The sequence below is a fragment of the Streptacidiphilus anmyonensis genome (genome assembly GCF_000787855.1).
In the GTDB taxonomy this organism is placed as follows: domain Bacteria; phylum Actinomycetota; class Actinomycetes; order Streptomycetales; family Streptomycetaceae; genus Streptacidiphilus; species Streptacidiphilus anmyonensis.
The window spans coordinates 367,205-474,760 of sequence record NZ_BBPQ01000001.1; the positions used below are offsets into that span (position 1 = coordinate 367,205).

Here is a 107,556-nt window from a genome sequence, read left to right on the forward strand (position 1 = left end):
GGGGGCGCGGGGGCCGCGCCAGAGTCGGTGACGACGTTGAACAGCCCGGCGGGCGCGCCCGCCTCGACGAAGATCTCGCCGAGCTTGAGGCAGGCGAGGGGGTCCTGCGGGGCGGGCTTGGCGACGACGGTGTTGCCCATCGCGAGCGCCGGGGCGAGCTTTCCGGCGAGGTTGACGATGGGGAAGTTGTAGGAGGTGATGCAGCCGACGACGCCGACGGGCCGCCGGGCCGCGGCGGCGTTGGTGAGACCGCCCGCAGCGAGCGGCGTGGCCGCGACCGGGTGGGCCGGGAAGGACTCGACGGCGGGTTCGAGCGCGCCGCGCGCGTAGCGGCGGAACCGGTCGGCGACGACGGGCAGTTGCATGGTCGAGGCGACGCGGATCGTGGCACCGGTCTCGGCTTGGAGCAGCGGTACGAAATCGGCCGCACGCTCCATGACGAGATCGGCGATCCGCTCCAAGAGCGCTGCTCTCTTCGCGGGAGCGGTCGCCGCCCACGCGGCCTGCGCCGCGCGCGCCGCGGCGACGGCGTCCGCGACGTCCGAGGCGGAGGCCTCGGGCGCGTGGCCGACGAGGCTTTCCGTGCCGGGGTTGATGACGGGATAGGTACCGGCGCCGCCCTCTCGCCACTCGTTGGCGATGAACAGGCGGTGCGGAGTTGGTTCGGTCATGGTCTGGAGCCCCTCACTTGGAGATCAAGGGTGAGTTGCACCGCCAGGGGCGGGGGAACTGCGCGAGAACCACCGGCGTGCAGCAGAGCCTCGCGGCCCTAGCGGGGCAGCCCGAGGACCCGTTCGGCGATGATGTTGCGTTGGATCTGGTCGCTGCCGCCGTAGATGGTGTCCGCGCGGGAGAAGAGCAGCGTGTGCTGGGCCGGGGTGAGCGGGTACGCCTCCGGATCGTGCGCGCGCCCGCCGGCGAACGCACCCGGGAGACCCTGGACCTGGAGCGCCAGCTCCCCGAGCCGCTGGTGCCAGTTGCCCCACACCAGCTTCGCCACCGCCGCCGTGCCCGGCTCCGCCCGGCCCAGTGTGCGCAGCGCGTTCGCGCGCATCACCCACAGGTCCGCCCACTGGCGCGTCAGCGCCTCCCGCAGGACGGGGTCGCGGTCCGCCCCCGAGTTCGCCGCCGCGCGCAGGACGGCGTCGAGTTCGCGCCGGTAGCCGATCTGGCGGCCCAGCATGCCCGCGCCGCGTTCGAAGGAGAGCAGCGTCATCGCGACCCGCCAGCCGTCGCCGACCGCACCGAGGACGTCGACGACCCGCGCCCGGTCGAAGAAGACCTCGCTGAACTCGCTGACGCCGTCGAGCTGCCGGATCGGGCGGACCTCGATGCGTCCCCGCTCCTGGTGCATCGGCAGCAGCAGCAGACTGAGCCCGGTGTGACGGCGCGAACCGGGCTCGGTCCTCGCCAGGACGAAGCACCAGTCGGCCCACTGGGACAGCGAGGTCCACGTCTTCTGCCCGCTGACGAGCCAGCCTCCGCCGGCCTCCGGCTCCGCGGACGTGCGGACGTTCGCGAGGTCGGAGCCGGCGTCCGGTTCGCTGTAGCCCTGGCACCAGATCTCCGTGCCGCTCGCGATGCCCGGCAGGTAGCGCTCGCGCTGGGCGGGCGTGCCGTGCAGCAGCAGCGTGGGGGCGAGCAGCTGCTCGCCGACGATGCCGAGCGGGTCGGGGGCCCCGGCCCGCGCGTACTCCTCGAACCAGACGACCTGGCGGGTCAGACTGTCCTCGGGCCAGCCGAGGCCGATCCAGCCGCCCGTGCCCAGTTCGCGTTCCCAGGCGCGACGCCGGTCGGCGTCCTCGGGCGCCTTGACGCCGTGCAGGTCGGCGAAGGCCCCGCCGGGGCCGAGCCGTTCGTCGAGCCACCGCCGTGCCCGGGCGCGGAACTCCTCGTCCGCCGCGTCGAAGCCGAAGTCCATCGCGCTCACCGGGCCTTACGCATTGGGGCGTTCCTTCGCGGCGGCCGCCTTCGCCATGGCCTCGAGCTGCTGGAGCATCGGCATCGGGTCCACGCCGACCGTGCCGGGCAGGAAGTCGGCGATGCGCTCCGGCGTCCACGAGCCCGACGGGGCGTACATGGCGCGCAGTTCGCGCGGCTGGGCCCAGACGGCGATCTTCGGCCCGGCGACGGTGTAGACCTGCCCGGTGATCTCCCTGGCCGCCTCGGAGAGCAGGTAGACGACCAGCGCGGCCACGTCCTCCGGCTCGCCGATCTCCTTGAGCTCCGTCGGGACGTTCGCCGACATGCGGGTGCGGGCCACCGGGGCCACGCAGTTGGCGGTGACGCCGTACTTGTTCAGGCCGAGCGCGGCGCTGCGGACCAGCGAGATGATTCCGCCCTTGGCCGCGCTGTAGTTGGCCTGGCTGACGGAGCCCTGGTGGTTGCCGCTGGTGAAGCCGATGAGCGTGCCGCCTCCCTGCTTGCGCATCAGCGCGGAGGCGGCGCGGAAGACGGTGAAGGTGCCCTTGAGGTGGGTGGCGATCACCGGATCCCACTCCTGCTCGGACATGTTGAAGAGCATCCGTTCACGCAGGATGCCGGCGACGCACACGACGCCGTCCAGCCGCCCGAACGACTCGACGGCCGTGCGCACGACGCGCTCGCCGCCCGCCATGGTGGCGATGTCGTCGGCGACGGCCACCGCCCGGCCGCCGGCGGCCTCGATCTCCTTGACGACCTCGTCGGCGACCTCGCTGGCCGGGGCGGAGCCGTCGATGCCGACGCCGTAGTCGTTGACCACGACCGAGGCGCCCTCGGCGGCGCAGGCGAGCGCCACCGCGCGCCCGATGCCGCGTCCGGCGCCGGTCACCGCGACCGTCTTGCCGCGCAGGAACTCAGCCACGCCGTACCCCTCCTCAAGAATCTGACGGACCGTTAGATTCTTGCCGATGGGAACTCCCAGGGGAAGAGGAGGCGAGGGACCGTGCCCGCACCGGCCGAGTTCGACGAGTTCCGCGACATCGCCAAGCGCGTCAACAACTGGGGACGCTGGGGCGCCGACGACGAGATCGGAACACTCAACCTGATCACCCCGGAGGTGGTCCGCGCCGCGGCGGCGTGCGTCCGCACCGGCAAGCGCTTCGACCTGGCTCTGCCGCTGCGGCAGCAGGGCGTGCAGACGGGCATGATCCCGGGCCGGGTCAACCCGCTGCACACCATGGTGGCGCTGAACTTCGAGATGTTCGGGCCGGGAACGATCGCCACCAGCGACGACGTCGCCACGCTCGGACTTCAGGCGGCCACCCACTGGGACGGCCTCGGGCATGTCAGCCACGGCGGCCGGATCTACAACAACCGTCCGGCCGACAGCATCAACGCCCAGGAGGGCGCGACCCGCTCGGGCGTGGAGAAGGCGGGCCCGCTGGTCACCCGCGGCGTGCTGCTCGACGTCGCCCGCGCGCACGGGGTCGGCCGGCTGCCGGGCGACCACGTGGTCACACCCGAGGACCTGGACGCCGCCGAGGCCCTCGCCGGCACGACGGTCCGGGCCGGGGACGTGGTGCTGATCCGCACCGGACAGATGCAGTTCTACCTGGGCGGGGACCGCGACGCCTACGCCTTCCCCTCCCCCGGCCTGGGCCTGCGCTGCCCCGCGTGGTTCCACGCGCGCGACGTCGCGGCGGTCGCCAACGACACGCTGACCTTCGAGACCTTCCCGCCCGAGGTCGACGGCCTCTACCTGCCCGTCCACGCCCTGGATCTGGTGGAGATGGGGATGATGCAGGGTCAGAACTGGAACCTGGAGGCGCTGGCGGCGGACTGCGCGGCCGACGGCGTCCACGAGTTCCTGCTGTCGGCTCCGCCCGAGCCCTTCGTCGGCGGCGTCGGGGCGCCGGTGGCGCCGGTCGCGGTCAAATAGCGACACGCAGGCGGACATTCGGATGGCGGGACGCCGTGCGCGGATGACTCCACGCGTCACGGCGCCCCGCCACCAGCCCCCGAACCCTGCGGCCGGGGGTGCCCCCGTCGGCGCCGACATGCCCTGAACAGGCGCCGACGCGATTCGCACTCGCCAAGGAAGCGGACAGCACGAAAGCCGGGCGCGCCCTTGGCGTCCCCTCGCAACGAATCGCTGAATCCAAGCGTGATCAGACGGACACGTCACGTCAATGGCTTGTCCGGAATTCGGATTGGTTGCGTACGGTTTGAGACTTCATCTGTTCGCGACCCGAGCAGGCGTCAACCCGCGTCCGTCCGCGTCAGCCGACGGTGTCGATCTCCGCATAACGTCGGCCCATCTCCTGCTGGTGCGCCGCGTCGGGGTGCAGGCCGTCCGGCAGCACGCCGCGCGCGGCGTCGGCGGCGGAGCAGAGCTCGCGGCCGTCGATCCAGGTCAGAGCGGTGTCACCGCGCTTGCGGTGGAGCCGGACGGCGTCGCGCAGTTGCTCCCGCAGCGCGTCGAGCGTCAGGTCCCCGAACGCCTCCGACATTCCGTCGGCCAGTTCGGACTCCCGCACTCCGCCGAACACCGGACCGAGAACGGTCACCGGCACCCGGGGCTGACGGGAGCGGATTTCGGCCAACAGACCGTGCACGGCCGGCAGAAAGGTCCTTTCCCGCAGCGCGGCCGAGTTGTAGACGTTGATGCCGAGTTCGAGCGTTATGAATTCAGCGGAGCGGTTTGCCACCATTCGCCCGACCAGCGGGTCGAGCAGGCAGGCGCCGCCGTAGCCGAGGTTGGTGAGGTTGCGGCCCGACAGGCGCGCTGCGGTGGCCGGCCAGGTCTGCGTCGGGGTCGCCAGGTAACCGTGGCTGATACTGCTCCCGTAGACGGTCCAGCGCGGCCGGTCGTCGGGCAGCGGGTGCAACGCCTCGCCGTCGAGCGCGCGCACGCCGCGCAGCCGCACCGCCGGGCAGATCGGCAGGGCGATCTCGACGTCCTTGGGCCCCGGCGGCAGGCCGCCGAAGACGACCCCGGCGACGCCGAGCGCGGTGGACCGCACGACCTCGCCGTCCACCGACAGGTCGCACCACGCCTCGAAGACGGGGCCGCCCTGCAACCGCACCGACTCGGCGTCCAGCAGCAACCGCCTGGACGCGGTCCGCAGCCGCAGTCGCACCCCGCTCGGGCACATCGCGGGCAGCACGAGGTCGCGGTGGTGGAGCTCCAGATCCGCGACAGGGAGCCGCCAGGGCATGAGCCAGGACCCGTCCTCGGCCCATTCGAGGTCGATCGCGCCCTCCAGTGCGCGAGCCGTGGCAGCGGCGTCCCACGCCGTCACGGGCGAAGCGTTCATGCGGAGGGCCTTCCCGGCGGACGCGCTGATCAACCTCAGGGCTTCCGAGGCCCGACCCGCGGCGGCTCGGTAGGGCGGCTCAGGCGGGGCAGCTCAGGCGGGGCGGCTCAAGTGGGGCAGATCAGCGCCCCGGCGGGGGCCTCGGCAGGCTGCTCGCCCGGAACGAGCTCGCACCAGACGCGCTTGCCGCTGCCGTCGGGGAACCAGCCCCAGCGGTCCGTCAGGACGCTCACGAGCTCCAGGCCGCGCCCGCCGGTCGCCTCGTCCGGGGCGACGCGCTGCGCCGGCGGCGCCTCGCTGGCGTCGGTGACCTCGACGCGGACCGGGCGGCGCTCCGCGCCCTGGCCGACCGGGAAGACGAGCCGCAGCACGGCGGGTGAGCCGGTGTGCACCACGGCGTTGGTCACCAGTTCGGACACGACCAGCACGAGGGTGTCGGCGAGCGACTCGTCGAGGGCGACGCCGCAGCCGGTGAGACGACTGCGCGCCCAACGGCGGGCCCGGCCCACCTCAGCCGGGTCGGCCTGGACCGCCGTCTGGACTTGAAGCACCTGTGCCTGAACCTGCACCTGTCACACCACCCGTGCTTGCGGGATCAGCCGGGCCGGACCGCCACGAGAGCCGCGTACCGGCAGGTATGCGTACAAGGATGATCCAGCCTCACGGCCAGGAGCATGGTCTTCGGGCATATTCCAGCCGAGGGGGCACCCAGGGGTGCATACTGCCCCGGCCGTTCTGCCCTCGGCGGTCTCCGGGTCGCCGACCACGTCGACCCCGCGAGCGGACTGCTTGCTGCGCACCCCCGTGAGCGTAACCGAACCGGACCGCGACACCCGGAAGCCGAGGGGCGTCGCGGCAAAAACACCCTTACGACACCAGTGCTACAAGTGACCGGCCAGCACGTCCAGGCAGCGTTCGCGATCCGCGCCGGCCTGCTCCCAGGCCCACGCGCGCTTCAGCAGCCGGTGCACCCGCGCCTCCCAGGTGAAACCCATGCCTCCGTGAACCTGCAGGCAGTCCCGGGCCCCGCGCACCGCCGCCTCGTCGGCGAGCAGCTTGGCCCCCGCGATCTCCTCCGCGTCGCCGGACACCGCGGCGGCGTAGACGGCGACCCGGGCCAGCTCGGCCCGCGCCAGCATGTCCGCGCACAGGTGCTGGACGGCCTGGAACGCCCCGATCGGCTGTCCGAACTGAGTGCGCGTGCGCGCGTACGCGACCGCCTCGGTGACGGTGCGGGCCGCCAGGCCCGCCTGCAGGGCGGCGGTCAGCAGCGTCGCGTCGGCGGCGACCCGGCGCGCCTCCGGTCGGCCCGTCGCGAAGGGGTGTCCGCCGGGCGGCACGCCGCCGTCCACACGCCACAGCGGCCGGTCCGGGTCGACGGCGCGCACGGGGGTCGCGTCGAGGGCGGCGGCCGGGAGGACGGCGAGGGAGTCGTCCGGGTGCAGGACCAGGACGTGGTCCAGCTCCGGCAGGTCCGGGACGAGGAGAGGGCCGCGCGAAGGGACCCGGACCACCTCGGCCCGACCGCCGAGGCCGAGCGCCGCGGCCGCCACCTCCGTGCCGACCAGCGGCCCGGGCAGGACCGCGCGCCCCGCCTCCTCGAAGGCGAGCACGGCCTCGGGCAGGCCGAGCCCCAGCCCGCCGTCCGGCTCCGGCACCCGGAGTTGGAAGAGACCGACGTCGGTCAGCTCCGCCCAGGTGGGCTGACGGTCGGTCAGCAGCTCGCGCAGGCCCGCCTGGAGCCGGCGCTGGTCCTCGGTCAGCCGGAACTCCATCCTCAACGCCCCTTCGGCAGGCCCAGGAGGCGCTGGGCGACGATGTTCCGCTGGATCTGCGAGGTGCCGGCGGCGATGGTGTAGGAGAGACCCTGCAACCGCTGCGCGGTCCAGGGCCCGTCGAGGAGGGCATCGGCGCCGACGACGCGCGCGGCGACGTCGTGGAGCCGCTGACGCGCCTCGCTGAACCGCAGCTTGAAGACGCTGCCGCCCGCGCCGGGGACCCCCCGTGCGGCGGCCTCGGACACGTTCCACTGCACGAGCCGCCACAGTGCGGTGAACTCGGCGGAAAGCAGGGCGAGTTCACGCCGCAGTTCGAGATCGTCGAAGGCGCCGTCGGCGCGGGCGAGGCGCGCGAGCCGGCGCACCTCGCGTCGGCAGGCCACCGCCTCGGAGGCGAACGCGGTGCCGCGCTCGAAGGAGAGGGTCACCATGGTGACCCGCCACCCGTCGTTCTCCGCGCCGAGCCGGTCGCCCACCGGGACGCGGACCTCGTCGAGGAAGAGCTCCGCGAACTCCGTCGTCCCGGCGAGCGTGCGCAGCGGCCGCACGGTGACGCCCGGGGCGTCCATCCGCATCGCCAGCCAGGTGATGCCCCGGTGCTTCGGCGCGTCGGGGTCCGTGCGGACCAGCAGCTCGCACCAGTCGGCGACTTCGGCGTGCGAGGTCCAGATCTTGCTGCCGGTGACGACGTACGCGTCCCCGTCCCGGACCGCGCGCGTGCGCAGGGCGGCGAGGTCGCTGCCCGCGTCCGGCTCGCTGAAGCCCTGGCACCAGATCTCCTCCCCCCGCAGGATCGGGGGCAGGAACCGGGCCCGCTGCTCCGGGGTCCCCTCGGTGGCGACGGTCGGTCCGGCGTGCAGCAGGCCGACGAAGTTGGCGCCGACATAGGGCGCGCCGGCGCGTTCGGTCTCCTCGAGGAAGATCAGGTGCATCGACGGGCCGACGCCCTTGCCGCCCGCGTCGACCGGCCAGTGCAGACCCGCGTACCCGGCGTCGAAGAGCCGCCGCTGCCAGGCGGTGTCGTAGGCGCGACGGCCCGGCCAGTCCCCGGGGTCCGGCGCGGCCGGCAGCTCCGGGAGGGTCTTGCCGAGCCACTCCCGGAGCCGGCCGCGGAAGTCGGCCTCAGCGGGCGTGTCACCGAGTTTCACGCGCGCACCTGGCGGGGCCGTCCCTCTGCGTCCAGGTGCCGGTCGAGATCGAGGTCCAGCATGCGGATCGCGTTGCCGCGCATGATCTTGTAGACCACGTCGGACGTGAGCCCCTTCATGTGGTCCAGCGCCACGGCCTTGGTCTCCGGCCAGGTGGAGTCCACGTGCGGGTAGTCCGTCTCGAAGGTGACGTTGTCGACCCCGACCCGGTCCAGTGAGGCGACCCCGTGCTTGTCGCGGAAGAAGCACGCGAAGATCTGCCGGTAGTAGTACGTCGACGGCGGGTCGGGGATCAGGTCGCGGACGCCGCCCCACGCCCGGTGTTCGCGCCAGACGTCGTCCGCGCGTTCCAGCGCGTACGGGATCCAGCCCATCTGGCCTTCGCTGTAGGCGAGTTTGAGCCTGGGGAAGCGCACCAGGACGCCACTGAAGAGGAAGTCCGTCATGGACGCCATGGCGTTGTTGAAGCTCAGCGTCGCCTGCACGGCCGGAGGCGCGTCCGGGGAGGCGGCGGGCATCTGCGAGGACGAGCCGATGTGCATGCAGACCACCGTCCCGGTCGCCTGGCACTCGGCGAAGAACGGGTCCCAGTAGCCGGTGTGGATGCTGGGCAGACCCAGGTACGTCGGGATCTCGCTGAAGCAGACCGCCCGCACGCCCCGCGCGGCGTTCCTCTTGATCTCCGCGACGGCCGCGTGCACGTCCCAGAGCGGGATCAGGCACAGCGGGATCAGGCGACCGCCGCTGTCGCCGCACCACTCCTCGACCATCCAGTCGTTGTAGGCGCGGACGCAGGCCAGCGCGACCTCCTTGTCGTGCGCCTCGGCGAACGTCTGGCCGCAGAAGCGCGGGAAGGTCGGGAAGCAGAGGGACGCCTCGACGTGGTTGTTCTCCATGTCCTCGATGCGCGCCTTGGGGTCCCAGCAGCCGCGCCGCATCTCGTCGCGGGTGATGCCCTCCAGCGTCATCTCGTCGCGGTCGAAGCCGACGGCGGCGATGTTGCGCTTGTACGGGAACTGCAGGTCCTCGTAGATCCACCAGTCGGTGGGCGGGCCGTCGGGGTCCATGGAGATGCGGTACCTGCCGCCGACGTACTCCAGTTGGCCGATGCCCGCGCGCAGCGGCTTGGGGCCGCGGTCGCGGTACCTGGCCGGCAGCCAGGTCTCGAAGAGGTGCGCCGGCTCGATCACGTGGTCGTCGACGCTGACCACCATCGGCAGTTCGGCAGAGCTTTCCATTCAAGGCTCCCTCTCCACGACCCTTTACCTGACGGTCCGTCAGATTCAGACTAGTCACGGACCCCAGAAGCGGCAAGCGAGCGAGGACCGGATGGCCGTCGTACTCACGGAACTTCTCGACCCGGCGGCCACCGCCGTGGTCACCTGCGAGTGCCAGCAGGGCGTGCTCGGCGCGGACGCCGTCTTCCCGGCGCTCGCCGCGGCCGCCGCCCAGGCCGGCCTGGTCGGGAACGTCGCCCGGCTCTGCGCCGCCGCCCGCGCGCTCGGCGTGCCCGTCGTCCACTGCACGGCCGAACGGCGCGCGGACGGACGCGGGGCGAACACCAACGCCCGCCTCTTCGCCGCCGCCGCGCGGGCCGCGACGCCCTTCGACCCCGCGCTCCACCCCGGAATCGGCGCGGATCCGGCGCGCGACTTCGTCCTGCCCCGCCTGCACGGACTCGGACCGTTCCAGGACACGGGGCTCTCGTCCCTGCTGCGCAATCTCGGGGCGACCACGCTCGTGGTCACCGGGGTCTCCCTCAACGTCGCGCTGCTGGAGCTGACGCTCGGCGCGGTCGACGCCGGGCTCCAGGTCGTGATCCCGGCCGACGCCGTCGCCGGGACGCCGCCCGCGTACGCGGAGGCGGTCCTCGCCCACACCCTCGCGCTCGTCGCGACCCTGAGCAGCACGCACGAGGTCATCGGCGCCCTGCACGCACAAGACACCCCCGGGAGAGACGGGAGAGACTCGTGACCATCACCGACGCGGGAAGCCTGTGGGACCTGCTCGAACAGCGCGTCGCGGCGACGCCGGACGCGCCGATGCTGATCCAGGCCGCCGACGAACCCGCGGGCGCGGAAGGCGAACCGGACCGCCGGCTCAGCTACCGCGAGGTGCGCGACCGGGCCGAGCGGATCGCGGCCGGACTGCGCGCCGAGTACGGGATCGAGGACGGGACGCCGGTGGCCTGGCAACTGCCGACGCGGATCGAGACCGTGCTCGTCTCGCTCGCGCTCTCCCGGCTGGGCGCGGTGCAGACGCCGATCATCGCGATCTACCGCGGCGCGGAGGTCGGCCACATCCTCGGCGAGTCCCGGGCCCGGCTCTACCTGGTGCCAGGCGTCTGGCGCGGCTTCGACTACGTGAAGATGGCCGAGGAGCTGACCCGCGGCTGGACGCGGCCGCCCGCCGTCCGCGTCCTGCACGGCGAGGCCGACCTGCCCGACGGCGACCCCGCGCTGCTGCCGCCTCCGCCGCGCGCCGACCTGGACGACGCGCACGCGCCGGTGCGCTGGGTCTACTACACCTCCGGGATCACCTCCGCGCCCAAGGGCGCCCGGCACACCGACCGGACCCTGATCGCGGGCGGCAGCGGCTTCGCGCTCGCGCTGGACATGAGCCCGCGGGACGTCGGCTCGATCGCCTTCCCCTACGCGCACATCGGCGGCCCCGACTACCTCGTCGCGGTGCTGGTGCACGGCTTCCCGGCGCTGCTGGTCGAGGTCTTCGCACTGCCGGACGTGCTGCCCGCGTACCGGCGCAACGGCGTGACCATGGCCGGCGGCAGCACCGCGTTCTACTCCGCCTTCCTCGCCGAGCAGCGCAGGCTGCCGCCGGGCGAGCGGCTCGTGCCCACGCTGCGCATCCTCTCCGGCGGCGGCGCGCCGATGCCGCCGGAGCTGTACCGGGAGGTCACCGAGGAGATGGGCGTGGTGCTCGCCCACGGCTACGGCATGACGGAGGCCCCCGCGATCTGCATGGGCTCGCCGCGGGACACCCCGGAACAGCTCGCGTACACCGAGGGGCACCCCGTGCGCGGCTGCGAGGTGCGGGTGGTCGACGGGGAGATGTGGCTGCGCGGCCCGATGGTCTGCCGCGGCTACACCGACCCCGCCCTCACCGCCGAGGCGTTCACCGCGGACGGCTGGTTCCGCACCGGTGACCTCGGCCACATCCGCCCGGACGGCCATGTCCGGCTGACCGGGCGGCTGAAGGACATCATCATCCGCAAGGGGGAGAACATCTCCGCCAAGGAGATCGAGGACCTGCTCTACCAGGACCCGCGCGTCGGCGACGTGGCCGTCGTCGGCCTGCCCGACCCCGTGCGCGGCGAGCGCGTCTGCGCGGTGGTGGAGCGCAGGCCCGGCGTGGAGCCGCCGACACTGGCGGAGGTCGCGACGCGGTTGCGGGCGGCAGGGCTCATGACCCAGAAGATTCCCGAGCAGTTGGAGGTGGTCGACGCGCTCCCCCGCAACGAGACCCTGCGCAAGGTGCTGAAGCACCGGCTGCGCGACATGTTCGCGGCACTGCCGTGGCAGGAGGGACGGGAAGGGCGGGAGGAATCGCCCTGAGGGATCCTGGGGTTGCCCTTAGGGGATGCCCCCGCCGTTCGGATGTTCGGACTTCATCCGTTGGTATGAAGAGGTTTTTCAGCCGGTCGGTAGGCTCAAGGGAGCTTGTCTTTTCCACCCGTTAGTCGCACCCGGAGACGGGGGAGTTTCCTGAAGGGGCGGCGATGAGTCTCACCGGCACACCTTTCTTCGTGCTGACCGTCATTGTCACGCTGGGCGCGTTGACCGCCCTGTTCGTGCTCTGGAACCGAATACCCGGACCGAGACCGCTCAGAATGGGCGGCAGACTCGGCCTGGCCCTGTTCAGCCAGTTCACGGCCGTGATCGCGGTGCTCGTCTACGTGAACAACAGCATGGGGCCGTTCTACGAGAGCTGGAGCGATCTCCTCGGGGGCAGCGGCGCTCCCCCGATCACCACCTCCGTCGCCGGAGGCCAGAACGGGCAGAGCGCCCCGAGGACCGACGGGAAGCTGCGCTTCACGCAGTACAGCGCCGACGTCATGAAGGCCCGCGTGATCGGCGCGCACTCAGGCGTCGACGGCAGCCTGTACGTCTGGCTGCCCCCGCAGTACCACGACCCCGCGTACGCGCAGACCGCGTTCCCCGTCGTCGAACTGCTGCCCGGCACGCCGGGAACGCCGCAGGCGTGGTTCGGGACGATGCATGTCCAGCAGGAGATGCAGAAGCTGATGGCCACGGGCAAGGTCAAGCCGATGATCATGGTCTCGGCCAAGCTGAACACGCTCGGCGGCAACACCGACGCGGGCTGCGCGGACATCCCCGGCTCCGCCAGGACCGGCACCTGGCTCGCCCAGGACGTGCCGGCCCTGATCCGCGCCAACTTCCGCGCCGCGAAGGACCCTTCGGGGTGGGGCATCATGGGCTACTCGGCCGGGGCGTACTGCGCGGTCAACCTCACCGTCCAGCACCCGAACACGTTCCGGTCCGCGGTCAGCCTCTCGGGTTACACCACACCCGAATCACCCCTGGTCACCCGCGACCCCGCGCTGGCGCGGGCCAACAACCCGTATCTGCGACTGAAGTTGGCGAACCCGCAGCCCCCGGTCTCGTTCCTGATGGCCGGCAGCCTGCAGGACCAGGGCACGGTCCCGTCGGCACGCGCCCTGCTGGGCGTCCTGCGACAGCCGGGCGCGAGCCGCCTGTTGACTGTCCAGTCGGGCGGCCACACCCCGGACGTCTGGCGCGGCATGCTGCCCGAGGCACTGACCTGGCTCTCCGCCAGGACGGCCAGCCAGGGCGTCAGCAGCTAGCTGCAGTTGCCCGACTCAAGGGCGCGAGAAACCTCCGGGGTACGGATGGCCCTGCGCGTTGAGGACCATCTGCTCATCAGTGGCTTGTCGCGCCCACGCTGCGGAACGGCAAAACGGCAGAGCCCCGCGCCCCTGAGTGGTGCGGCTAACTCGTGGGGAACACCTTGCGGACGACCCGCTCCGCCGCGTGGCCGTCGTCCCAGGGGCAGAACTTGGCGCGGAAGGCCGCGCGGAGTTTGGTCGACTCCGGGGAGTCCGCCGCGCCTCCGGGGAGGAGGACCGCGGCGAGTTCCTCCTCGGTGCGGGCGACAGCGCCCGGCGGCTCGGCCATGAGGTCGAAGTAGACGCCGCGGATGCGCTGGTAGTCCTCCCAGTCCGGGGCGAAGACCACAATGGGGCGGTCCAGGACCGCATAGTCGAACATCGTCGAGGAGTAGTCCGTCACCAGGACGTCCGCCGCCAGGTAGAGGTCCTCGACGACGGGGTGGCCGGAGACGTCGATCACGCCGGCGTCGTCGGGGAGGCCCGCGTCGCCGTAGAAGTAGTGGGCGCGCATGAGGACCGTCGTCGTCGGGCCGAGGCGGCGGGCCAGGGCCACCACGTCGAGAGCCGGGACGAAGGAGTCGTGCTGCTCGCGGTGGGTGGGGGCGTAGAGGACGACGCGGTTGCCGACGGGGACGCCGAGGCGCTCGCGGATGCCGGCGATCTCCGCCGGATCGGGGTCGGCCAGGCGGTCGTTGCGGGGGTAGCCGGTCTCCAGGACCTCGTAGGGGCCGGGGTAGGCGCGGCGGAAGGACTCCGTGGAGTGGGGGTTGGGCGAGACCAGGTAGTCCCAGCGGCCCACGTGCTCCAGCAGGCGGTCGAAGTCCATGCCGTCGGCGGCCAGCGGGCGGTCGCGCAGGTCCAGGCCGAGGTACTTCAGCGGGGTGCCGTGCTGCGTCTGCACATGCACCGAACCGGCCCGCTTCGTCATCGTGTGCGGGAAGTTGACGTTGTTGACCAGGTACTTGGCCGTCGCCATCAGGCGCAGGTAGCGCGGGGTGTTGGCCAGCACGTACGGCACGCCCTCGGGCAGCGCCGCGGCCTGGGCGGGGGTGTTCACCACCCAGACGCCCTTGATCTGCGGGGCGAGTTCGCGCATCCGCGCGTGGATCGCGGCGGGGTTGCAGCTGTAACCGCGGTACCAGTAGGCGGCGTAGACGGCGAGGTTCTCGTCGATCGGCAGGCGCCGGTACGTCTCGTACAGGCCGCGGCGGCCCGCGCCGCGCACCGCGCGCTTGACGGTGCCCGGCAGCGTGCGCGGAAGCGCCTGCAACGGGCGCAGCCGCTGGTACGCGCCCCACGCGCCGCGTTCCACGAGGCGGTACTGGACGCCGCGCAGACCCTTGGGGAAGGTGTGGCCCGCCGGACGGTGCCGGCGGAAGTACTCGGTGGTGCGGCGGAAGAAGTCCTCCCGCAGGTCGTCGGGGACCAGGCCCGGGGTGTCCAGGATGGTGACGGCCTGCTTGACCGTGCGGTCGAAGACGAGACGGCACAGGCTCGGGCCGATCTCGGGACGGCGGTCCAGGAAGTCGAAGATCGCGTCGTACTGGGCGAAGGCGTCCGCGTGCTTGGGCGAGGCGGTGTTGGTGATCGCCCCGGCGCGCTGGCGGCGGTAGAAGTAGAGGTCGCGGTCCAGGTAGCTGAGCGTCCGAGCGGCGAGCAGCAGCGGGTAGGTGACCGAGATGTCCTCGTAGTAGCCGCCGCCGAAGTGGACGTCGAGCGAGGCGAGGAACTCGCGGCGGATGACCTTGTTCCAGACCGACATGATCATCTGGATCAGTCCGGGCCGCTCGGCGAGCGTGAAGGTCGGCGGCAGCGGCGGCTCGACCAGCAGGCGGCGCCAGGTGTCGGGCTCGGTCGCGCCGTCGGGGTAGACCCGGGCGAAGCCGGTGATCAGCACGTCGGGGCGGACCTCAGCGAGCCGCGCGGCGACCTCGTCGACCGCGCCGTCCGCCAGCCAGTCGTCGCTGTCCACGAACCAGACGTACTCGCCCCTGGCCTCCTTCAGGCCCTCCTCGCGGGCGCCGCCGAGGCCGCGGTTGGCGGCCAGATGCCTCACCTTGAGGCGCGAGTCGCGGGCGGCGTAGGCGTCGAGGATCTCCCCGCTGCGGTCCGGGGAGCAGTCGTCGACCGCGATGACCTCCAGGCCCGGCAGCCTGGACGCCAGGATCGAGTCGAGGCAGCGCGGCAGGTAGTCGGCGACCCCGTAGACGGGCAGCACGATGCTGAGGGAGACGGGCGTGGTCACGGCGGTGTGCTGCTCCAGGTCGCGCGGGGTGGGCTCCCTCAGACTCTACTGGGCCCGCACGGCCTCCCGGCCTTGAGTTCCGTCACCGAGGGCCGCCGCCCGCTCACTGAGGGCCGCGCTCGCCCCGCGTCTGCTCCACCACCGTGAACAGCCGGTGGACCCCGAGCGCCGCGAAGACGCGGTGCACCTGGGAGGGGATCGCCCCCGGCTCCAGATCCGTGCGGGGCAGCACCAGGCGTAGCTCGCCGCCGCAGGAGCGCAGCAGCCGGCGTGCGCCGATCAGCACGCCCACCCCCGAGGAGTCGCAGAAGCGCACGTCAGCGAGGTCGACGACCACCCGCCTCGACCCGTTGGCGACGGCCTCCCGCACCGCCTCCCGGACTCTGCCGCCGGTGCCGAGATCGAGATCACCGTGCACTCTCAGCAGCAGCCAGCCGTCGTTCTCCTCGCGATCAACGCGCAGTGTTGTCGTCACGGTGCCACGATTCTCCAGCATGTTCATGATGGTGTTTCAGGTTAGCGTCGTCTTCCGCGGGATCTGACACTCCGTGCCATCGTGCCTGGCATTTAGTTTCCTCAAACATCCGGACGACACGCACGCGTCGGCGCTAGATTTCGTGTGAGGGTTCCTTGAGGATTCCTTGGCTTTGTCTTGTTGGTCATGGTTTGCGCACAACGCGCACACTCCCTGGGGCGGGACGGTGGTGCCGGTGTCGAGTCCAACGCCGATCCGCTGGGACCGGCAGATCCAGCGTCGGCTGGCGCGTGGGGAGGAGTCCGCGCTGGGCGAGCTCTACGACCAGTTCGCCCCGCTCGTCCACGGCCTGGCCAACCGCGTCCTCGGCGACCAGGCCGCCGCCGAGGAGATCACCCAGGACGTCTTCGCCCACGTCTGGCAGCACCCGGAGAGCTTCGATCCGGCGCAGGGCTCGATGCGCTCCTGGATCGGCACGCTGACCCACCGCCGCGCCGTGGAACGCCTGCGCCGCGAGGCGGCGGGCGCGGACGCCGGCCTCGGGTGCGCCGACGGGGCACCGCTGGAGCCGCCCAGCGTGGAGGAGGAGGTGCTGGCGGCGGCGACCGCCGCCCGCGTCCAGTACATCGTCTCCTCGCTGCCGCAGGCCCTGCGCGAGACGCTGCTGCTCACGTACTTCGGCGGCCGCACCTACCGGCAGGCGGCCAAGGAGCTGGGCATAGCGCCCGACACGGCGAAGCACCGGATGCGGCTGGGCCTGCAGTTGCTCGCCACCGCCCTCTCGACGGAGCCGGCGCTGTGAGCGCGGCGGACGTCGAGGTGGGCCGCCTCGGCTCGGAGCTCCACGAGGGGCTCCGGTCGCTGCTCGGCGCGTGGGCCCTCGACGCCTGCACCGTCCAGGAGGCGACCCGGCTGGAGACGCACCTCCTCAGCTGCCCCGCCTGCCGCGAGGAGGCACGCCAACTGCGGGACGCCGCAGGCTGGCTCTCCGCCGACGAGCCGCTCGACCCCGAACCCAGCCTGCGTCGGCAGGTCCTCGACGGCTGCCTCGACCGGCGCGAGCCCGCGTTCCGCGTTCCGGCCTACGCCGAACCCTTCGTCGCGGAGACGGCCCGCCTGGACGCGCTGCTGCGCGACCTCGGCGAGCTGGACTGGATGGAGCCGGCCACGCTGCGCTGGCACGCCGGCACCGAACAGCGCCGCCCGGCGGACGTGCTGTGCCACCTCGCGGCGGTCGACGGCGTCCTCGCCCGCACCCTGGGCCTCCCCGACCCGACGGAGGGAGCGGACCTCGCCGAACGCGACGCCCGCCTGTGCGCCGCGCAGGCCGAGCGCCAGCCCACCGCGGTGCGCGCCCTCTGGCGCGCGCAGACCCGCGCCGTCGTGGAGACCGCGGCGCTGGCTCCGCCCGATCTGGCGGAGCGCCTCGTCGACTACGGTGCGTTCCAACTCCCGCTCGCTGACGCGTTCCTGGACCGCGCGTTCGAGTGCTGGATCCACGCCGAGGACATCGCCGAGGCGGTCGGCTACCCCTACCACCCGCCGCGCGGCGCCCACATCCGCTCGTTGATCGGGCTGGCGGCGCGCATCCTGCCCCACGTCTTCCCGTCCGGCCAGCCGGGCGCGGGCCGCGTCGTCCAGTTGATCGTCGAGGGCCGCGGCGAGGGCGAGTGGCTCATCCCCGTCGACGCCCCCGGCCCCCCGCCTCCCGTCGACACGTTGCCGACGGCGACGGTGGCGATCGACGGCGTCGAGTTCTGCCACCTCTGCGCCGGGCGCAGAGACCCCCACCGCATCCCCGCCGGCATCACCGGCGACAAGGAGTTGGCCCGCGCCCTGCTGGCAGCGGCACCCCTGCTGTCACGCCCATGAGGTAGTCGCATCCTCAGGGGCGCGGGAGCGTTCGCTCAGGTGAAGACGACGGTGCGGAAGCCGTTCAGCAGGACGCGGTGCTCCGCGTGCCACTTGACCGCGCGCGCGAGCGCCTGGCACTCGACGTCGCGCCCCAGGGCGACCAGCTTCTGCGGGGTGACGTCGTGGCTGACGCGCACGACCTCCTGCTCGATGATCGGGCCCTCGTCCAGCGCCGCGGTCACGTAGTGGGCCGTCGCGCCCACCAGCTTCACGCCGCGGGCGTGGGCCTGGTGGTAGGGCTTGGCGCCCTTGAAGCTCGGCAGGAAGCTGTGGTGGATGTTGATCGCCCGCCCGGCGAGGGCCTTGCAGAGGTCGTCCGAGAGCACCTGCATGTAGCGGGCGAGGACCACCAGGTCGACCTGCTCGTCCTCGACGATGCGCAGCAGCTCCGCCTCCGCCTCCGGCTTGGTGTCCGCCGTCACCGGGAGGTAGTGGAAGGGGACCCCGTACGAGCCCACCAACTGCTCGAAGTCGCGGTGGTTGGAGACGACGCCCGCGATCTCCACCGGCAGCGCGCCGCTGCGGGCGCGGAAGAGGAGGTCGTTCAGGCAGTGGCCGAACTTGCTGACCAGCAGCAGGACCCGCATCTTGTCCTCGCCGGAGCTGATCTGCCAGTCCATGTGGAACGCGTCGCCGGTCGCGGAGAAGCTGGCGCGCAGCTTCTCCAGGGTGACCTGCGGCTCGGCCGAGAAGTGCACGCGCATGAAGAAGAGGCCGCTGTCCGGGTCCCCGAACTGCTGGCTGTCCACGATGTTGCAACCCGTGATGAACAGGTAACTGGACACGGCGTGCACGATGCCCTGCTTGTCGGGGCAGGACAGGGTCAGGATGTACTGCTCGGCCATGCGGAAACTCTCCCACAAACGGCCCCGGGCGCGGCGTGCCGTCTCACGCTGCGGCGGTCAGGCCCCGGCGGTGCGTGTGAGGATCGAGAGCATCGCGAGCGAGCGGGGGGCCGCGTCGGGGTCCTCGCCGTCGGCCATGGACATCCGGACGTGGGCCTCGCGGCAGGCGCGGATCGCCTCCGGCCAGGCGTGGTGCTGGAAGTAGGCGTCGGCGGGCGCGTCGGGGCCGACCTGGTGCATGATCCGCAGGACGCGGAGCACGGCGGTGTCCACCGCGGTCGCCTCCGCGGAGTCACGGAAGATCGAGCCGACGTACTTCTCCGCGGACCACCGGTCCAGCCAGGTGTCCTCGACCAGGCGGTAGACGGCGTCGGTGACGTCGCCGTACCCCTCGCGTCCGGCCCACCAGCACTCCTGTTGGAAGCGGGGGTCGCCGAGCATGTGCAGCGCGGAACGGACCCGGGCCCGCCAGCGCCACCAGGGAAGGTCAGTGAGCGGCATGGCGCCCATCCTCCTGGAGCGGGTACCGGTTCGAGAAGTCCTTGACGCGTCGTGCTCGGCTTGCATGGGTCACGATCCTACGTTCTACGCGTGTCCTCACTCTGTGTTCACCCCTGTGTGACTGTTTGTTCTCCTTGATTCCTCCGACACGCCCCGAACCGGGGTGAGGGTGGCCTTCCGTACGTATTCCGGTGTGCGGGGAGGGCACGGTTGTGATGAAACTCAAGGGGGCTGATAGCGCCAGGCTGTGGCGCCGCACTGGTGCGGCGGTGGCCGCGACCGCGCTGCTCGGTGGGGGACTGAGTGGCTGCGGAGGCGCCGCGAGCGCGGACCCGTCTTCGCCGATCACGGTGATGACGTGGGCTCCGATGAACGGCAAGGCCGGAGCCGAGCCCGGAATGCCCGGTATCGCCCAGGCCATCGCCCGGTACTTCAACGACAACGGCGGCGTCGCGGGCCACCCCGTGCGGGTGATCACCTGCAACGAGGACAACACCCCGGACGGCGCGATCGCCTGCGCCAACAAGGCGGCGGAGGAGGATGTCGCGGCCGTCGTCGGCTCCGACAGCCAGTACGGCGACCAGTTCATGCCGCTGCTGGAGAGCGCCGGCATCTCGTACATCGGCGGATCCGGCGCGTCGGCGGCCGAGTTCAGCTCCCCGTACTCCTACCCCGTCAACGGCGGCTACCAGACCCTGCTGGTCGGCAACGGCGAGCAGCTCGCCGCCGCCGGCTGCCACCGGGTCGCCATCGTCCGTCCGGACACCTCCGTCGGCGACTCGATGTACACCTTCCTCAACAACGGTCTCGCGCAGTACCACCTCTCCGCGACCGACGTCCCGACCAAGGAGGGGCGTACCAACTACCAGCACGAGGTGCAGGTGGCGGTCGGCTCCGACCAGCCGCACGACTGTGTCACCAGTGCGCTGGACGCGGCCTCGACGCAGACCTTCTTCGACAGCTGGCGTCAGTACTCCCCGACGAACGCGCACCTCTCCGCGCTCATCGGCAGCTTCCAGCAGTCGCTGGTCGACAGCATGGGCGGCCAGGACGGTCCGCTCGAGGGCGCGCTCGCGACCGGCTGGTACCCGCCGGACAGCAGTCCGGTGTGGAGCGAGATGAACTCGGTGATCAAGAAGTACGCGTTCACCAACAACAACATCAACCCGTCCGACCCCGGGGTGCAGACCACCTGGATCGCCTTCGAGGTGTTCCGGAAGGTGGTGGACGGCCTCAAGGGCCACCCCGTCACGGCGCAGAGCGTGCACGCCGCGTTCGACGCGACCGGCCCCGTCACCACGGGCGGTGCGACGCCGCCGCTGGCCTGGCAGGACGGCAACCTCGTCAGCCTGGCCGCCACACCGCGGACGGTCAACACCGACGTGTCCTTCCAGCAGGTCATCAACGGCGAACTCACCGAGTCGCACGCCGGCCTGGTCAACGTCGGCCAGGCGCTCACGCGCTGACACCTGCACCGGACGCCTCCCGCTGCCGCCCGTCGCCCACGACGGGCGGCAGCACGTCGTTGCTGCTCAGATCAGAGCTGGCTCGACTCCTTGGTCGGCAGGTTGTTCGCGGTGGCGATCTTGTTCCAGAGCTCCGCGGCCTCACGCTTGGCGATCGTCGCGTTGCTGCTGGCGGCGACCGCCGCGACCGACTCACCGCCGTCCTTGGGGCGGTGCTTCTTCTGGCAGGGGCCGACCGACTCCGCGGCCCACGCGGCGTAGTGGGAGTCGGCCTGCTGGGATGCCTGCCACCCTGCGGTCAGCTTGGCGACCAGATCCGCCCCGGAGGGCAGTGCGCTGACCTGGAGCTGGCCCAGCTTCGTGACGAGGGCGGCCCGCGCCTGGGCGGCGAAGGTGAGGGTGGTCTGGTCGTCCGGCAGCGCCTGGCACGCCTTGACGCTGGCGACGGCGTTGACCACCGCGGTGCGGTTGCTCGACGCCGTCTCCAGCAGCGAGCTGAGCTCCCGCGCCTGCGCGAGCTGGGCCGTCTTGTCGCCGGGCCCCGGGCCACCGGCTGTCGCGCCGTGCTTCGCGCCGGCGCCCTTGTCGCCCGCCGCGCTCGCGGAGGAACCCCCGCCGCTGAGCAGCGCGCCCAGGGCGATGCCGACCACCGCGCACCCGGCGACGACCGCGATGCCGAGGGTGCGCATCGACGGGCGGTTGCGGTGGGGTTCGTCGTCGTAGCCCTGGTCGTCGTAGCCCTGGGCGTCGTACTGCTGCTGGTAGCCGCCCTGGTCGTACTGCGGCTGCTCGTAGGGCTGTGCCTGCTCGTACGACTGCGGCGGGTCGTAGGAGTCGCCGTAGGCCACCGGCTGGGTCTGCTGGACCGGCTGCTGCGGAAAGCCCTGGTACGCCTGCGTCGGGGCCGCCGCGTAGCCGGAGTGCCCGCCGTAGGGCTGGGGCTCCTGGGCCGGGGCCGCGGGCATCGGGGGCAGGTACTGGGTCGCCGCGGGCTGCGTCTCCTGCGCCGGGAGCGGGGAGCCGTACGCCGCCGCCGACCCACCGTCGGCCGGACGGAACAAGTCGTCCGGGGTGAGCTCGTCGGGGTTGGGACGACGATGGTTCACGCGCTCTTCCTTAGCTGTGGACGGCGCCCGCGCCGCGCATGGGCGCGCTCACGACGCGGAACACGCTACCCGTTCACACCAACGGGTGACCATCCTGGGTGACCGGGACTCCCCCGTCCCCGCTACCCGGCCGTCCACGGCTCGAGCAAGGCTCAGGCGGCGGCCTCAGCCATCGCACGGGCCTGGAACTCCTGGACCGAGCGCTGGTGGCGATAGGGCTCCAACATCCGCCGGAAGTCGTCCAGATACTCCGCACCCCGCGCCGAACGCAGACCGGACATCAGTTCCATCGCCCGCGCGCCCGTGTCGCAGGCCTCGTCCACGTCCCGCAACTGGAGTTGGGCGATGGCCAGCAGGACCAGGTCGACCGCGCGACGGCGGACCCGCGACTCCGGGTGGCCGCGCAGCGCCTCTTGCGCCTGCCGCGCGCTCTGCCGCGGCTGCTCCAAGTCGCGGTGGCAGTGCGCGAGTTCGTCGGCCAGGTAGGCGTGGTCGAAGTGGCCGATCCAGTCCGGGTCCTCCTCGGGACGGCTGTGGTCCAGCTGTTCCAGGGCGAGCCCGGCCACCGCCTCGCAGCTGCGGCTGTCGCCGAGCAGGGCGTGGCCCCGGGCCTCGGCGGCGTAGAACATGGCCATCGCCGTCGGGGTGGCCTGGCCGCGCGCGCCCTCCTGGGCGGCGCGCGCCAACTGCGCGATCTCCCGCGGATTGCCGAGAGCGGCGGCGAGGTGGCTCATCGAGGACGCGAGCACGTAGCCGCCGTAGGCGCGGTCACCCGCCGCCTGCGCGAGGCGCAGCGCCTGGATGTAGTAGCGCTGCGCCAGCCCCGGCTGCCCGGTGTCGATGGCCATGTAGCCGGCCAGCTCGGTGAGCCGGGCCACGGCGCCGAAGAGCTTGCGGCCGGTCTCCTCCTTGTACGCGCCCGCGAGCAGGCCGGAGACGACGGAGTTGAGGTAGTGCACCACCACCGGCCGGACGTGGCCGCTGCCGAAGCGGTGGTCGAGGTCGACCAGCATCTGCGTGGTGGCCTGCACGGCCTCGACGTCCGCGAGGCCGACGCGCGGCCCGCCGGTGCGGGCGACCGAGAGGTCCGGCCCGGTGATCAGCCAGTCGCGGCTCGGCTCGACGAGCGCGGCGGCGGCGACGGACGCGCCGCTCAGGAAGTCGCGGCGGCCGACGTCGCTGCGCCACAGCTCGCTGACCTGTTCGATGGCGCCCGGCAGCGTCGCGGCGAACTGGAGCCCGACGCTGGAGGAGTGGCTCTTGCCGTCGGACATGCCGATCTCGTCGACCGTGACGGTGCGGCCCAGCTTCCGCCCGATCGCCTCCGCGATCACGGACGGGGCCTGCCCGCGCGGCTGCTGGCCGCGCAGCCAGCGGGCCACCGAGGTCTTGTCGTAACGCAGATCCAGTGCGTGTTCGGCCCCGCACAGGTTGACCCGGCGGGCGAGGCCCGCGTTGGAGCAACCGGCCTCCTGGATCAGGGCCTGGAGCCGTTCGTTTGGCTGTCGTGCGACGAGCGGTCTGGCGGCCATGGACGTCACTGCCTCCCCTGGAGAGTCGGAGGTCGCAGGACAGGAGCATTCCCCTGATGCGTTCCGGTGATGCGTCACGAGGTGTCAAGAGCGGTCAATGGCTGGGAATTAGCGACATTGGGCCGACTGCTGACAGCGTAGCGAAGCATCGGGGGCACACGTAGCCGCTCACCCCGGGTGCACCCCCCGTGCGCCCCCTGGCGTGCAACCGCGCGCCCCACTCGCGCGTCCTGTTGGGCCGACTTTTGCCGATCACCCGTAACCCCTGGTCCGCCGCCGAGTTGTGCAGCACGTGGAAGACACCCTGGGAGCCACCGAGCAGGACGGCCGCGCGGACGCCGGGAGGGGCGTGCGCGATCTCCTGTTGCAGGCGGCCGTGACGTACGCGGAGGACCGGCACTGGGAGGTCTCCCCCGGCGCCTGGCTGCTGGAGGACGACGGCCCCCCGCGCTGCTCCTGCGGCGACCTCGCCTGCCCGATGCCCGGCGCGCACCCCGCCACCCGCGACTGGACGCGCCGCGCGAGCTCCGGCCCCGGCGTGGTGCGGCGCTGGTGGACGGAGAACCCCCAGGCGTCGATCCTGCTGCCGACCGGCCGCTCGTTCGACGCGATCGACGTGCCGGAGGTGGCGGGCTGCCTGGCGCTGGCCCGGATGGAGCGGATGGGCCTGCAGCTCGGCCCGGTCCTCGCGATGCCGGGCGGTCCCGGGCGCGGCCGCCGGCTGGTCTTCCTGGTGCTGCCGGGCGCCCTGCCGAAGCTGCCGGACATGCTGCGCCGCCTCGGCTGGGGCCCTGGTCGGCTGGACCTGGTCGGCCACGGCGACGGCGGCTGGGTCGTCGCGCCGCCCACCCGCATCGGCGCGCTCGGCTACGCGCAGTGGGCCCGGGAGCCCACCACGCTGAACCGCTGGCTGCCGGAGGCGGCCGAGGTCATCAACCCCATCGCTTACGCCTGCGGCCGAGAGGCGCCGCTGCCCGCACACGCGGGGCAGTAGCAGAGCCCGGCAATCCCCTGTGCCCCCGAGTCCCGCGGTGTCGCCTCCCGCGGTCCGACCGGGGGCACAGTCATGCGCGGGCGGCCTGCGTGGGCGACACGGGTGCGACGACATGTGTGCGATGAGGTAGATGGCTACCCGCGCGCCGAAGTGGAAAAGCCCCACTTTCGAGTGACCGGGCTCAAGGATTGCCGGGATCTGCCGAGGAAATGAATTCCGGCACAGGCGCCACAGCCGGACGAGAGGAGCGGGGCGCACGCCAGGGGGCGCCCGGAGGGGAAGCCGGGCACGGTTCGGGGGTTCGGGGGCGGGGAAACCAGGGGGTAGACGAGGGGCCTCGGCACTCGGGGAAAAGAGCCGAGGCCCCTCGCTCCTGTCCTGTCGGGAGGTTCAGGCCCGCGCGACGAAGACGTGGGCGGCGATGTCCTTGTCCAGCTCCGCCGCTTCGCCGCCGCTGCCGACGAGGATGCCGCCCGTGGACTGGGTCACGTTCACCACCGCGCCGGGCTGCACGCCGGCCCGCCGCAGGGTGTACATCAGCTGCGCGTCCGTCTGGATCGGCTCGCCGATGCGCCGGACGATGACGCTGCGCCCGTCGTCGGAGGCCAGCTCGTCGAGGGTGACCAGGGACTCGGCCTCGTCGGCCGGAGTGTCGCCGAGCTCCTCCAGGCCGGGGATCGGGTTGCCGTAGGGGGACTGCGTGGGGTGCCGCAGCAGCTCCAGCACGCGGCGCTCCACCGCCTCGCTCATGACGTGCTCCCAGCGGCACGCCTCCGCGTGCACCTGCTCCCACTCCAGGCCGATCACGTCGACCAGCAGGCACTCCGCGATGCGGTGCTTGCGCATGACCCGGGTGGCGAGCTTGCGGCCCTCCGGCGTCAGCTCGAGGTGGCGGTCGCCGGCGACGGTGAGGAGGCCGTCGCGCTCCATGCGGGCGACGGTCTGGCTGACCGTGGGCCCGCTCTGCTCCAGGCGCTCCGCGATGCGCGCACGCATGGGGACGACGCCCTCCTCCTCCAGCTCGAAGATCGTCCGGAGGTACATCTCGGTGGTGTCGATCAGGTGGCCTGACATCGGACGGCGGGCTCCGTTCCTCGGTGGTGCACCGGTCGCGCTCCCGGTTGCCCCTCAATTCTTACGCATCGCACCGACAACCCGGACGGCCGTGGCACGCGGTGTTGACAGCGGCACCGGTGACGCAGCACCGTGCCCAGCACAATGATGCGAGTACCACAGAGGTTCAGTCTGCTACTCAGGGAGCCGAAGACCCGATGAGCGATCTCGCCGGTCAGTACCTGGACGCCGCCGTCGCCCACCTCCAGCGGATCAAGGACGAGGAGTCGGCCGGGATCGAGGCGGCGGCCGAGGCGCTCGCGCGGACCGTCAGGGAGGGCGGCCGGATCTTCACCTTCGGGGCCGGGCACTCCTCCCTTCCCGCCCAGGACGTGGTCTACCGGGCCGGCGGCCTGGTGCTGATGAACCTGCTGACCGTCCCCGGCGTGATCGGTGTGGACGTGGTCCCGGCCCACCTCGGCAGCGCGCTGGAGCGGGTGCCGGGGCTGGCGACCGCGACGCTGGACGCGGGGCCGGCCCGCGCGGGCGACCTGCTGTTCGTGATCTCCCTCTCCGGCCGCCAGGTGATGCCGGTGGAGCTGGCCCGCCACGCCCGCTCGCGCGGACTGACGGTGGTCGGGGTGACCTCGCTGGCCTACCCGGGCCAGGTCACCTCGCAGCACCCGGACGGGCTCTACCTCAAGGACGTCTGCGACCTGGTGCTGGACAGCAAGATCGCGGTGGGCGACGGCGAGCTGGCCGTCGAGGGCGCGGAGACGACCTTCGGTCCCGTCTCGACGCTGACCACGGTCGCGCTGATGCAGTCCGTCGTCGCGGTCGCCGTCGGCAAGCTGGCCGCGACCGGGACCACCCCGCCGCTGTTCCGCTCCGGCAACGTCGACGGCGGCACGGACTGGAACGCGAAGCTGATGGCCGAGCACAAGGACCGCATCTTCTACACCTTCTGACGTCACGTCACCCACGGTTCCCGACACGACCGGACCGGGCTCCTCCGCTCGTCGATTGCGTGAATACGTGTGCTGTGCACGGACGCTGGGCAGGTTGACACTTATTCAGGGCGGCCAGCGAGCGCGAGGGGGCAGTCGGCCATGGTCTTGAACTCTGCTCGGGACTTCCGCGAGGACGGACTCGTCCCCGAGCCGTACCCCACCATCGATCAGGTCGCGGTCAACGAACAGCAACGGGCGACTCGTTGGTACGGCGGGCAGATCCTCGCCCTGTTCGCGGCGTCGGCGCTCGGCATCGCCGACTGGCACGCGGGCGGCCTGGACATATCCCCGGCGCTGTCGCTGGCCGCGTTCCTGGCCGCGTTCTACTACTGGAGCCGGCTGCGCGCCAAGCACCCGCAGACGCTCTGGTTCGAGAGCCGGGCGGCAGCCGAGTCCATCAAAGGCCTGGTCTGGCGCTACTCGATCCGGTCCCGCCCGTTCGACGGCGAGGCCCACTCGCCGTACGCGGACGAGCAGTTCCTCGACGAGATGAGCGAGATCTTCGAGATCTACCGCGGGCTCGGCGCCATCGGCCCCGAGGCGCAGCCCTCGATCACCGCCGAGATGACGCATCTGCGCGGCCAGGGCCTCGCCGTCCGACGCGAGGTCTACCTGCGCGAGCGGGTCCGCTCCCAGCGTGTCTGGTACGTGGGCAAGGCCGACGCGTACGACAACAAGAGCACGGTCTGGTCGATGGCGACCCTGGCGGCCATCTGCTTCGGCCTGGCCCTCGCCCTGCTGCAGATCTCCGGGGCGCTCCACGTCCACGCGCTCGGGACCTTCGCCACCGTCGGCGCCGCGATCACCGCGTGGACCCAGCTCAAGCAGTTCCGCCCGCTGGCCGCGGCCTACCGGGTCGCCGCCAGGGAGCTGGAGCAGATCGAGAACCGCCTGGCCAGGCTCAATCCGGCCGAACCGGGCGCGGAGGAGCTCTGGTCCCGCCTCGCCCGCGAGGCGGAGTCCACGCTCGCCAAGGAACAGGCGGTCTGGCGCGCCCGGAGCGACCGCCGGATCTGAGCCGCGCGGCGTGACGTGACGGCACCACCGCACCGACACGGGGACGACGTAGAGGAGCGACGTGAGGGACATCGAGGTCAAGACACCGGACGGCCGCACGCTCGCCGCGGTGATCTGGGGCAGATCCCACCAGGACCCGGTGTTCCTGATCCACGGCACGCCCGGCAGCAGGCTCGGTCAGCTGCCGGTCGAACGCCAGCTGGACCGGCTCAACGTCCGGGTCATCACCTTCGACCGCCCCGGCTACGGCCAGTCCGACCGCCTCCCGGGACGCCGCGTCCGCGACGCCGCGGACGACGTGGCCGCGGTCGCCGACCACCTCCGCCTCGACGCCTTCGGCGTCGTCGGCCGCTCCGGCGGCGGCCCGCACGCGCTCGCGTGCGCGGCGCTGCTGCCGGAGCGGGTGACCCGCACCGCCGTCATGGTCAGCCTCGCGCCGCGGGACGCGGAGGGCCTCGACTGGTACCAGGGCATGACGGACTCCAACATCGAGGCGTACCGGGCCGCCGAGGCCGGGCCCCAGCGTCTGCGTCCGCTCCTCGCGGCGCGCATCGACGGCATCCGCGAGCAGCCGCGCACGCTGATCCAGGCCCTGCGCAGCGAGCTGCCCCCGGCGGACCTGAACGTGATCCGCGACCCCGGCATCCGCAGCAGCCTCGCCCGCAACTACGCGGAGGCGGTCCGCGTGGGCGACGACGGCTGGAACGACGACGTACTGGCCTTCGTCCGGCCATGGGGCTTCGACCCGGCCGAGATCAAGGGGCGCGTCGACCTGTGGCACGGCGAGGACGACGTCTTCTCCCCCGTCGAACACACCAGATGGCTGGCCGCGCACATCCCGGGCGCCCACATGATGGTCGAACCGGGCGCCGCCCACTTCGCCGCCTGGCGGCTCCTCCCCGACATCCTCTGCCGCGTCGCCCTGAACGCGGCCTGACGCCCCCGCCGGGCCCACCGACGCATCCGCGAGAGCGCCCCACCGGGGCCCTCTCCGCCCGCGCGCGCCCCAGCCCCGGAGGCAGACCCTCGCCCACCACCGCGCGGCCGGGGCAGGGGCGGGCGGCGCGGCAAAGGCGAGGGCCGGCCGAGGACGGCAACCACCCCGCCGCGAACCCACCGCACGACCGCCTGACGGCCCAGCCCCGCCTGCGCGACCGCAGTTCGGGGCCAGGGGTGGGTGTCGCGCCGCATGGAGCGGTGGGGTCAGGCTGGGAGGAGTTCGAGGTCGCGGCCCATGCGGCGCCAGGCGCGGGCGTCGTGGACGGTCTGGTGGTTCTCGCCCAGGACCGCGATGAGATGGTCGATGGTGCGGCGGCGCAGTTCCTGGGCCTCGGCCTCGCGGCCGAGGCCGCGGAGGGTGATCGCGAGGTTGCTCTGGCAGACCAGGGTGTCCGGGTGGGAGCCGCCGAAGCGGGCGGTCATGCCCTCCAGCGCGGCGCGCCCCAGCGCCTCCGCCCGGGTGAGGTCGTTGGTGTCGCCGTAGGTGTTGGCGAGGTTCAGCATCGCGCAGTGGGTGTAGGGGTGCGCCTCGCCGACCGTGTGCCGCAGCGCCTCCAACGTGCGCTCGCCGAGCGCGACCGCCTCGCGCAGCTCCGTCGGCTGGCCGATGTCGCGCTGGTAGATCGTCATGTTGTTGGAGCAGATCAGGGTGAACGGATGGTCCGCGCCGACGCTCTCGCGGTAGGTGTCCAGGACCTCCATCGCCAGGTCCCTGGCCCGCTCCTTGTCGCCGGCCGCGGAGTACTCCGCGGCGAGGTTGAGCGCGCAGGACAGCGCGTCCGGGACCTTGGCGTCGTAGCGCTCCAGGTAGCGGTTGTAGGTCTCGATCGTCAGCCGCCGCGCCTCGTTCTGCTGACCGACCCGGCGCAGCGAGACCGCGAGGGACTTGGCGTAGCGCAGCGAGGCGAGGTCGGGGACCGGGACGGAGTACTCGTCGCGGAACTCACTGAGCAGGCTGATCGAGCGCGCGTAGTTGCCGAGGGCGCGCTCGTCGTCGGCGAGGTTGGCCTTGGAGGTGAGGGTGTACGGGTGCGTGGCGCCGAGCACCGCGCCGCGGAGGTTGTAGACCTCCTCGTCGAGTATCCGGGCCGACTCGTAGTCGCCGTTGAACCGGTAGTCGATGGCGAGGTTGTTGGCGATATTGAGGGTGCGCGGGTCCTCCTCGCCCAGCTCCTCCTTCATCTTCAGGTAGGTCTCCTGGTCGCGCTTGAGCGCCTCGGTGAAGCGTCCGAGCACGCGCAGGTCGGCGGCGAGGTTGCCGGCGGTCTGAAGCGTGAGCGGGTGGTCGGGGCGCAGCACCCGGCTCTGGCGCTCCAGGGTGTCCTCGTCGAGGTCCAGGCACTCCTGGGCGAGGCCCTTGCTGCGCAGCACGCTCGCGAGCTGGAAGCGCAGTTGCAGCGTCTGCCGGTCGTCCTCTCCGAGCTTCTCGGTCCAGGCGACGTTGAGCCGTCGACCGAGGTCCTCGGCACGGTCCAGGTCGCCGCGCTTCCACAGGTAGCGGACGCGGTCGATGAGCAGCTGCCGGGTGTCGGCCTCGTCGCAGGTCTCCGCGCTGGACGGGCCGAGGTGCGGCCAGATCAGCTCGAAGCGCGGCCAGTTCTCCGGGTCGTCGGTGTCGCCGATGTCCGGGCGGGCGCCGACGAGGACGCGGTGGACCTCGTGGACCAGCTCCTCCTGCTCGTCGGCGCTGAGCCCGGACCGGATGACGGCCTGCACCATGCGGTGGACCTGGAAGGTGCGGCTGCTGTTGTCGACCTTGGCCAGCGCGTACCGGCCGATGGCGCGGATGACGCGGCCCATCATGTTCTTGTCGCGCAGCTCGTCGTCGAAGGGCAGCAGCGCGTTCATCATCTGGTCGCTGTAGAAGATGCTGATGGCGATCGAGTCGGGTGACAGGAACGCGCACAGCTGGAGCAGCCGGACGGCCGCCGGCATCTGCTGGCCGAGGCGCTCGATGGAGACCTTCCAGGCGCGGCCGAAGCTGTCCGGGTAGTCGTCGGGGGTCGCGCCGCCGAGCGCCTTGTCCGGCTGGCTCTGCAGCTCCTCGACGTACTCCGCGACCGGGACGCCGGTGGTCTCCAGCCAGGCCGCGGCTATCTCGACCGCCAGCGGCAGGTCGCCCACCGCCTCGGCGACCAGCGCCGCCTCCTGCTGCGACAGGGCCTGCGCGCGGCGGCACAGGTGCTCGATGGACTCCTCCCGACGGAAGACGTCGACCTCCAGGGCCTCGGCATGGCTGGTCCACGCCTGGTTCCGGGAGGTGACCAGGACGTCGCCGGAGCCGCCCGGCAGGAACCGGACGATCTGCGCCGGGTCGTCGGCGTTGTCGAAGATCAGCAGCCAGCGCTTGGCCTTGGGGTGCATGCCGAGCCGCAGCGTCTCCTTGACCAGGTCGGCGTTCTCGTTCGCGTTCTCGCCCATGCGCAGGTCCAGGCGGCGGCCGAGCTCGGAGAGCGAGGTGGCGACCTGCTCGGGCTCCTCCGACTCGATCCACCACACCAGGTCGTAGTCGGCCATGAAGCGGTAGGCGTACTCCAGGGCGACCTGGGTCTTGCCGACGCCGCCGAGGCCGTAGAGGGTCTGCGGGGTCGGCAGCACCACCGTGGAGCGCCGGTCCCGCTGCTGGCCGCGCAGTTGGTCACGCAGGCGGTCGAGCACGGCGGCGCGGCCGGTGAAGGACGGGTTGCGCAGTCGCAGGTTCCAGATCGCCGGACGGCGTCCGGGGAAGCGCGGCCCCTCGCCGGGGAGGGAGTCCATCAGCAGCGTCTCGGGGAGGCCGACGGCCCGCAGCAGCACCGCCCGCGCGGCGTCCTCCTCCAGGCGCACCAGCTCGACGGAGTTGCCGCCGAAGTTGGAGGCGGAGCGCACGTCGCCGACCCGCACGGTGATCAACTCCGGCTGGTCCGGAGTGCGTTCGCCGACCAGCAGGTCGCGGGCCTGGCGCGACTGGACGGCCTTGGCGTACGCCTGGCTCCAGACGGCCAGGGTGCGGGTCACCGCCTCGCGGACCCGGTCGGAGTCGACCCGCGGCAGCGAGCCCAGCTCGCGCGGGACGACCCGCAGCCCGGCCCTGGTCAGCACCCACTCGATCCACTCCGCCCACATCCGGTCCTCGGAGGCGTAGGACACGATGATGTCCTCGCGCGCGGTGGGGCGCGGCCGGGTGAACAGGTCCACGTAGTGCAGTCGGACGTCCTCGTCCATCGGCGGCAGGCCGATCACCCGGTCCTTGGTGACCGAGGCGACGAGCCGCTCGACGGCCGAGAGCATGGACAGCGGCGAGCCCGGCTTGTCGCCGAAGGGCGCGAGGATCTCCTCGTAGGCGTAGTAGGGCAGGTAGGGGATCTCGACGGAGTCCCAGTGGCGTTCCCGCCCGCTCTCGGAGAGCCCCTGCGGCAGTCCGCTGAAGCGCTTGCGGGCCAGCGCCCGGCCGGCGTCGGCCTTGCCCTTCTCGCCGTCGTCGATGCGCATCGGCACCGGCAGGATCCGGATGCCGCGGTTGTAGTGCCGCTCGGTGATCTTGCGGGCGATCTCGGAGGCGCCCTCGATGCTCTGGTTGCTGAGGGTGAAGCAGATGACCAGGTCGTCCGGCAGCTCGACGGTGCAGATCTCCTGGATGTCGGAGAGGCCGGTGCGGCTGTCGAGCAGGATGTAGTCGTACTGGCGGCTCATGTCGGCGCGCAGCGCCTTGAAGAACTCCGCGCCGTGCCGCCGGGCGTAGAACTCGTCCCAGTTGATGTTCGCGACCATCGCGCCGTAGTCGCTGTGCGCCTGGCCTGCGGGCAGGAAGTCCAGGCAGCCCTCGCCGGGGAAGCCGGTCCAGTTGAGCGAGAGCACGTGCGGGAGGACCCGGGCCCACTGGCGCATCGCCGTCGGATCGAACTCCTCGCTCTCCAGCGGGGCGTCGCAGTAGTCGTAGATCAGGTCGATGACGCCGGTGGAGGCGTCGAGCGCCGCCTGTTCGAGGAAGGGCGCGAAGAAGCGATGCAGGCCCGGCGCCTCCAGGTCCCAGTCGACGGCGAGGACCCGGTATCCGTTGGCCGCCAGGATCCAGGCCATGTTGGCCAGGGCCATGGTGCGACCGGTGCCGCCCTTGTAGGAGTAGAAGGTGACGATCCGTCCGTCACGTTGGTCGCGGAGCGGCAGCACCGGCTCGGCCCCGTCGCTCTCGGGCTGAGTCACGCTCATGGATTCCCTCCCCCAGAACCGGTTGACGGCCCCTCGTCGGCTGCGGCGTGATCGGACGCGCTCGGTGCGTTGTGCGTGCTCGGCGTGCTCGGCGCGCCCGGCGGGGAGCCGCCTTGCCGGCCGTTCCCGCGCTTGATGTGCTCGTCTCGCAGATTCGGTCGCGACGGCGACCCGTTCGCCTCCGCCAGGGCGGTCGGCCCGTCCGGCCCCTCCAGCTCCTCGAAGGCGTGCATGGCGCTGAGCGCGACGTGCGGCAGCATCGACTCGAACTCGGTGAGGCTGGACACCACGTCGACGCCGCGCAGCCGGGCCCGTTGCAGGCGCTGGGCGCGCAGGTTGACCAGGGTGCGCTCGGACAGCGCGCGCAGCTCCTCGTGGCGCGAGGCGTTCTCCGGGTCGTGCGGGTCCCAGGGCTCCATCAGCCCGACCCAGGTGGGGTTGCAGGCGTCCATCTGCCGCAGGACCTCGCGGTGCTGGGCGTCGAGCAGGGTCCACCGGTCCAGCAGCAGCAGGCCGGGGGCGCTCGGCCGTTCCCCGGCCAGTACCCGGGCGGCCTCCTCGGAGAACGGCTCGATGCTGGCGTGGAACTCCCACTCACGCGCCACGGACGCGGCGCGCCGGGCGATCGACTCCTCGCTCCCGCCGCCGAAGGGCCGCCACTCGTGGGCCCCCGTGCCGTAGCTGGAGCCGGAACGGCCGTCCGGCAGGTGCTCGACGTCGCAGGCGGCCACCGAGATCCGCAGCGTGCGTCGGCGTTCGGGGGCCGGGAAGGCCGAGTCGAAGTCCTGGAAGTCCCGGCGGGCGCCGATGCGCACGCGCATCCGCTCGGACACGTCGACGATGCGCTGGGCCAACCGGTAGACGGCCAGTTGGTAGTCGGACTGGAACTTGCTCACCTTGAGCAGCGGCTGCATCCCCTCGGTCCGGTAGCCCTCGCCGAACGCCTGGTGGTCGAACTGCAGCGCCTTGGCGACCGGTGGCAGCCGCTCCTCCTGCACCCGGACCCACTGCACCGGCACGATCGCGGAGGGCAGCCCGCCGCCCGGCGTCACCGACAGCACGTCGCGGGAGGCGAAGGCGGCCCATTCCTGGCCGCACGCCTGGCTCTTGAAGTAGTGCACGGAGTAGAGCGGCACGAAGACCCGGCAGTGGGCGAGCGCCTCGCTGATCCGCTCGGACCAGCCCTCGCCCACGTTCAGGCCGGAGTCCATGAAACCGGGCGGTTCGTTGGCGTCCCAACCGGACAGGTCCGTCACGGCCTCGCACAGGTCCCGGAATAAGCGGGCTTCCCAGAGGTTCGAAACGCTGCGGGGCCGTCCGGCGCCTCGCGGGGAATGCGCGTAACTCAGAAAGAAGATGGGGCGAGGTATGTCCTCGTCCCAGCCCTCTTGGTCGGTCACCCTCGCACCCCCGAACGATGTTGCCCGTTCTGTAGGACGATGGAACCGCCCCTATTGATGGTCCGTCAACACCGTCTCCGCAATGGCCGACTCGCGCCACGGCCGACTGGTGACCCAACCCGCCCGCAGCACGGCCAGGGCGACGTCGACGGCGGGCCGGATCGGGACCAGCGTGGCCTCGGCGTCGCCGACCCTGCCGCGGCGGATCTGCCGGCGGGCCTCCAGTTCGACCTCGACGTACTTGCCCAGCTCCTCGAAATGACCTTCGTGCAGGTCCAGATCGCGAAAGGCGATCCACTCGCCCTCCGGGGCGCCCGGTACGGCGACCTTGGCGTGATAGGTCTTCACCGGAAGGGTGGGCGCCTTGTAGTCCGCCAGGTGGAAGGGCGTGAACCGGGACCAGGAGACGCCGATCAGCAGCCCGAACGCGTCGCGGTCGTAGAGCTTGCCCAGGGGCGAGCCGAGGCCGAGGTGCTCGTCCCCGTGCTCCGCGGTGATGCCCTCGGCGTCCTGCCCCAGCGCGGCGAACGACGTCTGCGGGTGGCCGCTGCGACGGGCGCCGGGCCTGCGGCGCAGCCGCTCCGACACGATGCCGACGGCCGGGGAGACGCGGGTGGTGTGGCGGTCGAAGGCGGGCAGCGCGGCGTCGTACGCCTCACGCTCCGCCTCCGTCATCCGCGCCGTGGCCCGGACGTAGTCCGGGGTGGTGCGGGAGTTCTCGGGCGTGGCGGCGTAGGCGACGAGCGTGCCCCACGGGCCGATCCGGTCGAGCAGCGCGTCGATCAGCGCGTCCGGGCCGCCCCCGTCGCGGGGCCCGCGGGCGACGCGGGAGTACGCCGCCTGGACCAGGACCACGGCGTCCCGAGGCAGTCCGAGAGCGTCCAGGTCGGCGGAGAAGGCGGCCCGCAGCTCGTCCGGCTCGCGCTCCCCGGACGTGACACCCGTTTGCTGAGGCATGATCAGCCCCTTACGGAAGACGCGACTGCCCCGGCCTCGACGAGCTCCGCCCCGGCCTCCAGCTCGGACACACGGGGCGCCAGCGTAGCGTGCATGGCGGCCACGAAGCGCTCCCCCTGCGCCGTCAGACTGCCGGATCCGGCCAAGGTCAGCACGGCGTCGAAGGTGTGGCGCAGCCAGCGCTCGTACTCGCCGCGGGCGTGCGCCACGGCCTCGGCCCCGGCCCCGGTCTCGACCAGCTCCGACGTCCTGGCACCCCAGTACTCGACCACGGCGATGTGGGCGTACGTGCCCTGGAAGAGCCCCTCGAAGGGTCGCGGGTCGGGCCGCCACGGCGCGCAGTACGTCCGGGTGTCGCGCCGGTCGAAGAGGTCGTCCACGTCGAAGATCGCCCCGAGCTTGACGTGCTGGAACTCGTGCACCAGCAACAGCGCCAGGTACTCGTCGGTGTCCGGGAGTGCGACGCCGACGTTGCCGAAGGCGTCGCGGGCCGCGCCGCTGACGGCGATGCCGGCCTCTCCCCGACGCAGGGGCGTGACCGTGCCCAGGCCCGCCCGCAGACCGTCGGCGTACTGCGGCAGGCGGGCGCGGATCCACGCCCACGCCCCGGTCAGGCGCTCACGCCAGAGCGCCGCCTCCGCCTCGGACAGGCGTCCGCCCGGTGTCCAGTTGTGGCCGGACCGCCGCGGGTCGAGGTCCTCCAGGGCCACCGACCACCCGTCCCCGGTCCACACGCGGAGCGGCTGCCAGGCTTCGGGCTGCCCCTCCCGGGCGCGGGGCACCCGGACGGATCCGGCGCCGGCCGTGGCCGTGAACCCGTCCGCGTCGGTGGTGACCGTGGCGGTGGAGACCGTGGCGGCCGAGACCGCGGCGGGGTCGTGCGCGTGACCGGCGCCGGCGAGGTCGAGGCGGCCGACCGTGGGGAGCAGCAGCGCGCCGTCGCGCAGCGGCACGGCGACCTGCGCGGTCAGGCCGGCCAGGACGGCGGCGGCGGCGGCCGACTCGGCCAGCCCGCCGAGGATCTCCTCGGCGCCCACCGACGAACCCGCCGTGAGCGCCGCGAGGGCCCAGGGGCGCAGGTAGGGGTGGCTCAGCACCGCGTCGAGCGCCGCGGGCGCCTCCGCGTCCAGGCGGGCGAAGAGCGGCCACAGGGCCCGGCTCCCGCCGGCGCCCGGAGCCAGCTGCTCGGCCCTGGCGGCGAGTTCGTCCAGGAGCTCGCGCCCCAGCTGGACCTGGGCGCCGCGCAGCGCCGAAACCGCCTCCGCGCCGCCGTGGCCCGTGCCGAGCTCGTCGAAGAGGGGTGAGGGCAGCAGGGCCTGCGCCGCGTCGTGCTGGTCGGCCACGCCGAGTTGCTCCTTGGTCCGGGTGATGAACGCGTACAGGTCTTCGCAGAACACGCTGGGATGGTCGAACGCGCGACTCGGATCCGGCTCGGCGCGGTATCGGTGCGCATAGAGGCCGCCGCCGCAGGAGTCCACGACGGGGCAGGCCCGGCACTGCGCGCAGAGCCCGGCCAGGCCGAGCTGGCGCCCCAGCAGCGCGGGATGGCGGGCGGCCGCGTCCACGGGGTCGCGCAGGACGTCGAAGCCGGTCTCCGGGGCGCCGTCGTACGCGGTCTTCAGCGAGTCGGCCTGTTCCAGGGTGCCGTCGGTCTCGATGACCAGGAGGTCCGCGGGGGCCAGCCCGAGGGACTCGGTCAGGCTGTCTTCGCCCGCCAGCGTGCGCAGCACGGAGTCGAAGAAGCGGACCGGCACCGGACGCCCCTGGGCGTCCCAGCGGGTCAGGATCGTCATCAGCCATTCGGCGTAGGGCGTGGGCCCCGTACCCGGGGGCCGCAGGGGCGGCTCGGCCCAGGTGGCGTGCGGCAGCAGGAAGTCGATCCGTGGCGGATCGAGCTCAAGCAGCGCCTCGTAGACCGCCGTCGGGTCGTTGCGGACGTCGATCGTGCAGAGCAGCCCGGCGTACAGGTGGCGGTAGCGCGGCGTGTTGAGCAGACGCACGGCGCGGAGGACCTTGGCGTGGCTGCTGCGGCCGTTCCGGTAGCGGCGGTGCAGATCGTTGGCCGCCCGGTCGCCGTCGAGGGAGATGCCGACCTTGACGTCGTAGCGGTCGAAGAGTTCGAGGTGGCGTTCGCCCAGCGTGACGCCGTTGGTGTGGATCCGCAGATCGAGCCGGCAGACCCCGGCGAGCGCGGCGGTCAACTGCTCGGCCGCGAAAGCGAGGCGGTCGTGCCCCGCGAGCAGAGGCTCTCCCCCATGGAGGACCACATGGACGACCGGGAGACGGTGGCGCCGGGCGTGCTCCGCGATCCGCTGCGCCGTGGCCCGGAGCACCTCGTCCGAGGGCGTCATGGGGCGACGCTCCCAGCTGGTGTCCGCGTGCTCGTAGACGTAGCAGTGATCGCAGGCGAGATCGCACCTGCTGTGCATCTTCAGCACGAACTGACTGAAAGAGGCATCCGTGTCGACGGTGTCCATGGCAGGGGTGACGGTGCTGAGGAAGAGCCAGAGCCTCCGTCAGATGGACGACGTGAAAGCAGCGACGTCCAGCTTGGCGATGCCGGAGTCCGGCAGCGCACGGTTGATCAGATGGCTGTGGGCGACGGCGTCGCGACGGGAGAGCTGCAGTGGCCGAACCGATTCGGCAGAGGCCTCGGGCGCGGCAGTGTCGGACTGCGTGGTAGCGCGCTCAGTGTTCACGGTACCCCTCGAAGGAGATGTGAGGTGGGGGGCTCAGGCTTCCGCGCGTGACTCCCGCGACTCTCGTCACTCTCGGGTCCTGCTCGCGTCCTGGCCCGCGGTACCCGTGGCCTGCGTTCAAGATCTCTGACTACGAAATTCGCGCGCGCAAACCATCACCTATGGAGACACGGTAAAAGTTACACCCACCAAGCCCTCCACGCCCGGCACTCCTGAGCCCGGCCCGACTCCCCTTTGAGTCGCTGGTCTGGGAATATGCAGCTCAGAGGCTCATGACATCGCGGCGACGTCGAATCGTTACGAAAATTTTCCATCGAACGGGTTAGTAGCGCGCGCCGCGCGGGTACTCCGGGCCCATCCTGAGACGCCCCCTCACCACACCGGAATGTCCAGAAGCATACCGACCCACCGTCCCTGACGGAGCGTCGACAGGTCCGGATGGTCCCGCCCCAGCAGCCGCGACAGTCGCGGCAGCGCCTCGATCCGCAGCCCCTCGCTCTCCAGCGGACGCCCCGCCCGCTGCCCGACGTTCCCCAGATTCGCCGCCAGCAGCAGGGAGAGCGGGTGGTCCACGCCCTGCCGCGCGTTCGCGTCACCCAGAACGCCCCTGCCCTCACTGAGTGCTGACGTCGTCTCACCGACGACCGCCAGTAGTCCGACCCGGTTGCCGCGGGCCGAGAGCGTCAGCGGGTGCGTCGGCCCCAGGCGCAGCTCCAGCGCCCGCACCACGGGCGAGAGAAGCGCGAGGGCTTCGGCCGCGTGGCCCCGGTCCCTGCCGTCCCCCGCGACGAACACGGCGTGGTTGTGGGCGCAGCACAGCGCCTCGGGATGGTCCGCCCCGGTCCGCTCGGCCGTCCACGCGCGCACCCGCGCCGCGGCCGGAACCGCTCGCTCACGCGCCCCGGTGACATGCCAGCCGGCCGCCAGCTCCAGGAGGCACGCCTGGGCGGCAGGGCTCCCCTCGCCGCCCCGGCGCACCGCCGCCGCGTGGACCTCGGCGGCCAGCTCCAACGCCTCCCGGTGCCGGCCGCACCCGCGCAGGGCGGCGGCCAGTTCCCGTCCCACGCGGAAACGGGAGGGCAGGTCGGGCGCAGCCGAGACGGCCGACCAGACCCGCTGGAGGCGCTCCAGCGCCTCGCCCGGACGCCCCAACTCCCTTACGGCCCTCGCCACCGCCGCCGCGGAGTCGAGGGTGGCGGGATGCGCGGGCCCGGGGGCGACGAGGCGGATCCGCAGGGCCTCCTCGTGCAGTTCGAGCGCCTCGGCGTAGTCGCCGACCAGGTGGTGGTCGAGCCCCAGGTTGTTGATCATCCGCTGGGTGCGCATGTGGGTCCGCCCAAGGCGGGCGGTCATCGCCGCCAAGGTGCGGCGGTCGACCTCCAGCGCCTCCTGGTAGCGCCCCAGCGCCCGCAGGTCGCCCCCGTAGCCCCCAGCGGTGATCAGCGTGTGCACGTGCTCGGCCCCGAACAGCTGCCGCTGTGCGGCCATGGTGGCCTCGTCCAGGCGGTGCGCCTCCAGGTGGCGTCCCTGGGAGCGGAGGGAGTTGGCCCACTCGGCCCGTAGCCGCAGCCGCCGCCAGTCATGCTCGGGCAGCCGGGCGCTCCAGCGCGCGTCCAGGACCTCGGCCAGCTGTTCCGCCTCGACGGGACGCCCACGGCACCACAGGTAGCGGACGAAGTCGACGAACAGGTCGCGCACCTCCGGCTCGTCGGCGGCGTCGGCTCCCGACGGCAGCAGGTGTCGCCAGACCTCCTCCAGGCGTCGCCAGTTGCGCTCCTCGTCGACGTCCGCGCCGATCCGCAGCCGACGCGCGACCAGTAGCGCGTGCGCTCGCCGGACCGTGCCCTCGGACTCGACCGGCCCCAGCCGGGCCAGCGCGGACGCGGCGACTCGGGCGTCGATCCGCAACAACTCGCCTCCCCCGTCCACGAAGAGCAGCCCCAGGGTCTCCAACTCCCCTTGGACGATGGCGAAACTGGCCCAGTCCATGACGTCGGGCCGCAGCTCCTCCAGCTCCCGCAGCAGCCGGTCGTCCCGCAGCAGCCGACGGGCCACGGTGCCGCCGCCGAGGCAGGCGCAGAGCTGGAGCACCCGCAGGGCCGCGGGGGACCGCGCCTCGAGGAGGTCCAAGGTCCGGGCCAGCACGGCCTGCACGGGGTCGGCGGGATCGGCGGGGTCGAGGGAGAGCAGCAGGGTTTGCGGAGTCTCTCCGCTCACGGCCAGGTAGGCGGAGGCCAGGAACAACGCGGGAGCGTGGTCGGCGAGTCGCGCGGCGAGCCGGTCGACCGCACTGCCGGGCGCGGCGTCCGGTCGCCCGAGCAGGCGGCGGGCCGCGGGCCGGTCCAGTCGGCCCACGGGGAGCAGCTCGGCGTGCTCGCCCCAGACGGGCAGCGCGGTGGTCACCAGGACGTGGGCCGGTGTCCCCGGGACCCCTGGCGGGCCGAAGGACTGCCAGTCCAGCGCCTCGGGGTCGTCGGCCCCGTCCAGCACCAGCAGGGAGCGGGCGGGAAGCCCCTCGCGGCCAGCGGGGAGCAGCAGGTGGTAGGCGGCGCGCGCGGCGGCGGGGTCGGCGGCCGGGATCCACCACACCAGGTCGTAGTCGCCCCGGTACCGGTGGGCGAACTCGCGGGCCAGCTCGGTGGCCCCCGCCCCCGGGCGTTCCGCGAGCAGCGCGACGCGACCGCGCACCGCCAGCAGCTCGTGCGTCCGCTCCAGCTCCTCCGCCCGTCCGGTGAAGAAGGGGTTGCGGCCGGGCGCGTTCCACACCGAAGGCGCCCGCCCGGGAAAGCGCGCGGTCCGGGCGACGGGAGACTCGTCGACGGCGAGGTCGGGATCCACGGCCCGGACGAGCATCCGGGCGGCCAACTGCTCGTCCGGCTGCCGCAGGTCGAGCTCCCGCCCCGACCGGGATTCGCCGCCGCAGCGCACCCGCAGCAGGAGAGGCTGTCCGTCCGGACCGGTACGCCCCTCGAGTCCGCGCAGCAGCTGCTCCGCGCCGCCCGCCCAGGGCGGCTCCGACAGCAGGGCCACCACCCGCTGCGCCCCGGCCAGCAGCGCCGCGCCCGGCTCCCGCCCTGGAGCGAGGTCCTGGCCGAGAGCCGGGGCCGGGTCGAGGGCGGGAGCCGGTGCAGGGCCCGGGGCGCGGTCCCAGCCCGGAGCGGAGTCCAAGCCGAGAGCCGGGGCCGAATCAACGGCCGGGCCCGGGGCCGGGTCGAGGGCGGGGCTGGAGGCCGGTGGTGGGCCGGAGGCTGGTGTCGGGTCCGACGCCCGCCGTGCGTCACGGACCGGGGCCGACGACAGCCCCGGAGCCCGTCCCGGGTCCGAGGCCGGCTTCACGTCCAAGCCCGTGGCCCGGTCCCGGCCCGGAGCGGAGTCCGGACCGTGCGCCGGGTCGAGGGGCGGTGTCGGACGCAAAGCGTCCGGTGGGTCCGAGGGCCGGTGCGCGTCCGGGCTCGGGGCCGGGTCGGTGTCCCGGCTCCGGCCCGGCTTCGCGGTGGGGGCCGGTAGCGAGCCCGAGGCGACGGGCGGGTGCGAGGGCCGCCGCGGGTCCGGACCCGGTGCGGCGGTGAGCCTGGGCGGGGCGGCGAACTCGTGGGCTCGGACCTGGAGGCCGGCCGATTCGAGGACCTCCTTCGCCCACTGCGCCCACGCGCGTTCCGCCGTGCCGTGGAGCAGCGCCACGGGGGCGGGGGCGGTGCGTCGGCGCTGGTAGCGGTCGCGCCAGGCGGCGCGGAGGGCCGGGGGCATCGGCGGCAGGCCGCGCACCGCGCCGCCGGTGACGGCGGCGGTGAGCCGCTCGCAGCCGGCGAGCAGCGACTGGGGGTCGCCCGGCTCGTCGCCGAAGACGGCCAGCACCTCCTCGAAGGCGTAGTAGGCGCGGTACGGGAGGGCGGCCGCGTTCCAGTACGCCCGCAGCGCCTCTCCCTCGACGCCCTCGGGAAAGCCCGCGAAGCGGCGTCGGGCCAGGTCGCGGCCCGCCTCGAACCGCTCGTGCTCGCCGCCGTCGACCCGGGTGGGCACGGGCAGCACCCGGACCGGGCGGCCCTGGCCGGCCCGCACCCGGGCGACGTCGTGGGCCACCCCGGCGGCGCCGTCGATGCCCTGACCGCTGAGGGTGAAGCAGACCACCAGGGTGTCCGGGAGTTCGAGCGTGCAGACACCGGCCACGTCGCCGAGACCGGTGCGGCTGTCGATCAGCACGTAGTCGTAGGCCGCCGCCATCGAGTCGCGCAGCGCCTGGAGGAAGTCCGCGCCGTGGTCCCGGCTGTAGAAGAGGTTCCAGTCCAGGTCGGCGAGGGCCTCCGCGTAGGCCGGGCCCTCCTGGCCCGCGCACAGCAGGTCCAGGCGCCCGCGACCGGGGAAGTGCGGCCAGTCGACCCGCAGCACTCGTCCCGAGACGTCGGCGTGACGTGGCGTCAGCTGTCGCAGCTCCGTGCCGGACCAGCGGTACCGGTCCAGCGCGGCACGGAAGTCCGTGACCGCGTCCAGCACGCCGGTGCGGTTGGCGCGTTCGACCGGGTCGAGGAACGGGTGGAAGTACCGCTCCAGGCCGGGCGCTTCGAGGTCCCAGTCGACGGCCAGCACCCGCAGGCCGTCGGCGGCCAGGATCCAGGCGACGTTGGCCAGCGCGGTGGTCCGGCCGGTGCCGCCCTTGTACGAGTAGAAGGTCACGACCTTGCCGCGGCCCGTCGGGCCGTCCCCGGCGGTCACCGGTCCCCTTTCCCGGCCGGGTCGTCGTGCGGGACGCCCGTCGGCCTGAGCCGGGGCAGCCGCTCCCGCGCGGACGGCGCGAAGGCGCTGGGCACCTTCGCCAGGTCCGGCGCCTCGCCCTCCTCGACGACCGTGCGGCCGGCCACCTCCTTGATCCGCTCGGCCAGCAGGTAGACCGTCTCGCGGCGGTCCGGCTTCATCGCGGGGCGTGCCATCAGCGCGTACAGGCCCTGGCTGCGGTAGCTCTCCGGGAAATCCCCGTGCTGGTACTGGAGCCGCCGGACCGGCGGCGGCATCTGCTCCGGCGGGGTCGGCACCCAGCGCACCGGGACGATGGCCGTCGGAGCGGCCCGGCCCGCCTCCACTCCGGCGGCCAGCCGCACGGGGCGGGCGGAGAAGGCGGCCCACTCCTTGCCGCACATCTCGCTGGCGAAGTAGCCGGGCGAGAGCAGGGCCACCAGCACCCGGCACTGGGCGAGTTGCTGGGACAGCCACTGGCCCCAGTCCTCGCCCACCTCGATGGAGCCGTCCATCATGCCGACCGGCACCGTGCCGATGGGCGGGCAGAGCTCACCGAGATGGTCGCTCAGCTCGAAGAAGAGCCGTCGCACCAGCTTGGCCGGACGCCCCAACCGCCGCGACCCTCCGCGCAGCCCCGGGGAGTGCGCGTGGCTCAGGAAGAAGTACGGCCGGTTCACGCCCTCCTGGGCATCCCCGCCGCTCCGACCGTCCCCGCCGTCCCGGCCCTCGCCGTCCGTGCCGTCGAACACCACCGCACCGCACCCCCGACCGGTGTCGAACCTGGGTTCCCATGGTGACCCAGTCCGGGATGTGACGGAACATCGTCTCCTCATCCCGGTGCGGCGGCCGGCCGGTTCAGGGGCAGAGGCGCTCCACCCGCCAGCCCGTCGGGGCGGTGGGGTCGGCGTCGTAGCGGAGCCGGTCGTGGAGGCGGTTCTCGCGGCCCTGCCAGAACTCCACCGAGGTCGGCGCGACCCGGAAGCCGCCCCAGAACGGCGGGACGGGGACGCCCTCGCCCTCGGGGTACCGGGTGACCAGGTCCGCGTAGCGACGCTCCAGCTCCTCCCGCGAGCCGACCGGACGGGACTGCTCGCTGGCCCAGGCGCCGAGCTGGGAGCCGTGCGGGCGGGAGCGGAAGTAGCCGGCCGTCTCGTCGCGGCCGACGCGGGTCGCGGTGCCGGCGACGATGACCTGGCGGGCGATCGGGTGCCACGGGAAGAGCAGTGCGACGTGCGGGTTGTCCGCGATGTCGCGGCCCTTGCGGCTCTCGTAGTTCGTGTAGAAGACGAAGCCGCGCTCGTCGTAGCCCTTGAGCAGCACGGTGCGCATGCTGGGCCGGCCGGCCTCGTCCACCGTGGAGACGATCATCGCGTTCGGCTCGTCGACGCCGGCGTGCTGCGCGTCGACGAACCAGCGGGTGAACTGCTGGACCGGGTCCGCGGCGAGTTCCGCCTCCAGCAGGCCCTCGGCCCGGTACTGGCGGCGCATGTCCGCGGGGTCGGCATGGCTGAGCGGCGCGAGGGGCCCGTGGTCCGGCGCAAGAGGAGCATCCGATGCGTGCACGCCGCCATCATCCCAGGCCGCGCCGGACAGCTGGGCTGAACGGACCGGGAAGATCGTCCGACGAGTAGGCGGCCGAACCGTCATGCGCGCGGGACGCACCGGGGCGAGCATGGATTCTCTCGACGTCGAGAGAGTATCGTGGCCGCGCTCCGTCGACGAGGCCGGCAGCAACAGGTGAATACGACGCGTGTGCAGGGCATCACCGACGTGGGATCTGGCGCGATGCACCCAGTGCCTGAGAGGCTGACACCGCGTGCCACGCGCGCCGCAACGCCACCCGCGCAACCGCGCGGCAACAAAAACAGAGACGACTTGGCCACACCACCAAGCCTTCCGCCGATCCGACCGGCCAGAACCGACCGGTCAGAACAGATCTGAGGAGCCGCCTGATGTCCGACTTCGTACCCGGACTCGAAGGAGTCGTTGCGTTCGAGACGGAGATCGCCGAACCCGACAAGGAGGGCGGCTCCCTCCGCTACCGCGGTGTCGACATCGAGGAGCTCGTCGGGCACGTCTCCTTCGGCAACACCTGGGGCCTCCTGGTCGACGGCAAGTTCAACCCGGGCCTGCCCCCGGCCGAGCCGTTCCCGATCCCGGTCCACTCCGGGGACATCCGCGTCGACGTCCAGTCCGCGCTGGCCATGCTCGCCCCGGTGTGGGGTCTGCGTCCGCTGCTCGACATCAGCGCCGAGCAGGCCCGTGACGACCTCGCCCGCGCCGCGGTCATGGCCCTGTCCTACGTGGCCCAGTCGGCCCGCGGCCAGGGTCTGCCGATGGTCCCGCAGAGCGAGATCGACAAGGCCGAGACCATCGTCGAGCGCTTCATGATCCGCTGGCGCGGCGAGCCGGACCCGAAGCACGTCAAGGCCGTCGACGCGTACTGGACCTCCGCGGCCGAGCACGGCATGAACGCCTCGACGTTCACCGCCCGCGTCATCGCCTCCACCGGCGCGGACGTGGCCGCCGCCCTGTCCGGCGCCGTCGGCGCCATGTCCGGCCCGCTGCACGGCGGCGCTCCGTCCCGCGTGCTCGGCATGATCGAGGACATCGAGCGGAGCGGCGACGCGGTCGCCTACGTCAAGAACGCCCTCGACAAGGGCGAGCGCCTGATGGGCTTCGGCCACCGCGTCTACCGCGCCGAGGACCCGCGCGCCCGCGTGCTGCGCCGCACGGCCCAGGAGCTGGACGCCCCGCGCTTCGAGGTGGCCGCCGCGCTGGAGAAGGCCGCCCTGGAGGAGCTGCACGCGCGTCGCCCCGACCGCGTCCTCGCCACCAACGTCGAGTTCTGGGCCGCCATCGTGCTGGACTTCGCCGAGGTCCCGGCGCACATGTTCACCTCGATGTTCACCTGCGCCCGCACCGCCGGCTGGTCGGCCCACATCCTGGAGCAGAAGCGCACCGGCCGCCTGGTCCGCCCCTCGGCCCACTACATCGGCCCGGGCACGCGCAGTGTCAGCACGATCGAGGGCTACGAGTCCATCTCGCACTGACGATCGGATCCGCCCGGCGGACCGCCGCACCTGTCCAGGGGCGCGCGGAGCTGTTCTTCCCAGTTCCCTGCGCCCCTGAGGTGCCACCGAGCACCGTCTCACTCGACGGACTCTCCACCTCCACGCAGCAGCCAGCCGATACGCTTCCCTCGTGGCTGATATCCAGATCCCCGCTGACATCAGGCCCGCTGACGGCCGTTTCGGCGCAGGTCCGTCCAAGGTCCGGCCGGAGGCGCTCGGCGCCCTCGCCGCCGCCGGTGACTCTCTGCTCGGCACCTCCCACCGCCAGGCCCCGGTGAAGAACCTGGTCAAGCGCGTGCGCGAGGGCATCAGCAGCCTCTTCTCCCTGCCGGAGGGCTACGAGGTCGTCCTCGGCAACGGCGGATCCACCGCCTTCTGGGACATCGCCGCCTTCGGGCTGGTCGAGAACAAGTCCCAGCACCTGAACTTCGGCGAGTTCTCCTCCAAGTTCGCCGGCAGCGTCAAGGCCGCGCCGTGGCTGGCGGAGCCCACCGTGATCAAGTCGGAGCCCGGCACGCACCCGCTGCCGCAGGCCGAGGCCGGGGTCGACGTGTACGCGCTGACCCACAACGAGACCTCGACCGGCGTGGCCATGCCGATCCGCCGCGTCGCGGGCGCCGACGAGGGCGCGCTGGTGCTGGTGGACGCCACCTCCGGGGCCGGCGGCCTGCCGGTGGACATCACCGAGTCGGACGTCTACTACTTCGCGCCGCAGAAGTCCTTCGCCTCCGAGGGCGGGCTGTGGATCGCGGTGTTCTCCCCCGCCGCGCTGGAGCGCGCCGCGCGCGTCGCGGCCTCCGGCCGCTACATCCCGCCGTTCTTCGACCTGCCGACGGCCATCGACAACTCGTCGAAGGACCAGACGTACAACACCCCGTCCATCTCCACGCTGTTCCTGCTCGCGGACCAGCTGGACTGGATGAACGGCAACGGCGGTCTCGCGTTCACCACCGGCCGCACCGCGGACTCCTCGTCGCGCCTGTACACCTGGGCCGAGAAGTCCTCCTACGCGACCCCGTTCGTCGCCAACCCGGCCGAGCGCTCGCAGGTCATCGGCACGATCGACTTCGACGAGGCGATCGACGCCGCCGCGGTCGCCAAGGCGCTGCGCGCCAACGGCATCGTGGACACCGAGCCCTACCGCAAGCTGGGCCGCAACCAGCTGCGCATCGCGATGTTCCCGGCCGTCGACCCGGCCGACGTCGAGGCGCTGACGGCCTGCGTCGACTACGTGATCGAGCAGCTGTAGTCGGGACGACACGCTGGGCATGCGTGAAGGGGCGGGCCGTGCGGCCCGCCCCTTCGGCGTTCCCGGCGTCCCCGGGCACGCCCGGGGACGCCCCGGGATCAGGTGTGCGCGACCGGCAGGCTCAGCCCGAGGCTCGCGACGGTCTGGGTGACCACGGCGAGCAGGTCGGTGACGGTCGCGGTGAGGGCCGTCGTCACCTTGCTCACGTCCAGCGAGGTCAGCGCGCTCACCAGGTTGGTGACGTCGCCCTGGAGCTTGGTCAGCGCGTCGCCGACGGCGTCCGCGGGCCCGGTCCCCTGGACCTCGCGGCCGGTGACCGGCACGCTCGTCACGGGGATGGACTTCTGCAGGTTGGTGACGGCGGTGGTGACCTTGGCCGCGGCCGCCTGGACGTCGGCGGCGGAGGGCGCCGGCTTGGCGCTGGCCATCGCGGTGAGCTGACTGATGGCGCCCTGCACGGCACCGAGGTTGCCGAGCACAGTGAGCGCGGTGGAGGGGTCTGCCGCCGGCACGACGGCGCCGGGCTGCGTCACGGGCTGGGTCACGGGCTGGGTCGAGCTGCCGACGGGCTGGGGTGCGGCCTCCGCGGTCGCCACGAGCGAGCTGCCCGCCAGGACGGCGGCGAGCGTGGCACCGGCGATCACGGAGTGGACGCGATTGAAACGCATGAGCGTGACTTCCCTAACTGATAAAGGGGGTTGGTCGGACACGCTCAAACGTCGCCCAGCTCGTCACTCCCGGCAACGCGGGAGATCCGAACGGTTATCACCCGTACGGCTAGCGCAAGGCCGCGCCGATCACCACGGCGATCAGGAGCAGCACCAATGCACCGGTGACGATGCGCGTTCTGGTCTTGGGATCCACGCGTTCAGCCTATCCCCCGTCTGCCACCGGTCAGCGCCCGGTGGACCCCCGCACGACGAGGTGCGTCGGCAGCGGCGCGGGCTCCGGAACGGGTTCGACGGTGTCCCGGGCGCCGATCGCGGTGAGCAGCCTCACGCCCGCCGCGCCCAGGCGCTCACCCGGGAGGTCGACGGTGGTGAGCGCCGGCGAGAAGAGCGGCGCCGCGACGATGTTGTCGATGCCGACGACCGAGAGGTCCTCCGGGATGCGCAGGCCCAGCTCCGCGGCGACGTGGTAGACGCCGGCCGCGACCACGTCGTCGTCGCAGACGACGGCGCGGGGGCGGCCCTCCGCGTCGGCGAGCAGGACGCGCGCGGCGGCTCGGGCGGCCTCCAGGCCGCCGTTCACCGAGACCCCGACCTCCGCCACCCGGGCTCCCGCCGCCGCGGCCTCGAAGCCGGCCTGGCGGGCGCGGAAGGTGTGCGCGGACTCGACGGAGCGCAGATGGCCCAGCCGCTCGTGGCCGAGTTCGCGCAGATGGGCGACGGCGGCGGCCATGCCCGCGCCGACGTCGAGCTGCTGGGTGCGGCGGCGCGGATGCCCGGCGCTGAGGGCCGGGTCGGCGTCGAGGTAGACGACGGGGACGTCGTCGGGGAGGTCGCCGCCCAGCTGGCTGTCGTCCGGGGAGCAGATCAGCAGGCCGTCGTACTGGCCGCCGCGCGCGGCACGGGCCAGCGCCGCGTGGTCCCAGCCGGAGGAGACGACGACGGACAGGCCGCCGTCACCGGTCTCGGCGGATCCGACCTGTGCCGCCTCGGTCTGCGCGCCCGCGAGCACGCGGGCGAAGAAGGGTCCGAGGATGTTGGGCACCGCGAGCAGCAGCAGCCCGGTACGGCCGAGCCGCAGTTGGCGTCCGGCGGCCTGGGGGGCGTAGCCGAGCTCGGCGGCGGCGGCCAGCACCCGGTCGCGCGTGGCCTCGGAGACGCGGTGCGCGGCCGCGCCGGAGCCCCTCCCGGACCCGGAGAAGACCAGCGAGACGGTGGCCTGGGACACCCCGGCGCGTTCGGCGACGTCGCGCCCGGTCGGACGGCGGTTCACCCGCGGTGCTCGGAGCGGGCTACTTCTGCTCGGCGCGGACCGCGTCGTCGAGCGCGTCCTCGGCGGCGTTCTGCGCGGCGATGCGGGCGCTCATGGACTTCTTGTTCGTCTTGCGCCGCTCGATGCCGCCGGTGATCTGCTGGGACATCGCGTCGCGCTGCCGGCTCAGCACGACGAAGCTGATCGGCGCGGAGACGAGGCCGGCGATGATCAGCAGCAGGAAGACCCCGGAGGCGCCGGCCGTCACCGGCAGCACGCCGACGTGCGCGAGCACCAGAGCGATCAGGAAGCAGGCCAGGAAGATGCTGGCCCGCATCGCGCTGTAGCGGAGGGTGGCGTGCGACTTGGCGCTCACGGCACGGATTCTCTTTCCCTACGGGGTCCCTACGGGAGGGCAATACCCAACAAGTGAAGCACGCCGCCCGGGGCGATCTTCACAGGGCTGTGGACAACCCTGGAAGCACGCCCCGGAAGCACGCCCCGGAAGCGAACCCCAGGCGCGCACCTCGGGCGCGCGCGTCAGAAGCGCATCGGCTGCGGCGCCTCGCGGCGGGACGCGTCCGGGCCCGGGTACTCGCGGATGATCTCGTAGCGGGTGTTCCGCTCGACGGGGCGGAAGCCCGCGTCGCGGATCAGGTCCAGCAGGTCGTCGCGGGTCAGCTTGTTCGGCGTGCCGAAGCCGTCCGCGTCGTGGGTGATCTTGTATTCGACGACCGAGCCGTCCATGTCGTCCGCGCCGTGGTTCAGCATCAGCTGGGCGCCGGCCAGGCCGTGCATCACCCAGAAGACCTTGACGTGCGGCACGTTGTCGAAGAGCAGCCGGGAGACCGCGAAGGTGCGGATCATGTCCGCGCCGGTGGCCATGGTGGTGCGGGCCTGCAGCGTGTTGCGGATCTTGCCGTCGCGCGAGTCGTGGAAGTCGTGCTGGTAGCGCAGCGGGATGAAGACCTGGAAGCCGCCGGTCTCGTCCTGCAGCTCGCGCAGCCGCAGCACGTGGTCCACGCGGTGGCGCGGCTCCTCGACGTGGCCGTAGAGCATGGTGCTGGGCGTCTTGAGGCCCTTGGAGTGCGCCAGACGGTGGATGCGCGACCAGTCCTCCCAGTGGGTGTCGTGGTCGACGATGTGCTGGCGCACCTCCCAGTCGAAGATCTCCGCGCCGCCGCCGGTCAGCGACTCCAGACCGGCGTCGATCAGCTCGTCGAGGATCTCGTCGGCGGACAGGCCCGAGATCTTCTCGAAGTGGTGGATCTCGGTGGCGGTGAACGCCTTCAGCGCGACGTTCGGCAGCGCCTCCTTCAGGGCGCGCAGCGAACGCGGGTAGTACCGCCAGGGCAGCGTCGGGTGCAGGCCGTTGACGATGTGCAGCTCGGTCAGCTGGTCGTTCTCCATCGCCTTGGCGAGCTTGACCGCCTCCTCGATGCGCATCGTGTAGGCGTCCTTCTCGCCCGGCTTGCGCTGGAACGAGCAGTAGGCGCAGGACGCGGTGCAGACGTTCGTCATGTTCAGGTGACGGTTGACGTTGAAGTGGACGACGTCGCCGTTCTTCTGAGTCCGCACGTGGTGGGCGAGCCCGCCGAGCCAGGCCAGGTCGTCGGTCTCGTACAGCGCGATCCCGTCCTCGCGGGTGAGCCGCTCCCCGGCGTAGACCTTCGCCTCCAGCTCGCGCTTCAGCCCTGCGTCCATCCGAGTCCCGCCTCCATCAGCGCGTTGAACAATCCGTACGAGCCTACGCCCCCGTCGGCCGGGTCGGTCGCAGGGGCACCCCGGCGACCACCCGGGCGGTCACCGGCCGGTCACATCGCCAGGATCCTCGCCAGCAGCGCCGGTTCCACGTTCCCGCCGCTCACCACCGCCGCGAAACGGCTGCCGGGCAGCTCCTCGCCGTGGAAGAGGTACGCGGCCGTCGCCACCGCGCCCGAGGGCTCGGCGACCAGTCGGCCGCGGCGGGCCAGGACGGCCACCGCCTCGGCGATCTCCTCCTCCGACACCGTCACGATGTCGTCCACGTACGCCTGCACGTGCTCCCAAGGGAGTTCGCCCAGCGAGGTGGTGCGCAGGCCGTCGGCGATCGTGCGGTAGGTGTCCGCGTGCGGCCAGGTGCGCCGCTCGCCTGCGCGGAAGCTCTCCGCCGCGTCGCCGGCGAGCGCGGGCTCGACGCCGATGATCCTCACGCCGGGCGTGGTGAGCTTCAGGGCCGTCGCGACGCCGCTGATCAGCCCGCCGCCGCTGACGGGGACCAGCACGGTCTGCAGGTCGAGGTCGAGCGCCGCGGCGTCGTCGGAGATCTCCAGGCCGGTGGTGCCCTGGCCGGCGATGACGTACGGGTCGTCGTACGGCGGCACCCAGACGTAGCCGTGACGCTCCACCAGCTCCCTGGGCAGGTCGTCGCGCTGCGTCATGTCGACGAGGATCACCTCGGCTCCGTAGGAGCGGGTGTTCTCGACCTTCACCTCGGGCGAGGTGTCCGGCATGACGATGACGGCCTTGATGCCGAGCTCCCGGGCCGCGTAGGCGACGGCCTGGGCGTGGTTGCCGCTGGACTGGGCGACCACGCCCCGCGCCCGCTCCTCCGCCGTCAGGGCGGCCAGGCGGTTGTAGGCGCCGCGGATCTTGAACGCGCCGGTGGGCTGGAGGTTCTCCGGCTTCAGGTGCAGCGATCCCCACGGGCGGTCGGCCCACGGGCAGGGCATCAGCGGGGTGCGCACCGCGACCCCGGCGATCCGTCGCTGGGCCTCGCGCAGTTCGTCCAGTGTCACCAGGGCCATGTGGGGATCACGCCTTCCGTGTGGCGTCCGTGAACTCGGTGTCGGGCAGCTCGACCGCCCGGTTCTCCCACTTGGTGGAGAGCACGACGGTGGTACGGGTGCGGGCCACGCCCTTGGTGCCGGAGAGGCGCTTCACGATCGACTCCAGGCCGTCCACGTTGGGCACCCGGACCTTGAGCATGTAGGAGTCGTCACCCGCGATGAACCAGCAGTCCTCGACGTCGGGCAGGTCGCGCAGACGCCCGGCGACGTCCTCGTGGTCCGCGGCGTCGGTCAGCTGGAGGCCGATCAGGGCGGTGACGCCCAGGCCCAGCGAGGCCGGGTTCACCGTGGCGCGGTAACCGGTGATGACCCCCGCCTGTTCGAGACGGTTGATCCGGTCGGTGACACTGGGGCCCGACAGGCCGACGAGCCGCCCCAGCTCGGCGTAGGAGGCGCGCCCGTTCTCGCGCAGCGCCTGAATGAGCTGCCTGTCCACCGCGTCCATGGTCGAAAACCTGGCCTTCCAATCGTTGGGGAACCTGCCGACAGTATCCGGAATCCAAAACTCCAGCCCGATGCGGCCCCCGGTTCGCAAAGAAGATACTCCGACGAGGTGACCTCCATCACGTCGAGGTGGCGCCGCTCCCCAGTTCACCCGCCCAGCGGAGGTACAGCCGGTGCTCCACCCCGACCGCGTCGAGCACGCGTCCGGCGACGAAGTCCACGAGCTGCTGGACACTGGCCGAGCCCGCGTAGAAGCCCGGCGAGGCGGGCATCACGATCGCCCCTTGGGCGTCGAGGTCGGCGAGTTGACGCAGGGTCACCCCGGTGAGCGGGGTCTCCCGGACGCACAGCACGAGCGGCCGGCGCTCCTTGAGGGTGACGCTGGCGACGCGTTGCAGCAGGTCCTTGCTCAGGCCGATCGCGATCCCGGCGACGGCGGCGGCGCTGCACGGGACCACGATCATCCCTTTGGCGGGATAGGAGCCGCTGGACGGCCCCGCGGCGAAGTCGCCGGCCGTCCAGTAGCGCACGTCTTCCAGCTCGAACGGCTCGGGCTTGCCCCGGTCCAGCGGCCGCTCCAGCCACTCCCGCAGGTCCTCGCGCCAGTGCGCGTCCCGGAACGGGATCCCCGTCTCGTCGATCAACGTCAACCGCGCCGCGCGGCTGACCACCACGTCCACGGCCTCCCCGGCCCCGAGCAACCCCCGGATCACCGCCGCCGCATACGGCGTCCCGGACGCCCCCGTCACCCCGACCACCCACGGCTCACGCTTCACGCCATCGACCCTAACGGGCGAGCCGCCGAACGGCGTCCGAGCACCGGCCGCGCACGGTTACGGGGTGAGCCCGCGCAGGACGAGGTCCAGCAGGGCGAAGCAGAAGAGCGAGATCCCGACGAAACCGTTCACCTGGAAGAAGGCGCGGTTGAGTCGGCTCAGGTCGCCCGGACGGACGATGGAGTGCTCGTAGACGAAGGCGACGCTCACCACCGCCAGGCCCATCCAGAACGCCCAGCCGGCGGCCGTCAGCCACGCGTACCAGCCGAGCAGCAGCATGGTGACCACGTGGGCGGTGCGGGCGCCGTAGAGGGCCTTGGCGACGCCGAAGCGGGCCGGGACGGAGCGGACGCCGTCGGCGCGGTCGGCCATGACGTCCTGGCAGGCGAAGATCAGGTCGAAGCCGCCGATCCAGACGCCGACCGCCAGGCCCAGCACGCAGGCCTCCCAGGACCAGGCGCCGGTGACCGCGATCCACGCGCCGACCGGGCCCATGGCCTGGGCCAGGCCCAGGATCGCGTGCGGGAAGTCGGTGAACCGCTTGCCGTACGGATAGATCACCATCGGGATCACCGCGATCGGCGCCAGCGCCAGGCACAGCGGGTTCAGCAGCGCGGCGGCGGCCAGGAAGACCACCAGCGCGACCGCCGAGCCCGTGTAGGCCGTCCGCAGCGACACCGCGCCGGTGACCAGCTCACGCCCGGCCGTGCGCGGGTTCCGCGCGTCGATCTCGCGGTCGATGATCCGGTTCGCGGCCATGGCGAACGTCCGCAGGCCGACCATGCACAGCGTGACCAGCAGCAGCTGGACCCAGTGCACGTGCCCGTCCTGGAGGAACATCGCCGTGAGCGCGGCGATGTAGGCGAAGGGCAGCGCGAAGACCGAGTGCTCGATCATCACCAGCCGGAGGAACGCCTTCGTCCTGCCGATCTCCGGCGTCACGACAGCCGTCGTCATGAGAGCCCGTACTCCTTCCAGCGCTGGTCCACGAGCGAGGCCGTGGCCGGGTCCGAGAGGACCATCTCGGGCCACCCGCCGTCGCGGGTGTAGCCCTCCTCGGGGAGCTTGCGGGTCGCGTCGATGCCCGCCTTGCCGCCCCAGAACTGCTGGTAGGAGGCATGGTCGAGATGGTCGACCGGCCCCTCCACCACGGACAGGTCCCGGCTGTAGTCCACGTTGCCGAGGGCCCGCCAGGCCACCTCGTGGTAGTCGTGGACGTCGCAGTCGGAGTCCACCACGATGATCAGCTTGGTCAGCGACATCATGTGGGCGCCCCAGATCGCGTGCATGACCTTCTGGGCGTGCTTGGGGTACTTCTTGTCGATCGAGACGATCACGCAGTTGTGGAAGCCGCCCGCCTCGGGCAGGTCGTAGTCGACGATGTCCGGCACGATCACCTTCAGCAGCGGCAGGAAGAACCGCTCGGTGAACTTGCCCAGCGGCCCGTCCTCGGTCGGCGGGCGGCCGACCACGATCGACTGGAGGATCGGGCGGCGGCGCATCGTCACGCAGTCGATGGTCAGCGCCGGGAACGGCTCCTGCGGGGTGTAGAAGCCGGTGTGGTCGCCGAACGGCCCCTCGGGCAGCATCACCTCCGGGTCCAGCCAGCCCTCCAGCACCACCTCGGCGTCGGCCGGGACCTGGAGCGGGACGGTCTTGCAGTCGACCATCCTGACCCGCTCGCCGCCGACGAAGCCCGCGAACAGGTACTCGTCGATGTCCCCCGGCAGCGGCGCGGTCGCCGCGTAGGTGACGGCCGGCGGACAGCCGAAGGCGATGGCGACCGGCAGCTTCTCGCCGCGCTTCGCGGCGACGGCGGCGTGGTTGCGGCTGTCCTTGTGGATCTGCCAGTGCATGCCGATCGTGCGCCTGTCGTGGCGCTGGAGGCGGTACAGACCGAGGTTGCGGACGCCCGTGTCCGGGTCCTTGGTGTGGGTCAGGCCCAGGTTGAAGAACGACCCGCCGTCCTGCGGCCAGGTGAACAGCGCCGGCAACTGCATCAGGTCCACGTCGTCGCCGGTGAGCACGACCTCCTGGACCTTGGCCTCTCCCGGCTTCACCTTCTTCGGCGGCACGTGCGTCATCCCGGCCAGCTTGCCGAACGCCTCGCGCACCCCGGTGAAGCCGTGCGGCAGTTCGGGCTTGAGCAGCCCGGCGATCTTCTCGCCGATCTCGTCGGCGGACGTCAGGCCCAGCGCCTTGGCCAGCCGCCGCTCGGTGCCGAAGACGTTCATGGCCAGCGGCATCGCCGAGCCCTTGACGTTCTCGAAGAGCAGCGCCGGTCCCTTGGCCTTCTGGACCCGGTCGACGATCTCACCGACCTCCAGGTACGGGTCGACCTCCACCTTGACGCGCTTGAGGTCGCCGTCGCGCTCCAGCGCCCGGAGGAAGGACCGTAGATCGTCGTAAGCCATGGTGCTCAGTATCCGTCACGGCATGGTGGCGCCATTCTCCGGGGCGGGGCCCGGAACGCGTGTCGCCGGGCCTCGGGCCGGTTCGGGCGGGGCGGGCCGAGGCATCGTAAGGGCATGCCCACTCTCGACTACCGCGCACTTCTCTCCGTCGCCGTCGACGAGGCCCGCCGCGGCCTCGCCGAGGGCGGCATCCCCATCGGCGCGGCGCTGTTCGGTCCCGACGGCGAGCTGCTGGGCGCGGGCCACAACCGCCGCGTCCAGGACGGGGACCCGTCCATGCACGCCGAGACGGCCGCGTTCCGCGCGGCCGGACGCCTGCGCGGCTACCGCGGCACCACGATGGTGACCACGCTCTCCCCCTGCTGGTACTGCTCGGGCCTGGTCCGCCAGTTCGGCATCGGCCGCGTCGTCGTCGGCGAGGCGAGGACGTTCCACGGCGGGCACGACTGGCTCTCCGAACACGGGGTCGAGATCGTCCTGCTGGACGACCAGGACTGCGTCGGGCTGATGACGGACTTCATCCGCGACCACCCGGACCTCTGGTACGAGGACATCGGCGAGTAACCGTTCAGGGGCGCGAGGCTCTGCCGATGTGCGGCTCCGCCGCGTGGGCGCGACAAGCCACCCACCCATGTGGCAGGCCGAACGCGCAGGGCCGTCCTCATGCCGGTGGTTTCTCGCGCAGTTCCCCGCGCCCCTTGAGGCTGCGCCTCCTGGAGCAGGTCAGCTGTGGCCGAGCTCCTCGGCGGGGGTGCTCTCCTCGACGGAGCCGCCGGAGCGGTCCGGGTGGAGCGGGAGGGGTTCGAGGCTGAGCTCGTCCAGGACCGGCGGGGCCGGCACCGTCGGGGCCGGCATGACCGCCGCCTCGGAGTGCGCGCCGCAGCCGTACGCCAGCGAGACGATGCGGCCGTCCGCCGGGCTGAACTCGTTCGAGCAGACGCCGAAGGCCTGGCTGAGCGAACCGCCCAGCGGGACCATGAAGCCGCACGAGACGCACGCCGCCGGCGCCGCCTGTGCCATCGGCGAGTGCGCGCCGAACTCCTTCTCCCAGCGGTCCGCCGCCAGGTTGAGGCCCAGTCGGCTCAGCACCCGGGCGCGGCCCATGCCCAGCTCGTCCGCGACGGACGCGATCTCGGCTCGCTCGCTCTCGGACGCGACCGCGACGCGGTCGCCACTCGGTTCGATGGCCACGTCCTCGCCGGCGATGCCGGAGAGACGGTCCTCCGCGAGGACCGAGTTCGGCGCGGGCTCGTCGTCACCGGAGTAGCCGGGCTCCAGGCGCAGGTCGTCCGCCTCGGTGGGGAGCAGGTCGCCGGGGCCGAGGTCGCCGGGGCGCAGGCGCTCGCTCCACGGCACCCACTCGGGCGCGATCAGCGCCTCCGGGCCGGGCAGCAGCACCGTTTCGTCGAGCGTGACCTGCTTGGCGCGCGCGGCGCGGGTCACGGTGACGGCCCAACGCCAGCCGCGGTAGGCCTTCTCGGTGGTGGCGAAGTAGTGCGTGACCACACGGTCGCCCTCGACGTCGAAGCCGAGGTGCTCGCCGACGGCGGTCGCGCCGGCCGCCGCGACGGCCGCGTGCCGTGCGAACTCCACGGCCTCGGCGCACAGGCGGTCAGGGGTACGGCTTCGCGTCGTCGCAGCACTCATCACGGACTGATTCTCTCCCAACCATCGTCGCGGCCATAACCACGGGTGAACCACGGATTCCGCACCACCGCCGGGGCGGCGGGCTGCGCGCGGTACCGGTCGGACTCCTATTCTTGCCGAACGGCCGGTCCCGTGTCCCGCGCGGACGCGGAACCCGGTGCCGAAAGTACCGCGCCGCGCACCGCGCCAAGTGCCACGCCTTCTCTTTCCCGTCGTGCACCATGGGAGATATGGCCGATGCGGGAGTGGGCAAGGCACGGCGTGCGGCGTCCTCCGTGCACCGCTTCGCCTCGGCTGCGGCGGTGCGCACCGGCAAGGTCGCCAACGCCACCGGACGGCGGATCCGGCGGGCGACATCCGCCGAGGGCGCGGGCGAGTCGGGCCTGGCCAAGCTGATCGAGCTGCACGCGGTGAACTCCGCCGGCGACATGATGATCACGGTGGCGTTGGCGTCCACCATCTTCTTCTCCGTGCCGACGCACGAGGCGCGCGGGCGCGTCGCGCTGTACCTGCTGATCACGATGGCGCCGTTCGTCCTCCTCGCACCGGTCATCGGCCCGATGCTGGACCGGATCCCGAGCGGCCGGCGCGCCGCGATGGCGGGCAGCCTGCTGGCCCGGGCTGGGCTGGCCTGGATGATGACGGGCGCCATCGCAGGAGCAAGCCTGGAGATCTACCCCCTGGCTCTGGGCGTGCTGGTCGCCTCGAAGGCGTACGGGGTGGTCCGCAGCGTCGTCGTGCCACGACTGAAACCGCCGCAGCTGCCGCTGGTGAAGGCGAACTCGAGAGTCTCGCTCGCCGGGCTGCTGTCGACCGGCGTCGCGGCGGGGGTCGGCGGGGTGCTGCACCTGATCGGCCCGGACTGGCCGCTGCGCGGCGCCTTCCTGATCTACATCGTCGGCGCCGGGCTGGCGTTCGCGCTGCCCCACACCGTGGACGTGGCCAAGGGCGAGGAGCGTGCCGTCCTGCACGCGGAGGCCACCCCGGAGGACGGCACCAAGGTCGGGCTGCGGACGGTCGGGCCCGGCGTGGTGCTGGCGCTGGGGGCGGAGAGCGCGCTGCGTGTGCTGTTCGGCTTCCTCACCTTCTTCCTCGCCTTCCTGGTGCGCGAGCATCCGCTGGCGGGCCTGCCGGCCACCGCCTCGCTGGGCCTGGTGGCCGCCGCGCTCGGCATCGGGAACACCCTCGGCACGGTCGTCGGCGCGTGGATGCGCACGAAGGGCCCTGAGACGCTCGTCACGTTGATGGTCGCACTCGCGTTCGTTTCCTCGCTGGCCGCCGCGCTCTTCTTCGGCGCCCTCACGGTCGTGCTGCTCGCCTTCGTCTCCGGCTTCGCCCAGTGCATGGGGAAGGTGGGCCTGGACGCGCTGATCCAGCGCGACGTGCCGGAGGCCGTCCGGACCTCGGCGTTCGCCCGTTCGGAGACGGTCGTCCAGCTGACCTGGGTGATCGGCGGCGGCCTCGGGATCGTGCTGCCGCTGGTCGGCGAGGTCGGCATGGCCACGGCCGCCGTGCTGATGGGGGTCGCCCTGGTGTGGACCGTCCGGACCCGGATCACCCTGCGGCCGCGGCACGCGACGGCAGCCCCCGACGTGGCGTGATCGCCGCGGGACGATAGCCTGCCACCATGAGTCTCAACCGCGGTGTCGCCGCCCTTGGAGCCGTCGCCGTCGTGGGCGCCGCGACGCTCGGTATCACGCTTCCGATCGCCGCCCACTACGCGCCCTCGGTCGCCCGGGTCTCGGTCGTGGCCGGCTCCCACTGGACGCAGGTCGCCCCCCTCGCCAACTGCTACGACGGCGGCAAGGCCCTCACCACGGCCACGCAGGCCAAGTGCAGCGCGTCGATCAAGGCCGCCCTCAGCGACGACAAGAAGATCCCGACCGCGATCGTCCCGAGCGCGAACGGCAACTTCGGCATCAACGTCGACCAGCCCGTCACCAAGAACGGCTGGGTGGCGCGCGACGGCAGCGGCTTCGTGGTCCAGCACACGACCAACGCCTACGCGGGCCCGCTGTCGATCTCCCAGGTGCTGACGACTCAGGACCCGACCACGGGTCAGACCACCACGTCCAACACCGGTCCGCTGCTGATCGTCGAGACGGACAAGGACGGCAAGAACATCTACGGCGAGTGGCTGCTCCAGCTCAAGGTCGACGGCAGCTGACCCCGCGTCCGGCCTCGTGACCTCCTCGCGGATCCTCGTGGTCACCGCCGTCGCTCCCGAAGCGGCGGCGGTGCTGCGTGGTGCGGGCGCGGCACTGCCGCACGCCGGCCAGGTCGAGCGGACGCTGCCCGGCGGATACGCCCTGACGGCCCTCGGCCCGGTGGACGTGGTGGTCGGCGGCGTCGGCCCCGCGGCGGCCGCCGCGGCCACCGCAACGGCGCTCGCGCTCGCTCCGACGGCCTACGGCCTCGTCGTCTCCGCCGGCATCGCGGGCGGCTTCGCGCCCGCCGCGCCGATCGGCTCCGCCGTCGTCGCCGAGGCGGTCGTCGCCGCGGATCTGGGCGCGGAGACGCCCGAGGGGTTCTCGGACGTCACCGAGCTGGGCTTCGGACGGGTCCGACACGCCTGCGCCTTCGTCGATCCCGTGCTCCGCCGCCTGCGCGACGCCGGGCTCCCCGCGGCCACCGGCCCCGTCCTGACGGTCTCCACCGTCACCGGCAGCGCGGAGCGCGCCGCGGAACTGCTGCGCCGTCACCCCGGCGCGGTGGCCGAGGCCATGGAGGGCTTCGGGGTCGCCGAGGCGGCGGCCGGGCACGGCGTCCCCGTGCTGGAGCTGCGCACGGTCTCCAACGCCGTCGGCCCGCGCGACCGCGCCGCCTGGCGCATCGGCGAGGCGCTGGACGCCCTGGCGGGCGTCTTCACGCGGCTGCCGTACGAGACACTGATCCGGTGACTTCTTCCAACCCGGCCCTCAGTATCGCCTTCTCCCCCTGCCCGAACGACACCTTCGTCTTCCACGCCTGGGCCGACGGCCTGGTCGCGGGGGCGGTGCCGCCCGAGGTCACCTTCGCCGACATCGACATCACCAACGGCCTGGCCGAGCGCGGCGAGCTCGACGTCCTGAAGATCTCCTACGCGCAGCTGCCGTGGGTCCTTTCCGAGTACGCCCTGCTGCCGTGCGGCGGCGCGCTGGGCCGCGGCTGCGGCCCGCTGGTCCTCACCGGCCCCGACGCCTCCCCCGAGCCCACGGCGCTGCGCGGCGCCACCGTCGCCGTCCCGAGCGAGCGCTCCACCGCCTACCTGCTGTTCCGCCTCTGGGCGGCGCAGGCCGTCCCCGGCGGCCTCGGCGAGATCGTGGTCATGCCGTTCCACGAGATCATGCCGGCGGTGCGCGACGGCAAGGTCGACGCCGGGCTCGTCATCCACGAGGCGCGGTTCACCTACCAGAACTACGGCCTGCGGTGCCTGGCCGACATGGGCGAGGCCTGGGAGTCCGCGACCGGCCTCCCGATCCCGCTCGGCGCGATCATCGCCCGGCGTTCCCTGGGCGCGGAGCGCCTCGCCGCGCTGGCGGACACCATCCGCAGCAGCGTCCGCGCGGCGTGGGCGGAGCCCGGCCTGTCCCGGGACTACGTGATGTCGCACGCCCAGGAGATGGACCCCGCGGTGGCGGACCAGCACATCGGCCTCTACGTCAACGAGTTCACCGAGGACCTGGGCGAGGCCGGGTACGCCGCGGTGCGCGGCCTGCTGAGCCGCGCCGCGGCGGCGGGCCTGACCCCGGCCGTCCCGGCCGAACTGCTGGCGTTCCCTTCCTGAAGGTCTGCTCCCGCCTCAGGTCGGCAGCACGCAAGGGGCGCGGGGAACTGCGCGACAAGCCACCGATGAGCGGATGGTCCCCAACGCGCGGGGCCATCCGCACAGGGTGGTTACTCGCGCAGTCCCCCGCGCCCCTGAGGTGGTGCAGCCACAGGTGGGAGCGCAACCTGAAGCCTGTCGCGCCCGCGCGGCGGAGCCGCACATCAGCACGGCCCCGCGCTCCTGAGGTCGTGCAGCTACACGTCCAGCTGGTCGGCGACGTGGTGGAGGAGGGTGGCGATGCGCTTGCCGACGGGCTTGTCGGGGTAGCGGCCCTTCTGGAGGCCCGGGATGATCTGCTCCAGGACCGTGGTGAGGTCCTGGACCATCGCGGCGAGCTCGTCCGGCTTCTTGCGGGCCGCCGCCGCCAGCGACGGGGCCTCGTCGAGGAGCGTCACGGTCAGGGCCTGGTCTCCCCGGTGGCCGGCGACCACGCCGAACTCGACCCGCTGGCCGGGCTTCAGCGACTCCACTCCGACAGGCAGCGCCTTGGAGTGCACGAACACGTCGCCGCCGTCGTCGCGCGAGAGGAAGCCGAAGCCCTTCTCAGTGTTGAACCACTTCACTTTGCCCGTAGGCATGGGGAGACCTCGTCGTGGGTGAGTCGTTGAGTCGGAGTGTGTCGTACGGGGGTGCGGCACCCCGCCGGTTACCGGTGGTGACCGCTGGGCGCCGCGGGCGAACTAGCGCCGGGCCATTGTTCCAGGTCGGCGCCGGAATGATCGACCGGATTGCTCCGCCGGAGGCACCTGCGCCGCTGCCGACCGACGTGTCGTCCAGATCGGGGACATGGCGCACCTCCTCATCGAACAGCCTGGTCACGCCGCAGCGGTCCCGCTGCGCGCACGCACGGTCCCCGTGCGTGACGTGCATACCCGGCCGGGGCACTCCGCTAACCACGCGCGCCCCGCGCACCTGTGCGGACCCGTTAGCGTGGAGGTGTGAACGCTGACTCCCTCTCCTGCGCGCAGGACCCGGCCGCTCCCGGCGACCGTCTGGTCCGCGTCGGGGCGATCCTCTTCGCCGTCGGCGCGGTGGCGACCATCGCCACGGTGCTGCCGCTCTTCCTCGGCCTGCACCGGCTGCCGACGCCCGCGTACTTCGTCTGCATGGTGATGCCGCTCGGCTTCGCGGTCGCGCTCGCGGGCCTGTTCCGATCGGCCCGCTCCCAGAAGCGTCAGGTCACCGCCAGGTAGTCGTCCAGCCAGGCCGGGAACGCGGTCAGGTCCGCCAGGACCACGCCCGCGCCCGCCTCGCGCAGGCGCTCCTCGTCGTAGGGACCGGTCGTGACCGCGACCGGGAAGGCGCCCGCCTCGCGCGCGCCGACGACGTCGCCCAGGTGGTCGCCGACGTAGACGCGCACGCCCTCGGCGCGCAGCGCGTCCGCCTTGCCCTCGGCGAAGACGTCGCCGTGCAGCGCGTCGACACGCATCTCCAGCGCGTCCAGGTTGAGCCGCGCGTTGGGCGTGTGCTTGCCGGTCACCACGACCGTGCGTCCGCCGGCCGCGCGCACCGCGGCGAGCGCCTCCACCGCGCCCGGCAGCGGCGTGACCCCGGCGACCCCGTACTCCCGGTAGAGCTTCCGGTACCGGTCCGCCATGGCCTGGACCTCGTCGGCGGGGAACCAGTTGGCCATCTCGACCTCGACCGGCGGTCCGAGCCGCGAGACGACGAGTTCGTTGTCGATGTCCGTGCCGGTCTCCTCGGCCAGGTACCGGTAGGCGCGGGCGATCCCGGGCCGGGAGTCGATCAGCGTCATGTCGAGGTCGAACCCGACGGCCAGCGGAGGGAGCGGCGTCAACGGCGTCATGGCCTTCACCCTAATCGGGCCCCCGGTGGGCGATACTGCGAACTGGGACGGATCGGGCGAGACGGGGACAAAGCTTCGGGAGGCCGGATGCCGGGCGCCTACTCGCGCAGGGCGCTGCTCAGGGCACTGGGCGCGCTCGGGGCCGTGGGGGCCTCCGCCTCGCTGGCCGACTGCAAGGGCGACAACGGCTTCCCTCCCGACTCCGGCTCGGCCGCCAGTCCGACGTCGGGCCCGGGGAGCGGCGGGCTGCTCGCCGCCCAGGCGTCGTCGTCGGGAGCCGGCAGCGCGTCCCCGTCGCCGCTCACCCGGACCGTGCACGCGGCGACGGGCACGGTGCAGGTCCCGGCGACGCCCCAGCGGGTCGTCGTGCTCGGCACGGCGGAGCTCGACTCCGCGCTCAGCCTCGGCTTCACCCCCGTGGGGGCGGCCCGCCCGCAGTTCGACCACGGCCTGCCGGACTACTTCCCGAGCGGCTGGCTCACCCACGTCGCCCGGGTCGGCGTCGTGGGCGCGCCGGACCTCGCCACGGTAAAGCGGCTGCGGCCCGACGTGATCCTCTCCAGCCGTTCCGTCGACGGCGCGCGCTACCAGCAGCTCTCGGCCGTCGCGCCGACCGTCCTGACCGACTCGACGGGCGCTTCGTGGAAGCAGGACTTCCAGCTCCACGCGCAGGCCCTGAACGCGCAGTCCTTCGCCGACGCGGTCACCTCCGCCTACCAGGACCACACCCGCGAGGTCACCGCCGAGCTGGGGGGCTCCGGCGCCACCCGCAGGCAGCAGATCAGCGTGGTCCGCTTCGTCCAGGGCCAGGACCCGAGCGTCGTCGCCGCCCGGAGCTACCTCGGCGTCCTGCTCGCCGACGTCCAGCTGGGCCGCCCCGCCGCGCAGAACGCGCAGACGGACGCGGTCGCCGTCGCCACGACGGACAAGCTCGACGCGATGGACGGCACCACGATCTTCTACTCCACCTACGGCGACCCGGCGAAGGCGCACACGGACGAGGTGCTGAACAGCGACGCCTGGAAGAACCTCTCGGCGGTCAAGGCGGGACGCGCCTACGCGGTCGACGACGAGCTCTGGAACCAGGGCGTCGGCTACTTCGGCGCGGACCTGATCCTGGCTCAACTGCGACGCTACTTGGGTGGGTAGCGACCGATACGTGCCAAGAGTCTTGTGATGTCCGTCACTCGGGAACACCATGGCACCATGCCGACGACAACAACGCAGGAGCAGCGGGACCACCGGTCGCAACGCGAGCGTGAGCACGCGGCCGCGGCACGCAAGGCCTTCATCGCGGAGGGCTTCGACCTGGTCGCCGACACCTACGGGACGGTCGACGGCGCGTTCTTCGAGGCGAGCGCGGCACGCCTGGTCGAACACGCCGGCGTGCGTCCCGGCGACCGCGTCCTCGACCTCGGCTGCGGCCGCGGCGCGGTGCTGTTCGCCGCGGCGACGGCCGTCGGGCCCGACGGCTACGTGGCGGGCCTCGACCTCTCCCCCGGCATGGCCCACGCCACGGCCGCGGACATCGCCCGGCGCGGCCTGCGCAACGTCACGGCCCGCGTCGGCGACGCGGAGGACCCCGGCTTCCCCTCCGGCTCCTTCGAGGCGGTGCTGGCCGGGCTGATGCTCTTCATCACCCCCGATCCGGCGGCGGTGCTGCACGCGGCCCACCACATCCTCGTCCCCGGCGGCCGCTTCGCGATGTCGGCCTTCGGCGCGTTGGCCGACCCGCGCTGGAGCCGCCCACTGGACGCGGCGCTGGCCTTCCTCGACGAGCCCGCCCCCGCGTCCTCCCCGCGCCAGGGCGCACGCGGCGGCCACCCGGCCTTCGACTCCGACGCGTCGATCGCGGACCTCTTCCACTCCTGCGGCTTCGCCGAGGTGCGGACCGTGGAGGAGACTTCGGTGCGCGTGATCGAGAGCGGCGAGGAGTGGTGGCGCTCGCAGTGGTCGTCGGGGCGGCGGATCCGGCTGGAGAGGATCCCCACGGACCGCCGCCCCGCCGCGAAGGCGGCGGCTCTGGCGGCCCTCGACGAACTCCGCGACCCCGAGGGCCTGCTGCGCAGCGAGACGCGCCTGCGCTTCACCTCAGCGGTCCGGGTGCCCTGAGGCACACGAGCCGGTTGCCGCCCCTCAGGGGCGCGAGGAACTGCGCGACGAACCCCTGACGAGCGGGTGGTCCTCAACGCACAGGGCCATCCGCACGGAGTGGTTGCTCGCGCCCTCGCGGCGGAGCCGCATATCGGCGCAGCCTCGCGCCCACGAGGTGGCGCGGCCGCTGACTCAGCGTCGGGTGATGCGCCAGGCGAGGAACGCCGCCGACAGGGCGGAGGAGCCGCGGACCCAGAAGACGTAGGCGTTGTGGGTCGCGGTGGTGACCTGCGCGCTGGTCAGGGCCGGGTGGTCCGGCGAGTGGCCGGACTTGCTGTAGAGCCAGAAGCCGCAGGCCGCGGCCATCAGGCCGGGGATCCACAGCGCGGCGACCCGGCCGACGCCGTGGCCGAACCTGCGGCCGGCGTAAGCGAGGAGCCAGCCGAGGATGGCGACGTACCACAGGCCCGTCACCGCCGCGCCGACCAGCACCAGGGTGGCGAGCGCCTCCACGAACGGGATCGGCGCGCGCGGCACCGAGGGCGCTGCACCCGCGCCTGCCGCGGCAGCGCCGCGGAGTCGTCGGAGCAGGCCGGGCTTCGGCTGCGTCGGCAGCTGCCCGACCTCGCCGCCCCCGTTCACGCCCACGCCCGCGAGCCCGGCGGGGGCGGGCGACTGCGCGGTCGGCAGACCGGTGACCGGGTCGACGACCGCCGTGCCGTCCGGGACCAGGAAGTCGCCCTCGAAGGACCCCGACCAGCCGGGTGGCTGGATCATCCGGACGCCGCCCGCGCCAGGAAAGCCGCCACCGGCGGACTCGAACGTCCACCACTGCGCGCCCGTCGCCGGCACACTGCCGGCGTCCGCGCGGACGAACTCCGCGCGGCCCTCGAGCGCCGGCGCCGGGGCCTGCCCCGGGATGGACCGGGTCGCGGCCGGGAGGGAGGTCGTGGGGACCGCCGGGCCGGACACGCCCGAGGACCCGCCGCCGGCCGCGCGGCGGACCACCTGTTCCGGTGTGCCGAGACCGGCCAGGATCTTGCGGACGGAGCCGACCTCCGCGCGCGCGGAGGACCGCGCGGAGGAGGAGGACGCGGCCCGCTGGGAGTCGATCGTCTGGCGCAGGTCGTTGACGAGGCGGACGCGCTCCGCCGCCGTCAGGCCCCCTGACTGGCCTGCGAGATCGCCCACACGGCTCAGGTAGTCGTAGACCAGCTGTTCGCTCTCGATGCCCATCGTGCTTCCGCCCTCCCCGCGACCACCGCCGGCGTCAGCTTAGGGTGCGTCGTGCGGACGTCACGGCCTTACCCGGAGAACCCCTCCCGTACTCCATCCCGCCCCCGCTCGGACAGCAGCCGCCCGGGACCGCAGCAAGTAATCTGAGTCGGATGAGCACCGGGAGAACCGAGGAGTCGCGGGACGGCGTCCGCACGCTGCCCCGCACCCTCGCCGAGGACCTGCGCGGCCGCGACGACGCCGCGCTCGCCGCGCTGCTGCGGGCGCGACCCGATCTCGTGCACCCGGTGCCCGCCGACCTGAGCCAGCTGGCGACCCGCAGTGCGACGCGCGCCAGCGTGATCCGCGCGCTCGAACGGCTGGACCGGTTCACCCTCCAGGTCGCGGAGGCGCTGGCCGTGGCCGCCGACCCGTGCACGCCGAAGGAGCTGCGCACGCTGCTGGGCGCCGACGAGGACCCGGAGGTCGACGCGGCGTTCGATCCCGCCCTGGCGACGCTGCGTGACGCGGCGCTGGCCTGGGGCGAGCCGGAGCGCCTGCGGCTGGTCCGCACCGCGCGGGACGTGCTGGCCCCGGCGGGCGGGCAGTCGGGGCCGACCGGCCTCGGTCCCCTCTACGCCGAGGCGGGCGCGGGGCTGTCCCCGGCCCGCCTCCAGGAGATGCTCGCGGACGCCGGGCTGCCCAGCACCCACGACCAGGTGAGCGCGCTGGCCGCGCTGAGCGGCCTGTTCGCCGAGCGCGAGCGGGCCGACGCGCTGCTGGCGCGGGCGCCGGAAGGCGCGCGGGGCGTGCTGTCCAAGCTGACCTGGGGGCCGCCGTTCGGCGCGTCCCCGCCGCGTGCGGTCCGGGCCGCGGACGCGCGCACCCCGGTCGAGTGGCTCCAGGCCTGCGGCCTGCTGCTGCCCGCCGGCCGGGACGCGGTGGTGCTGCCGCGCGAGGTCGCGCTGCATCTGCGCGGTGGACTGGCCCACCGTCAGGCCGAGCCGGTGGCACCGCCGGTGACGTCGACCCGGAGCGTCGATCCGGACCAGGCGGACCACGCGGCCGCCGCCCAGGCGTTCACGGCCGTGCGGACGGTGGAGGAGGCGCTGGACCTGTGGAGCACCGAGTCGCCCGCCGTGCTGCGCGCCGGCGGCCTCGGCGTCCGTGAGCTGCGCCGCACCGCGCAAGCCCTGGACCTGCCCGAGCCCGTCACCGCCTTCTGGCTCGAACTCGCCTACGGCGCGGGCCTGGTGGCGCCGGACGGCGAGGTGGAGGAGCGCTGGGCGCCCACGCCCGCCTACGACGAGTGGCTGCGCCGTCCCGTCGCGGAGCGCTGGCTGCTGCTGGCCCGCACCTGGCTCGCGGCCACGCGCGTGGCCGCGCTGGTCGGCGCGAAGGACGCCAAGGACAAGGCACTGCCCCCGCTCGGCAGCGGCCTCGACCGCGCCCTCGCCCCGGTCCTGCGCCACGACGTGCTCCGCCTGCTGGCCTCCCTGCCGCCCGGCGGCGCGCCGGACGTGGCGGCACTGACGGCGCGGATCGCCTGGCAGCACCCGCTGCGCGGCGGTGAGCTGCGCGACCAGCTGGTCGCCTGGACGGTCGCGGAGGCGGAGGACCTCGGCCTCACCGGCCGGGGCGCGCTCGCGCGCTTCGCCGTTCCACTGCTCGACGATGACGAGACGTCAGCCCTGGGGCGGATCGCCCCGCTGCTGCCCGAGCCGCTGGACCAGGTCATCCTCCAGCCCGACCTCACCGCCATCGCCCCCGGCCCGCTGCGCACCCCGCTGGCGCAGACCCTGGCCGTCGCGGCGAACGTGGAGTCCAAGGGCGGCGCGACGGTCTACCGGTTCACCCCCGACTCCGTCCGCCGCGCCCTCGACGCCGGGCGCAGCGCGGCGGAGCTGCACACCTTCCTCGCCGAGCACTCCAGCACGCCGGTGCCGCAGCCGCTGACCTACCTCATCGACGACGTGGCCCGCCGCCACGGCCGGCTGCGCGTCGGCGCGGCCTCGGCGTACCTGCGCTGCGACGACGACGCCCTGCTGGACGAGCTGCTCGCCGACCGCCGCGCCACGCAGCTGCGGCTGCGGCGGCTCGCCCCCACCGTCCTGGCCGCGCAGGCCGATCCGGCGACGGTGCTGGGCCAGCTCCGCACGATGGGCTACGCCCCCGCGGCGGAGACCGCGGAGGGCGACGTCATGATCACCCGCCCCGACGCCCGCCGCACACCCCCGCGCACGCCTCCGGCGCCCGTCCCCGACGGCCCGCCCCCCGTCACCCAGGGCCTGCTGGGCGCCGCCATCAAGGCCATCCGCGCCGGCGACCGCGCCGCCACCGTCTCCCACCGCGCCCCGGCCACGGGCCCCCTCCCCCGCACCCCGGCGGCGGAGACCCTGGCCACCCTCCAGACCGCCGTGCTGACCGGCGACGCCGTCTGGATCGGCTACGTCAACGCGGACGGCGCGGCCAGCCAACGCGTCATCGAACCGGTCCGGGTGGAGGGCGGCTTCGTCACCGCCTTCGACCAGGTCCACGAGGAGGTCCGCACCTTCTCCCTGCACCGCATCACCGGCGTCGCGGAGCTGGCGGACGACGAGGCTTAGCAGCCGGGCTCGCATCGCGGACCGGCGGAAACGGTTCGTCCTCACAAGCTGTGGCGGCATCCGCTTTCCGGTCCGCGCCGCGATGCGGGACACTGGGTGTTTGGCCATCGCCCGGACCGGAGGAGACGCACGTGCACGACGGGCCGCTGATCGTTCAGTCCGACAAGACCCTGCTGCTGGAGACGGGCCACGGCCTCGCCGACGAGTGCCGGCGCGCCATCGCGCCGTTCGCGGAGCTGGAGCGGGCGCCCGAGCACGTGCACACCTACCGGGTGACGCCGCTCGGCCTGTGGAACGCGCGGGCCGCCGGGCACGACGCCGAGCAGGTCGTGGACGCGCTGGTGCGCTTCTCGCGCTACCCCGTGCCCAACGCCCTGCTGGTCGACATCGCGGACACCATGGACCGCTACGGTCGCCTCCGGCTGAGCAAGGACCCGGTGCACGGTCTGGTGCTGACCGCCACCGACCGGCCCGTCCTCGAAGAGGTGCTGCGGTCGAAGAAGATCGCACCGCTGGTCGGCCAGCGGATCGACCCGGACACCGTCGTGGTGCACCCCTCCGAGCGGGGGCAGATCAAGCAGATGCTGCTCAAGCTCGGCTGGCCGGCCGAGGACACCGCCGGCTACGTCGACGGCGAGGCGCACCCGATCGAGCTGGCGCAGGACGGCTGGAAGCTGCGCGCGTACCAGGAGCAGGCCGCCGAGGGCTTCTGGCACGGCGGCTCCGGCGTCGTCGTGCTGCCCTGCGGGGCCGGCAAGACGCTGGTCGGCGCGGCCGCGATGGCCAAGGCCAAGGCGACCACGCTGATCCTGGTCACCAACACCGTCTCGGCCCGCCAGTGGAAGCACGAGCTGGTCAAGCGCACCTCCCTCACCGAGGACGAGATCGGCGAGTACAGCGGCGCGCGCAAGGAGATCCGCCCGGTCACGATCGCGACCTACCAGGTGATGACGACCAAGCGGAAGGGCGTCTACCCGCACCTGGAGCTGTTCGACTCCCGTGACTGGGGGCTGATCGTCTACGACGAGGTGCACCTGCTGCCCGCGCCCGTCTTCAAGTTCACCGCCGACCTCCAGGCGCGCCGCCGCCTCGGCCTGACCGCGACGCTGGTGCGCGAGGACGGGCGCGAGGGCGACGTCTTCTCGCTCATCGGGCCCAAGCGCTTCGACGCGCCGTGGAAGGAGATCGAGGCGCAGGGCTACATCGCGCCCGCCGACTGCTGCGAGGTGCGGGTCACGCTCACCGACACCGAGCGGCTCGCCTACGCGACGGCGGAGCCGGAGGAGCGGTACCGGTTCTGCGCCACGACGGCGACCAAGCGCCGCGTCACCCAGGCGCTCGTCGAGAAGCACCGGGGCACGCCCACGCTCGTCATCGGTCAGTACATCGACCAGCTCGACGAGCTGGGCGAGGCGCTGGACGCGCCGGTGATCAAGGGCGAGACGACGAACGCGCAGCGCGAGAGGCTGTTCGACGCCTTCCGGGAGGGCGAGATCAGCGTGCTGGTGGTGTCCAAGGTCGCCAACTTCTCCATCGACCTGCCCGAGGCGACGGTGGCGATCCAGGTCTCCGGGACCTTCGGCTCACGTCAGGAGGAGGCCCAGCGGCTGGGCCGGGTGCTGCGTCCCAAGGCGGACGGGCACATGGCGCACTTCTACTCGGTCGTGGCCCGGGACACCATCGACCAGGACTTCGCCGCGCACCGGCAGCGGTTCCTGGCCGAACAGGGCTACGCCTACCGGATCGTGGACGCGGACGACGTGCTGTGATCCGCCCGCGGGTCAGCTGGCGGGTGAGTCCGCGGGTCAGTCCGCGGGTCAGTCCGCGGGTCAGTCCTTCTTGAGCAGATCCTCGGGAAGGCCGTCGTGGCCGAGGACGACGACGGAGAAGGCCGTGGCGGCCAGGATGCCGACGCCGCGCGCGCAGGCCGCGACCGGGTTGCGCGGGCGGCGCGCCACCTTGGTGGCACCACGGGCGACGACGTGGGGATCCGGGGTCCGGGGGCGGGGGTCGATGTGTGCGGTAGCCATGTCTCCACGCTAGGTTTCCCGGCCCGCGAAATCGTCAGCCCAATGGCCCATTCCACCGGGCCTTCGAGCTCATCCCGCAGGGGGACTGGGCCTCGTCCGCGCCTCAGGGTTACCCCTGATATCCCCTGAATAAAGGATTCGCTCACCAGTCGTTCGCGGGTATAGGGTGTCCGGTCTGCCGCCTCCCCGGGGACGCACGTGGGGAGGCGCCACCCGGACGGTAACCGGGTGGCTCTCAAATTCCATCGCAGACTTTTGAGACCGCTGCGCGCCGGACACCCCCGGTGTTCCGCAGCCGGGAAGGCTCCTCCGTGCCTGCGCACAGCCCCACCGCTACAGACCCGCTCAACCGCGAGCGCGCCCACCTCGCCTCCTCCCGCGCCGCGCTGCGCGCCATGCGCGAGGACGTCGAGGCGCTCGACATCAAGGACGTGACCGGCAACTGGGTCAACGCCGCGATCCTGGCCCGCGAGATCGACGACCGGATCAAGGCACTGGCCGACCTCGCCGACACCCCGCTCTTCTTCGGCCGACTCGACTTCCTGCACGCCCCGGGCGCGGAGCTGGCGGAGGGCGGGGACGGCGAACGCTTCTACATCGGCCGGCGCCACGTCCACGACGCCGACGGCGACCCGATGGTCATCGACTGGCGCGCGCCCGTCTCCCAGTCCTTCTACCGGGCCAGCAAGAAGGACCCGATGGACATCGGGCTGCGCCGCCGCTTCGGCTACACCGGCGGCGAGTTGACCGCCTACGAGGACGAGCGCCTCACCGACCCCGAGGAGCAGACCGGCACGAGCGCGCTGCTCGCGGCGGAGATCGAGCGTCCGCGCGTCGGCCCGATGCGCGACATCGTCGCGACGATCCAGCCCGAGCAGGACGAGATCGTCCGTGCCGACGTGCACGGCACGGTCTGCGTCCAGGGGGCTCCCGGGACCGGGAAGACCGCCGTCGGCCTGCACCGTGTCGCCTACCTGCTCTACGCCCACCGCGACCGGCTCGCCCGCACCGGCACGCTCGTGATCGGGCCGAACCGCTCCTTCCTCCACTACATCGAGCAGGTCCTGCCCGCGCTGGGCGAGTTGGACGTCGCCCAGGCCACCGTCGAGGAACTGGTCGCCCACGTCCCGCTGCGCGGCACGGACACCGCGGAGACGGCCCGGCTCAAGGGCGACGCGCGGATGGCGGAGGTGCTGCGCCGGGCCGTCCGCTCGGGCATCACCCTGCCGACGGAGGGCTGCGTCGTGGTCCGCGGCTCGCGGCGCTGGCGCGTCGCCTCCTACGAACTGGAGGAGATCGTCCGCGAGCTGATGGCCCGTGACATCCGCTACGGCGCGGCCCAGGCCGCGCTCCCGCAGCGGATCGCGCACGCCGTGCTGGTGAAGATGGAGCAGGGGGGCGAGGCGCCCGACGACCGCGTGCAGGACGCCGTCGCCCGCAACCCTGCCGTGAAGGCGACCGCGAAGGCGCTGTGGCCGCCGGTCGACCCGGCCAGGCTGGTGCAGCGCCTGCTCTCCGACGCCGAGTTCCTCGCCCACTGCGCGGAGGGCCTGCTGACCCCGGAGGAGCAGGCCGCGGTGCTCTGGCCCAAGCCCGGCCGGAGCGTGAAGACGGCTCCGTGGACGCCCGCGGACGCGGTCCTGGTCGACGAGGCGCGGGACCTGGTGGAGCGGACGTCCTCGCTCGGCCATGTCGTCCTCGACGAGGCGCAGGACCTCTCCCCCATGCAGTACCGCGCGGTGGGCCGCCGCTGCACGACGGGCTCGGCGACGGTGCTGGGCGACATCGCGCAGGGCACGACCCCGTGGTCCACCGACTCCTGGGACACCGCCCTGCACCACCTGGGCAAGCCCGGTTCCCGGGTGGAGGAGCTGACGACGGGCTTCCGCGTCCCCGGCGAGGTCATCGACTACGCCTCCCGGCTGCTCCCGGCGATCGCCCCCGGGCTCGCACCCGCCACGTCGATCCGCACCGCGGCCGACACGCTGACGATCCGTCGGGTGGACGGCTCCGCCGCGCCGGAGGACGCGGACGCGCTGGACGCGGCCTCCGCGCTCGCCCCGGCGACCCCGCCGGCCCTGACCGACGCCGTCGTGGCGGCGGCGAGGGCAGCGCTGCGGCACGAGGGCAGCATCGGCCTGATCGCGGCCGACGCCCGGATCCCGGTCCTCGGCGCGGCGCTGACGGCAGCGGGGCTGCCGTATCTGGACCCGGGCACGGAGACGAACGCGGAGAGCAGGCTGACGCTGGTCCCGGCCTCGCTCGCCAAGGGTCTGGAGTACGACTACGTGGTCCTCGACGAGCCGGCGGCCATCGTCGACGGCGAGGCGGACCTCCGCACGGGCCTGCGCCGCCTCTACGTCTGCCTCACCCGCGCCGTCTCCGGCCTGAACGTCCTCCACACCCGGCCCCTGCCGGAGGCCCTGGGGTAGCCCCAGGACGCGCCGGGACTCCGCCGAGGTGGCGGCGCCCCCCAACGGCGACGCCGGGGCTCCGACCCAAGTCCGGAGGAAGCCCCGGCCGAAGGCCGGCCTCATGGCCCCCGGCCGGGCATACGGCGCCGGGCCCGTCCCGCCGCAAACCCGGCTCGACGCCCCAGGCCGCAAGCCGGGACCGAGCATCCCCCGGCCGGACGCCGGACTCACGGCCCCCAACCGGGCATCCGGCGCCGGGCACGTCCCGCCGCAAACCCGGCTCGACGCCTCCGGCCGCAAGCCCAGGACGGACCAGCGCCGGCCGGACACCGGGCCAATGGCCCCCGGCCGCAAGCCCGGGACGAGGCATCCCCCGCCGGAGGTCGGACTCATGGCCCTCAACCGGGCACGCGGAGCCGGGCACGTCCGGCCGCAAACCCGGCTCGACGCCCCAGGCCGCAAGCCGGGACGGGGCGTCCCCCAGCCGGAGGCCGGACTCACGGCCCTCAACCGGGCATCCGGCGCCGGGCGCGTCCCGCCGCAAACCCGGCTCGACGCCTCCGGCGGCAAGCCCGGGACGGCGCAGCGCCAGCCGGACGCCCGGCGCATGGCTCCCGACCGCAAGCCGGGACGGGGCGTCCCCCGGTCGGAGGCTGAGCCCTGGGGAGCGCCCCGCAGGCCGGCGGGCCCGGAGGGCTACGCGGGGACGGGTTCCGCGTCGAGGAGGCGGCGCCACTGCTGGACCAGGCCCGCGTCCAGCGGGCCGCCCCAGCCCGCGCCGCTGCGGACCATCGTGCCGACGTGGAAGCCGTCGATGCCGGCCGCGCGCAGGCGCGGGATGTGCTCGGTCTTGAGGCCGCCGCCCACGAGGATCCTCGGGCCGTAGCCCGGGGCGCCCGCGCGGGCCGCCTCCTCGGCGAGGACGTCCATGCCGCAGGCCACGCCCGCGCTGCTGCCGGCGGTCAGGACGGTGTCCAGGCCGGGCAGGCCGTCGATCGCGGCGCGGACGTCCGCACGGGAGGCCGCGTTGTCCAGCGCGCGGTGGAAGGTCCACCGGCAGCCGGGGATGGCGGCCAGCAGGGTCCGCACGGACGCCAGGTCGAGCTCGCCCCCGGGGGTGAGGAAGCCGAGGACGAACTCCTCCGCTCCCTCCGCGCGCAGCGCCTGCGCCTTCGCGCAGAGCGCGTCGAGGTCGCGGACGACGAAGCCGTCCCCGTCGCGCAGCATGACCCGGAGCGGGACGTGCACCGCAGCCCTGATCCGGACGAACTCGGCGAGGTCGGGCGTGAGCCCGTCGGCCGCCATCTCGCCGGCGAGTTCCAGGCGGTCGGCCCCTCCCGCCGCGGCCGCGACGGCGTCCTCCGCGGACGTCGCGATGACCTCGAAGATCGCCCGATCGCTCATGTGCAGCCTCTCTGCTCCGCCTCGACAACGGCCCAACAGGTCCAACAGGTCTAGTCCAATGTAGACACCCTAGCCGTTGGCGCGACGCGGGGACAGCGACGGCGCGGCATACGACGCATCGCCAGCGAACAGGGCGGCGTCCGTACCACAATGTGTCTATGCCCGAGTCGTCGTCGCATCCCGACCAGAACCTCGCCGAGGGTCTGCTCACCCGCTGGACCGCCCTCTTCGCCGCACCGGAGGCGGAGCCCTACGGCGCGCAGCTGCTGCGGCGCTGGTCGGAGCCGCAACGCAAGTACCACACCCTGCGCCACCTGGCGGCCACGCTGCAGGTGGTCGACCGGCTCGCCGGCCACGCCGACGACGCCGACCTGGTGCGCCTCGCCGCCTGGTTCCACGACGCGATCTACGCCCCCGACCGCAGCGAGAACGAGGAACGCAGCGCGCGGCTGGCCGAGAAGGTCCTGCCGGAGCTGGGCGTCTCGGACGAGGCGATCGCCGAGGTGGCCCGCCTGGTGCGGCTGACGGCCACGCACGACCCCGCCCCCGGCGACCGCAACGGCGAGGTGCTGTGCGACGCCGACCTGGCCATCCTCGGGGCTCCCCCGCAGGTCTACGCCGGCTACACGGCGGCGGTCCGCGCCGAGTACGCGTTCGTCCCGGAGGAGGACTTCCGCACGGGCCGGGCCGCGATCCTGGAGCAGTTGCTCGCCAAGAAGCCCTCCCTGTACCGGACCCAGCCCGCCCAGGCCACCTTCGGACCGCGCGCGGAGGCGAACCTCCGTTCCGAGCTTGCACGTTTGCGCGATAAGGTGCCGCCCGTCACGTGAGTCCCTTGGGTCGCCGGGTGGGGTGCATGGATATCGAGGTCGAGTTCGAGTACCAGCGCGGCGAGGCACGCCGCTACTGGCTGCGCCAGCAGGGCGTCTACGCCCTGGCCGCGCTGCTGGTGGGGCTCACCTCGGTGGTGGTCGCGGCGCTCCCGGGCGCGGCCCACCCGGCGCGCGGGACGCTCGCCCTGGTCGGCCTCCTCTGCCTGGCCTGGACCGTCTACGGGATCCGCTACGCCCTGCGGAACCTGCCCCGCCCGGGCTCGACGACCAGCCTGCGCTTCACCGACGTCGGCCTGTCCATGCGCGACCAGTTCCAGTCCACGCAGATCCGCTGGCCCGCGGTCCGCCGGGTGCAGCTGCGACGCGGCTGGCTCCTGCTCGAGGGCACCCAGACGGTCCGCAACCGGGCCATCCCGGCCCGCGCCCTCAGCGAGGTGCAGTTGGAGGAGCTGCAGGGCTGGCTGACCGCGCAGAAGCTGATGCGGTAGCAGCCCACCGCTCCTGCCGGTGCCTCCTACCCGGTACCTCCTACCGGTGCTTGGGCCGCCGCAGGCCGGCGGCCGAGAGCCGGGCGACGATCTCCCGACTGCGCACGGGCACCGCGCCGAGTTCGACCGCCTGCGCGTACAGGCGCTCCGGCACGTCGTAGTGGTCCCGCTCGAAGCCGCGCTCGGGCACGCCCAGCAGGCGCGCGAACGCGTGCAGCTCGTCGTAGGAGGCGTCGGACACCAGGTGCGACCAGAGCCGTCCGTGGCCCGGCCACGTCGGGGGGTCGATGAGGATCACGGTGCGAGCTCGCCGACGGCCGCGACGACGCGTCCCTCCTTGCCGCAGACCCAGTGCGGGTCCGGCCCCAGCTCGGGCTCGACGGCGAGGGCGTGCGGATCCCCGTCGGCGGCGCAGTCCTGGCAGAGGGGCCAGCGGCCCCAGCCCTCCAGCAGCGCGTCCTGCACGTCCTGCGCGATGAGGCCCAGCAGGTACTCCACGCCGTCCGGCCACTGCTCGACCCACCACCGCCGCTGTGCGACGGCGTCCTCCAGCACCGAGACGATCGCGGCGTCCGCGACGTCCCGCGCGGTCAGATCCCGCAGCAGCGCGCTCCGCGCACCGTGCAGGGCGGTCTCCAGTGCGTTCTCCATCCGCCCAGTCTCTCGCAGACCCCAGGGGCGCGAGGAACCGCGCGAGAAACCCGCCCCAGCTGGACGACCCTGCCCGCTCGGGATCCCAATGACCTGGGTGGCTTGTCGTGCAGTTCCCCGCGCCCCTGGAGGGTGAAACCGCACGCGGAAGCGAAAGCAGGAGGGCGGCCACCCAACCCTCACGGATTGGATGGCCGCCCTCCGGAACTCGTGATCCGTCAGCGGGAAGCCGAGGATCAGAAGTCCATGTCACCGCCCGGCATGCCGGCCGGCGCGGCCGCGGCCTTCTCCGGCTTGTCGGCGATGACGGCCTCGGTGGTGAGGAAGAGCGCGGCGATGGACGCCGCGTTCTGCAGCGCGGAGCGCGTCACCTTGGCCGGGTCGATGATGCCGACGGCGATCAGGTCGACGTACTCGTTGGTCGCGGCGTTCAGGCCGTGACCCGCGGGCAGGTTGCGGACCTTCTCCACCACGACGCCGCCCTCGAGGCCGGCGTTGGTCGCGATCTGCTTGATCGGGGCCTCGAGCGCGACGCGCACGATGTTGGCACCGGTCGCCTCGTCGCCGTCCAGCTCGAGCTTCTCGAACGCGACACCGGCCTGGAGCAGGGCCACGCCACCACCGGCGACGATGCCCTCCTCGACGGCGGCCTTGGCGTTGCGGACGGCGTCCTCGATGCGGTGCTTGCGCTCCTTGAGCTCGACCTCGGTGGCCGCGCCCGCCTTGATGACGGCGACGCCACCGGCCAGCTTGGCCAGGCGCTCCTGCAGCTTCTCGCGGTCGTAGTCCGAGTCGCTGTTCTCGATCTCGGCACGGATCTGCGCCACGCGGCCCGCGACCTGGTCGCTCTCGCCGGCGCCGTCCACGATGGTGGTCTCGTCCTTGGTGACGACGACCTTGCGGGCGCGGCCCAGGAGCTCCAGACCGGCGTTCTCCAGCTTGAGGCCGACCTCCTCGGAGATGACCTGGCCACCGGTGAGGATGGCGATGTCGCCGAGCATGGCCTTGCGACGGTCACCGAAGCCCGGGGCCTTGACGGCGACGGACTTGAAGGTGCCGCGGATCTTGTTGACGACCAGGGTGGAGAGCGCCTCGCCCTCGACGTCCTCGGCGATGATCAGCAGCGGCTTGCCGGACTGCATGACCTTCTCGAGCAGCGGGAGCAGGTCCTTGATCGAGCCGATCTTGGAGTTGGCGATGAGGATGTAGGGGTCCTCGAAGACCGTCTCCATGCGCTCCAGGTCGGTGGCGAAGTACGCCGAGATGAAGCCCTTGTCGAAGCGCATACCCTCGGTGAGCTCCAGCTCCAGACCGAAGGTCTGGGACTCCTCGACGGTGATGACGCCTTCCTTGCCGACCTTGTCCATCGCCTCGGCGATGAGCTCGCCGATCTGGGTGTCGGCGGCGGAGATGGAGGCGGTGGAGGCGATCTGCTCCTTGGTCTCCACGTCCTTGGCCTGCTCGAGCAGCTGGGCGGAGACGGCCTCGACGGCCTTCTCGATGCCGCGCTTGAGGGCCATCGGGTTGGCGCCGGCGGCGACGTTGCGCAGACCCTCGCGGACGAGCGCCTGGGCCAGCACGGTGGCGGTGGTGGTGCCGTCACCCGCGACGTCGTCGGTCTTCTTGGCGACCTCCTTGACGAGCTCGGCGCCGATCTTCTCGTACGGGTCCTCGAGCTCGATCTCCTTGGCGATGGAGACACCGTCGTTGGTGATCGTGGGGGCGCCCCACTTCTTCTCCAGAACGACGTTGCGGCCCTTGGGGCCCAGCGTGACCTTGACGGCGTCGGCGAGCTGGTTCATACCGCGCTCGAGGCCGCGACGGGCCTCTTCGTCGAACGCAATGATCTTGGCCATGGAAGCGGTCCTCCTGGACAGACTGGCTGCTTCGGACCGCGCCTGCGCCCGCGACGGACGGCTCCGGCCTTCGGCGGTTCCGTCCCGCCTCGCCCGGGGCCTCACCGACCCGGCCCGTTGTCACTCTCTACCTCAGAGTGCTAACGCCAATGATTAGCACTCGACCCCCTCGAGTGCAAGCAGGTCACCACAACCGGGCAAGACGAAGGACCCCTGCCCGCTGCGGGGGCAAGGGTCCTTCGAAAGACCTGCGTGGATGCATCGTTTCGTCTGGAACGAGCTCTGCGGGTCCTGATTCAGTCAGCGATCGCTGCCGAGTCAGCGGTGGTGGCGCTTCAGCCGATGACCTTGACCATGTCGGCCTGCGGGCCCTTCTGGCCCTGCGAGATCTCGAACTCCACCCGCTGGCCCTCTTCGAGCGACCGGTACCCGTCCATCTGGATCGCGCTGTAGTGGACGAACACGTCCGCACCACCGTCGACCGCGATGAAGCCGTACCCCTTCTCCGCGTTGAACCACTTGACGGTGCCCTGAGCCATTCCAAACTCCCCTATTACTGGCCCTTTCACGGTCCGCACACCGCGGACCGGGCCGGGCTTGCGCCTCTGCGGGGTGCAGTGCCGCTGCTCGACCGACGCTGAATGTATCCACTCCGATGCCCTCAGCAACAGAGCATTCGGGGGTCGAATCTCACGGGGAGTAATGAGACATAAGCGGCGCGCGGCCTCGAATTGGAGCGATTCGGGCCGGTCATATCGGGCGATTCCCGACAACTCGCCGAGCGAAAAAGAACACGCCTGACCGATCGGTAACCCTCAGCAGCCGCCCGCGACCGCCGGGATGATCGAGACGCCGGCGCCGTCCGGCGTGGCCGTCTCCAGACCCTCGGCGAAACGCACGTCGTCCTCGTTGACGTAGATGTTGACGAAGCGGCGCAGCTTGCCGTTGTCGTCCAGCAGGCGGGCGGAGATGCCCGCGTGGTTCGACTCCAGATCCTTGATCACCTCGGCCAGGGTCGCGCCCTCGGCGCTCACCTCGGCGCTCCCGCCCGTGTAGGTGCGCAGGATGGTGGGGATGCGGACGTTGACGCTCATGCGAGGCCTGCCTCTCGGAACGAGTCAAGGGTGGGGCGGATGACGGCGGTCGGGCGGGCGGCGTCCGCCACGGCCTCCAGGGTCTTCAGGCCGTCGCCGGTGTTGAGGACGACGGTCTCGGCGGCCGGGTCCAGTTGACCGCTCTCGATCAGCTTGCGCAGCACGCCGACGGTCACGCCACCCGCCGTCTCGGCGAAGATGCCCTCGGTGCGGGCCAGGAGCCGGATCGCGTCGACGACCTGCTCGTCGGTGACGTCCTCGACCGCGCCGCCGGTGCGGCGGACGATGTCGAGCACGTAGACGCCGTCGGCGGGGTTGCCGATGGCCAGCGACTTGGCGATGGTGTTCGGCTTCTGCGGCCGGACCACGTCATGACCGGCCTTGTAGGCGGCGGAGACCGGGGAGCAGCCCTCGGCCTGGGCGCCGAAGATCCGGTAGGGCTTGTCCTCGACCAGGCCGAGCGCGATCAGCTCCTTGAGACCCTTGTCGATCTTCGTCAGCTGGGAGCCGGACGCGATCGGGATCACCAGCTGGTCCGGGAGCCGCCAGCCGAGCTGCTCGCAGATCTCGTAGGCCAGCGTCTTGGAGCCCTCGCCGTAGTAGGGGCGCAGGTTGACGTTGACGAAGCCCCAGCCCTCGCCGGACGGGTCGCCGATCAGCTCGGAGCAGAAGCGGTTCACGTCGTCGTAGTTGCCCTCGATGCCGACGACGTCGCCGCCGTAGATCGCGGCCATGACGACCTTGCCGGCCTCCAGGTCGTGCGGGATGAAGACGCACGCGCGCAGGCCGGTGCGGGCGGCGGCGGCCGTGACGGCGCCGGCCAGGTTGCCCGTGGAGGAGCAGGAGAGCGTGGTGAAGCCGAAGGTGCGGGCGGCCTCGACGGCGATGGCCACGACCCGGTCCTTGAAGGAGTGGGTCGGGTTGCCGGAGTCGTCCTTGACGTACAGCGAGCCGGTGACGCCGAGCTCGCGGGCGAGGTTGTCCGCCTTGACCAGCTTAGTGAGGCCCGGGTTCAGGCTCGGACGCTCGGCCACGTCCGGGGAGACCGGCAGCAGCGGCGCGTAGCGCCAGATGTTGTTCGGGCCGTTCTCGATCTGCTTGCGCAGACCCTCCGGGTCGCCGGCCGGGAGCTCGTAGGCGACCTCCAGCGGGCCGAAGCACTCGGCGCAGGCGAAGTTCGGGGCGAGGGGGGTGCGTGCTCCGCACTCGCGACAGGACAGGGCGACGGCGGGGCCGAAGGCGTCGGGTGCGACGGACTGGCTGACAGGAGCCATGATGGCGAGAACCTCTCTCCTCATCTTCCCCGGGGCGCGTCTCGCCACGGGCCGGAATTGGCACCTTCCCGGCCGGGCCGCGGGTCTTCGGACGCCGCGCCGCGTGGCAGGGGGGTTGCCGGGACGTCAACGGGCCGTTCCCTCAGTCCCTCTGGATGAGCGCTATGGCGTCGCGCCGAAAGAGCGCGTCGCATTTGTCGGAGGTGGACCCCAATGTGCGATGACCGCACCTCGTCCTCAAGACTGTAACCGAAGCCCCACCGCGCGCCGACTGCCGTCCGAGACGCGAGACGGTGACCGTGGGCGACCGGCCCAGCGCACGGCGAACACACGACAGAGAACCGAACAGCATCCGAGACGGACCCGAGGGAGCCCCGTGCTGGACCAGGTCGAGGACTGGCTGCGCCGCAGATCCTTCAGCGCGGCCGACCGGCCCCTGCCCGAGCTGCTGGAGGCCAAGCGCCGCAGCGGCCTGACGGTCAGCGTGGTGCTGCCCGCGCTCGACGAGGAGGAGACGGTCGGCGAGATCGTCGCCACCATCCGCCGCGACCTGGTCGAGGCGGCGCCGCTGGTGGACGAGCTCGTCGTGGTCGACTCCGGCTCGGTCGACCGCACCGCGCACGAGGCCGCTGCCGCGGGCGCGCGGGTGGTGCACCGCGACCAGATCCTGCCGCAGCTGCCCGTCGAGCCCGGCAAGGGCGAGGTGCTGTGGCGTTCGCTGCTGGCCACCACCGGCGACGTCGTCTGCTTCATCGACTCCGACCTGCGGGCCTTCGACTCCGCCTTCGTCTCGGGCATCGTCGGACCGCTGCTGACCGACCCGGACGTGGCCTTCGTCAAGGCCATGTACGACCGGCCCTTCGACACCGAGACCGGCTCCATACCCGCCGGCGGCGGCCGGGTCACCGAGCTCGTCGCCCGCCCGCTGCTCAACCTGCACTGGCCGCTGCTGGCCGGCTTCGTCCAGCCGCTCGGCGGCGAGTACGCGGCGCGGCGCTCGCTGCTGGAGCGGCTGCCCTTCCCGACCGGCTACGGCGTCGAGCTCGGCCTGCTCGTCGACGCCCTCGGGCTGGTCGGGCTCGACGCGCTGGCCCAGGTCGACGTGGGCGTGCGGCACCACCGCCACCAGGACGCGCAGGCGCTGGGCCGGATGGCGGCCACCATCTACCGCACCGCGCTGGAGCGGCTGAAGACGCCCGAGGACACGGTGCGCCCCGAGCTCGTGCAGTTCACCCGCACGGCCGCCGGCTTCACCCCGCAGAGCACCGAGGTCACCACGGTGGAACGCCCGCCGATGGCGTCCGTACCCGAGTACCGCGCACGGTCGGGGTCCGTGCAGCGGGAGGTTTGCCCGCATCCCTGAGAGGCAAGGGTGACTGATATGGCTTCGACCACCGCCCCCATCGTCCTCGCGTCCAACCGCGGCCCCGTCTCGTTCGCGTTCGAGGACGACGGCACGCTGACGCCACGCCGGGGCGGTGGCGGGCTGGTGTCCGGCCTCTCCGCGATCGGCACCGAGCAGCGCAGCGTCTGGGTCTGCGCGGCCCTCTCCGACGCCGACCGAGCGGCCGCCCGTCAGGGCCTGACCGAGCCCGACGTCCGCATGCTCGACATCGACGCGGGCACCTTCGCCCGTGCGTACAACGGCATTGCCAACTCGACGCTCTGGTTCGTCCACCACCTCCTGTACGACACGCCGACCAAGCCCGTCTTCGGCGCGCAGTTCCGCCGCGAGTGGGCCTCCTACGAGGCGTACAACCGCTCCTTCGCCGAGGCGCTGGCGGCCTGCGCCGAGCCCGGTGCGGCGGTACTCGTCCAGGACTACCACCTGTCACTGACACCGCGGCTGCTGCGCGAACTGCGCCCGGACGTCAAGATCGCGCACTTCTCGCACACCCCGTGGGCCCCGCCGGACTACTACCGGCTGCTCCCGGACGACATCGCCCCGCAGGTGCTGGAGGGCATCCTCGGCGCGGACCACGCCGGCTTCCTGACGGAGCGCTGGGCCCGGGCCTTCGCGGACTGCTGCCGCGAGGTGCTCGGCGCCGCCGTCTCCGAGGACCTGGTGGTCACCCATTCCGGCCGCGCCACCCGGCTCGGCGTCCACGGTCTGGGCGCGGACGCGGAGTTCCTGCGCGAGCGGGCCCACCGCTCGGACGTGGACGCGCGGTTGGCAGCGCTGCGCGAGGCCGTGGGCGACCGCCGCACGATCGTCCGGGTGGACCGCACCGAGCTCAGCAAGAACATCGTGCGCGGACTCCAGGCGTACCAGCACCTGCTGCGCACCCGCGGCGAGTGGCTGGACCGGGTCGTGCACATCGCCTTCGCCTACCCGTCACGGCACGACCTGCCGGAGTACCGCGAGTACACCGCGGCCGTGCTGCGCACCGCACAGGAGATCAACGACGAGTTCGGCACCCCGAGTTGGCAGCCCGTCATGCTGCACGTCAACGACGACTTCCCGCGCTCGCTGGCGGCCTACCGACTGGCCGACGTGGCGCTGGTCAACCCCATCCGCGACGGCATGAACCTGGTCGCGAAGGAGATCCCGGTCGTCTCCGACGCGGGCGTCGCCCTCGTGCTCTCCCGCGAGGCGGGAGCGCACGCGGAGCTGGGCGACGACGCGCTGACGGTCAACCCCTACGACGTGATCCAGACGGCGGAGGCGCTGCACGCGGCGCTCACCATGCCGGAGGACGAGCGCTCCGGCCGCAGCAAGCGCCTGGCGGAGGCGAGCACGGCGCTTCCGCCGACGGCCTGGTTCATGCAGCAGCTGGACGCCCTGACGGGCGGTCAGCCGGCGCAGGAGTAGGTGAAGGTCCCCGTCCGGGTGAGGGCGGGGTGGTCCTGGATCTGCAGGGTGGCCTTCCCGTCGAAGGTGCCGGGGCCGGAGAGCGTCCAGATCAGCGGGAGGCTGACCTGCCGGGTCCCGGCGGCGACCGTCTCGGTGAGCAGCCCGCTGTCCGTCCCGTCGTTGCGGGTCCAGCGGTAGTGGAAGGTCCCGGCGCGGCCGTCGGTGGCGACGGTCGCGGTGAGGGTGGCCTTCCCGCCGCAGCCCACGGCCGCCGGGGCGACCTGCACGGACGCACCGGTGAGCTTCAGCTGCGGCGGCGCGAGCACGCCGTCGAGCCACCAGCCGAGCAGGGCGAGGAACACCAGCAGCACCGGCACCCAGAACAGCCACCCGCGCCGCTTCCTCCCCTCCTCGGCCTGCGGCTCGGGAGCGACCTCGCCCTTCCACATGGCGATCGTCCGCGCGGTCTTGGGATCCGGCACGCCGGGCCCGAACCTGATCAACCCCGCCGGATCCGGCGCGGCCCCGGACGCGGCCCCGGCCGCGGCGGTCTCCACCGCGGGGACGGGCGCCGGCGCGGGGATCGGCGCGGGCGCAAGCGCGGGCGCGGACGCGGGCGCCGCCGCCAGGGCGGGGCCGACGGACATGTGCAGCGTCGGCGCGGGAACAGGCGCGGCGGCGGTTGCGGTCTGCGGGGCGACCGGCACCTGCAACGTCGGCGCGGGCGCGGCAGCTGCGCCTGCGACCTGCGGCTCGACCGGGAGCTGCACCGTGGGCGTCGGAACGGGCGCGGACCCGGCGGGCAGCCGCACCGTCGGCACCGCCTCCGGCTCGTCGGGCTGCCTGACCGTGGGCACCCTCTGCGGCCCGGAGGGCAGCCTGACGGTGGCCACCGCGTCCGGCTGCGCGGGCAGCCGCACCGTGGGCATCGCCTCCGGCTCGGCCGGGAACCTCACCGTGGGCACGGCATCCGGATCGGCCGACCGGGCCGCCCCGGCCGCGCGCCCCAGCCGCACCGTGCCGGGAGGCTCCTCCGGCACCGCGTCCTGCGGCGCGGGCGGAGTGTCCTCCGGAGGCATGCGCAGGTGCATCGTGCCGCCGTCGGCGGGCACGGCGTCCTGGGGCTCGCCGTTGGTGCTCATCCGATGCACGTTCCCTTCCAGGTCTCGGTGACGGAGCCGTTCGCCGCCGCCGGATTCGTCGTCAGGGTGACGCCGTAGGTGAGGCAGTTGCCCTCCGGGGGCGTCCCCGAGTCGAAGGGCACCCGGCTGTAGTCGGTCTTCCCGGACAACGGCGTCGTCGACTGGGAGAAGACCTCCTTGCCTCCCGAGGCCGTGTAGTAGAACCAGGTCGCCGTCATCGTGAACGACCCGGTGGTGTTGGTCGTCGCGTAGCCGTAGATGACCTGGGCCAGCGTGGCGCCGTTGTAGCCCCACACGTCCGACAGCCTGGACACCTGAAGCGGCGGCGGGGGCTTCGGCGTGGTCGGCGGAGCCGAGGGCGTGGCCGTCGGCGATGCCTTGGTCGGCGACGAGCTCGGCGGCGCGGGCTGGGTCGGGGACGACGACGGGCTCGCGCCCGGGCTCGGGGAGGAGCTCGCGCTCGGGCTCGCGCTCGCGGAGGCCGACGGCGAGCCGGAGGGGGACGCGGACGGGCTGGCCGGGACCGAGACCGCGCCCGTCGGGGTGATCGAGGTGACCGCGACCGGGGTCGGGCCGCCGGTGACGTGCGGGAGGTTGCCGTTCGCGCCGGCCAGGGCGACGCCGCCCAGGACGCCGACGAGGACGACGCCTGCGCCCGCGCCGACGGCGATCTTGCGGGGCAACCGGCGGACGATCGGCCGGCCGCTGCGGAGCACGGTGCTCGCCAGGGCCGTCGTGCCGCTGGTCGCCGCTCCGCCGCCCGCCGAGGGGAACAGCAGCGGCAGCAGCGCCGCCATCGCGGCGAGGCGCTTGCGACCGCGCTCCTCCCACTGCGGGCCGTACGCCGCGCCCGCGACCGCTTCCAGCTCGGCGACGAACGCGGCCGCGCTCTCCGGGCGTTCCGTCGCGTGCTTGGCCAGGCCGCGCCGGATCAGCGGGCGGACCGCCTCCGGAGCGAGCTCGTCGGGGATGGGCGCGGTCGTGTGCTGGACGACGAGCTCGGCGAAGGTGACGCCGGGGTACGGGCGCGAGCCCGTCAGGCACTCGAAGAAGGTCGCCGTCGCCGCGTAGACGTCCGCCGCGGGCGAGGCCGGGTCGCCCGTCCACTGCTCGGGGGCCATGTACGGCGGGGTACCGGCGATGCCGCCCTCGTCGCCGGACTTCACCGCGATGCCGAAGTCGACGAGCTTCGACGAGCCGTCGGCCGCGACCAGGACGTTCTCCGGCTTGTAGTCGCGGTGGACCACGCCCAGCGCGTGGGCCGCGGCAAGACCGAGCAGCGAGCCCTTGAGCACGACCAGCGCAGCCTCCGGGCCGGTGGCCCCGGCCTGCTTCAGCAGCGCCCGCAGGGCGATGCCGTCGACGAGCTCCATGACGATCGCCGCGCCCGCCGGGCCCTCGACGTACTCGTAGAGCCGGACCACGTGCGGGCTGTCGAGGTCGCCCAGCAGCCGGGCCTCCTCGCGGAACTCGCCCAGGAAGTCCGGATCGGCCCGGACCTCGTCGGCGAGGTACTTGATCGCGACGGCCGTGCCGGTCCCCTCGTGCAGCGCGAGCACGACCCGTCCGCTCGCGCCCGAACCCAGTTCCCGGGTATGCCGATACCCCGGAACGATCCATTCCATGACCTGTCCCCCCTTTTGTCGCGAACGTAGCGAAGAAAGGGGTACTCAGCCAGCCGCCGTGACACCACGGTTACCGCCTAGGAGCGGAACTCTTATGCTCCGCATACAGCATGTGTCGGGATGTCCATCCGTGCGCTCACTCCCCGCACACGCTCCCTGCACGCGACATGACGGAGGCGCCCCGGCTCCCCCGCAGGGCCGGAGCGCCTCCGTCTCGGCCGGATCCCCCCGAAAGCGGCCGACCGCCCGGCCGGTTCCCGTCAGTGCCGGGCGCGCCAGGGCGGGTTCAGATGGTCTGTCCGGGAACGAGTCTGCCGACGTTGACCCATGCGCAACAATGATCCCGGTCAAGTCCGGACGGATCCGGTTGCCCCCGGTCGGGGCGGCCGATCACACAGGGGGGACGACATGACGGGGGAACAGCCGCGCCTTGACGCGGACGGCTCGGCCGACACCGTGGCCGACTACGTCCGCGACCTGCGGGCACTGAAGGTGACGGCGGGCCAGCCCTCCCTGCAGGAGCTGCAACGGCGCAGCGGCGTCGCGCGCAGCACCTTGTCCGACGCGCTCAACCCGAACCGCCGGGAGCTGCCACGGCTCGAGGTGTGCCTCGCCCTGGTCCGCGCGTGCGGCGCGACGCCGCCCGAGGCGGCGGGATGGCGGGCGCGCTGGCAGCGGATCGCGCAGGCGCGCGACGAGTCGCGTGCGCTGGCGGCGGGCCGTCCCGCCGCCTCGGGCGGCGTCGGAGTCGTGACCACGGCCTCGGCCCCCGCCGCGACCGCGCCTTCCCCCTCGTCCACGTCCTCGACCTCGACCTCGACCGCGGACCCGAGCCCGACCGCGAGCCCGACCGCGAGCCCGACCGTGACCCCGAGCCCGAGCCCCGGCGAAGGCGCCGGCGCGAGCTCCTCCGCGGATGCCGTCGAAGCGCCCCGGCAGCCGGGACGCCGGTACCTGCCGCCCGCGCCCGCGGACTTCACCGCGCGGGAGGAGGAGAGCGCCGCGATCCTGCGCGCGGCGCTCGACGCGGCGGGCCAGGCGCCGGTGGTGGTCGCGGTCGACGGCATGGCCGGCGTGGGTAAGACCGCGCTCGCCCTCCACATCGCGCACCGCCTCGCGGACCGGTTCCCTGACGGCCAGTTCTATCTGGACCTGCGTGCGCACACGCCCGGCCAGGAAGCCGTCCGGCCGCTCGCCGCCCTGGACACGCTGCTGCGGGCCGACGGCTGCGACGCGGCGGCGGTACCGTCGGGCCTGGAGGAGCGGGCAGCCCGCTGGCGGGCCGAACTCGCGGACCGGCGGGCGCTGTTGCTGCTGGACAACGCGGCCGACGCCGAGCAGGTCCGCCCCCTGCTCCCGGGCACCGCGGGGCATCTGGTGCTGGTGACCAGCCGACGCCGCCTGCCGGGTCTCGAAGGAGCCGTCTCACTCTCCCTCGCCCCGTTCCCGGCGCCGGATGCGACGGCCCTGTTCCGGCGGATCGTCGGACCGCGCGCGGACGCCGAGCCGCAGGCCGTGGCCGAGGTCGTCGACCTGTGCGGCCGGCTGCCCCTCGCGGTGCGGATCGCCGCCGCGCGGCTGCGGCACCGATCGGCCTGGACCGTGGCGGTGCTGGCCGAGCGGCTCCGCGCCGAGCGGAGCCGACTGGACGAGCTCGCCAGCGGCCATCTGGACGTGTCGGCCGCGTTCCAGGCCTCGTACGACCATCTCGAACCCACCGAGCGCGAGGCGTTCTCGCTGCTGGGCGTGCACCCCGGCGCGGACATCGGCGTCGCCGCGGCGTCCGCCCTGCTCGACCGGTCGGCGGGGCCGACCGAGGACTGCCTGGAGGAGTTGCTCGACGCGAACCTGCTGGAGCAGCGCCAGGTCGGCCGCTACACCTTCCACGACCTGCTGCGCGTCCACAGCGCCGCGCACGCGGCGCGGCTGCCGCAGGACCGGCGGACGGACGCGTTGCGGCGCGTGCTGGACCACTACCTCTGCCGGTCCTCCCTGGCCATGGACGCGCTCTACCCGCACGAGCGCTACCGCCGCCCGGACATCAAGGTGCCCCCGGCCGAGCACCCCGGCTTTCCCGACCGCGAGACGGCGCTCGGCTGGCTGGACCTGGAACGGGCCAACCTCGTCGCCCTCTCCACCCAGCAGGTCACCGTGGAACACGGCCTCCCGCAGCACGTCATCGACCTCTCCGCGGTGCTGGCCCGGTATCTGGAGCGGGGCGCCCACGGGGCCGAGGGGCTGGCGCTGCACGAACAGGCGCTGCGTCTCGCCGAGTCGCTCGGCAACCCCGGCGCCGAAGCCACGGCCCTGCGGCACCTGGCCCTGACGTACCTTCAACTGCGGAGCTATGCTCCGGCTCTGGATCATCTGACCCGCTCCCTTGAGGTGCTGCGCTCGGCTCCCGGCGACCACGGCTCGCAGATGGCCTCCACCCTCACCAACCTCGGCGCGGTCAGCGGACGGACCGGCGATCTCGCCGCCGCGCTGGGCTACTTCGACGAGGCACTGGGTCTGAGCCGTGCTGTCGGGGACGACGCGACCGCCGCGATCGCGGCGAACAACCTGGGGCTGATCCACCGGCGGCTCGGAAACTTCGCGACGGCCCTGGACCATCTGCGGGGCGCGCTCGAGCTGGACCTCCGTCTGAACAACGCGGCCGGACAGAGCATCTGCCACGACAACCTCGGGGTCGTCCTGCGCCTGCTCGGGCGCCTCGACGAGGCGCTCGACCACCACCGCCGGGCGCTGCTCCTGGACCGGGAGGCCAACGACCGGGTCGGCGAGGCCATCAGCACCGACAACCTGGGCCTGGTCCTCCTGGAGATGGGCGACCACGCCGGGGCGCGAGCGCACTTCGAGGCCGCGCTCGTGCTCGGCCGGGAGCTCGACGACCTGGCCAGCGAGGGGATCGCGCTCGGCAACCTCGGCACCGTGCTCCGGACCGAGGGCAGGCCCGCCGAGGCCCTGCCGTTCCACGAGGAGGCGCTGGCGCTGTTCCGGACGTCGGACGAGCAGCTCAACCTCGCCGAGGCGCTCAACAACCTCGGGGAGACCCGGTGTTCGCTGGGCGACCCGCAGTCCGCGCCGGCGCTGCACGAGGAGGCGCTGGCGCTGGCCCGCTCCTGCGGCGATCCGGTGGAGACGGCCCGCAGCCAGGAACTGCTCGGGAACGCCCGGCACGCCCTCGGCGACGATGCCGGCGCGGTGGCCGCGCACCGGGCCGCCCTCGACGCCTACCGCCGGATGGGGCTGCCCCGCGCCGACGCGCTGGCGGAACACGCGTGCGGTGAGGCCGGGCGGTCGTGAGCGGAGGTGCGGCGGGCCCGGATATGGTCGTAGCCATGGGCATCCCCGAAGGCAGTGCCGAAGGCATCCCCGACCGGACGAACGACCGTGCGACCGGCCAGGCGAGGGCGCGGACCCCCGACGGTCTGCCGACGTCGCGCACCGAGGCGGGGGCCGCCGGGCTGGCGGCGCTGGCCGCCGAGCCGGGGCGGGCGGTCGTCGCCCTGGACTTCGACGGCGTGCTGGCGCCGATCGTCCCCGACCCGGACTCCGCGCGGGCGCACCCCGGGGTGGTGCCCGCGCTGCAGCAGCTCGCGCCGCTGCTCGACGCGGTGGTCGTGGTGACGGGGCGACCGGCGGGGCTCGCCGTCGAGTACGGCGGGTTCGCGGGTGCGCCGGGGCTGGAGCACCTGACGATCCTCGGGCACTACGGCGCGGAGCGCTGGGACGCGCAGACCGGTGAGGTGCGCGCCCCGGCGGACCACCCCGGCGTCGCCGCGCTGCGCGCGGAACTTCCGCGCGAACTGAAGCGGGTGGGCGCCCCGGACGGCGCCTGGATCGAGGACAAGGGCCGCGCCATCGCCGTCCACACCCGGCGCGCCGAGGATCCGGACGGATCGCTCGCCGCCCTCGACGCGCCACTGCGCGCGCTCGCGGCGAAGCACGGGCTCGCCGTCGAGCCGGGCCGGATGGTGCTGGAGCTGCGTCCCCCGGGGGTGGACAAGGGCGCCGCGCTGATGGCCTTCCTCGACGAGCGCAAGGCGCGGGCCGTCCTGTACGTCGGCGACGACCTGGGCGACGTGGCCGCGTACGACGCCGTCGACGACGGGCGAGCCGTCGGCCGTCCCGGCGTGCTCGGCTACAGCGCGCCGACGACGGGCGAGCCGCCGCTGGCGGCGCTCGCCGAACGGGCCGACCTCGTGCTCTCGGGGCCGGCCGGGGTGGTCGCGCTGCTGGAGGCGCTCAGCGCCGCGCTCGCTTCTCGTCCCTGATCCGGCGCAGCCGGTTGACCAGCACCGGGTCGAAGGCGAGCGCGGCCTCGCGGTCGAGCAGGGCGTTGAGGAGTTGGGCGTAGCGGGTGGGCGAGAGGCCGAGCTCCTCGCGGATCGCCGCGTCCTTGGCGCCGCGCGCCCGCCACGTCCGCGCCTCGAAGGCGAGCACGGCGCGGTCGCGCTGCGTCAGCTCCTCCACCGTCGCTCCTTCCGCCACGCTTCCGGGGGGCTCACCCGACCATACGACTTGTCATTCTGCCGCCTGCCTCTGACGCAATCTGTCACCCCCACCGGTGACGCGCACGCACTACCGTCGGAGCCATGACCAGTTTCGCCGTGCACATCCCCGACGCCGAGCTCGAGCCCGACCCGCTCGACCCGAGCCAGATCGTCTCCGGCACGCCGGAGGTCTCCGGCAAGGTCCTGTGGGAGTCGGAGGACGGCAGGCAGATCCGCGGCATCTGGCAGATCACCCCGGGCGTGGTCACCGACACCGAGGCCAACGAGCTCTTCGTCGTCGTCTCCGGCCGCGCCACCATCGCGGTGGCCGACGGCCCCACCTTCGACGTCGGCCCGGGCGACGCCTGCGTGCTGCGCGAGGGCGACGAGACCACCTGGACCGTCCACGAGACGCTCCGCAAGGCGTACCACATCACCCTGCCGTAGCAACGCAGCAAGGGCGGCCACCCCCGAGGGGAGGTGGCCGCCCTTTTCGCGCCGGAACGGACGCTACTTCACCGACCCCGCCGTCAGACCGGAGGCGACCTTGCCCTCGATCAGAGCGAAGAGGATGATCACCGGGATCGTGGCGATGACGGACGCGGCGAAGAGGTGCTGCCAGTCCGTGGCGTACTCGCCGACGAAGTTGGAGATCTTGACCGTGAGCGTGCGCGGGCCGCTCTGGGTGGTCAGGGTCAGGGCGACGATGAACTCGTTCCAGGCCGCGATGAAGGTGAAGATCAGCGCGGTGACGATGCCCGGGGCGGCCAGCGGCAGGATGACGCGGAACATCGCGCCGACGCGGCTGCAGCCGTCGACGATCGCCGCCTCCTCGATCTCCTTGGGGATCGCGGAGAAGTAGGCGTTCAGGATCCACACCGCGAAGGCCATGTTGAAGCCGGCGTTGACCAGGATCAGCGACCAGACGGAGTCGATCAGGTTGAACTGGAGGAACTGCTGGTAGATGCCGACGATCATCGCGGTCGGCTGGAACATCTGGGTGATCAGCACCAGCAGCAGGAACAGGCCCTTGCCGCGGAAGTTGCGGCGCGCGGTGTAGTAGGCCGCCGGGATCGCGACCAGCAGGACCAGCGCCGTGGAGCCGAAGGCGATCTCGAGGCTGGTGCCGAGGTTGGTGCCCAGGCCCGTGGACCAGATGTCGGTGAAGCTGGCCAGGGTCGGGTGGCTCGGGAAGAGGTCGCGGTCGTGGAGCTCGTTGCCCGGCCGGAGGGCGGTGATCACCATCTCCAGGTACGGGAGGAGGAAGATCAGCCCGATCAGGTAGGCACCGCCGGCGAGCGCCACCGTGCGTGGGCGGGGCAGCCTGCGTGGCGCGGGGGCCTTCAGGGCGGAGGCGGCGGCCGGGGTCGGGCGCGCGGTCACAGTGGTCATCTCAGTCCTCCGCGGTGTTCCACCGGGACGCCCGCAGGAAGAACAGGACGACCACGATGATGAAGCCGAAGTTGACCACGGACATCGCCGCTGCCTCGCCGATGCTGGTCTGCTGGGTGTTGTACATGAACAGCGTCGTGGTGGAGGTCTGGTTGCCCGGACCGCCGCCCGTCATCTCGTAGATGATCGGGAACGAGTTGAAGACGTTCATGATGTTGATCAGCGCCGCCACGAGCAGGGCCGGACGCAGCAGCGGCAGCGTGATCGACCAGTAGGTGCGCACCGCGCCGGCGCCGTCCAGGCGGCACGCCTCGTAGACGTCCTCCGGGACGGCCTGGAGGCCGGCCAGCAGCGCGTAGGTGGTGAACGGCACCGAGACGAAGATCGCGACGACGATCTCCCAGATGAAGGCCGGCGTCTGCTGGGAGAGCCAGTTGACGCTGTTGTAGTCCTTCATGAAGCCCAGGTCGTGCATCAGCACCAGGATCGTGCCGTTGCTGGGGTTGAGCATCCACTTGAAGACGATGGAGGTCATCACGACCGAGGCGGCCCACGGCGCGATCAGCGCCCAGCGGGCGACCTTGCGGCCCGGGAACTGCTTGTTGAACATCTGGGCCACGCCCAGCGAGATCAGGATGGTGAGGCCGACCACGGCGACCACCCAGATGACGGTGCGCACGAGCACGCCGGGCAGGTCCGGCTCGTCGAACAGCTTGGTGAAGTTGCTCCACCCCGCGCTGCCCTGGTCGAAGCCCATGGAGTCGAAGTGCTGACGTGAGGTCAAGAACATCGAGACCACCGGCCAGATCACCACGAAGAGGATCAGGGCGGTGGCGGGCGTGATCCACGGAAGGGGCGCGAGCGCGCGTAGCACGCGGCGGCCGCCGCCGACGCGCCTGGCGGCCGGGCGTGGGGTGCCGTCGCTCCCGGGCGCCGGCTCCAGCACGCCGGCCTGGGTCGATTGCGTCATGGTCTGCTCCATCGCGAACGCGCCGAGAGACCGGCCGGCGGGTGAGTCCCGCCGGCCGGCCGCCGGCAGTGCGGATTGCGGGTTACTGGTTGCTGGTGGCGAAGTTCTGCAGGCTGTTCAGGACCGAGGACGCGTTGTCGGACGCGGCGGTGCCCAGGGTCTGCTTGAGCTTGGCCAGCACGGTGTTCCAGTTGGTGTTCGACGGGTAGACCACGGAGTTCGGCACGTTCTTCAGGAAGCCGGCCGCGACCGGGTCCTTGGCGGAGAGCGCCGCGGAGGCCGAGGTGGTGGCGGGCAGCAGGTCGTACTCCTGGTCGAAGGAGATCTGGTTCTGGTCGGAGTAGACGAAGTCCAGGAACTGCTTGATCTGGTCCGCGTGGCCGCCCTGCTTGAAGCCGACGACGTCGTCGTGGACGCCCAGGGTCTGGGTGAGCGGGGCGCTCTTGCCCGGCATCGGGACCACGCCGTAGTCGGAGGTGGTCAGCTTGCCGTTCTTGACGATGTCCGGGATCAGCGCGCCGGAGCCGCCGACCATGCCGACCTGGCCGGCCGCGAAGGCGTCCCACATCTGCTGGCGGTTGGTGCTCGCCGGGCCGGGCTCGGTGCCGCCGGCCTTGACCAGCGTGTTCAGGAACTGGAAGGTCTGCACGTTGGCGGCCTGGTTGATCGCGTACTTGCCGGTGGAGTCGACGTAGCCGCCGCCGTTGCCGAGCATCCACAGGTAGGACTCGCCCTGGGCCTCCTCGGGGCCGAGCGGCAGGCCGTAGCCGATGTCGCCGCCGCCCAGCGCCTTGATCTTGGCGGCGTCGTTCTGGATGTCGGCCCAGGTCTGCGGCGGGCTGGCGATCTTGGCGGCCGCGAACAGCTTCTTGTTGTAGAACAGGCCGCGGGCGCTCGTGGTGAACGGGGCGCCGTAGGCGACGCCGTCGGTGCCGTCCTCCTGCTTCGCGAAGACCGGGATCAGGTTGCTGACGGTGCTGGCCGACATGATGTCGGTCAGCTTGTACAGCAGGCCGTCGGCGGCGAACTGCTGCGGCGCGTCGCCCTCGAGGATGTCCGGGTACTGCTTGTCCTGGATCATCGTCGCGACCTGGGCCCAGTTGGTCCAGGCGATGGTCTGCACCTGCACGGTGATGTTCGGGTGGCTCTTGTGGAAGGTGTCCGCGAGACCCTGCCAGTAGGCCTGGGTGCTGTTCGAGGTGCCGGCGGTGCCGTAGTCGGCCGCCAGCAGCTTGATGGTGACGTTGCCGCCGGAGGACCCGGAGGAGGACGAGCTGCTGCTGCCGCACGCCGTCAGCGACATGACTCCGGCGACACCGATGGCTGTGAGGGCGAGCACACGACGCTTCAAGAAAACCTACCGCCTTCGCAATGTGTGGAGGACGGAGGAGGCGGTCGGCGGAGGTGGGGGCACCGCCGGCCGGCCGAGAGGACCCGCCGTCCCGGTGTGACGGTCAGTCTGGCCAGCTCCCGCTCAAGAGGTCTACACCATTTACCGAAAAGCTGGTTGTCGTTGCATCCTGCGCAACGACAAAGCGGACACTCGGCTCCAAACTGCGCGGATCGTATCGCATTGACGTCACGTCAGGTTTCCCTCAGTGACCAGGAGTCGACTTCCTCGAATTGTTTTCCCGAACCCCCTTGCCTAAACGAAACCGCCATCACCTGGGCTTCTACTTGGTCTAGACCACCAAGGTCCAGTCCACCGCATGCGTGCAGGTCAGAGCGTCGATCGACTTCGAATACTCTCCGTAATCATGGGGAGCAAATCGGGTACTCTGTGACATAGTGCGCCGTCAATGGGACTAGGTCTGGTCATGGACCAGACCAATCTGCAAACTGGACTAGACCTCTGCGGCTCTGACGAGGGAGACTGCTGCGTCGTGAAGCACGTCATCGCTCTCGATGTCGGCGGGACCGGCATGAAGGCCGCGCTGGTCGCCCCCGACGGCACGCTCCTGTACGAGGACCGCCGCCCCACCGGGCGCGAGCACGGTCCCTCCGCCGTGGTCGCCGGAATCACGGACTTCGCCGCCGAACTGCGCGACGAGGGCCGGCGGCGTTTCGGGGAGACCGCGCGCGCGGCCGGCGTCGTGGTGCCCGGCACCATCGACGAGGCCGAGGGCGTCGCCCTCTTCTCCGCCAACCTCGGCTGGCGCGACGTGCCCATGCGCACACTGCTCGGCGAGCGGCTGGGCGTACCCGTCGCGCTCGGACACGACGTGCGCACCGGGGCGCTGGCCGAGGGCCGGCTCGGCGCGGGGCGCGGGGTCTCCCGCTTCCTCTTCGTCGCCCTCGGCACCGGCATCGCCGGCGGCATCGGGATCGACGGGCGGATCGAGGCCGGCTTCCACGGCAACGGCGGCGAGATCGGCCACGTCGTGGTCCGCCCCGGCGGGCCCGCCTGCGGCTGCGGATCGCGCGGCTGCCTGGAGACCATCGCCTCCGCGTCCGCCGTCGGCCGCGCCTTCGCCGACGCCTCCGGCGACCCGGACGCCACGGCCGCCGACTGCGCCGAAGCCGTCGCCGCGGGCGACCCGCGCGCCGTCGCGGTGTGGACCGAGGCCGTCGCCGCGCTCGCCGACGGTCTGGTGACGGCGCACACCCTGCTCGACACCGGCACCGTCATCATCGGCGGCGGCCTGGCCGAGGCCGGGGACACCCTCTTCACACCCCTGCGTGCGGCGGTGACCGAACGCCTGTCCTTCCAGGCGCCCCCCGCACTCGTACCGGCGATGCTCAAAGACACCGCCGCTTGCCTGGGCGCGGGACTCCTCGCCTGGGACCTGCTCTCACTGGAGGTGACCGCGTGAGCAACGCGGATCGCACTGTGCTGGCCGGGGCCAGGCTCGTCCTGCCCACCGGCGTCGTCGAGAACGGCAAGATCGCCGTGGAGAACGGCCTGATCACCGAGATCGCGGCACCGGTCAGCCCTCCGGACGGCGCGGCACCCGCCCTTGACCTCACCGGATACACCGTGGTCCCCGGCTTCGTGGACATGCACGTCCACGGCGGCGGCGGCGAGTCCTACCACTCCGGCACCGCCGAGCAGGTCCTCAAGGCCGCGAACACCCACCTCGCGCACGGCACCACCACCACCGTCGCCTCCACCGTCACCGGCGAGATCGACGACCTGTGCCGACAGGCGTCCCTGCTCAGCGAGTTGGTGGAGGACGGGGTGCTCGCGGGGATCCACTTCGAGGGCCCGTTCATCAGCATCAACCGCTGCGGCGCCCACGAGCCCGACCTGCTGCGCGACCCGGACCCGGCAGTGGTCCGCAAGCTGATCGACGCCTCGCGCGGCGCGGCCCGGATGGTCACCCTCGCGCCCGAACTGGAGGGCGGCATCGCGTCGATCCGGCTGCTCACCGAGCGCGGCGTCATCGCCGCCATCGGCCACACCGACGCGTCCTACGACAAGACGCTGGCCGGCATCGACGCGGGCGCGACCGTGGCCACGCACCTGTTCAACGCGATGCCGGGCCTCGCCCACCGGGCCCCCGGCCCGGTCGCGGCGCTGCTGGAGGACGAGCGGGTCACCGTCGAGCTGATCGGCGACGGCGTGCACCTGCACCCGGCCGTGGTCGACCTCGCCTTCCGCGGCGCGGGCGCGGAGCGCGTCGCCCTGGTGACCGACGCGATGGACGCGGCCGGCTTCGGCGACGGCGACTACATGCTCGGCCCGATGGCGGTGAAGGTCCGCGACGGCGTCGCCCGCCTCGCCGACGGCGGCTCGATCGCGGGCTCCACGCTGACGTTGGACGTCGCCTTCCGGCGGGCGGTGACGGTCAACGGCCTGGCGATGGACACGGTCAGCCGGATGCTCTCACTCAACCCGGCACGGCGGCTCGGCCTCGACGACAAGGTCGGCTCGCTGGAGGTCGGCAAGCGGGCGGACCTGGTGGTCCTGGACGCGCAGTTCGACGTGGTCGCCGTGATGCGCGCGGGCCGCTGGGCGGTCGGCGCGGACCAGCTCAAGGACCGCGTGCCGGTGGCCAACTGACGTTCGGAAACGACGGACGGCCCGCACTCCCCGAGGGGGTGCGGGCCGTCCGGCTCGGTCTAAGCCGCTGTCAGGACTGTCAGGACCAGGGGCTGACATGCTGCGCGGTGATGGCGAGCTGGTCGATGTTCACCGGCGGCTGCCCGTCCACGCCCTGAATCGTGATCTTGACCTGCCCGGCCGGGAGGTTCGGCTGGTTGTAGGTGCGGAACCACGTCTGGGACGGGTCCTTGGCCCCAGGGGTGTAGTTCTGGAAGTCGGCGTCCCGGCTCTTCTGGCCGTTGACGAGCAGCACGTCCGTCGCGTTCGCGCCGGGGTTGTTGTACCGGATCCAGACGTAGTACTGGCCGGCCGTCGGGACGTTGACGGTCCAGGTGACGCTCTGCTGCCCGTTGGTGATCGGCACGGAGGAGCCGCCCGCCGCCTTCGCACCGGCGGGGGTGGTCACGGCCGCGGTGCCCTGAAGCGTCATCGTCGCCGCGTCGGTGGCGCCCGGGAGCGTGCCCGAGGCGGACGCGGACGCCGAGGCGGAGGAGCTGCCCGTGGCCGCCGCGCTGGCGGACGTGGTGCTGCCGGACGCGTTGTCGCCCTTGCCGCCGCCGTTGAACAGCGCCATGCCGATGCCGATCGCGACCGCGGCCACAACCGCCACCGCGCCGATCATCACGCCGCGCGAGCTGCCGCCGGAGCCGCCCGACGCACGCGTCGCCGCGCGACCGCCGCCGGCCGGCGGCTGAGCCTGGTGCGGAACGCCGGAGTACCCGGGCGCCTGCTGGCCGTAACCCTGCTGCTGGCCGTAGCCCGGCTGCTGCTGGCCGTAGGCGCTCTGCTGCTGGCCGCTGTAACCGGACTGGCCGTACTGGACCCGGCCGACCTGGGTGGCCTGCTGGTACGAGGTACGCGGAACGCCGGGCATCGGCTGCGTGGGCGCCGCTCCGCCTTCCTCGCCGTTCTCGGCCCGGTACAGGTACGCGAACGGGTCGTCGTCCTCGGGCACGCCGTTGTTCTCGGCTGTCATCGAGTCCTCTACTCCCGAGTCGTGATCTGTGGATATACGTGCATGGCATGGTCGGCCCCCGCGCCCGGAGTACCGCACCACAGGCACGCGTATCCACCGCAGACTACCCCGACCGGGTGACACGACGGTAAGGACGGAGCACAGGAGGGCGCGGTTCCACTAGCGTGTGCAGGCTACCGGCCACAGTTGGGACGGCGCAGGCCGCCGGGCGGTTCCGGCCGGGAATCAACCCGCGCGGCGGTGGGAGCGGCCCCCGTTCGCGCGGGCGCGCTTCTCGGCGTACATGAGCTCGTCGGCGCTGTGCAGCACCTCGTCGATGCTCATGCCGCAACCCGCCCAGCCGATGCCGATGCTCATGCCGACCCGCAGGGTGCGGTTCTCCCAGCGGATCGGCGGGGCTATCGCGGTGCGGAGCCGGTCGGCGAGATCCTTGGCGCGGGCGCGGTCGACGCCGTCGGCCAGGACGACGAACTCGTCGCCGCCCATGCGGGCCACCGTGTCGCCCTCGCGCACCGCGTTCTGGAGGCGCTGGGCCACCTCGATCAGCGTCGCGTCGCCCGCGGCGTGGCCGTGGCGGTCGTTGATGCCCTTGAAGCCGTTGAGGTCGCAGAAGAGCACCGCCAGCGCCCGCCCGCCCTGCGGTGCGCCCTGCGGCGCGCCGCCGCCCTCGTCGGGCGGGACGGCGTGGACGTGGTCGTAGCCGCCGTCGGCGACGGCCGGGTGGCCGTAGGCGTGTCCACGGCCCGGGTCGACCGCCTGGCCGCCGCCCAGCACCTCGCCGAGCCCGCCGGAGCCCAGCCCGCCGTGGTCGGCGAAACCGCCGTGGCCCTCCGGCCAGCTCGGCTCGGCCACGGCGCCGGAGGTCTCGTACGGGTCGTACGAGTCGTACCGGTCGTGGGGGTCGTACGGGTCGTAGCCGCCGAACGCGCCGAGGCCTCCGGGGCGCTGCGCGACGGCCGGGAGCGAACCCGGGTGGTCGCACAGCCGCATTCGCAGCCTGGCCTTGAGCTCGGCGGCGTTGGGCAGGCCGGTCAGCGCGTCGTGGCTGGCCCGGTGGGCCAGCTGGAGCTCGTGGCGCTTGCGGTCCTCGATGTCCTCGACGTGCGTCAGCAGGTAGACCGCGCCCTCGACCGCGTCGGAGATCACCGAGTTGCGCAGGTTGACCCAGAGCCAGCCGCCGTCGCGGCGGGCGAGCCGGACCTCGGCCCGGCCGTTCTCGGTGGCGATGCCGCGGAGCTGACCCGCGTCCTCGGGGTGGACGAGCTCGGCGAAGGACTGCCGGTGCAGGGAGGATCTCGAACGGCCGAGGAGCCGGCACAGCGCGTCGTTGACCCGTGTCAGCTGCCCACGGGACTCCCCGTGCAGTTCGGTGATGGCCATGCCGGTCGGCGCGAACTCGAAGGCCTGCCGGTAGCTCTCCTCGCTGGCGCCGAGCGCCTGCTGCTCGCGCTCCAGCCGGACCAGGGCGCGCTGCATCTCGGCGCGCAGCCGCGCGTTGCCGATGGCGATGCCGGCCTGCTGCGAGAACATCTCCAGCGCCTCACGGGTCCACGGCCCGGGCCGGCGGCCGTTGCGCGGCCGGTCCACGGAGAGCACGCCGAGGAGCTCGCCGCCGAAGCTGTACATCGGGGCGAGCAGCATGTCGTCCGGGTGCCAGGCGCCCGCGGGCACGAAGGCCTGGCCGCCGCCCCAGACGGGTATGTCCACCGGCCGGGCCCAACCGCGGTCGTGCGGCACGAAGACCAGACTCCCCCAGCTGTCCCCGGCGTTGAGCAGGCGGTTCCAGGACTCGCGCGAACCGATCTGCCCGAGAAGGCTGTTGATGCCCTCGTCGGCCTCACCCTCGACGCCGAGCTCCCAGACGGCGGCGACGACCAGATCCCCGTCCGGCCGGACCATGTTGACCACGGCGCTGTTGAAGCCGAGGCCCGTCACCGCACCCTCGACCACGGCCTGCAGCGTCCCGGCGAGGCTGCGGGCGGCGTTCAGGTCAGCGATGACGCGGTGGAGGGTGCGCAGGGTCGCGAGACGGACGTAGGGCTCCGGCTCGGTTTCCATCGCCTTGCCTCCCTCCCTCGACTGCGTCCGACCGTACTGCGCGCGCACATGGTCGGACTGCCAGACAAACTGAATCACAGGGTGCACACCAATAGACACTCTGGGTCAGCAAATCGATGCCACTTGTGACTCAACTCACACGTCTGACGTGTGTAATCCTTGATCGAACCGGAGTTCGCTCCACCGCCCATCCGCAACGTGAGCAATCAGACGCCCGTCCTAAGCCCAAGGTCCGATGCGGGCCGGGGGCGACCGCAGATAGCGTGCCCTACGTGTACGACGCCGCAGCCACCGCCACCACCTCCGTCCCCGCGAACGCGCTGGACGGCCCTGAGGCCTCCCCGGAGGAGTTCCGGGCCGCCCTGGGCCAGCTGGCCTCCGGCGTCGTCCTGGTGACCGCCCACGACCCCGAGGAGGGCCCGCGCGGCGAGGACGTCGGCATGACCGCGACGGCGTTCCTCTCGGTCTCCCTCGAACCCCCGATGGTGCTGGTCTCCGTCCGTGAGGACTCCCGCATGGAGGAGACCCTCTCCCACGTCGACCGCTGGGCGGTGTCGATCCTCTCCGCCGACCAGCGCACGACCGCTGCGCGGTTCGCGATGAAGGGCCGCGTCAGCGACCGCCTGCTCTTCGCCGACGTCCCGCACAGCCGCGGCGCGGCGAGCGGCGCTCCGCTGGTCACCGGCGCGCTGGCCACCGTCGAGTGCCGCACCGTCGACCGCATACCCGCCGGCGACCACATCCTCGTCCTCGGCCACGTCCTCGAAGCCCGCGTCGGCGCTCCGACCGGCGGCCCGCTCATGTACTTCCGGGGCCAGTACCGGCACTTGGCTTAGTCGCACCACCTTGGGGGGCGCGACGCTGTACCGATCGGCGACTCCGCGCGGGCACGACATCCTCGGCCTTCGGCCGGAAGGCACCCGCATTCCAGGCAGGTAGAGCCCCGCGCACACAAGGCTCCGCACGCGCAGGCCCGGCCGCCCGGGAGCGCCCCCCGGCCGAGGGCCGGCGGACCGTCGTTGCGCGCGCGAGTCGGCGGAGCCGCAGCTCCGCACGCGCAGGCCCGGTCGCCCGGGAGCGCCTCCCGGCCGAGGGCCGGCGGACCGTCGTTGCGCGCGCGGCTCGGCGGAGCGGCACGTCGGCGGAGCCCCGCGCCACCGAGGTGGGCGCGGGCTCAGTAGTCCCGCACGGTGCCGCGCGAGCGCTTGCGCTCGGCGATGCGGCGCTTGTTCTCCAGGCGCCGTTCCACCATCCCCCGGCTGGGCTTCGTCGCCCTGCGGGGGCGCGGCGGCGGGGCGACGGCCTCCGTCAGCAGCGCTGACATGCGGACCGCCGCCGCCTCCCGGTTGCGCCACTGGGAGCGGTGCTCGGAGGCGCGGACCACGACGGCGCCGTCGACGAGGCGGCCGGCCAGCCGCTCCAGCGCGCGTTCGCGCCAGACCGGCGGGAGCGCCGCACTCGCGGCGAGCGGATAGCGCAGCTCGACCTGGCTGTCGCTGGTGTTGACGTGCTGGCCGCCCGGTCCGGAGGACCGGGAGAAGCGCCACTGCAGCTCGGCGTCGGGTACGACGACGCCCCGGACGCTGACGGCCACAGGATTCACGGACATGCGTCACATGATCCCGCCGTCCGCCGCGAGCGCGCGAGGGGTTTAATCGAGTGGTGATCGAGCTCGGCTACTCCCTGTCCCCCCGTTTCCCCGACCCGCCGCAGACGGACTACGCGACCGCGCCCGCGCGGGCGCTGCGGCACGACCTGTTCTGCGGCGACGTGTTCGTCGAGGGCGAGGGCGGCCGGGACCTGTCCACCCGGTGGGGGTGGGTACCGGTGCTGGACTTCGCCTGGGCGCTGTGCGACATCGTCGAGGAGCTCGACAAGGTGCTGCCGGGGCTGCGGACGCCCCGCGCCGAGCTGGACTTCACCGAGTCCACGGACCGGCTGCGCTTCTCCCGGCGCGGCGACTGGGTCGAGCTGCGCGCGGACTGGATCCGCGACGAACGCCCACTGGTCGTCGACCACGGCGAACTGCGTTGCGAGGCGCGGGACTTCCTTCAGGACCTGCTGGCCGACCTGGTCGACCTGCACGACGGGCTGGACCACAACCTCACCTTCTGGGAGCTGAAGTCCCGCTTCCCGCGGGTGCCGTGAGGCCGTCCTCGGCCGTGCCGCGGCCCAGCACCACGAGCCGCGGCGTGGGCCGCGCCAACTCCTGGAAGCCGAGCCGGTCGTAGAACGCGCGGGCGGCGTGGTTCGCCGCGCCCATGCCGAGGTGCACCCGCGGCACGCCGCGCTCGCGCAGCGCGGCGAGGAAGACGCGCATCAACTCCCGCCCGAAGCCCTGCCCCTGGACCTCGGGGAGCAGGTCGATGTGCAGGTGGGCGGGGTAGTCGTCGACGGCCGTGGCGAGCATCGCCTCGGGGTGGCGCAGCTCGTGGCCGCGCCCGTCGGCGTCGTCGGGGTAGCGGTCGACGACGCCCGGCAGCCACTCGTCGAGGTACCGGGCCACGAACCGCCGCGTGTCGGCGGTCCCGAGGACGTAGCCGAGCGCCCGGCCCGCTCCCCCGTCCTCGGCCACCACGAACGCCAGCCCGGGCTCCTGGGCCAGATAGGGGCCGACGAAGATGTCCGGCAGGATCCGCGGGTCGGGGTACAAGGAGCTCGCGTCCGCACCGTTGTCGCCGGTGCGGACGCAGATCCCGTACAGGTCCTCCCGGTCCTCCGGGCGGTAGCGGCGGATGCTCAGCGGCATCCGCCCAGGCTAGCCGAGCTTGGTCCAGGCCACATCGGTGACGACGGCCTTCAGCTGGGCGATGCTCAGCACCGGCTCGGCGCGGTCGGCGGCCACACCCTGGCGCGGCGCGTTGAACTCCTGGGCCACCACCCGCTCGCCGTTCGGCCGCAGCATGTCGACGACCCACTGGACCGCCCCGGAACCGCCCTTCTCGGCGTTCTGCTGCCGGACGGCGACCAGGCTGCCGTCCGGCAGCTTGGTCGCGCCGCCGTAGAGCTGGGCGATGAGGTCGCTGTCGTTGCTCGGGTCGTACTGCTGGACGTTGACGCCGATCAGGCCCGCACCGGGGGAGCCGTCGGTCAGCTGCTCCTCGGCGTAGCCGCCCTGGACGTCGGAGTTGCGGCCGCTGACGCCGTGCGGCAGCAGGCTGTTCAGGACCGTCAGGATGGCCGCACCGCTGGGCGGGACGGGAGCCGACTTCACGGGCTTCGGCTTCGGGACGGCCGCGAGCAGGGGCTGCCACGACCCGCTGGTGACGACGGCCTTGAGCTGGTCGGCGGAGAGCGGGGGCGTGGCGCGGGTGACGGCGGCGCCCTTCTCGGCCGGGGCGTTCCACTCGTCCATCTCGACGTGGGAGCCGTCCGGCAGGTCCAGGACGGCGTGCCAGTCCTTGGTGCCGGTGCCGCGCGACGGGTACTCGTAGCCCTGGTCGATCAGCAGTCGGCCGCCGCCCGGCAGTTGGTAGACGTGGCACACGTCGTGGGGGACGTAGGCGGGGTTGCCGCAGGTGGGCAGCTGGGCCCCGCCCTTGGCATACCGGGCCAGCGAGAGCCCGATCGCCGAGGCGCCCCTGCCGTCGTCGTAGACGAGCGACGCCGTGGGCGCGACGAAGGCGGCCTTCCCTCCGGGCGCCGGGAAGCTCCAGCGGCCGACGGCGTCGGTGATCTTGGCACCCTTGGGCAGCAGGTGCTCCAGCGTGATGACCATCTGCTGGGCGCGCGCCTTGTCGCTCTCCGGTTGCGCGGCGGCGGTCAGCGAGATGGAGGGGGCGGCGGCCGCGTCCGCGACGTGGCGGGCCGTGCCCGGGGCGCCGAGCACCGACGGCACGAGCGCGGTGCCGACCGCGACGAGCGCGAGGGCCGCGGAGCCGCCGACGACGGCGGTGTTGCGGCGGCGACGGCGCCTGCGGCCGTCGGTGACCGCGCCGTTGACGAGGCTGGTGAGGTCGCGGGGGGCGAATTCCTCCCCCGTGTCGCGCAGCGACCGCGCGAACTGGTCTTCAAAAGGCATGGCTGCCACCATCGTTTCCGTTGGGCCTGGGCAGGGGTGGAGGTCAGGAGCGGGCGAGATCGGGCAGGGAGTCGCCGAGGACGGCGCGGAGCCGGCCGAGGGCGCGTGAGCTCTGCGTGCGTACCGCGCCGGCGGAGGTCCGCAGGGTGCGGGCCGTCTCCTCGACGCTGCGGTCCTCCCAGTAGCGCAGCACCAGCACCGCCCGGTCGCGCGGGCCGAGGCGGGCCAGCGCGTCGAGCAGGGTCAGTCGGAGGGTGGCGTCCCCCTCGGCCGCCACCCCCTCCGGCAGCGCCCCCGAGGGCTGCTCCGCCGAGCTGCGCCGACGGCGGTGGCTGAGGAAGACGCGCACCAGCACGGTGTGCGCGTACGCCGCCGGGTTGTCCGCGGCGGACACCCGGCGCCAGTGCGCGTACATCCGCCCGAGCGTCTCCTGCACCAGGTCCTCGGCCAGGTGCGGATCCCCCGAGGTGAGCAGACTCGCCGACCGGTACAGCGCCCCCGCTCGCGCGGTGGCGAAGTCCAGATAGTCCTGCTCGTCCGCCGCCCTCATCCGCGCCCCGCCGTCCGCTCAGTCGGTCCCGTCGTTTCCCTTACGCCCCTTCGACGCGGCGGGACGCGCGGGACGTTACAGGCCGGACGGAAACGAGGAGCCCCCGGCGAAAAGGCCGGGGGCTCCTCGGTGTCGAGGACTCAGTCGTTGGGGCGCAGCTGCTTCGCGCTGAGCAGCGAGAACGCGGTGGCGCCGTCGGTGGCCTCGCGCAGGAAGTCGGCGTGGCCGGCGTGGCGGCCGATCTCCTCGACCAGGTGCAGCAGGATCCAACGGGCGGAGCGGCGCGCGTCCTTGGGGAACCAGGGCCGGTCCGGCAGCGGGACGGTGGCGTCGAGGTCGGGCAGGGCCCCGACGATCTCGGCGGTCTCGGCGGCGACCTCGTCCCAGAACTTCAGCACGTCGCTGATCTCCTCGCCGTCCACCAGGCGGAAGGAGTCGGCCCAGGTGCTCTCGTCGCGCTGGACCAGCGGTTCGCGACCGGCCAGGATCACCCGCGTCCAGTTGCTCTCGACCTCGGCGAGGTGCTTGACCAGACCGCCGAGGGTCAGCTCGCTGACCGTGGGACGGGCCGTCAACTGCTCGCGGCTGAGGCCGCCGACGGCGCGTCGGACGGCGCCGCGCTGGGCCTCGACGAAGTTCAGCAGGGCTTCGCGCTCGTCGGTCTCGGCGTTGACGACGGTCGGCATGGGGACCACCTCGGTTCTCTAGGGCTGGCTGGCTCTCGAACTTCCGTGGTCCCCACAGTAGATCCAAACTAGGACAGCTACTGTCCTCTTTCCCTCCTCCTTTCGACGTGTCTCAGCGAGGCGGCGGAAGCCGGCTCAGGAACACTTCGAAGGCCGTCGGTTCGACCTTCGTGACGCCGGTGAACGGGAAGTCCATCTCCTTGATCAGGAGCAGCGAGACCACGACCAACGCGGTGAGCGTCAGCACCATCAGGCCGTGGGCGACGGTGTTGGACAGCCCGAAGAGATAGGTGAACGCGATGGTCAGCAGCCCGCCGGCGATCAGCGCGACCCACATGAGGGTCGGCACCGAGTCGTCGATCTCGGTCAGCCGGGCCCGTCGCTCGGAGGCCAGGTCCTCGACGTGGGTCACGGCGTGCTCGTAGAGCACCTGCTGCCGTGCGTCGGCCGGGGTGAACCCGAAGATCTTCGAGCGCATGTCGTAGACCAGCTGCGTGGCCTGCGGACTGCTCTGGTGCTCGGCCAGCAGCGGCCACTCGGTGTCCTGGACGGTCCTGGCGTACTCCAGCGTGTCGTGCTCGACCTGGGATCCCACCGGGAGCGGCAGCTCCCGGGAGATCCAGTACACGCCGGCCAGGGCGTCCGCCTCCTTGAACGTGGTCTGCCGCGCCGAGTCCACGTTCTGCCACACCGCGACGACCACGAAGGCCAGCAGCACCGCGTAGAGCACGCCGACCGCCGCGAAGATGAACCCCGCCACGTCGTTGTGCGACTCCCGCATCCGGTGCGGGACGAAGTGCTGCAGCAGCCAGAGCGCGATCGCGCAGACCACCAGCGTGCCGACGAGGATGAGCGCGTCGGTCCAGCTCACAAGCCCCCCACTGTCTCGTCCTGTGCCCTCCCTTTCGGCTCGGCCGCTCAGCCGCGCGGCCGGGCGACCTCGACGTTCTCCAGCACCCCGAGCGCGTCGGGCACGAGCACGGCGCACGAGTAGTAGGCGCTCACCAGGTACTGGATGACGGCCCGCTCGTTGATGCCCATGAACCGGACCGAGAGGCTGGGCTCGTACTCGTCCGGCAGCCCCGTCTGGTGCAGGCCGACGACGCCCTGCTCGTCCTCCCCGGTGCGCATGACCAGGATCGAGCTGGTGTGCCCGCCGTTGACCGGGATCTTGTTGCACGGGAAGATCGGCACACCGCGCCAGGACGGGATCCGGTTCCCCGCCACGTCGACCGACTCCGGGTAGAGCCCGCGCTTGTTGCACTCCCGCCCGAAGGCCGCGATGGCCCGCGGGTGCGCCAGGAAGAACTTGTTGCCGCGGCGGCGGGCGAGCAGCTCGTCCATGTCGTCCGGGGTGGGCGGGCCGCTGTGGGTCTGGAGGCGCTGGTCGTGGTCGGCGTTGTGCAGCAGGCCGAACTCCCGGTTGTTGATCATCTCGTGCTCCTGGCGTTCGCGCAGGGCCTCGATGGTCAGCTTGAGCTGCTGCTCGATCTGGTTCATCGGCTTGTTGTAGAGGTCGGCCACCCGCGTGTGCACCTGGAGCACGGTCTGGGCGACGCTCAGGTCGTACTCGCGCGGCGCGAGTTCGTAGTCGACGAAGGTGCCGGGCAGCTCGGGCTCGCCGTCGTGGCCCGCCGCGAGCTCGATCGCCGCCTGCCCGTGCGAGTCCTGCGCGGCCTCCCCCGCGGCGACGAACGACTCGACCTGCGCCCGCAGTTCGGGCGAGCGCCCGAGGAGGTCAAGGAAGGCCTGCCGGGGCAGGGTCAGCAGCGTGCCGGCCGTGGCGGCCTTCACCGTGTACTCCCACAGCGCGTCCTGGCGCAGCAGGGCCTCGTCGCCGAAGTGGTCGCCGTTGGCGAGCACCCCGAGCACCGCCTTGCTGTCACCGAACTTGCCGGTGCCCACCTTGTTGACCTTGCCGTGCGCGATCACCATCACGTGGTCGACGACCTCGCCGTACTCAGCGATGACCTCGCCCTGCTCGAAGTCCCGCTGCCCGAAGCGCGAGGCCAGCTCGGTGAGCAGCGCCTGGTCCTCGAAGCCGCGCAGCAGCGGCAGTTCGACGAGGCTCGGCGGCACGATCCGCGTCTCCGCCCCCGTCTGCGCGAAGCTCAGCCGCCCGCGCCCGGTGGCGTAGCTCAGCCGGCGGTTCACCCGGTAGGTGCCACCGGAGACCTCCACCCACGGCAGCATCCTGAGCAGCCACCGGGAGGTGATGCCCTGCATCTGCGGGGGTGTCTTGGTAGTCGTGGCGAGGTTCTTTGCCGCAGCGGTGTTGAGCGCGGACTGCTGCGCGGCACTGTCTGACGTGGCGTCAATACCAGCGTCGACGGACATGTCTGGGGTCCTCCCCTGGGTGCGGATCGACTTCTCCAGGGTGGGGGGTGGCGCGCGGGGGTGGTATTCCCCGAACGAGCGGGAATGGCATGCACATTGGTGGGTATCGGCAGCTCAACTGTTCGGCACCGGGCACTCCCCCGGACGCCGCCGGGGGAGTCACCAAGCGCTCCCCGGCCCCGAGCCGACGGCCCGGGGCCGCCGGCCACCACCCCGCCGAGGGCCGGGGCCGGCTCGTCCTCGCCCGCGAGGCGGAGTCCACGCTCGCCACGAGGCGCACGGGCCGGGTTCTGGGTCCGGAGGCGGTTGGCCGCGACCCCGCGCCGCGAGGTGTCGGGCAGGAACAGGCGGG

94 protein-coding genes and 1 riboswitch are annotated in these 107,556 nt (G+C 72.6%); of the genes, 35 read left to right on the forward strand and 59 right to left on the reverse strand.

Annotated elements, in window-relative coordinates:
* The 3 genes from TR50_RS01625 to TR50_RS01635 all read right to left on the reverse strand — a co-directional run.
* Positions 1-671, reverse strand: a 671-nt coding sequence (locus TR50_RS01625) for an aldehyde dehydrogenase family protein (protein ID WP_042413261.1), incomplete at its 3' end; no start/stop codon positions are given.
* Between the two features lie 98 nt (positions 672-769).
* Positions 770-1,921 carry an acyl-CoA dehydrogenase family protein gene (locus TR50_RS01630; RefSeq protein ID WP_042412803.1) on the reverse strand — a complete coding sequence of 384 codons (1,152 nt, stop codon included), beginning with the start codon at positions 1,919-1,921 and terminating at the stop codon, positions 770-772.
* Positions 1,922-1,936: 15 nt separating this feature from the next.
* On the reverse strand, positions 1,937-2,845 hold the full coding sequence (locus TR50_RS01635; RefSeq protein ID WP_042412805.1) for an SDR family oxidoreductase: 909 nt from the start codon (positions 2,843-2,845) through the stop codon (positions 1,937-1,939).
* 81 nt (positions 2,846-2,926) lie between these two features.
* Here TR50_RS01635 and TR50_RS01640 point away from each other — a divergent pair, with 81 nt between their 5' ends.
* The gene (locus TR50_RS01640; protein ID WP_042412807.1) at positions 2,927-3,862 is read left to right on the forward strand and encodes a cyclase family protein; all 936 of its coding nucleotides are present in this window, start codon (positions 2,927-2,929) and stop codon (positions 3,860-3,862) included.
* Between the two features lie 340 nt (positions 3,863-4,202).
* On the opposite strand, the gene TR50_RS01645 is transcribed toward TR50_RS01640, so the two are convergent.
* The 5 genes from TR50_RS01645 to TR50_RS01665 form a co-directional block, all read right to left on the reverse strand.
* Positions 4,203-5,240, reverse strand: a complete 1,038-nt coding sequence (locus TR50_RS01645; RefSeq protein ID WP_152648199.1) for a GDSL-type esterase/lipase family protein — start codon at positions 5,238-5,240, stop codon at positions 4,203-4,205.
* A 107-nt stretch (positions 5,241-5,347) separates the two neighbouring features.
* The gene (locus TR50_RS01650) at positions 5,348-5,791 is read right to left on the reverse strand and encodes an ATP-binding protein (RefSeq protein ID WP_084699672.1); all 444 of its coding nucleotides are present in this window, start codon (positions 5,789-5,791) and stop codon (positions 5,348-5,350) included.
* Positions 5,792-6,121: 330 nt separating this feature from the next.
* On the reverse strand, positions 6,122-7,015 hold the full coding sequence (locus TR50_RS01655) for an acyl-CoA dehydrogenase family protein (protein WP_042412811.1): 894 nt from the start codon (positions 7,013-7,015) through the stop codon (positions 6,122-6,124).
* 2 nt (positions 7,016-7,017) lie between these two features.
* A complete protein-coding gene (locus TR50_RS01660; protein WP_042412813.1) occupies positions 7,018-8,166 on the reverse strand; it encodes an acyl-CoA dehydrogenase family protein in 1,149 nt (382 codons plus the stop codon).
* Positions 8,163-9,404: an amidohydrolase family protein gene (locus tag TR50_RS01665; protein ID WP_042412815.1), complete on the reverse strand. Its 1,242-nt coding sequence runs from the start codon at positions 9,402-9,404 to the stop codon at positions 8,163-8,165. The genes TR50_RS01660 and TR50_RS01665 overlap by 4 nt, the downstream gene beginning before the upstream one ends.
* A 91-nt stretch (positions 9,405-9,495) precedes the next feature.
* Between TR50_RS01665 and TR50_RS01670 the strand changes: the two genes are divergently transcribed.
* The 3 genes from TR50_RS01670 to TR50_RS01680 all read left to right on the forward strand — a co-directional run bounded on the left by TR50_RS01670 (position 9,496) and on the right by TR50_RS01680 (position 13,009).
* A complete protein-coding gene (locus TR50_RS01670; RefSeq protein WP_042412817.1) occupies positions 9,496-10,140 on the forward strand; it encodes an isochorismatase family protein in 645 nt (214 codons plus the stop codon).
* Positions 10,137-11,738: a class I adenylate-forming enzyme family protein gene (locus tag TR50_RS01675; RefSeq protein ID WP_042412818.1), complete on the forward strand. Its 1,602-nt coding sequence runs from the start codon at positions 10,137-10,139 to the stop codon at positions 11,736-11,738. Before TR50_RS01670 ends, TR50_RS01675 begins: the two co-directional genes overlap by 4 nt.
* A gap of 164 nt (positions 11,739-11,902) precedes the next feature.
* Positions 11,903-13,009 (forward strand): alpha/beta hydrolase, encoded by a 1,107-nt coding sequence (locus TR50_RS01680; protein WP_042412819.1) that lies wholly within the window; start codon positions 11,903-11,905, stop codon positions 13,007-13,009.
* Positions 13,010-13,154: 145 nt separating this feature from the next.
* Here the strand turns inward: TR50_RS01680 and TR50_RS01685 are convergent, their stop codons facing one another.
* Positions 13,155-15,299: a bifunctional glycosyltransferase/CDP-glycerol:glycerophosphate glycerophosphotransferase gene (locus tag TR50_RS01685; RefSeq protein ID WP_042412820.1), complete on the reverse strand. Its 2,145-nt coding sequence runs from the start codon at positions 15,297-15,299 to the stop codon at positions 13,155-13,157.
* A gap of 103 nt (positions 15,300-15,402) precedes the next feature.
* The gene (locus tag TR50_RS01690; protein WP_042413265.1) at positions 15,403-15,795 is read right to left on the reverse strand and encodes an STAS domain-containing protein; all 393 of its coding nucleotides are present in this window, start codon (positions 15,793-15,795) and stop codon (positions 15,403-15,405) included.
* A gap of 214 nt (positions 15,796-16,009) precedes the next feature.
* Here TR50_RS01690 and TR50_RS01695 point away from each other — a divergent pair, with 214 nt between their 5' ends.
* Both TR50_RS01695 and TR50_RS01700 read left to right on the forward strand, forming a co-directional pair.
* Positions 16,010-16,576 carry a sigma-70 family RNA polymerase sigma factor gene (locus TR50_RS01695; RefSeq protein WP_042412821.1) on the forward strand — a complete coding sequence of 189 codons (567 nt, stop codon included), beginning with the start codon at positions 16,010-16,012 and terminating at the stop codon, positions 16,574-16,576.
* A complete protein-coding gene (locus TR50_RS01700; protein WP_042412822.1) occupies positions 16,573-17,646 on the forward strand; it encodes a maleylpyruvate isomerase family mycothiol-dependent enzyme in 1,074 nt (357 codons plus the stop codon). Before TR50_RS01695 ends, TR50_RS01700 begins: the two co-directional genes overlap by 4 nt.
* 35 nt (positions 17,647-17,681) lie before the next feature.
* On the opposite strand, the gene purU is transcribed toward TR50_RS01700, so the two are convergent.
* Positions 17,682-18,533 (reverse strand): formyltetrahydrofolate deformylase, encoded by an 852-nt coding sequence (gene purU / locus TR50_RS01705; RefSeq protein ID WP_042412824.1) that lies wholly within the window; start codon positions 18,531-18,533, stop codon positions 17,682-17,684.
* A gap of 57 nt (positions 18,534-18,590) precedes the next feature.
* Entirely contained in the window at positions 18,591-19,043 is a 453-nt protein-coding gene (locus tag TR50_RS01710) for an SCO4402 family protein (protein WP_042412825.1), read from the reverse strand.
* 344 nt (positions 19,044-19,387) lie between these two features.
* Here TR50_RS01710 and TR50_RS01715 point away from each other — a divergent pair, with 344 nt between their 5' ends.
* Positions 19,388-20,500, forward strand: coding sequence for an ABC transporter substrate-binding protein (locus tag TR50_RS01715; RefSeq protein WP_160311064.1), 1,113 nt, complete (start codon positions 19,388-19,390; stop codon positions 20,498-20,500).
* A gap of 71 nt (positions 20,501-20,571) precedes the next feature.
* Here TR50_RS01715 and TR50_RS01720 read toward each other — a convergent pair whose 3' ends face one another.
* Positions 20,572-21,606, reverse strand: coding sequence for a hypothetical protein (locus TR50_RS01720; protein WP_052440558.1), 1,035 nt, complete (start codon positions 21,604-21,606; stop codon positions 20,572-20,574).
* 152 nt (positions 21,607-21,758) lie between these two features.
* Positions 21,759-23,138 (reverse strand): NsdA family TPR-like regulatory protein, encoded by a 1,380-nt coding sequence (locus TR50_RS01725; RefSeq protein ID WP_042412829.1) that lies wholly within the window; start codon positions 23,136-23,138, stop codon positions 21,759-21,761.
* A gap of 292 nt (positions 23,139-23,430) precedes the next feature.
* Between TR50_RS01725 and TR50_RS01730 the strand changes: the two genes are divergently transcribed.
* Positions 23,431-24,132, forward strand: a complete 702-nt coding sequence (locus TR50_RS01730; protein ID WP_042413269.1) for a bifunctional DNA primase/polymerase — start codon at positions 23,431-23,433, stop codon at positions 24,130-24,132.
* 390 nt (positions 24,133-24,522) lie between these two features.
* Here the strand turns inward: TR50_RS01730 and TR50_RS01735 are convergent, their stop codons facing one another.
* A complete protein-coding gene (locus TR50_RS01735) occupies positions 24,523-25,206 on the reverse strand; it encodes an iron-dependent transcriptional repressor DtxR (RefSeq protein ID WP_042412835.1) in 684 nt (227 codons plus the stop codon).
* Positions 25,207-25,403: 197 nt separating this feature from the next.
* On the opposite strand from TR50_RS01735, the gene TR50_RS01740 reads away from it, so the two are divergent.
* From TR50_RS01740 to TR50_RS01750, 3 genes are all read left to right on the forward strand, one after another.
* Complete coding sequence (locus TR50_RS01740) at positions 25,404-26,153, forward strand: sugar isomerase domain-containing protein (RefSeq protein WP_042412837.1); 750 nt, start codon at positions 25,404-25,406, stop codon at positions 26,151-26,153.
* 141 nt (positions 26,154-26,294) lie between these two features.
* Complete coding sequence (locus TR50_RS01745) at positions 26,295-27,212, forward strand: DUF4231 domain-containing protein (protein ID WP_042412839.1); 918 nt, start codon at positions 26,295-26,297, stop codon at positions 27,210-27,212.
* Between the two features lie 61 nt (positions 27,213-27,273).
* Positions 27,274-28,149, forward strand: a complete 876-nt coding sequence (locus TR50_RS01750) for an alpha/beta fold hydrolase (protein ID WP_174514786.1) — start codon at positions 27,274-27,276, stop codon at positions 28,147-28,149.
* Positions 28,150-28,415: 266 nt separating this feature from the next.
* Here the strand turns inward: TR50_RS01750 and fxsT (TR50_RS01755) are convergent, their stop codons facing one another.
* The 8 genes from fxsT (TR50_RS01755) to pdxH all read right to left on the reverse strand — a co-directional run bounded on the left by fxsT (TR50_RS01755) (position 28,416) and on the right by pdxH (position 43,674).
* Complete coding sequence (fxsT, locus tag TR50_RS01755) at positions 28,416-32,399, reverse strand: FxSxx-COOH system tetratricopeptide repeat protein (RefSeq protein ID WP_042412840.1); 3,984 nt, start codon at positions 32,397-32,399, stop codon at positions 28,416-28,418.
* Positions 32,396-33,799 carry a TIR-like protein FxsC gene (locus tag TR50_RS01760; RefSeq protein ID WP_236654192.1) on the reverse strand — a complete coding sequence of 468 codons (1,404 nt, stop codon included), beginning with the start codon at positions 33,797-33,799 and terminating at the stop codon, positions 32,396-32,398. The genes fxsT (TR50_RS01755) and TR50_RS01760 overlap by 4 nt, the downstream gene beginning before the upstream one ends.
* 51 nt (positions 33,800-33,850) lie before the next feature.
* Complete coding sequence (locus TR50_RS01765; RefSeq protein ID WP_042412842.1) at positions 33,851-34,756, reverse strand: AAC(3) family N-acetyltransferase; 906 nt, start codon at positions 34,754-34,756, stop codon at positions 33,851-33,853.
* Positions 34,757-34,758: 2 nt separating this feature from the next.
* A complete protein-coding gene (locus TR50_RS01770) occupies positions 34,759-37,233 on the reverse strand; it encodes an FxsB family cyclophane-forming radical SAM/SPASM peptide maturase (RefSeq protein WP_042412844.1) in 2,475 nt (824 codons plus the stop codon).
* 39 nt (positions 37,234-37,272) lie between these two features.
* Positions 37,273-37,455, reverse strand: coding sequence for an FXSXX-COOH family cyclophane-modified RiPP peptide SjiA (gene sjiA / locus TR50_RS01775; protein ID WP_042412847.1), 183 nt, complete (start codon positions 37,453-37,455; stop codon positions 37,273-37,275).
* 372 nt (positions 37,456-37,827) lie between these two features.
* Positions 37,828-42,165, reverse strand: coding sequence for an FxSxx-COOH system tetratricopeptide repeat protein (gene fxsT / locus TR50_RS01780; RefSeq protein WP_052440562.1), 4,338 nt, complete (start codon positions 42,163-42,165; stop codon positions 37,828-37,830).
* Complete coding sequence (locus tag TR50_RS01790; protein WP_160311065.1) at positions 42,162-42,935, reverse strand: TIR-like protein FxsC; 774 nt, start codon at positions 42,933-42,935, stop codon at positions 42,162-42,164. The genes fxsT (TR50_RS01780) and TR50_RS01790 overlap by 4 nt, the downstream gene beginning before the upstream one ends.
* A gap of 106 nt (positions 42,936-43,041) precedes the next feature.
* On the reverse strand, positions 43,042-43,674 hold the full coding sequence (pdxH, locus tag TR50_RS01795) for a pyridoxamine 5'-phosphate oxidase (protein WP_042412859.1): 633 nt from the start codon (positions 43,672-43,674) through the stop codon (positions 43,042-43,044).
* A gap of 464 nt (positions 43,675-44,138) precedes the next feature.
* Between pdxH and TR50_RS01800 the strand changes: the two genes are divergently transcribed.
* Positions 44,139-45,239: a citrate synthase 2 gene (locus TR50_RS01800; protein ID WP_042412862.1), complete on the forward strand. Its 1,101-nt coding sequence runs from the start codon at positions 44,139-44,141 to the stop codon at positions 45,237-45,239.
* A 151-nt stretch (positions 45,240-45,390) separates the two neighbouring features.
* The gene (serC, locus tag TR50_RS01805; RefSeq protein WP_042412865.1) at positions 45,391-46,509 is read left to right on the forward strand and encodes a phosphoserine transaminase; all 1,119 of its coding nucleotides are present in this window, start codon (positions 45,391-45,393) and stop codon (positions 46,507-46,509) included.
* A 98-nt stretch (positions 46,510-46,607) separates the two neighbouring features.
* Here serC and TR50_RS01810 read toward each other — a convergent pair whose 3' ends face one another.
* The 9 genes from TR50_RS01810 to TR50_RS01850 form a co-directional block, all read right to left on the reverse strand.
* Positions 46,608-47,177: a hypothetical protein gene (locus tag TR50_RS01810; protein ID WP_042412867.1), complete on the reverse strand. Its 570-nt coding sequence runs from the start codon at positions 47,175-47,177 to the stop codon at positions 46,608-46,610.
* A 226-nt stretch (positions 47,178-47,403) separates the two neighbouring features.
* The gene (locus TR50_RS01815) at positions 47,404-48,450 is read right to left on the reverse strand and encodes a LacI family DNA-binding transcriptional regulator (RefSeq protein WP_042412869.1); all 1,047 of its coding nucleotides are present in this window, start codon (positions 48,448-48,450) and stop codon (positions 47,404-47,406) included.
* 19 nt (positions 48,451-48,469) lie between these two features.
* A complete protein-coding gene (locus TR50_RS01820; protein WP_052440566.1) occupies positions 48,470-48,805 on the reverse strand; it encodes a DUF4229 domain-containing protein in 336 nt (111 codons plus the stop codon).
* Positions 48,806-48,969: 164 nt separating this feature from the next.
* Complete coding sequence (mqnE, locus tag TR50_RS01825; RefSeq protein ID WP_042412870.1) at positions 48,970-50,133, reverse strand: aminofutalosine synthase MqnE; 1,164 nt, start codon at positions 50,131-50,133, stop codon at positions 48,970-48,972.
* A gap of 110 nt (positions 50,134-50,243) precedes the next feature.
* Positions 50,244-51,215: a threonine ammonia-lyase gene (locus TR50_RS01830; protein ID WP_042412872.1), complete on the reverse strand. Its 972-nt coding sequence runs from the start codon at positions 51,213-51,215 to the stop codon at positions 50,244-50,246.
* A 7-nt stretch (positions 51,216-51,222) separates the two neighbouring features.
* Complete coding sequence (locus TR50_RS01835; protein WP_042364954.1) at positions 51,223-51,702, reverse strand: Lrp/AsnC family transcriptional regulator; 480 nt, start codon at positions 51,700-51,702, stop codon at positions 51,223-51,225.
* A 118-nt stretch (positions 51,703-51,820) separates the two neighbouring features.
* Positions 51,821-52,477, reverse strand: coding sequence for a UbiX family flavin prenyltransferase (locus TR50_RS01840; RefSeq protein WP_084699632.1), 657 nt, complete (start codon positions 52,475-52,477; stop codon positions 51,821-51,823).
* A 57-nt stretch (positions 52,478-52,534) separates the two neighbouring features.
* A complete protein-coding gene (mqnP, locus tag TR50_RS01845; protein WP_042412874.1) occupies positions 52,535-53,434 on the reverse strand; it encodes a menaquinone biosynthesis prenyltransferase MqnP in 900 nt (299 codons plus the stop codon).
* Entirely contained in the window at positions 53,431-54,891 is a 1,461-nt protein-coding gene (locus TR50_RS01850) for a menaquinone biosynthesis decarboxylase (RefSeq protein WP_042412876.1), read from the reverse strand. Before TR50_RS01850 ends, mqnP begins: the two co-directional genes overlap by 4 nt.
* 114 nt (positions 54,892-55,005) lie before the next feature.
* On the opposite strand from TR50_RS01850, the gene TR50_RS01855 reads away from it, so the two are divergent.
* Entirely contained in the window at positions 55,006-55,455 is a 450-nt protein-coding gene (locus TR50_RS01855; protein WP_042412878.1) for a nucleoside deaminase, read from the forward strand.
* A gap of 159 nt (positions 55,456-55,614) precedes the next feature.
* Here TR50_RS01855 and TR50_RS01860 read toward each other — a convergent pair whose 3' ends face one another.
* Positions 55,615-56,538, reverse strand: coding sequence for a DUF3027 domain-containing protein (locus TR50_RS01860; protein WP_042412880.1), 924 nt, complete (start codon positions 56,536-56,538; stop codon positions 55,615-55,617).
* A 221-nt stretch (positions 56,539-56,759) separates the two neighbouring features.
* Between TR50_RS01860 and TR50_RS01865 the strand changes: the two genes are divergently transcribed.
* Genes TR50_RS01865 through TR50_RS01880 form a run of 4 tightly spaced genes read left to right on the forward strand, consistent with a single transcriptional unit; the run spans position 56,760 to position 60,304 of the window.
* Positions 56,760-58,139, forward strand: coding sequence for an MFS transporter (locus TR50_RS01865; protein ID WP_084699633.1), 1,380 nt, complete (start codon positions 56,760-56,762; stop codon positions 58,137-58,139).
* 26 nt (positions 58,140-58,165) lie between these two features.
* A complete protein-coding gene (locus TR50_RS01870) occupies positions 58,166-58,705 on the forward strand; it encodes a hypothetical protein (protein WP_042412882.1) in 540 nt (179 codons plus the stop codon).
* Positions 58,706-58,721: 16 nt separating this feature from the next.
* The gene (locus TR50_RS01875; protein ID WP_042412883.1) at positions 58,722-59,438 is read left to right on the forward strand and encodes a futalosine hydrolase; all 717 of its coding nucleotides are present in this window, start codon (positions 58,722-58,724) and stop codon (positions 59,436-59,438) included.
* Positions 59,435-60,304, forward strand: a complete 870-nt coding sequence (locus TR50_RS01880) for a 1,4-dihydroxy-6-naphtoate synthase (protein ID WP_042412885.1) — start codon at positions 59,435-59,437, stop codon at positions 60,302-60,304. Before TR50_RS01875 ends, TR50_RS01880 begins: the two co-directional genes overlap by 4 nt.
* 236 nt (positions 60,305-60,540) lie before the next feature.
* On the opposite strand, the gene TR50_RS49975 is transcribed toward TR50_RS01880, so the two are convergent.
* Entirely contained in the window at positions 60,541-60,924 is a 384-nt protein-coding gene (locus TR50_RS49975) for a cold-shock protein (protein ID WP_042412887.1), read from the reverse strand.
* Positions 60,925-61,284: 360 nt separating this feature from the next.
* On the opposite strand from TR50_RS49975, the gene TR50_RS01890 reads away from it, so the two are divergent.
* Positions 61,285-61,539 (forward strand): hypothetical protein, encoded by a 255-nt coding sequence (locus tag TR50_RS01890; protein ID WP_042412889.1) that lies wholly within the window; start codon positions 61,285-61,287, stop codon positions 61,537-61,539.
* Here the strand turns inward: TR50_RS01890 and TR50_RS01895 are convergent.
* A complete protein-coding gene (locus tag TR50_RS01895; RefSeq protein ID WP_042412891.1) occupies positions 61,521-62,153 on the reverse strand; it encodes an HAD family hydrolase in 633 nt (210 codons plus the stop codon). The two genes, TR50_RS01890 and TR50_RS01895, sit on opposite strands and share 19 nt — an antisense overlap.
* Positions 62,154-62,240: 87 nt before the next feature.
* Here TR50_RS01895 and TR50_RS01900 point away from each other — a divergent pair, with 87 nt between their 5' ends.
* Entirely contained in the window at positions 62,241-63,302 is a 1,062-nt protein-coding gene (locus TR50_RS01900; protein ID WP_052440568.1) for an ABC transporter substrate-binding protein, read from the forward strand.
* 57 nt (positions 63,303-63,359) lie between these two features.
* On the forward strand, positions 63,360-64,265 hold the full coding sequence (locus TR50_RS01905; protein ID WP_052440571.1) for a class I SAM-dependent methyltransferase: 906 nt from the start codon (positions 63,360-63,362) through the stop codon (positions 64,263-64,265).
* A 174-nt stretch (positions 64,266-64,439) separates the two neighbouring features.
* On the opposite strand, the gene TR50_RS01910 is transcribed toward TR50_RS01905, so the two are convergent.
* Entirely contained in the window at positions 64,440-65,483 is a 1,044-nt protein-coding gene (locus TR50_RS01910; protein WP_042412893.1) for a hypothetical protein, read from the reverse strand.
* 152 nt (positions 65,484-65,635) lie between these two features.
* On the opposite strand from TR50_RS01910, the gene TR50_RS01915 reads away from it, so the two are divergent.
* Together TR50_RS01915 and TR50_RS01920 are read left to right on the forward strand one after the other, a co-directional pair.
* Positions 65,636-68,068 (forward strand): helicase C-terminal domain-containing protein, encoded by a 2,433-nt coding sequence (locus tag TR50_RS01915; protein ID WP_042412895.1) that lies wholly within the window; start codon positions 65,636-65,638, stop codon positions 68,066-68,068.
* A gap of 131 nt (positions 68,069-68,199) precedes the next feature.
* Entirely contained in the window at positions 68,200-69,837 is a 1,638-nt protein-coding gene (locus TR50_RS01920; protein WP_042412897.1) for a DNA repair helicase XPB, read from the forward strand.
* Positions 69,838-69,897: 60 nt separating this feature from the next.
* Here the strand turns inward: TR50_RS01920 and TR50_RS01925 are convergent, their stop codons facing one another.
* Positions 69,898-70,098: a hypothetical protein gene (locus TR50_RS01925; RefSeq protein ID WP_042412899.1), complete on the reverse strand. Its 201-nt coding sequence runs from the start codon at positions 70,096-70,098 to the stop codon at positions 69,898-69,900.
* 311 nt (positions 70,099-70,409) lie between these two features.
* Here TR50_RS01925 and TR50_RS01930 point away from each other — a divergent pair, with 311 nt between their 5' ends.
* Positions 70,410-72,530, forward strand: a complete 2,121-nt coding sequence (locus TR50_RS01930; RefSeq protein ID WP_042413289.1) for a HelD family protein — start codon at positions 70,410-70,412, stop codon at positions 72,528-72,530.
* Positions 72,531-73,208: 678 nt separating this feature from the next.
* Here the strand turns inward: TR50_RS01930 and TR50_RS01935 are convergent.
* Complete coding sequence (locus tag TR50_RS01935; RefSeq protein ID WP_042412901.1) at positions 73,209-73,916, reverse strand: copper homeostasis protein CutC; 708 nt, start codon at positions 73,914-73,916, stop codon at positions 73,209-73,211.
* 158 nt (positions 73,917-74,074) lie between these two features.
* On the opposite strand from TR50_RS01935, the gene TR50_RS01940 reads away from it, so the two are divergent.
* Both TR50_RS01940 and TR50_RS01945 read left to right on the forward strand, forming a co-directional pair.
* Entirely contained in the window at positions 74,075-74,746 is a 672-nt protein-coding gene (locus TR50_RS01940; RefSeq protein WP_042412902.1) for an HD domain-containing protein, read from the forward strand.
* 26 nt (positions 74,747-74,772) lie between these two features.
* Entirely contained in the window at positions 74,773-75,237 is a 465-nt protein-coding gene (locus TR50_RS01945; RefSeq protein ID WP_042412911.1) for a YcxB family protein, read from the forward strand.
* Between the two features lie 40 nt (positions 75,238-75,277).
* Here the strand turns inward: TR50_RS01945 and TR50_RS01950 are convergent, their stop codons facing one another.
* The 6 genes from TR50_RS01950 to thrC form a co-directional block, all read right to left on the reverse strand.
* Positions 75,278-75,535, reverse strand: coding sequence for a DUF4031 domain-containing protein (locus TR50_RS01950; protein WP_042412913.1), 258 nt, complete (start codon positions 75,533-75,535; stop codon positions 75,278-75,280).
* A complete protein-coding gene (locus TR50_RS01955) occupies positions 75,532-75,888 on the reverse strand; it encodes a DUF8819 family protein (protein WP_042412914.1) in 357 nt (118 codons plus the stop codon). Before TR50_RS01955 ends, TR50_RS01950 begins: the two co-directional genes overlap by 4 nt.
* A gap of 236 nt (positions 75,889-76,124) precedes the next feature.
* Positions 76,125-77,744: a chaperonin GroEL gene (gene groL / locus TR50_RS01960; RefSeq protein WP_042412916.1), complete on the reverse strand. Its 1,620-nt coding sequence runs from the start codon at positions 77,742-77,744 to the stop codon at positions 76,125-76,127.
* Positions 77,745-78,079: 335 nt separating this feature from the next.
* The gene (locus TR50_RS01965) at positions 78,080-78,283 is read right to left on the reverse strand and encodes a cold-shock protein (protein ID WP_042364928.1); all 204 of its coding nucleotides are present in this window, start codon (positions 78,281-78,283) and stop codon (positions 78,080-78,082) included.
* Between the two features lie 276 nt (positions 78,284-78,559).
* Complete coding sequence (locus TR50_RS01970) at positions 78,560-78,838, reverse strand: MoaD/ThiS family protein (RefSeq protein WP_042412918.1); 279 nt, start codon at positions 78,836-78,838, stop codon at positions 78,560-78,562.
* Positions 78,835-80,136, reverse strand: a complete 1,302-nt coding sequence (gene thrC / locus TR50_RS01975) for a threonine synthase (RefSeq protein WP_084699635.1) — start codon at positions 80,134-80,136, stop codon at positions 78,835-78,837. The genes TR50_RS01970 and thrC overlap by 4 nt, the downstream gene beginning before the upstream one ends.
* Positions 80,130-80,274, reverse strand: a riboswitch (SAM riboswitch). It overlaps the preceding gene by 7 nt.
* Before the next feature lie 214 nt (positions 80,275-80,488).
* Here thrC and TR50_RS01980 point away from each other — a divergent pair.
* Together TR50_RS01980 and TR50_RS01985 are read left to right on the forward strand one after the other, a co-directional pair.
* Complete coding sequence (locus TR50_RS01980) at positions 80,489-81,475, forward strand: glucosyl-3-phosphoglycerate synthase (protein ID WP_042412922.1); 987 nt, start codon at positions 80,489-80,491, stop codon at positions 81,473-81,475.
* Positions 81,476-81,493: 18 nt separating this feature from the next.
* Positions 81,494-82,924: an alpha,alpha-trehalose-phosphate synthase (UDP-forming) gene (locus TR50_RS01985; RefSeq protein WP_042412924.1), complete on the forward strand. Its 1,431-nt coding sequence runs from the start codon at positions 81,494-81,496 to the stop codon at positions 82,922-82,924.
* Here the strand turns inward: TR50_RS01985 and TR50_RS47845 are convergent.
* Together TR50_RS47845 and TR50_RS01995 are read right to left on the reverse strand one after the other, a co-directional pair.
* Entirely contained in the window at positions 82,906-84,048 is a 1,143-nt protein-coding gene (locus TR50_RS47845) for a hypothetical protein (protein WP_052440574.1), read from the reverse strand. The two genes, TR50_RS01985 and TR50_RS47845, sit on opposite strands and share 19 nt — an antisense overlap.
* Positions 84,045-85,673 carry a serine/threonine-protein kinase gene (locus tag TR50_RS01995; RefSeq protein ID WP_042412926.1) on the reverse strand — a complete coding sequence of 543 codons (1,629 nt, stop codon included), beginning with the start codon at positions 85,671-85,673 and terminating at the stop codon, positions 84,045-84,047. Before TR50_RS01995 ends, TR50_RS47845 begins: the two co-directional genes overlap by 4 nt.
* Before the next feature lie 408 nt (positions 85,674-86,081).
* Between TR50_RS01995 and TR50_RS02000 the strand changes: the two genes are divergently transcribed.
* Both TR50_RS02000 and otsB read left to right on the forward strand, forming a co-directional pair.
* On the forward strand, positions 86,082-88,979 hold the full coding sequence (locus tag TR50_RS02000) for an ATP-binding protein (RefSeq protein WP_052440576.1): 2,898 nt from the start codon (positions 86,082-86,084) through the stop codon (positions 88,977-88,979).
* Between the two features lie 35 nt (positions 88,980-89,014).
* Positions 89,015-89,950 carry a trehalose-phosphatase gene (gene otsB, locus TR50_RS02005; protein WP_084699637.1) on the forward strand — a complete coding sequence of 312 codons (936 nt, stop codon included), beginning with the start codon at positions 89,015-89,017 and terminating at the stop codon, positions 89,948-89,950.
* On the opposite strand, the gene TR50_RS02010 is transcribed toward otsB, so the two are convergent.
* Positions 89,922-90,167 (reverse strand): DUF3263 domain-containing protein, encoded by a 246-nt coding sequence (locus TR50_RS02010; protein WP_042412928.1) that lies wholly within the window; start codon positions 90,165-90,167, stop codon positions 89,922-89,924. The genes otsB and TR50_RS02010 overlap by 29 nt on opposite strands.
* A 104-nt stretch (positions 90,168-90,271) precedes the next feature.
* On the opposite strand from TR50_RS02010, the gene TR50_RS02015 reads away from it, so the two are divergent.
* Positions 90,272-90,616, forward strand: coding sequence for a cupin domain-containing protein (locus TR50_RS02015; protein WP_042364921.1), 345 nt, complete (start codon positions 90,272-90,274; stop codon positions 90,614-90,616).
* Positions 90,617-90,679: 63 nt separating this feature from the next.
* Here the strand turns inward: TR50_RS02015 and TR50_RS02020 are convergent, their stop codons facing one another.
* From TR50_RS02020 to TR50_RS02030, 3 genes are all read right to left on the reverse strand, one after another.
* A complete protein-coding gene (locus TR50_RS02020) occupies positions 90,680-91,561 on the reverse strand; it encodes a carbohydrate ABC transporter permease (protein ID WP_084699638.1) in 882 nt (293 codons plus the stop codon).
* Position 91,562: 1 nt separating this feature from the next.
* On the reverse strand, positions 91,563-92,531 hold the full coding sequence (locus tag TR50_RS02025) for a carbohydrate ABC transporter permease (RefSeq protein ID WP_084699639.1): 969 nt from the start codon (positions 92,529-92,531) through the stop codon (positions 91,563-91,565).
* 82 nt (positions 92,532-92,613) lie between these two features.
* Positions 92,614-93,882 carry an extracellular solute-binding protein gene (locus TR50_RS02030; protein ID WP_201776777.1) on the reverse strand — a complete coding sequence of 423 codons (1,269 nt, stop codon included), beginning with the start codon at positions 93,880-93,882 and terminating at the stop codon, positions 92,614-92,616.
* Positions 93,883-94,414: 532 nt separating this feature from the next.
* On the opposite strand from TR50_RS02030, the gene TR50_RS02035 reads away from it, so the two are divergent.
* Both TR50_RS02035 and nagA read left to right on the forward strand, forming a co-directional pair.
* Positions 94,415-95,344: an ROK family protein gene (locus TR50_RS02035; protein ID WP_042412931.1), complete on the forward strand. Its 930-nt coding sequence runs from the start codon at positions 94,415-94,417 to the stop codon at positions 95,342-95,344.
* On the forward strand, positions 95,341-96,534 hold the full coding sequence (gene nagA, locus TR50_RS02040) for an N-acetylglucosamine-6-phosphate deacetylase (RefSeq protein WP_042412932.1): 1,194 nt from the start codon (positions 95,341-95,343) through the stop codon (positions 96,532-96,534). The genes TR50_RS02035 and nagA overlap by 4 nt, the downstream gene beginning before the upstream one ends.
* A gap of 79 nt (positions 96,535-96,613) precedes the next feature.
* Here the strand turns inward: nagA and TR50_RS02045 are convergent, their stop codons facing one another.
* On the reverse strand, positions 96,614-97,552 hold the full coding sequence (locus TR50_RS02045) for a CBM35 domain-containing protein (protein WP_042412934.1): 939 nt from the start codon (positions 97,550-97,552) through the stop codon (positions 96,614-96,616).
* A 225-nt stretch (positions 97,553-97,777) separates the two neighbouring features.
* On the reverse strand, positions 97,778-99,610 hold the full coding sequence (locus TR50_RS02050) for a GGDEF domain-containing protein (RefSeq protein ID WP_042412936.1): 1,833 nt from the start codon (positions 99,608-99,610) through the stop codon (positions 97,778-97,780).
* A 272-nt stretch (positions 99,611-99,882) separates the two neighbouring features.
* Between TR50_RS02050 and TR50_RS02055 the strand changes: the two genes are divergently transcribed.
* Positions 99,883-100,446 (forward strand): flavin reductase family protein, encoded by a 564-nt coding sequence (locus tag TR50_RS02055; protein ID WP_439654185.1) that lies wholly within the window; start codon positions 99,883-99,885, stop codon positions 100,444-100,446.
* A gap of 338 nt (positions 100,447-100,784) precedes the next feature.
* Here the strand turns inward: TR50_RS02055 and arfB are convergent, their stop codons facing one another.
* Positions 100,785-101,219 carry an alternative ribosome rescue aminoacyl-tRNA hydrolase ArfB gene (arfB, locus tag TR50_RS02060; RefSeq protein ID WP_042412940.1) on the reverse strand — a complete coding sequence of 145 codons (435 nt, stop codon included), beginning with the start codon at positions 101,217-101,219 and terminating at the stop codon, positions 100,785-100,787.
* Positions 101,220-101,272: 53 nt separating this feature from the next.
* Between arfB and TR50_RS02065 the strand changes: the two genes are divergently transcribed.
* Entirely contained in the window at positions 101,273-101,758 is a 486-nt protein-coding gene (locus TR50_RS02065; RefSeq protein WP_042412943.1) for a hypothetical protein, read from the forward strand.
* Here the strand turns inward: TR50_RS02065 and TR50_RS02070 are convergent.
* The 6 genes from TR50_RS02070 to TR50_RS02095 form a co-directional block, all read right to left on the reverse strand.
* Positions 101,715-102,359: a GNAT family N-acetyltransferase gene (locus TR50_RS02070; RefSeq protein WP_042412945.1), complete on the reverse strand. Its 645-nt coding sequence runs from the start codon at positions 102,357-102,359 to the stop codon at positions 101,715-101,717. The two genes, TR50_RS02065 and TR50_RS02070, sit on opposite strands and share 44 nt — an antisense overlap.
* A 9-nt stretch (positions 102,360-102,368) precedes the next feature.
* On the reverse strand, positions 102,369-103,631 hold the full coding sequence (locus tag TR50_RS02075) for a hypothetical protein (RefSeq protein ID WP_042412947.1): 1,263 nt from the start codon (positions 103,629-103,631) through the stop codon (positions 102,369-102,371).
* 43 nt (positions 103,632-103,674) lie between these two features.
* Entirely contained in the window at positions 103,675-104,181 is a 507-nt protein-coding gene (locus TR50_RS02080) for a SigE family RNA polymerase sigma factor (RefSeq protein ID WP_042412949.1), read from the reverse strand.
* Between the two features lie 140 nt (positions 104,182-104,321).
* The gene (locus TR50_RS02085) at positions 104,322-104,867 is read right to left on the reverse strand and encodes a DinB family protein (RefSeq protein WP_042412951.1); all 546 of its coding nucleotides are present in this window, start codon (positions 104,865-104,867) and stop codon (positions 104,322-104,324) included.
* A 112-nt stretch (positions 104,868-104,979) separates the two neighbouring features.
* Entirely contained in the window at positions 104,980-105,738 is a 759-nt protein-coding gene (locus tag TR50_RS02090) for a bestrophin-like domain (protein WP_042412954.1), read from the reverse strand.
* Between the two features lie 47 nt (positions 105,739-105,785).
* Positions 105,786-107,204: a family 2B encapsulin nanocompartment shell protein gene (locus TR50_RS02095; RefSeq protein ID WP_042412956.1), complete on the reverse strand. Its 1,419-nt coding sequence runs from the start codon at positions 107,202-107,204 to the stop codon at positions 105,786-105,788.
* Between the last annotated feature and the right edge of the window lie 352 nt (positions 107,205-107,556).

What these genes read in the sequence shown, in the direction of transcription:
- TR50_RS01630 (WP_042412803.1), bottom strand. Translation starts at nt 1,921, where the DNA reads ATGGACTTCGGCTTCGACGCGGCGGACGAGGAGTTCCGCGCCCGGGCA.
- TR50_RS01645 (WP_152648199.1), bottom strand. Translation starts at nt 5,240, where the DNA reads ATGAACGCTTCGCCCGTGACGGCGTGGGACGCCGCTGCCACGGCTCGC.
- TR50_RS01655 (WP_042412811.1), bottom strand. Translation starts at nt 7,015, where the DNA reads ATGGAGTTCCGGCTGACCGAGGACCAGCGCCGGCTCCAGGCGGGCCTG.
- TR50_RS01665 (WP_042412815.1), bottom strand. Translation starts at nt 9,404, where the DNA reads ATGGAAAGCTCTGCCGAACTGCCGATGGTGGTCAGCGTCGACGACCAC.
- TR50_RS01670 (WP_042412817.1), top strand. Translation starts at nt 9,496, where the DNA reads ATGGCCGTCGTACTCACGGAACTTCTCGACCCGGCGGCCACCGCCGTG.
- TR50_RS01680 (WP_042412819.1), top strand. Translation starts at nt 11,903, where the DNA reads ATGAGTCTCACCGGCACACCTTTCTTCGTGCTGACCGTCATTGTCACG.
- TR50_RS01690 (WP_042413265.1), bottom strand. Translation starts at nt 15,795, where the DNA reads ATGCTGGAGAATCGTGGCACCGTGACGACAACACTGCGCGTTGATCGC.
- purU (WP_042412824.1), bottom strand. Translation starts at nt 18,533, where the DNA reads ATGGCCGAGCAGTACATCCTGACCCTGTCCTGCCCCGACAAGCAGGGC.
- TR50_RS01710 (WP_042412825.1), bottom strand. Translation starts at nt 19,043, where the DNA reads ATGGGCGCCATGCCGCTCACTGACCTTCCCTGGTGGCGCTGGCGGGCC.
- TR50_RS01715 (WP_160311064.1), top strand. Translation starts at nt 19,388, where the DNA reads ATGACGTGGGCTCCGATGAACGGCAAGGCCGGAGCCGAGCCCGGAATG.
- TR50_RS01725 (WP_042412829.1), bottom strand. Translation starts at nt 23,138, where the DNA reads ATGGCCGCCAGACCGCTCGTCGCACGACAGCCAAACGAACGGCTCCAG.
- TR50_RS01735 (WP_042412835.1), bottom strand. Translation starts at nt 25,206, where the DNA reads ATGTCAGGCCACCTGATCGACACCACCGAGATGTACCTCCGGACGATC.
- TR50_RS01740 (WP_042412837.1), top strand. Translation starts at nt 25,404, where the DNA reads ATGAGCGATCTCGCCGGTCAGTACCTGGACGCCGCCGTCGCCCACCTC.
- TR50_RS01745 (WP_042412839.1), top strand. Translation starts at nt 26,295, where the DNA reads ATGGTCTTGAACTCTGCTCGGGACTTCCGCGAGGACGGACTCGTCCCC.
- fxsT (WP_042412840.1), bottom strand. Translation starts at nt 32,399, where the DNA reads ATGAGCGTGACTCAGCCCGAGAGCGACGGGGCCGAGCCGGTGCTGCCG.
- TR50_RS01765 (WP_042412842.1), bottom strand. Translation starts at nt 34,756, where the DNA reads ATGCCTCAGCAAACGGGTGTCACGTCCGGGGAGCGCGAGCCGGACGAG.
- TR50_RS01770 (WP_042412844.1), bottom strand. Translation starts at nt 37,233, where the DNA reads ATGGACACCGTCGACACGGATGCCTCTTTCAGTCAGTTCGTGCTGAAG.
- pdxH (WP_042412859.1), bottom strand. Translation starts at nt 43,674, where the DNA reads ATGCGCCGCCAGTACCGGGCCGAGGGCCTGCTGGAGGCGGAACTCGCC.
- TR50_RS01800 (WP_042412862.1), top strand. Translation starts at nt 44,139, where the DNA reads ATGTCCGACTTCGTACCCGGACTCGAAGGAGTCGTTGCGTTCGAGACG.
- TR50_RS01810 (WP_042412867.1), bottom strand. Translation starts at nt 47,177, where the DNA reads ATGCGTTTCAATCGCGTCCACTCCGTGATCGCCGGTGCCACGCTCGCC.
- mqnE (WP_042412870.1), bottom strand. Translation starts at nt 50,133, where the DNA reads ATGGACGCAGGGCTGAAGCGCGAGCTGGAGGCGAAGGTCTACGCCGGG.
- TR50_RS01830 (WP_042412872.1), bottom strand. Translation starts at nt 51,215, where the DNA reads ATGGCCCTGGTGACACTGGACGAACTGCGCGAGGCCCAGCGACGGATC.
- TR50_RS01835 (WP_042364954.1), bottom strand. Translation starts at nt 51,702, where the DNA reads ATGGACGCGGTGGACAGGCAGCTCATTCAGGCGCTGCGCGAGAACGGG.
- mqnP (WP_042412874.1), bottom strand. Translation starts at nt 53,434, where the DNA reads ATGACGACGGCTGTCGTGACGCCGGAGATCGGCAGGACGAAGGCGTTC.
- TR50_RS01850 (WP_042412876.1), bottom strand. Translation starts at nt 54,891, where the DNA reads ATGGCTTACGACGATCTACGGTCCTTCCTCCGGGCGCTGGAGCGCGAC.
- TR50_RS01855 (WP_042412878.1), top strand. Translation starts at nt 55,006, where the DNA reads ATGCCCACTCTCGACTACCGCGCACTTCTCTCCGTCGCCGTCGACGAG.
- TR50_RS01860 (WP_042412880.1), bottom strand. Translation starts at nt 56,538, where the DNA reads ATGAGTGCTGCGACGACGCGAAGCCGTACCCCTGACCGCCTGTGCGCC.
- TR50_RS01865 (WP_084699633.1), top strand. Translation starts at nt 56,760, where the DNA reads ATGGGAGATATGGCCGATGCGGGAGTGGGCAAGGCACGGCGTGCGGCG.
- TR50_RS01870 (WP_042412882.1), top strand. Translation starts at nt 58,166, where the DNA reads ATGAGTCTCAACCGCGGTGTCGCCGCCCTTGGAGCCGTCGCCGTCGTG.
- TR50_RS49975 (WP_042412887.1), bottom strand. Translation starts at nt 60,924, where the DNA reads ATGCCTACGGGCAAAGTGAAGTGGTTCAACACTGAGAAGGGCTTCGGC.
- TR50_RS01895 (WP_042412891.1), bottom strand. Translation starts at nt 62,153, where the DNA reads ATGACGCCGTTGACGCCGCTCCCTCCGCTGGCCGTCGGGTTCGACCTC.
- TR50_RS01900 (WP_052440568.1), top strand. Translation starts at nt 62,241, where the DNA reads ATGCCGGGCGCCTACTCGCGCAGGGCGCTGCTCAGGGCACTGGGCGCG.
- TR50_RS01905 (WP_052440571.1), top strand. Translation starts at nt 63,360, where the DNA reads ATGCCGACGACAACAACGCAGGAGCAGCGGGACCACCGGTCGCAACGC.
- TR50_RS01910 (WP_042412893.1), bottom strand. Translation starts at nt 65,483, where the DNA reads ATGGGCATCGAGAGCGAACAGCTGGTCTACGACTACCTGAGCCGTGTG.
- TR50_RS01915 (WP_042412895.1), top strand. Translation starts at nt 65,636, where the DNA reads ATGAGCACCGGGAGAACCGAGGAGTCGCGGGACGGCGTCCGCACGCTG.
- TR50_RS01925 (WP_042412899.1), bottom strand. Translation starts at nt 70,098, where the DNA reads ATGGCTACCGCACACATCGACCCCCGCCCCCGGACCCCGGATCCCCAC.
- TR50_RS01935 (WP_042412901.1), bottom strand. Translation starts at nt 73,916, where the DNA reads ATGAGCGATCGGGCGATCTTCGAGGTCATCGCGACGTCCGCGGAGGAC.
- TR50_RS01940 (WP_042412902.1), top strand. Translation starts at nt 74,075, where the DNA reads ATGCCCGAGTCGTCGTCGCATCCCGACCAGAACCTCGCCGAGGGTCTG.
- TR50_RS01945 (WP_042412911.1), top strand. Translation starts at nt 74,773, where the DNA reads ATGGATATCGAGGTCGAGTTCGAGTACCAGCGCGGCGAGGCACGCCGC.
- TR50_RS01955 (WP_042412914.1), bottom strand. Translation starts at nt 75,888, where the DNA reads ATGGAGAACGCACTGGAGACCGCCCTGCACGGTGCGCGGAGCGCGCTG.
- groL (WP_042412916.1), bottom strand. Translation starts at nt 77,744, where the DNA reads ATGGCCAAGATCATTGCGTTCGACGAAGAGGCCCGTCGCGGCCTCGAG.
- TR50_RS01965 (WP_042364928.1), bottom strand. Translation starts at nt 78,283, where the DNA reads ATGGCTCAGGGCACCGTCAAGTGGTTCAACGCGGAGAAGGGGTACGGC.
- TR50_RS01970 (WP_042412918.1), bottom strand. Translation starts at nt 78,838, where the DNA reads ATGAGCGTCAACGTCCGCATCCCCACCATCCTGCGCACCTACACGGGC.
- thrC (WP_084699635.1), bottom strand. Translation starts at nt 80,136, where the DNA reads ATGAGGAGAGAGGTTCTCGCCATCATGGCTCCTGTCAGCCAGTCCGTC.
- TR50_RS01985 (WP_042412924.1), top strand. Translation starts at nt 81,494, where the DNA reads ATGGCTTCGACCACCGCCCCCATCGTCCTCGCGTCCAACCGCGGCCCC.
- TR50_RS47845 (WP_052440574.1), bottom strand. Translation starts at nt 84,048, where the DNA reads ATGAGCACCAACGGCGAGCCCCAGGACGCCGTGCCCGCCGACGGCGGC.
- TR50_RS01995 (WP_042412926.1), bottom strand. Translation starts at nt 85,673, where the DNA reads ATGGAATGGATCGTTCCGGGGTATCGGCATACCCGGGAACTGGGTTCG.
- TR50_RS02000 (WP_052440576.1), top strand. Translation starts at nt 86,082, where the DNA reads ATGACGGGGGAACAGCCGCGCCTTGACGCGGACGGCTCGGCCGACACC.
- otsB (WP_084699637.1), top strand. Translation starts at nt 89,015, where the DNA reads ATGGGCATCCCCGAAGGCAGTGCCGAAGGCATCCCCGACCGGACGAAC.
- TR50_RS02015 (WP_042364921.1), top strand. Translation starts at nt 90,272, where the DNA reads ATGACCAGTTTCGCCGTGCACATCCCCGACGCCGAGCTCGAGCCCGAC.
- TR50_RS02020 (WP_084699638.1), bottom strand. Translation starts at nt 91,561, where the DNA reads ATGACCACTGTGACCGCGCGCCCGACCCCGGCCGCCGCCTCCGCCCTG.
- TR50_RS02025 (WP_084699639.1), bottom strand. Translation starts at nt 92,531, where the DNA reads ATGACGCAATCGACCCAGGCCGGCGTGCTGGAGCCGGCGCCCGGGAGC.
- TR50_RS02045 (WP_042412934.1), bottom strand. Translation starts at nt 97,552, where the DNA reads ATGACAGCCGAGAACAACGGCGTGCCCGAGGACGACGACCCGTTCGCG.
- TR50_RS02050 (WP_042412936.1), bottom strand. Translation starts at nt 99,610, where the DNA reads ATGGAAACCGAGCCGGAGCCCTACGTCCGTCTCGCGACCCTGCGCACC.
- arfB (WP_042412940.1), bottom strand. Translation starts at nt 101,219, where the DNA reads ATGTCCGTGAATCCTGTGGCCGTCAGCGTCCGGGGCGTCGTCGTACCC.
- TR50_RS02070 (WP_042412945.1), bottom strand. Translation starts at nt 102,359, where the DNA reads ATGCCGCTGAGCATCCGCCGCTACCGCCCGGAGGACCGGGAGGACCTG.
- TR50_RS02075 (WP_042412947.1), bottom strand. Translation starts at nt 103,631, where the DNA reads ATGCCTTTTGAAGACCAGTTCGCGCGGTCGCTGCGCGACACGGGGGAG.
- TR50_RS02080 (WP_042412949.1), bottom strand. Translation starts at nt 104,181, where the DNA reads ATGAGGGCGGCGGACGAGCAGGACTATCTGGACTTCGCCACCGCGCGA.
- TR50_RS02085 (WP_042412951.1), bottom strand. Translation starts at nt 104,867, where the DNA reads ATGCCGACCGTCGTCAACGCCGAGACCGACGAGCGCGAAGCCCTGCTG.
- TR50_RS02095 (WP_042412956.1), bottom strand. Translation starts at nt 107,204, where the DNA reads ATGTCCGTCGACGCTGGTATTGACGCCACGTCAGACAGTGCCGCGCAG.